General features: G+C 69.4%; 116 protein-coding genes and 1 pseudogene (1 of these 117 cut by a window edge). 51 read left to right on the plus strand and 66 right to left on the minus strand.

Translation table 11 applies throughout. The features are described from left to right. Positions 1–215: NAD-dependent epimerase/dehydratase family protein (locus H521_RS22710; protein WP_040424422.1), on the minus strand; the 215-nt coding region annotated here is incomplete at its 3' end. Positions 216–336: 121 nt separating this feature from the next. Continuing rightward, positions 337–597, minus strand: a complete 261-nt coding sequence (locus H521_RS25030) for a hypothetical protein (RefSeq protein WP_051159260.1) — start codon at positions 595–597, stop codon at positions 337–339. Positions 598–996: 399 nt separating this feature from the next. Between H521_RS25030 and H521_RS0110060 the strand changes: the two genes are divergently transcribed. Beyond that, complete coding sequence (locus H521_RS0110060) at positions 997–1,884, plus strand: hypothetical protein (RefSeq protein ID WP_156891365.1); 888 nt, start codon at positions 997–999, stop codon at positions 1,882–1,884. Positions 1,885–2,177: 293 nt separating this feature from the next. Here the strand turns inward: H521_RS0110060 and H521_RS0110065 are convergent, their stop codons facing one another. Both H521_RS0110065 and H521_RS0110070 read right to left on the minus strand, forming a co-directional pair. Beyond that, positions 2,178–3,419, minus strand: a complete 1,242-nt coding sequence (locus H521_RS0110065; RefSeq protein WP_156891367.1) for a hypothetical protein — start codon at positions 3,417–3,419, stop codon at positions 2,178–2,180. A gap of 62 nt (positions 3,420–3,481) precedes the next feature. Beyond that, entirely contained in the window at positions 3,482–4,975 is a 1,494-nt protein-coding gene (locus tag H521_RS0110070; protein ID WP_156891368.1) for a hypothetical protein, read from the minus strand. Positions 4,976–5,285: 310 nt separating this feature from the next. Here H521_RS0110070 and H521_RS0110075 point away from each other — a divergent pair, with 310 nt between their 5' ends. Further along, the gene (locus H521_RS0110075) at positions 5,286–7,922 is read left to right on the plus strand and encodes an ATP-dependent Clp protease ATP-binding subunit (RefSeq protein ID WP_022892896.1); all 2,637 of its coding nucleotides are present in this window, start codon (positions 5,286–5,288) and stop codon (positions 7,920–7,922) included. A 217-nt stretch (positions 7,923–8,139) separates the two neighbouring features. On the opposite strand, the gene H521_RS0110080 is transcribed toward H521_RS0110075, so the two are convergent. Further along, positions 8,140–8,634 (minus strand): DUF427 domain-containing protein, encoded by a 495-nt coding sequence (locus tag H521_RS0110080; protein ID WP_022892897.1) that lies wholly within the window; start codon positions 8,632–8,634, stop codon positions 8,140–8,142. Positions 8,635–8,929: 295 nt separating this feature from the next. Between H521_RS0110080 and H521_RS25040 the strand changes: the two genes are divergently transcribed. Then, positions 8,930–11,503 (plus strand): lamin tail domain-containing protein, encoded by a 2,574-nt coding sequence (locus tag H521_RS25040; RefSeq protein ID WP_245560970.1) that lies wholly within the window; start codon positions 8,930–8,932, stop codon positions 11,501–11,503. Positions 11,504–11,579: 76 nt separating this feature from the next. Here the strand turns inward: H521_RS25040 and H521_RS0110090 are convergent, their stop codons facing one another. The 7 genes from H521_RS0110090 to H521_RS0110120 all read right to left on the minus strand — a co-directional run bounded on the left by H521_RS0110090 (position 11,580) and on the right by H521_RS0110120 (position 17,439). Next, complete coding sequence (locus tag H521_RS0110090; protein WP_022892899.1) at positions 11,580–12,968, minus strand: NAD(P)-binding protein; 1,389 nt, start codon at positions 12,966–12,968, stop codon at positions 11,580–11,582. 195 nt (positions 12,969–13,163) lie between these two features. After that, entirely contained in the window at positions 13,164–13,382 is a 219-nt protein-coding gene (locus tag H521_RS0110095; RefSeq protein ID WP_022892900.1) for a DUF2188 domain-containing protein, read from the minus strand. A gap of 149 nt (positions 13,383–13,531) precedes the next feature. After that, positions 13,532–14,098 carry a TetR/AcrR family transcriptional regulator gene (locus tag H521_RS0110100; protein WP_022892901.1) on the minus strand — a complete coding sequence of 189 codons (567 nt, stop codon included), beginning with the start codon at positions 14,096–14,098 and terminating at the stop codon, positions 13,532–13,534. Between the two features lie 155 nt (positions 14,099–14,253). Next, a complete protein-coding gene (locus H521_RS0110105) occupies positions 14,254–15,210 on the minus strand; it encodes an SDR family oxidoreductase (RefSeq protein WP_022892902.1) in 957 nt (318 codons plus the stop codon). Between the two features lie 40 nt (positions 15,211–15,250). Continuing rightward, entirely contained in the window at positions 15,251–15,868 is a 618-nt protein-coding gene (locus H521_RS0110110) for an NADPH-dependent F420 reductase (RefSeq protein ID WP_022892903.1), read from the minus strand. Positions 15,869–16,075: 207 nt separating this feature from the next. Further along, positions 16,076–16,810: an SDR family NAD(P)-dependent oxidoreductase gene (locus tag H521_RS0110115; protein ID WP_022892904.1), complete on the minus strand. Its 735-nt coding sequence runs from the start codon at positions 16,808–16,810 to the stop codon at positions 16,076–16,078. A gap of 2 nt (positions 16,811–16,812) precedes the next feature. Beyond that, positions 16,813–17,439 (minus strand): NADPH-dependent F420 reductase, encoded by a 627-nt coding sequence (locus H521_RS0110120; protein WP_026482145.1) that lies wholly within the window; start codon positions 17,437–17,439, stop codon positions 16,813–16,815. A 194-nt stretch (positions 17,440–17,633) separates the two neighbouring features. Between H521_RS0110120 and H521_RS0110125 the strand changes: the two genes are divergently transcribed. After that, the gene (locus H521_RS0110125; protein WP_022892906.1) at positions 17,634–18,296 is read left to right on the plus strand and encodes a TetR/AcrR family transcriptional regulator; all 663 of its coding nucleotides are present in this window, start codon (positions 17,634–17,636) and stop codon (positions 18,294–18,296) included. A 21-nt stretch (positions 18,297–18,317) separates the two neighbouring features. Here H521_RS0110125 and H521_RS0110130 read toward each other — a convergent pair whose 3' ends face one another. Further along, entirely contained in the window at positions 18,318–18,713 is a 396-nt protein-coding gene (locus H521_RS0110130) for a nuclear transport factor 2 family protein (protein ID WP_022892907.1), read from the minus strand. Positions 18,714–18,788: 75 nt separating this feature from the next. Here H521_RS0110130 and fosX point away from each other — a divergent pair, with 75 nt between their 5' ends. Further along, positions 18,789–19,232 carry a FosX/FosE/FosI family fosfomycin resistance hydrolase gene (fosX, locus tag H521_RS0110135; RefSeq protein ID WP_022892908.1) on the plus strand — a complete coding sequence of 148 codons (444 nt, stop codon included), beginning with the start codon at positions 18,789–18,791 and terminating at the stop codon, positions 19,230–19,232. Positions 19,233–19,353: 121 nt separating this feature from the next. On the opposite strand, the gene H521_RS22725 is transcribed toward fosX, so the two are convergent. From H521_RS22725 to H521_RS0110185, 10 genes are all read right to left on the minus strand, one after another. Then, positions 19,354–20,097 (minus strand): YcnI family copper-binding membrane protein, encoded by a 744-nt coding sequence (locus H521_RS22725; RefSeq protein WP_022892909.1) that lies wholly within the window; start codon positions 20,095–20,097, stop codon positions 19,354–19,356. Between the two features lie 74 nt (positions 20,098–20,171). After that, entirely contained in the window at positions 20,172–20,813 is a 642-nt protein-coding gene (locus H521_RS25045; RefSeq protein ID WP_022892910.1) for a hypothetical protein, read from the minus strand. Positions 20,814–20,863: 50 nt separating this feature from the next. Beyond that, complete coding sequence (locus H521_RS0110150; RefSeq protein ID WP_026482146.1) at positions 20,864–21,532, minus strand: response regulator; 669 nt, start codon at positions 21,530–21,532, stop codon at positions 20,864–20,866. Beyond that, a complete protein-coding gene (locus tag H521_RS0110155) occupies positions 21,529–22,659 on the minus strand; it encodes a sensor histidine kinase (RefSeq protein WP_022892912.1) in 1,131 nt (376 codons plus the stop codon). Before H521_RS0110155 ends, H521_RS0110150 begins: the two co-directional genes overlap by 4 nt. A gap of 4 nt (positions 22,660–22,663) precedes the next feature. After that, complete coding sequence (locus tag H521_RS0110160; RefSeq protein ID WP_022892913.1) at positions 22,664–23,356, minus strand: DUF2306 domain-containing protein; 693 nt, start codon at positions 23,354–23,356, stop codon at positions 22,664–22,666. Between the two features lie 108 nt (positions 23,357–23,464). After that, positions 23,465–24,337 carry a CPBP family intramembrane glutamic endopeptidase gene (locus H521_RS0110165; RefSeq protein WP_022892914.1) on the minus strand — a complete coding sequence of 291 codons (873 nt, stop codon included), beginning with the start codon at positions 24,335–24,337 and terminating at the stop codon, positions 23,465–23,467. 50 nt (positions 24,338–24,387) lie between these two features. Then, entirely contained in the window at positions 24,388–25,065 is a 678-nt protein-coding gene (locus H521_RS0110170; protein WP_022892915.1) for a class I SAM-dependent methyltransferase, read from the minus strand. An 80-nt stretch (positions 25,066–25,145) separates the two neighbouring features. Further along, positions 25,146–25,634, minus strand: a complete 489-nt coding sequence (locus H521_RS0110175; RefSeq protein ID WP_022892916.1) for a VOC family protein — start codon at positions 25,632–25,634, stop codon at positions 25,146–25,148. A 71-nt stretch (positions 25,635–25,705) separates the two neighbouring features. Continuing rightward, positions 25,706–27,346 (minus strand): ABC-F family ATP-binding cassette domain-containing protein, encoded by a 1,641-nt coding sequence (locus H521_RS0110180; RefSeq protein ID WP_022892917.1) that lies wholly within the window; start codon positions 27,344–27,346, stop codon positions 25,706–25,708. Between the two features lie 279 nt (positions 27,347–27,625). Beyond that, positions 27,626–28,894, minus strand: coding sequence for an MFS transporter (locus H521_RS0110185; RefSeq protein ID WP_022892918.1), 1,269 nt, complete (start codon positions 28,892–28,894; stop codon positions 27,626–27,628). A gap of 99 nt (positions 28,895–28,993) precedes the next feature. Between H521_RS0110185 and H521_RS22735 the strand changes: the two genes are divergently transcribed. Both H521_RS22735 and H521_RS22740 read left to right on the plus strand, forming a co-directional pair. Next, on the plus strand, positions 28,994–29,623 hold the full coding sequence (locus H521_RS22735; protein ID WP_022892919.1) for a CGNR zinc finger domain-containing protein: 630 nt from the start codon (positions 28,994–28,996) through the stop codon (positions 29,621–29,623). A gap of 53 nt (positions 29,624–29,676) precedes the next feature. Then, entirely contained in the window at positions 29,677–30,168 is a 492-nt protein-coding gene (locus H521_RS22740) for a DoxX family protein (protein ID WP_022892920.1), read from the plus strand. On the opposite strand, the gene H521_RS0110200 is transcribed toward H521_RS22740, so the two are convergent. Beyond that, positions 30,088–31,248 (minus strand): Cmx/CmrA family chloramphenicol efflux MFS transporter, encoded by a 1,161-nt coding sequence (locus tag H521_RS0110200; RefSeq protein WP_022892921.1) that lies wholly within the window; start codon positions 31,246–31,248, stop codon positions 30,088–30,090. The two genes, H521_RS22740 and H521_RS0110200, sit on opposite strands and share 81 nt — an antisense overlap. 365 nt (positions 31,249–31,613) lie before the next feature. On the opposite strand from H521_RS0110200, the gene H521_RS0110205 reads away from it, so the two are divergent. Then, positions 31,614–32,225: an NUDIX hydrolase gene (locus H521_RS0110205; RefSeq protein ID WP_022892923.1), complete on the plus strand. Its 612-nt coding sequence runs from the start codon at positions 31,614–31,616 to the stop codon at positions 32,223–32,225. Positions 32,226–32,228: 3 nt separating this feature from the next. Here the strand turns inward: H521_RS0110205 and H521_RS0110210 are convergent, their stop codons facing one another. Continuing rightward, positions 32,229–32,519, minus strand: a complete 291-nt coding sequence (locus tag H521_RS0110210) for a DUF4287 domain-containing protein (RefSeq protein WP_022892924.1) — start codon at positions 32,517–32,519, stop codon at positions 32,229–32,231. A 176-nt stretch (positions 32,520–32,695) separates the two neighbouring features. On the opposite strand from H521_RS0110210, the gene H521_RS0110215 reads away from it, so the two are divergent. Next, on the plus strand, positions 32,696–33,463 hold the full coding sequence (locus H521_RS0110215) for an SDR family NAD(P)-dependent oxidoreductase (RefSeq protein WP_022892925.1): 768 nt from the start codon (positions 32,696–32,698) through the stop codon (positions 33,461–33,463). Between the two features lie 63 nt (positions 33,464–33,526). Here H521_RS0110215 and H521_RS22745 read toward each other — a convergent pair whose 3' ends face one another. After that, a complete protein-coding gene (locus H521_RS22745) occupies positions 33,527–34,411 on the minus strand; it encodes a LysR family transcriptional regulator (protein ID WP_022892926.1) in 885 nt (294 codons plus the stop codon). Between the two features lie 109 nt (positions 34,412–34,520). On the opposite strand from H521_RS22745, the gene H521_RS0110225 reads away from it, so the two are divergent. Continuing rightward, positions 34,521–35,456, plus strand: a complete 936-nt coding sequence (locus H521_RS0110225) for an aldo/keto reductase (protein WP_022892927.1) — start codon at positions 34,521–34,523, stop codon at positions 35,454–35,456. An 87-nt stretch (positions 35,457–35,543) separates the two neighbouring features. On the opposite strand, the gene H521_RS0110230 is transcribed toward H521_RS0110225, so the two are convergent. Next, positions 35,544–35,909 carry a hypothetical protein gene (locus H521_RS0110230; RefSeq protein WP_022892928.1) on the minus strand — a complete coding sequence of 122 codons (366 nt, stop codon included), beginning with the start codon at positions 35,907–35,909 and terminating at the stop codon, positions 35,544–35,546. A gap of 80 nt (positions 35,910–35,989) precedes the next feature. On the opposite strand from H521_RS0110230, the gene H521_RS0110235 reads away from it, so the two are divergent. From H521_RS0110235 to H521_RS0110245, 3 genes are read left to right on the plus strand one after another with little or no spacing between them, the layout of a single operon-like run. Next, positions 35,990–36,865 (plus strand): LLM class flavin-dependent oxidoreductase, encoded by an 876-nt coding sequence (locus H521_RS0110235; RefSeq protein ID WP_022892929.1) that lies wholly within the window; start codon positions 35,990–35,992, stop codon positions 36,863–36,865. A 34-nt stretch (positions 36,866–36,899) separates the two neighbouring features. Further along, a complete protein-coding gene (locus tag H521_RS0110240; protein WP_026482148.1) occupies positions 36,900–37,268 on the plus strand; it encodes a PLDc N-terminal domain-containing protein in 369 nt (122 codons plus the stop codon). 7 nt (positions 37,269–37,275) lie between these two features. Beyond that, a complete protein-coding gene (locus H521_RS0110245; RefSeq protein WP_156891370.1) occupies positions 37,276–37,656 on the plus strand; it encodes a hypothetical protein in 381 nt (126 codons plus the stop codon). Between the two features lie 77 nt (positions 37,657–37,733). Here the strand turns inward: H521_RS0110245 and H521_RS0110250 are convergent, their stop codons facing one another. Genes H521_RS0110250 through H521_RS22755 form a run of 3 tightly spaced genes read right to left on the minus strand, consistent with a single transcriptional unit; the run spans position 37,734 to position 39,499 of the window. Continuing rightward, positions 37,734–38,024, minus strand: a complete 291-nt coding sequence (locus tag H521_RS0110250; protein WP_022892932.1) for a DUF1905 domain-containing protein — start codon at positions 38,022–38,024, stop codon at positions 37,734–37,736. A gap of 31 nt (positions 38,025–38,055) precedes the next feature. Next, positions 38,056–38,607, minus strand: coding sequence for a hypothetical protein (locus H521_RS22750; protein WP_156891372.1), 552 nt, complete (start codon positions 38,605–38,607; stop codon positions 38,056–38,058). Positions 38,608–38,662: 55 nt separating this feature from the next. Further along, positions 38,663–39,499 (minus strand): alpha/beta fold hydrolase, encoded by an 837-nt coding sequence (locus tag H521_RS22755; RefSeq protein ID WP_022892934.1) that lies wholly within the window; start codon positions 39,497–39,499, stop codon positions 38,663–38,665. An 82-nt stretch (positions 39,500–39,581) separates the two neighbouring features. On the opposite strand from H521_RS22755, the gene H521_RS0110265 reads away from it, so the two are divergent. Further along, positions 39,582–40,211, plus strand: a complete 630-nt coding sequence (locus H521_RS0110265) for a TetR/AcrR family transcriptional regulator (RefSeq protein WP_022892935.1) — start codon at positions 39,582–39,584, stop codon at positions 40,209–40,211. Positions 40,212–40,247: 36 nt separating this feature from the next. On the opposite strand, the gene H521_RS0110270 is transcribed toward H521_RS0110265, so the two are convergent. Then, a complete protein-coding gene (locus H521_RS0110270; RefSeq protein WP_022892936.1) occupies positions 40,248–41,219 on the minus strand; it encodes a GNAT family N-acetyltransferase in 972 nt (323 codons plus the stop codon). Positions 41,220–41,310: 91 nt separating this feature from the next. On the opposite strand from H521_RS0110270, the gene H521_RS0110275 reads away from it, so the two are divergent. Continuing rightward, the gene (locus H521_RS0110275; RefSeq protein ID WP_040424449.1) at positions 41,311–42,165 is read left to right on the plus strand and encodes an alpha/beta fold hydrolase; all 855 of its coding nucleotides are present in this window, start codon (positions 41,311–41,313) and stop codon (positions 42,163–42,165) included. Positions 42,166–42,246: 81 nt separating this feature from the next. Then, entirely contained in the window at positions 42,247–43,770 is a 1,524-nt protein-coding gene (locus tag H521_RS0110280; protein ID WP_022892938.1) for an ATP-dependent DNA ligase, read from the plus strand. A 52-nt stretch (positions 43,771–43,822) separates the two neighbouring features. On the opposite strand, the gene H521_RS22760 is transcribed toward H521_RS0110280, so the two are convergent. From H521_RS22760 to H521_RS0110300, 4 genes are all read right to left on the minus strand, one after another. Continuing rightward, on the minus strand, positions 43,823–44,182 hold the full coding sequence (locus tag H521_RS22760; protein WP_022892939.1) for a hypothetical protein: 360 nt from the start codon (positions 44,180–44,182) through the stop codon (positions 43,823–43,825). Beyond that, complete coding sequence (locus H521_RS0110290) at positions 44,179–44,805, minus strand: dihydrofolate reductase family protein (RefSeq protein WP_026482150.1); 627 nt, start codon at positions 44,803–44,805, stop codon at positions 44,179–44,181. The genes H521_RS22760 and H521_RS0110290 overlap by 4 nt, the downstream gene beginning before the upstream one ends. 173 nt (positions 44,806–44,978) lie before the next feature. After that, the gene (locus H521_RS22765) at positions 44,979–46,511 is read right to left on the minus strand and encodes a glycosyltransferase family 39 protein (protein WP_169513982.1); all 1,533 of its coding nucleotides are present in this window, start codon (positions 46,509–46,511) and stop codon (positions 44,979–44,981) included. A gap of 85 nt (positions 46,512–46,596) precedes the next feature. Next, positions 46,597–47,580 carry a LacI family DNA-binding transcriptional regulator gene (locus H521_RS0110300; RefSeq protein ID WP_084512243.1) on the minus strand — a complete coding sequence of 328 codons (984 nt, stop codon included), beginning with the start codon at positions 47,578–47,580 and terminating at the stop codon, positions 46,597–46,599. Positions 47,581–47,748: 168 nt separating this feature from the next. Between H521_RS0110300 and H521_RS0110305 the strand changes: the two genes are divergently transcribed. The 4 genes from H521_RS0110305 to H521_RS0110320 all read left to right on the plus strand — a co-directional run bounded on the left by H521_RS0110305 (position 47,749) and on the right by H521_RS0110320 (position 53,000). Then, positions 47,749–48,699 carry a carbohydrate ABC transporter permease gene (locus tag H521_RS0110305; protein ID WP_051159263.1) on the plus strand — a complete coding sequence of 317 codons (951 nt, stop codon included), beginning with the start codon at positions 47,749–47,751 and terminating at the stop codon, positions 48,697–48,699. Beyond that, entirely contained in the window at positions 48,696–49,646 is a 951-nt protein-coding gene (locus H521_RS0110310; protein WP_022892944.1) for a carbohydrate ABC transporter permease, read from the plus strand. The genes H521_RS0110305 and H521_RS0110310 overlap by 4 nt, the downstream gene beginning before the upstream one ends. 97 nt (positions 49,647–49,743) lie before the next feature. Next, positions 49,744–51,081 carry an ABC transporter substrate-binding protein gene (locus H521_RS0110315; RefSeq protein ID WP_022892945.1) on the plus strand — a complete coding sequence of 446 codons (1,338 nt, stop codon included), beginning with the start codon at positions 49,744–49,746 and terminating at the stop codon, positions 51,079–51,081. Between the two features lie 98 nt (positions 51,082–51,179). After that, on the plus strand, positions 51,180–53,000 hold the full coding sequence (locus tag H521_RS0110320; protein WP_022892946.1) for a glycoside hydrolase family 35 protein: 1,821 nt from the start codon (positions 51,180–51,182) through the stop codon (positions 52,998–53,000). 55 nt (positions 53,001–53,055) lie between these two features. Here the strand turns inward: H521_RS0110320 and H521_RS0110325 are convergent, their stop codons facing one another. Further along, complete coding sequence (locus H521_RS0110325) at positions 53,056–54,018, minus strand: NAD(P)/FAD-dependent oxidoreductase (protein WP_022892947.1); 963 nt, start codon at positions 54,016–54,018, stop codon at positions 53,056–53,058. Between the two features lie 66 nt (positions 54,019–54,084). Between H521_RS0110325 and H521_RS0110330 the strand changes: the two genes are divergently transcribed. Both H521_RS0110330 and H521_RS0110335 read left to right on the plus strand, forming a co-directional pair. After that, a complete protein-coding gene (locus tag H521_RS0110330; RefSeq protein ID WP_022892948.1) occupies positions 54,085–54,678 on the plus strand; it encodes a helix-turn-helix domain-containing protein in 594 nt (197 codons plus the stop codon). A 149-nt stretch (positions 54,679–54,827) separates the two neighbouring features. Then, positions 54,828–55,691, plus strand: coding sequence for an intradiol ring-cleavage dioxygenase (locus H521_RS0110335; protein WP_022892949.1), 864 nt, complete (start codon positions 54,828–54,830; stop codon positions 55,689–55,691). Between the two features lie 29 nt (positions 55,692–55,720). On the opposite strand, the gene H521_RS22770 is transcribed toward H521_RS0110335, so the two are convergent. Beyond that, on the minus strand, positions 55,721–56,602 hold the full coding sequence (locus H521_RS22770; protein WP_022892950.1) for a class I SAM-dependent methyltransferase: 882 nt from the start codon (positions 56,600–56,602) through the stop codon (positions 55,721–55,723). Positions 56,603–56,776: 174 nt separating this feature from the next. On the opposite strand from H521_RS22770, the gene H521_RS0110345 reads away from it, so the two are divergent. Next, on the plus strand, positions 56,777–57,568 hold the full coding sequence (locus H521_RS0110345; protein ID WP_022892951.1) for a siderophore-interacting protein: 792 nt from the start codon (positions 56,777–56,779) through the stop codon (positions 57,566–57,568). 45 nt (positions 57,569–57,613) lie between these two features. On the opposite strand, the gene H521_RS0110350 is transcribed toward H521_RS0110345, so the two are convergent. Further along, positions 57,614–58,021 carry a cupin domain-containing protein gene (locus tag H521_RS0110350; RefSeq protein WP_022892952.1) on the minus strand — a complete coding sequence of 136 codons (408 nt, stop codon included), beginning with the start codon at positions 58,019–58,021 and terminating at the stop codon, positions 57,614–57,616. An 84-nt stretch (positions 58,022–58,105) separates the two neighbouring features. Here H521_RS0110350 and H521_RS0110355 point away from each other — a divergent pair, with 84 nt between their 5' ends. Then, positions 58,106–59,095 carry an ArsR/SmtB family transcription factor gene (locus H521_RS0110355; protein ID WP_022892953.1) on the plus strand — a complete coding sequence of 330 codons (990 nt, stop codon included), beginning with the start codon at positions 58,106–58,108 and terminating at the stop codon, positions 59,093–59,095. 93 nt (positions 59,096–59,188) lie between these two features. Then, on the plus strand, positions 59,189–59,713 hold the full coding sequence (locus H521_RS0110360; RefSeq protein WP_022892954.1) for a hypothetical protein: 525 nt from the start codon (positions 59,189–59,191) through the stop codon (positions 59,711–59,713). Between the two features lie 21 nt (positions 59,714–59,734). Here the strand turns inward: H521_RS0110360 and H521_RS0110365 are convergent, their stop codons facing one another. Beyond that, positions 59,735–60,970: an endonuclease/exonuclease/phosphatase family protein gene (locus H521_RS0110365; RefSeq protein ID WP_022892955.1), complete on the minus strand. Its 1,236-nt coding sequence runs from the start codon at positions 60,968–60,970 to the stop codon at positions 59,735–59,737. A gap of 167 nt (positions 60,971–61,137) precedes the next feature. Between H521_RS0110365 and H521_RS25050 the strand changes: the two genes are divergently transcribed. After that, positions 61,138–62,322 carry a hypothetical protein gene (locus H521_RS25050; RefSeq protein WP_022892956.1) on the plus strand — a complete coding sequence of 395 codons (1,185 nt, stop codon included), beginning with the start codon at positions 61,138–61,140 and terminating at the stop codon, positions 62,320–62,322. Here H521_RS25050 and H521_RS0110375 read toward each other — a convergent pair. Then, on the minus strand, positions 62,294–62,662 hold the full coding sequence (locus tag H521_RS0110375; RefSeq protein WP_342663059.1) for a winged helix-turn-helix transcriptional regulator: 369 nt from the start codon (positions 62,660–62,662) through the stop codon (positions 62,294–62,296). The genes H521_RS25050 and H521_RS0110375 overlap by 29 nt on opposite strands. A gap of 175 nt (positions 62,663–62,837) precedes the next feature. Here H521_RS0110375 and H521_RS22780 point away from each other — a divergent pair, with 175 nt between their 5' ends. After that, a complete protein-coding gene (locus H521_RS22780) occupies positions 62,838–64,244 on the plus strand; it encodes an MFS transporter (RefSeq protein WP_022892958.1) in 1,407 nt (468 codons plus the stop codon). Here the strand turns inward: H521_RS22780 and H521_RS0110385 are convergent. Both H521_RS0110385 and H521_RS26655 read right to left on the minus strand, forming a co-directional pair. Continuing rightward, a complete protein-coding gene (locus tag H521_RS0110385; protein ID WP_425393588.1) occupies positions 64,220–64,930 on the minus strand; it encodes a helix-turn-helix transcriptional regulator in 711 nt (236 codons plus the stop codon). The two genes, H521_RS22780 and H521_RS0110385, sit on opposite strands and share 25 nt — an antisense overlap. A 69-nt stretch (positions 64,931–64,999) precedes the next feature. Then, positions 65,000–65,233 (minus strand): annotated as a pseudogene (locus H521_RS26655) (helix-turn-helix domain-containing protein); the annotation flags it as partial. 34 nt (positions 65,234–65,267) lie between these two features. On the opposite strand from H521_RS26655, the gene H521_RS0110390 reads away from it, so the two are divergent. Both H521_RS0110390 and H521_RS22785 read left to right on the plus strand, forming a co-directional pair. After that, entirely contained in the window at positions 65,268–66,437 is a 1,170-nt protein-coding gene (locus tag H521_RS0110390; protein ID WP_022892960.1) for an epoxide hydrolase family protein, read from the plus strand. 220 nt (positions 66,438–66,657) lie between these two features. Beyond that, positions 66,658–69,225, plus strand: coding sequence for a metallophosphoesterase (locus tag H521_RS22785; RefSeq protein WP_211215496.1), 2,568 nt, complete (start codon positions 66,658–66,660; stop codon positions 69,223–69,225). A 96-nt stretch (positions 69,226–69,321) separates the two neighbouring features. Here H521_RS22785 and H521_RS0110400 read toward each other — a convergent pair whose 3' ends face one another. After that, positions 69,322–70,080: an EI24 domain-containing protein gene (locus tag H521_RS0110400; protein WP_022892962.1), complete on the minus strand. Its 759-nt coding sequence runs from the start codon at positions 70,078–70,080 to the stop codon at positions 69,322–69,324. An 80-nt stretch (positions 70,081–70,160) separates the two neighbouring features. Here H521_RS0110400 and H521_RS22790 point away from each other — a divergent pair, with 80 nt between their 5' ends. Beyond that, on the plus strand, positions 70,161–70,766 hold the full coding sequence (locus H521_RS22790) for a class I SAM-dependent methyltransferase (protein ID WP_022892963.1): 606 nt from the start codon (positions 70,161–70,163) through the stop codon (positions 70,764–70,766). A gap of 66 nt (positions 70,767–70,832) precedes the next feature. Next, the gene (locus H521_RS0110410) at positions 70,833–71,027 is read left to right on the plus strand and encodes a hypothetical protein (protein WP_022892964.1); all 195 of its coding nucleotides are present in this window, start codon (positions 70,833–70,835) and stop codon (positions 71,025–71,027) included. A 117-nt stretch (positions 71,028–71,144) separates the two neighbouring features. On the opposite strand, the gene H521_RS0110415 is transcribed toward H521_RS0110410, so the two are convergent. Beyond that, positions 71,145–71,978, minus strand: a complete 834-nt coding sequence (locus H521_RS0110415) for an alpha/beta hydrolase (RefSeq protein ID WP_022892965.1) — start codon at positions 71,976–71,978, stop codon at positions 71,145–71,147. Between the two features lie 124 nt (positions 71,979–72,102). On the opposite strand from H521_RS0110415, the gene H521_RS0110420 reads away from it, so the two are divergent. After that, complete coding sequence (locus H521_RS0110420) at positions 72,103–72,675, plus strand: TetR/AcrR family transcriptional regulator (protein ID WP_022892966.1); 573 nt, start codon at positions 72,103–72,105, stop codon at positions 72,673–72,675. 108 nt (positions 72,676–72,783) lie between these two features. On the opposite strand, the gene H521_RS22795 is transcribed toward H521_RS0110420, so the two are convergent. Together H521_RS22795 and H521_RS0110430 are read right to left on the minus strand one after the other, a co-directional pair. Next, positions 72,784–73,728, minus strand: coding sequence for an NADP-dependent oxidoreductase (locus H521_RS22795; RefSeq protein ID WP_022892967.1), 945 nt, complete (start codon positions 73,726–73,728; stop codon positions 72,784–72,786). A gap of 41 nt (positions 73,729–73,769) precedes the next feature. Then, positions 73,770–74,855, minus strand: coding sequence for an alkene reductase (locus tag H521_RS0110430; RefSeq protein WP_022892968.1), 1,086 nt, complete (start codon positions 74,853–74,855; stop codon positions 73,770–73,772). Positions 74,856–74,957: 102 nt separating this feature from the next. Here H521_RS0110430 and H521_RS0110435 point away from each other — a divergent pair, with 102 nt between their 5' ends. Beyond that, on the plus strand, positions 74,958–75,479 hold the full coding sequence (locus tag H521_RS0110435) for a MarR family winged helix-turn-helix transcriptional regulator (RefSeq protein WP_022892969.1): 522 nt from the start codon (positions 74,958–74,960) through the stop codon (positions 75,477–75,479). 36 nt (positions 75,480–75,515) lie between these two features. Here the strand turns inward: H521_RS0110435 and H521_RS0110440 are convergent, their stop codons facing one another. Beyond that, the gene (locus H521_RS0110440; protein ID WP_022892970.1) at positions 75,516–76,022 is read right to left on the minus strand and encodes a MarR family winged helix-turn-helix transcriptional regulator; all 507 of its coding nucleotides are present in this window, start codon (positions 76,020–76,022) and stop codon (positions 75,516–75,518) included. Positions 76,023–76,127: 105 nt separating this feature from the next. Here H521_RS0110440 and H521_RS0110445 point away from each other — a divergent pair, with 105 nt between their 5' ends. Then, entirely contained in the window at positions 76,128–76,919 is a 792-nt protein-coding gene (locus tag H521_RS0110445) for an SDR family NAD(P)-dependent oxidoreductase (RefSeq protein ID WP_022892971.1), read from the plus strand. Positions 76,920–76,960: 41 nt separating this feature from the next. Here the strand turns inward: H521_RS0110445 and H521_RS0110450 are convergent, their stop codons facing one another. After that, a complete protein-coding gene (locus tag H521_RS0110450) occupies positions 76,961–77,890 on the minus strand; it encodes a hypothetical protein (RefSeq protein ID WP_022892972.1) in 930 nt (309 codons plus the stop codon). A gap of 125 nt (positions 77,891–78,015) precedes the next feature. Here H521_RS0110450 and H521_RS0110455 point away from each other — a divergent pair, with 125 nt between their 5' ends. Next, entirely contained in the window at positions 78,016–78,711 is a 696-nt protein-coding gene (locus H521_RS0110455; protein ID WP_022892973.1) for an NAD-dependent deacylase, read from the plus strand. Between the two features lie 57 nt (positions 78,712–78,768). Here the strand turns inward: H521_RS0110455 and H521_RS0110460 are convergent, their stop codons facing one another. Continuing rightward, a complete protein-coding gene (locus tag H521_RS0110460; protein WP_022892974.1) occupies positions 78,769–79,254 on the minus strand; it encodes an NUDIX hydrolase in 486 nt (161 codons plus the stop codon). 65 nt (positions 79,255–79,319) lie between these two features. Here H521_RS0110460 and H521_RS0110465 point away from each other — a divergent pair, with 65 nt between their 5' ends. Then, a complete protein-coding gene (locus tag H521_RS0110465; protein WP_022892975.1) occupies positions 79,320–79,958 on the plus strand; it encodes an SDR family oxidoreductase in 639 nt (212 codons plus the stop codon). A 293-nt stretch (positions 79,959–80,251) separates the two neighbouring features. On the opposite strand, the gene H521_RS0110475 is transcribed toward H521_RS0110465, so the two are convergent. Then, positions 80,252–80,674 carry a hypothetical protein gene (locus tag H521_RS0110475; RefSeq protein WP_022892977.1) on the minus strand — a complete coding sequence of 141 codons (423 nt, stop codon included), beginning with the start codon at positions 80,672–80,674 and terminating at the stop codon, positions 80,252–80,254. Positions 80,675–80,686: 12 nt separating this feature from the next. Then, positions 80,687–81,172, minus strand: coding sequence for a hypothetical protein (locus H521_RS0110480; protein WP_022892978.1), 486 nt, complete (start codon positions 81,170–81,172; stop codon positions 80,687–80,689). Between the two features lie 170 nt (positions 81,173–81,342). Between H521_RS0110480 and H521_RS22800 the strand changes: the two genes are divergently transcribed. Both H521_RS22800 and H521_RS25465 read left to right on the plus strand, forming a co-directional pair. Further along, on the plus strand, positions 81,343–81,582 hold the full coding sequence (locus tag H521_RS22800; protein WP_022892979.1) for a hypothetical protein: 240 nt from the start codon (positions 81,343–81,345) through the stop codon (positions 81,580–81,582). A 72-nt stretch (positions 81,583–81,654) separates the two neighbouring features. Further along, on the plus strand, positions 81,655–82,161 hold the full coding sequence (locus H521_RS25465; protein WP_084512250.1) for a helix-turn-helix domain-containing protein: 507 nt from the start codon (positions 81,655–81,657) through the stop codon (positions 82,159–82,161). Between the two features lie 58 nt (positions 82,162–82,219). Here H521_RS25465 and H521_RS0110495 read toward each other — a convergent pair whose 3' ends face one another. Both H521_RS0110495 and H521_RS0110500 read right to left on the minus strand, forming a co-directional pair. Beyond that, positions 82,220–82,837 (minus strand): ClpP family protease, encoded by a 618-nt coding sequence (locus tag H521_RS0110495; RefSeq protein ID WP_022892980.1) that lies wholly within the window; start codon positions 82,835–82,837, stop codon positions 82,220–82,222. Further along, on the minus strand, positions 82,834–83,475 hold the full coding sequence (locus H521_RS0110500) for a ClpP family protease (RefSeq protein ID WP_022892981.1): 642 nt from the start codon (positions 83,473–83,475) through the stop codon (positions 82,834–82,836). Before H521_RS0110500 ends, H521_RS0110495 begins: the two co-directional genes overlap by 4 nt. A 175-nt stretch (positions 83,476–83,650) precedes the next feature. On the opposite strand from H521_RS0110500, the gene H521_RS0110505 reads away from it, so the two are divergent. Further along, complete coding sequence (locus tag H521_RS0110505) at positions 83,651–84,595, plus strand: cytochrome b/b6 domain-containing protein (protein ID WP_026482159.1); 945 nt, start codon at positions 83,651–83,653, stop codon at positions 84,593–84,595. Positions 84,596–84,770: 175 nt separating this feature from the next. Beyond that, positions 84,771–85,073, plus strand: a complete 303-nt coding sequence (locus H521_RS0110515) for a DUF1540 domain-containing protein (protein WP_026482160.1) — start codon at positions 84,771–84,773, stop codon at positions 85,071–85,073. A 32-nt stretch (positions 85,074–85,105) separates the two neighbouring features. On the opposite strand, the gene H521_RS0110520 is transcribed toward H521_RS0110515, so the two are convergent. Beyond that, positions 85,106–85,843 (minus strand): SDR family NAD(P)-dependent oxidoreductase, encoded by a 738-nt coding sequence (locus tag H521_RS0110520; RefSeq protein ID WP_022892984.1) that lies wholly within the window; start codon positions 85,841–85,843, stop codon positions 85,106–85,108. 179 nt (positions 85,844–86,022) lie between these two features. On the opposite strand from H521_RS0110520, the gene H521_RS0110525 reads away from it, so the two are divergent. Then, complete coding sequence (locus tag H521_RS0110525) at positions 86,023–86,592, plus strand: dihydrofolate reductase family protein (protein WP_022892985.1); 570 nt, start codon at positions 86,023–86,025, stop codon at positions 86,590–86,592. A 33-nt stretch (positions 86,593–86,625) separates the two neighbouring features. Here the strand turns inward: H521_RS0110525 and H521_RS22810 are convergent, their stop codons facing one another. Next, on the minus strand, positions 86,626–87,165 hold the full coding sequence (locus H521_RS22810) for a MarR family winged helix-turn-helix transcriptional regulator (protein ID WP_022892986.1): 540 nt from the start codon (positions 87,163–87,165) through the stop codon (positions 86,626–86,628). Between the two features lie 99 nt (positions 87,166–87,264). Between H521_RS22810 and H521_RS0110535 the strand changes: the two genes are divergently transcribed. Continuing rightward, complete coding sequence (locus H521_RS0110535; RefSeq protein WP_022892987.1) at positions 87,265–87,837, plus strand: NADPH-dependent F420 reductase; 573 nt, start codon at positions 87,265–87,267, stop codon at positions 87,835–87,837. A 59-nt stretch (positions 87,838–87,896) separates the two neighbouring features. Here the strand turns inward: H521_RS0110535 and H521_RS0110540 are convergent, their stop codons facing one another. Further along, complete coding sequence (locus H521_RS0110540; RefSeq protein WP_022892988.1) at positions 87,897–88,745, minus strand: MBL fold metallo-hydrolase; 849 nt, start codon at positions 88,743–88,745, stop codon at positions 87,897–87,899. A 59-nt stretch (positions 88,746–88,804) separates the two neighbouring features. Between H521_RS0110540 and H521_RS22815 the strand changes: the two genes are divergently transcribed. From H521_RS22815 to H521_RS22825, 5 genes are all read left to right on the plus strand, one after another. Next, entirely contained in the window at positions 88,805–89,533 is a 729-nt protein-coding gene (locus H521_RS22815) for an NUDIX domain-containing protein (RefSeq protein WP_084512253.1), read from the plus strand. Positions 89,534–89,537: 4 nt separating this feature from the next. After that, positions 89,538–90,977, plus strand: a complete 1,440-nt coding sequence (locus H521_RS0110550) for a phytoene desaturase family protein (protein WP_022892990.1) — start codon at positions 89,538–89,540, stop codon at positions 90,975–90,977. A gap of 21 nt (positions 90,978–90,998) precedes the next feature. Beyond that, complete coding sequence (locus H521_RS0110555) at positions 90,999–92,435, plus strand: lipase maturation factor family protein (protein ID WP_022892991.1); 1,437 nt, start codon at positions 90,999–91,001, stop codon at positions 92,433–92,435. A gap of 297 nt (positions 92,436–92,732) precedes the next feature. After that, complete coding sequence (locus H521_RS25055) at positions 92,733–96,257, plus strand: metallophosphoesterase (protein WP_169513983.1); 3,525 nt, start codon at positions 92,733–92,735, stop codon at positions 96,255–96,257. Continuing rightward, positions 96,254–97,429, plus strand: a complete 1,176-nt coding sequence (locus H521_RS22825) for a HupE/UreJ family protein (protein ID WP_022892993.1) — start codon at positions 96,254–96,256, stop codon at positions 97,427–97,429. Before H521_RS25055 ends, H521_RS22825 begins: the two co-directional genes overlap by 4 nt. A 15-nt stretch (positions 97,430–97,444) precedes the next feature. Here H521_RS22825 and H521_RS0110570 read toward each other — a convergent pair whose 3' ends face one another. After that, positions 97,445–98,827: an MDR family MFS transporter gene (locus H521_RS0110570; RefSeq protein ID WP_084512269.1), complete on the minus strand. Its 1,383-nt coding sequence runs from the start codon at positions 98,825–98,827 to the stop codon at positions 97,445–97,447. 234 nt (positions 98,828–99,061) lie between these two features. Here H521_RS0110570 and H521_RS0110575 point away from each other — a divergent pair, with 234 nt between their 5' ends. Continuing rightward, positions 99,062–100,192 (plus strand): AI-2E family transporter, encoded by a 1,131-nt coding sequence (locus H521_RS0110575; RefSeq protein ID WP_084512272.1) that lies wholly within the window; start codon positions 99,062–99,064, stop codon positions 100,190–100,192. Positions 100,193–100,272: 80 nt separating this feature from the next. Here H521_RS0110575 and H521_RS0110580 read toward each other — a convergent pair whose 3' ends face one another. Next, on the minus strand, positions 100,273–101,604 hold the full coding sequence (locus H521_RS0110580; RefSeq protein ID WP_022892996.1) for a GNAT family N-acetyltransferase: 1,332 nt from the start codon (positions 101,602–101,604) through the stop codon (positions 100,273–100,275). Positions 101,605–101,755: 151 nt separating this feature from the next. Here H521_RS0110580 and H521_RS0110585 point away from each other — a divergent pair, with 151 nt between their 5' ends. Further along, complete coding sequence (locus tag H521_RS0110585; RefSeq protein ID WP_022892997.1) at positions 101,756–102,397, plus strand: hypothetical protein; 642 nt, start codon at positions 101,756–101,758, stop codon at positions 102,395–102,397. A gap of 52 nt (positions 102,398–102,449) precedes the next feature. On the opposite strand, the gene H521_RS0110590 is transcribed toward H521_RS0110585, so the two are convergent. The 5 genes from H521_RS0110590 to H521_RS0110610 all read right to left on the minus strand — a co-directional run bounded on the left by H521_RS0110590 (position 102,450) and on the right by H521_RS0110610 (position 107,045). Beyond that, positions 102,450–103,499 (minus strand): LacI family DNA-binding transcriptional regulator, encoded by a 1,050-nt coding sequence (locus H521_RS0110590; RefSeq protein ID WP_022892998.1) that lies wholly within the window; start codon positions 103,497–103,499, stop codon positions 102,450–102,452. Positions 103,500–103,566: 67 nt separating this feature from the next. Next, positions 103,567–104,169 carry a TetR/AcrR family transcriptional regulator gene (locus tag H521_RS0110595; protein ID WP_022892999.1) on the minus strand — a complete coding sequence of 201 codons (603 nt, stop codon included), beginning with the start codon at positions 104,167–104,169 and terminating at the stop codon, positions 103,567–103,569. 127 nt (positions 104,170–104,296) lie between these two features. Continuing rightward, positions 104,297–105,091 carry a hypothetical protein gene (locus H521_RS0110600; protein WP_022893000.1) on the minus strand — a complete coding sequence of 265 codons (795 nt, stop codon included), beginning with the start codon at positions 105,089–105,091 and terminating at the stop codon, positions 104,297–104,299. Positions 105,092–105,125: 34 nt separating this feature from the next. Continuing rightward, entirely contained in the window at positions 105,126–105,992 is an 867-nt protein-coding gene (locus tag H521_RS0110605; protein WP_022893001.1) for an alpha/beta fold hydrolase, read from the minus strand. A gap of 54 nt (positions 105,993–106,046) precedes the next feature. Further along, a complete protein-coding gene (locus tag H521_RS0110610) occupies positions 106,047–107,045 on the minus strand; it encodes an NADP-dependent oxidoreductase (RefSeq protein WP_022893002.1) in 999 nt (332 codons plus the stop codon). A gap of 109 nt (positions 107,046–107,154) precedes the next feature. On the opposite strand from H521_RS0110610, the gene H521_RS22830 reads away from it, so the two are divergent. Together H521_RS22830 and H521_RS25820 are read left to right on the plus strand one after the other, a co-directional pair. After that, a complete protein-coding gene (locus H521_RS22830; protein ID WP_022893003.1) occupies positions 107,155–107,865 on the plus strand; it encodes a ThuA domain-containing protein in 711 nt (236 codons plus the stop codon). Then, positions 107,862–107,999: a hypothetical protein gene (locus tag H521_RS25820; protein ID WP_156891376.1), complete on the plus strand. Its 138-nt coding sequence runs from the start codon at positions 107,862–107,864 to the stop codon at positions 107,997–107,999. The genes H521_RS22830 and H521_RS25820 overlap by 4 nt, the downstream gene beginning before the upstream one ends. Positions 108,000–108,047: 48 nt before the next feature. Here H521_RS25820 and H521_RS22835 read toward each other — a convergent pair whose 3' ends face one another. The 3 genes from H521_RS22835 to xylA form a co-directional block, all read right to left on the minus strand. Further along, positions 108,048–108,359: a hypothetical protein gene (locus H521_RS22835; protein ID WP_156891377.1), complete on the minus strand. Its 312-nt coding sequence runs from the start codon at positions 108,357–108,359 to the stop codon at positions 108,048–108,050. Between the two features lie 218 nt (positions 108,360–108,577). After that, a complete protein-coding gene (xylB, locus tag H521_RS0110625; protein WP_022893005.1) occupies positions 108,578–109,981 on the minus strand; it encodes a xylulokinase in 1,404 nt (467 codons plus the stop codon). A gap of 109 nt (positions 109,982–110,090) precedes the next feature. Then, a protein-coding gene (gene xylA / locus H521_RS0110630) for a xylose isomerase (RefSeq protein ID WP_022893006.1) crosses the window boundary here: on the minus strand, positions 110,091–110,818 show its 3' portion. The gene runs 466 nt beyond the window's last position; 728 of the gene's 1,194 nt are visible here — the last part of the coding sequence; its start codon lies off the right edge, out of view; its stop codon occupies positions 110,091–110,093.

Below are 110,818 nucleotides of genomic sequence, written 5' to 3' on the forward strand. Positions count from 1 at the left end.
TGGTAGCTCTGGTCGCCGATCTCGCGGTTGATGCCCGCGCAGTGCGCGACGACCTCGCATCCCTCGAACGCTCGCGTCAGCGCGTCGACGTCACTGGTGTCGACGCCGGTGCGGCGAGAGATGACGACGGATGCCTCGGGCCCGATCCGTTCGGCCAGGTGGCGTCCGACGAATCCGGTGCCGCCGGTGATCGCGGTTCGGGGGTGTTGAGTCATGACTGAGACCGTAGTACGCCGAGGAGACCCCAGTTGCGGACGCCGGGTTCTGGTTCGTGAGGTTCCCCCTTGTGTCCTTGAGGGCGGCCTCCGCATTCCGCTTTCGGTGGTCGGCCAGCCGCTACATCATCGACTGGAGCAGCCTCGTGGCCTGCTGGTTGTCGCTCGTCGCGAGCACGACCCGGTTTCGCGAGGCCACGTAGACGAGCGAGATGTTGATGCCCGCCCTGGCGAGGGCTCGAGCCATCCCACCGAACACACCCGGCGTGTCCAGCTCAGGCTCGGGCAACGCCGGATTGACGATGACGTCGGTCTCGGCATCGACCGTGATGTCGGCGCCCTCGAGCGCAGCCCTCGCTTCCGCGACGTCGTCGACGAGCACGTGGATGGCACCCCCTGCTCTCCATCATCGCGCAGAGGCCCTCGATGTTGACGCCCGCGTTACCGAGCGCCTCGCCGAGTCGGGCCCCCTCGCCGAGCTGATCTTCGAGGGGGACCAAGAGATCGTTCGCCATGACGGCACCTCCTTCTCGGGATGCCTCAGGTCTATGCCGGTCGGCGGGGTGCGTCAACGGCTCAGGATCGGGTGTGCGTGAGTCTCTCGACCGGCGCAGACTGACTCGCGCGAGGGCGTAGGTGCGGGCGGTGGAGCGATAGTTGCCCCTCTAACAGCCGGCAGATTTCGAGCATGGGTGGGTCGCAGGGGGCATTGTTCCAACACCACGGGTGCGGGCGGCTCTCACTCGCGAGCACAGTACCGCCTCGCCAACGCTGGCGAAACATGTTCGCTATTCTCGGCGAAGTGACCTCTCGATACCGAACTCGCCCGCAAGTGAAGTTTGCCCGCTTTCGTGAGCTTGAACAACGTCGAGCCGACGCCAGCAACACGATCTGGGCAATCATCGTTGGTTCGAAGATGGCCGCTTCGACGCTGCGGCTCACGGAAGGTTCCACGCGCACGCTCTCCGAGATCTTCCCCTCCATCGACCACGTCGCGAGGTTCGACATGCGCTCGGATAAAGCGCGGGAGCTCATTGGTGACGCCGACACGGAAATGAGCACGATGGGAATGGCTCATGCGATTGCGCTTCACGAAGACTTCGTCAAGACCTGCCTGGCGATGCTAATTCCGATTGGAAAGTTCTCGCGCTCGAAGCTCAGGAACACGAGGGCCGCGAACGCACATGAGTACTTCGCTGAGGCGACGGGTCATGAGTTCGACGTAGACGCGCTAGCGCTCTTTCACCTGACACGGCTGATTCGGAACTGCCACATTCACGCGGGCGGTCAGGTGGATCGGGCACTCGTGGGTGCTTACGAGACCCTGACCGCCGAACAGCGGACGCTCTGGGAGTCGCTCACCGGTGAGGAACTCGTCGTCCCGAGGGCGGGCGCACTCGCTCGGGTAGGGATCGGAGGGCTGGTTGCGACCCTCGCGGTGGGAAAGAGATTGTCTTACGACATCAACCTGGGTCTGCAGGCGGCTATAACGAGGCAAGGTTGGGCCGATATCGCAGCAGAGGAGTACTTCGCCCTGGGGTCCAAGTCGCCCGGAGACCAAACTGCACTGCGCTCGCTGAAGGGCTATCTAAGGGGTGGCTTCATGGCGCTTGAGCTAAATGACGACGAACTTCAGGCGGCGATCGACCGGCTCAGAGATGCCGTGTAGCGGAGAAGTAGACGCATCAGATCTCGGAAGTGAAAGTAAAAGTGGGATGCTCTGCCATTGAGCTACGGCGCCTCGAAGTGCGTCGCTAGGAATCGAACCTAGGTCTCCCGACTCTGTGAAATGCTCCGGTTGCGAGCCGGAAGGCCTAATGCCTGCATCTCCGACATTGACACTATCAGTTGCGATCCGGCTGCCACCAACATGTGCATGAATCCGCCAGCAGTTGTGTCCGCAGAGAGTGATCGCGACTTCAGGCGATCGCTCGGAGAGAGAAGCTCGTCCTCCTGCTGTACTTAAATCTTGTACTTGTTACGCCGCTTCTGGAATGCTTCCTCGCCCCCGTCGAGAATCTCGCAAGCATGCTCACGAACGCCGAACCTGCCGAGTGCAGTCGCGCTCGAGTCGTTTAGGGGTTGGGAGTGCTCCAGCGAACCTGTGAAGTACTCAAACGTGCGCCCACGCTTGTTCTTACGATCCGCTCCGTGGCGGTTCGCGACGATCACAAGTTCGGAGTCAGCTCCGATCACGAGGTTCGCATTGTGGCTCACCATGATGATTTGGCGCTCCCTTTTACGCTGCATCAGGTACGGAACGATCGTGTCGTAGATCGACCGACTATCTAGGTCGTCCTCGGGCTGGTCAATTAGGAGCGGCCAGGGTTCTTGCGATTCATTGAGGATCAGGGTGAGAGCAAATAGCGCTTGCTTTCCTGGCGTCATTGACGAGCGCCCGAAGCCTCCAATTCGATCCGTATCGAGCTCCGCTGAGAATCGCACCTCTGCAGTCACAGTCAAGACGTCAGCGGCCGTTGTGCTCGGTGTGTACCCCTTGTTCAGAGTCACTTGGCCGCTTCGCAGAGCCTCAACGAATTTCGCAGGATCACCCTGAGCCTCCTCGTATGAGACTGCCTCGCCCTTGGACTTGATGTAATCGTTCGTACTCCGCTGGCTGAATCCGACGGAGACGTGGTCCACGATGTCTGTTGGGACGGCGGTCTCAACGCCGAACTTGAGATCCGTGAGGACTCGTTCCTCTGAGTTGAAGTTCGCCTCGAATTCGGCGAGAGAATCTGAGCGATCCTTGATCGCGCCTATGGCCCTGTCAATCGCGCTCTGTTGTTGCTCCACCAAGCTGTCGTGCGACCCTCGCAGCCTAGCGATCTGATCAAGCCTCACGACCTGCTTCTTGTGGTCCGCAACGACGCTCGAAAGCTCCTGATTCGCTTCATGCTTGGCGATGAGTGCCGAATTGTCTTTCTCGATCGTCTCAATGACGGCTATGAGCTCTGCCTGTTCGCCAACGAGCGAGACCGTGGCTGCGACGAGCGTTTCCTCGACGCGAGACACAAGATCCGCCAATAGGTCCGCCCTGACGCTCTCGATCTGTGCAGCGACACTCTCGGGCAACTCGGCCGATGACGGTCGGACCGTTATCGTCGCCTGCACGGCCCCTGGACGAATCGAATGCCCATCGATACTCAGCGAGGGATCGACATATGACGCAAGCTGATCGAGTTCGATCTGGATCTGGCGCAAGCGAGACCGCTGTTCGTCGAGCTGTACTGCGACGGCTTGGTACGTCGCGACTTCGTTATCAGTCAGCTTCGCCTCAACCTTGATGCGATCGACCTCGTTCTGGAGGCGATCGCGCTCAGAGACGATGGCTGCCTCGTCCCCAACATTTGGATGTCCTGCCGCCGCTCATCAATCCGGTCGCCGAGCGCAAACCAAGCATCAATCGCCAGCCGTATCTCCGAGTTGGCGGCAGCTATCTTGCTCGTTGCGCCGTCAAAAGCCGTCTTCACCGCCGGATACGTGCGGAACAGCGCGGGCGCGATCTTCTTAGTGATCTCATCTGGTTGCTCGCTGAGTGTGTAAAGCGAGTTCTGAGGGATGTAGATCACCTTGCCGGCCGTGGCTTCGCCGGACTGCCACTCGACCTCGCACTTGACGTGTGAGACGTCCTTCCATGAGTACCCCGCCGCCGGCCCAGCGAGTCTTGGGTCGCCGAGGCCATGTGCCTCGACCTGAAGTCGAACAGTTTCGGCCGGGTCAACGGAATGCGCGATGTGAGCGAGAAGCGCGGACTTGCCAGATGACCTGCTTCCGATGATCGAATTCAGGTTTCGGTTGAGCAGGACCTCGCTCGGGAAATCCGTTGTCCCAGAAAACTTGACCTTTGAGATGACCTTGTAGGGCTCCTTCTGGTCGGGCTCTGCGGGTTGAATCGAGACGCGCTCACCCGGCTCCACAAGGGTTTGCTGTAGGCCTGCAAATGTGGGGTCCGCCTTGATCCAGGTGACGACCTGGCGAGTGCTCTGATCTGACGTGGCCCTGCCCAGCCAGTCTTCGAGGTCATCGAAGCTGTGGGCATCGCATCCGCCAAAAACGGGCTTTGGTATAGACGGCTGCCCAGCATCCTCATATCGGTCGGTTGTCAGGAAGTAGCGGGTGTTGGATGGATCCTTGCCGAAGATCGCGTGCACGTCCTTATCGATCTCGTCAGCAAGATTTGCCTTCCGCAGCTGGCCGGACTCCGCTCGAAGTCCGTTGTTGTTTGCGGGGGCGACATAGATCAAGTAGTCGGTCGGCTCGGCCTTGTCTCCGAAAGTGTCCGTAAACGCAGCTTTGATATCTGATCGCGTCACGGTTGCCGTGTTGAAGTCACTACCTTCGAGTTCGGTGCACGCCTTTTTTCGTCCGTACCCGTCGGAAATCTGCGTCTTTAGCCTCGACAGGAATTCCGTGATTTTCGCGGTCGTGACGCTGTCGCGGAAGATGACATGAAAGTCGACCATCTGAGTGTCGCGGTTGACAGTTTCATTCAGCCGCAGCTCGACGTTGACGAGGAACAGTTTTTCTGAGGTGGGGTGGCGTTCTTTGAAGCGCTCAATGAATGCGACCGACTGGGACGATGTGAAGTAGTCGGTAATTCCGAAGGCGGCGACGTCGGATGCTTCCAAGATGTCGGCGAACCGATCCAGGTCGTCGCCACCTGCGGCCTTCGCATACGAGTCATTGAGCTTCGTGCCTGGCACGTGCACGTGAAGATCCCACTTGCGCCACTCGGACCCTCGCGGATACTTGTTCACTACTCACCTTTCAGAACGCCCGGGGCCGGTAGCCGCTCGAATGGCGCGCGAGTTTCTTCGCGCACCATACGGCGCACGGTCTTGATTGGCCTCAGGCTCCCTCGCCTACTGGCAGGGAAAATACCAGCGGCCCGTCCCAGTGCCGTCCGGTCAGCGTATGGGCAGCGCATCGTGGCAGGTGCCCAGCAGGGCCGCATTTTCAGAACTTGCCCACAAAGGGGGGTAGGCACACGCTTGGAAGGAGTGGGAATACTGCTGGATCGTCCACGTTGAACTTGAGCGTACCCCGCTCAACTCTCCAGGAGGATTGGTGTCCGAAGACTTCAGCCCCGAAGCCGGCGCGAGCTCGTTCGACGAGTTCCTCAGCCGGTACCTTGCAGGCGAACAGGCGCGCCAGGCGCGTTCGATCGACCTCAGCCGTTTCCTGACGGCGCGCACCCAGGGCATCCTGCAGCGCGCCGGCAAGTTCGCGATCGAGCGCGGCCAGACCGAGCTCGACGCGCTGCACATCCTGCGCGTGATCGTGGAAGATGCCGCCGTCAAGCAGGCGATCGCCCGCGTCGGCGTCGCCCCCGAGCGGCTCATCACCGCGACCGAGGCGCGGCTGCCCGCGGCATCCGATGTCGCTGACATCAACTCGGCCACGATCACGCCGAGCGCGAGCCGCGCGCTGTTCCACAGCTACCAGGTCGCGCGCTCGAGCGGCTCGACGTACATCGACCCCGAGCACCTCTTCTTCGCGCTCGTGCTCGGGCAGGATGCCCCGGCCGGCCAGGTGCTCGCGCGCGCCGGCGTCACTGCCGAGGCGCTCACGCAGGGCATGCGTGAGACGGTCACGGCCGATGGCGACGACCTCGAGGGCATGACGGATGTCGCGGGCGGCAACGCCGAGGCATCCGACACCCCGATGCTCGACAAGTTCGGCACGGACCTCACGGCGCTCGCCGAGAACGGCGAGCTCGACCCCGTGATCGGGCGCGTCGACGAGATCGAGCAGACCATCGAGATTCTCAGCCGCCGCACCAAGAACAACCCGGTGCTCGTGGGTGAGGCCGGCGTCGGCAAGACCGCGATCGTCGAGGGCCTCGCCCGCGCGATCGTCGAAGAGCAGGTGCCCGAGGCGCTGCTCGGCAAGCGCGTCATCTCGCTCGACCTGCCCGGCATGCTCGCCGGCACCCGCTACCGCGGCGACTTCGAAGAGCGCCTCACCAAGACGATGGACGAGATCGCCGCCAACAAGGGCGAACTCATCATCTTCGTCGACGAGGTGCACACCGTCGTCGGCGCGGGTGGCAACGGCGGCGGCGACGGCATGGATGCGGGCAACATCCTGAAGCCGCGCCTCGCACGCGGCGACCTGCACCTCGTGGGCGCGACGACGCTCAAGGAGTACCGCACCATCGAGAAGGACCCCGCGCTCGAGCGCCGGTTCCAGCCGGTGAAGGTGGGGGAGCCCTCGATCGAGGATGCCGTGCTCATCATGCACGGCCTGCGCAGTGCGTACGAACAGCACCACGGCATCGAGTACACGGATGCCGCGCTGCGGGCCTCCGTCGAGTTGAGCGCGCGCTACCTCACCGACCGGGTGCTACCCGACAAGGCGATCGACCTCATCGACCAGGCCGGGGCGCGGTTGCGGCTCAAGCTCGGCGTGAAGACGGATGTCTCCGCGCTCATCGCGCGACTCGCCGACCTTGAGGCCGACAAGAACGCCGCGGTCAGTGCCGAGCACTACGAAGAGGCGTCGCGCATTCGCGACGAGGTCGCGAAGGTGCAGGCGAAGCTCGATGAGGCGACGGCCGCCGGTCGAGTAGCGACGCAGGAGCGTATCGAGACCCCGTCACCTGGTCTCGATACGGCCGCGGGCGGCCTACTCGACCGGCGCACCGTCATCGACGAGGCCGAGATCGCCGCGGTGATCTCGCGGGCCACCGGCATCCCGGTGAACCGCCTCACCGAGGGGGAGCGCGACCGGCTCGCGGCCCTCGAAGAGGAGCTGCACTCGCGCGTCATCGGCCAAGACGACGCAGTGACCGCCGTCGCCAAGGCCGTGCGCCGCAATCGCACGGGCATGGGCGACGCGCACCGGCCGGTGGGTTCGTTCCTGTTCCTCGGCCCGACGGGTGTCGGCAAGACCGAGCTCGCCAAGGCGCTCGCGTCGAGCCTGTTCGCCGACGAGGCATCCGTGATTCGCTTCGACATGAGCGAGTTCGGCGAGCGGCACACGGTGTCGCGTCTCGTCGGTGCCCCTCCCGGATACGTCGGCTACGACGAGGCCGGCCAGCTCACCGAGCGCGTGCGGCGCAACCCGTATTCGATCGTGTTGTTCGACGAGATCGAGAAGGCGCACCCCGACGTGTTCAACCTGCTGCTGCAGGTGCTCGACGACGGTCGCCTGACCGACGGCCAGGGTCGCACGGTCGACTTCCGCAACGCGGTGATCGTGATGACCTCGAACATCGGCTCGGAGTTCCTCGCATCGCGGTCGGGTGCGCTCGGCTTCGTCGCCGGGGCGGATTCCTCGGGCTTCAGCTCTGAGAAAGACCTGCGCGACCGCGTCATGGGCAAGCTGCGCGAGGCCATGCGGCCCGAGTTCCTGAACCGCATCGACGAGATCGTGCTGTTCGAGAAGCTCGACCAGCCGCAGCTCGAACAGATCGTGCGCCTCATGCTCGGTGCCTCGGCGGCGCGACTCGCGTCGCGCGAGGTCGCCTTCGAGGTGACGGATGCCGCGGTGTCGCTGCTGGCCGAACGGGGCTACGAGCCCGAGTTCGGTGCCCGCCCGCTGCGCCGCGTCATCCAGCGCGAGATCGACGACCGCATCGCCGACCTCTTCGTCACCGGAGCCCTCGGCGACGGCGAGGGCGTGCGAGTGGATGCGGTCGACGGCGAGTTCGCCGTGGCACCCGTGCCGAACGCAACGGTCACGTTGCCGCAGGCGGCGTGACGCCGGTCGAGTAGCGAAGCGTATCGAGACCCCGCAACCAGGTCTCGATACGGCGCTGGAGCGCCTACTCGACCGACGAACGCCCGGCCCTCATTTCGAGGGCCGGGCGTTCGTGCTCAGCGTACGCTGGCAGGCGCAAGAGATGCTTCGCCGCGCCTGGCCGGATGAGGTCCGCGGCTGATCGCTCACCCACGGCCTTCGCCGCATAGTGTGCGAGCTACCAGCCCATCGAGCCGGGGCCGCCCTTGAAGGGGCCCACCACGCCGTGCGTGATCCATCCGCCGTAGAAGCCTCCCGGCTGTGGAACGACGGTCTCTCCGTCGACGATGCATCGATCGACGCGACCCGCGTACACCGCGATCCGCCCGGCCAACACCTCGAACCCGGGCGATGGCGACGGGTAATCCCACGCTGCGCGCTCGGCCCGGTGCCCGCCGGCGAGCACGTCGAAGTAGCGCGCGGACCCCTTGAACTCGCAGAACGATGAGCCGTGGCCTCGCACCACGGAGTCGGACGCGAAGGCCGTGAGCGGCAGGTAGTAGACGGGCGGGTGGCTGGTCTCGAGCACGCGCACGACGTCGGACGTGTCCACCAGCACGGCGCCGCCGAGTTCGATCGTGACGCGCACGTCGACCGCTTCGACGGCCGGCGGGCGGGGATAGTCCCACACGGACTCCTGTTCGGGGCCGGCCGGCAGGGGAGTGGGTCGCATGCTTGGATGTTACGCCGGGAACCCCAGGTGCACGCCAGCGTTTCAGCCTCCGAGTTACGGCGACGGTGCTCCAGTCGGTCTGGCATTCCGTGCACTCCTGCAGCACGGGGAAGGCTGCGGCATCCGCTCGGCCTCTCTTGACGACCGTTGCTGCCGGCGGCGGCATTCGAAGGCGGTGACGAGCGCCCATCCGGCCGCGTGAACGACACCGTGCGTTCACCATGCAGACGCATTCCCGTCACCGGCGAACGGTCGAGTACGAGCGACCCCCGTTCAGCCCGTCAGGAGCGCCCGAATGCCCGTGCCCCGTTCAGTCCGCAGAAGCGCCGCGATGCTCGCCGCGCTCGCGGTCTCCGCTTCAGGAATCGCGATCGCCGCGACGCCGTCGATCGCCCTCGGCGCCGATCCCGATGTCGTGATCAACGAGATCTGGTACGACGGATCGCCCGCCGACGCCATCGAGCTGTACAACTCCTCCGCAGCAGCCGTCGACGTGTCGGACTGGAAGGTGCAAGACGAAGACCGCGACCCGCTGAAGACCGGCACCATTCCGGCCGGCACGAGGATCGAGCCCGGCGGCTACCTCGTGCTCGCGAAGGACGCCACACCGCTCGGCTTCCCGTTCGGGCTCGGCAAAGGCGACGAAGTCGTGCTTCTCGATGCCGCGGGCGCGGTCGTCGACAACCAGCCGTACGAGGCGACTGCACCGCTCAGCGACTGGTCGCGTTGCGCCGACGGCGGCGAGTGGGCTCACGCCACCGAGGTCACCCTCGGAGCGGCGAACGTCTGCGCCGAGCCTGACCCCGAGCCCGGCAGCGTGCTGCTCAACGAGATCGACTCGGGCCCGGCCGACTGGATCGAGCTGATCAACCCCGGGGCGGGCGACCTCGACCTGTCGGGCTACGAGATCCGCGACAACTCCGACGACCACCGCTGGTTCTTCGCGCCCGGCACGACCATCGCGGCCGGCGCACGACTCGTCGTCGAGGCATCCACCGCGGGTGTCGACGTGAACGGCGCCCCGCAGGTGTTCCAGGCGGCCATCGGTATCGGCGGTTCGGACTCCATCCGGTTGTACGACGCCGCGGGCACGCAGCTCGACATCTACGCATGGGCGGCGCACCCCGCGATCGACGGCGACGAAGCAGCCGCGAGCTGGGCGCGCTGCCCCGACGCGACCGGCGGCTTCGCGCTCGCCAAGGTGACGAAGGGCGAGCCCAACATCTGCGTGCTGCCGTCGGTGGCCGTGAACGAGGTCGAGTCCAACGGTGACGCGACCGACTGGGTCGAGGTCGTCAACACCGGCTCGCAGCCCATCGACCTCACGGGCTGGACCCTCATGGACAGCGACCCGATCGGGCACGCCACCGACGTCACGCCCGTCGCAGCCGGCACGACGCTCGCCCCCGGCGCGTTCTTCGTCTTCGACGGTGGCACGCACTTCGGCTTCGGGCTCGGGGGAGCGGATGTCGCAAGCATCCGCAACGCCGCCGGACTTACGGTCGTCGAATACGCGTGGGCCGACCACGCTGCGGTGACGTGGGCGCGCTGCCCCGACGGCACCGGCGATTTCGCTGCTGCAACCCTCGCCACCAAGGGCCAGCCGAACTCCTGCGGCACGGGCGAGCCCGACCCGACCGCAGCCGCGTGGCCCGGCTCGGCCGACGTCACCGTGATCGATGAGGTCACGATGTTCGAGGGCGATTCCTCCGGCCTCGACGCGCAACAGACGGCCGACGGCGTCGTGCTCTGGGCGGTCGACAACGGAACGGGTCTGTTCTGGAAGCTCGACGCGAGCGCCGACGGTTCTGCCGCCTTCGCCGACGGGTGGAGCGCGGGCAAGCGAGTGCGCTTCCAGCGCGACGCCGAGAACGCCGCCGCGGCGGGCCCCGACGCCGAGGGCATCACCGTCGACGACGCCGGGCGGCTCTACATCGCCTCCGAGCGCGACAACTCCAACAAGGGCGTCAACCAGAACGTCATTCTCGCGGTCGGCCCCGACGCCGAGGGCCCCGACGTCGTCGCCGATCAGGAGTGGGACCTCACCGCGTCACTGCCGCAGGTCGCCGCGAACACGGGCCTCGAAGCGGTCGAATGGGTGCCGGATGCCGCGCTCGAAGGTCTGCTCGTCGACGCCAACACCGACGCACCCTACGACCCGGCGGTGTACGCAGGCCACGGTGACGGCCTGTTCTTCGTCGCCGTCGAAGATAACGGCGTCGTCTACGCCTACGCCCTGAACCCCGACGGAACGAGCGAGCAGGTCGCGGCGATCGATCCGGGCCTCGGCGGCGTCATGGCGCTCGACTACGACACCGTGCTCGACCGGCTGTGGGCGCTCTGCGACAACGGCTGCGATGGCCGCGGCGCCGGCATCACCTTCACGGGCGCGGCACCGACGATCGAGCTCTTCGCTCGCCCCGCCGGCATGCCGAACCTCAACAACGAGGGCTTCGCCACGGCGCCCGCATCGCTCTCGGCGGCAGTGGATGCTGAAGCGGCCGTCGCGTCGGGCGAGGCAGCCGCGGCGCCGCTCGCTCGCGTGAGTGCAGCAGCGGATGCCGCGGCGACCGTGCGCCCCGCCTGGTGGTTCGCCGATGGCGAGCAGCCCGCTGCGCTGCGCGCAGGCACGGTGCCGGGCGCGGTGCCGGGCGGCGAGCCCGGTGGGCAGCCCGGAACGCCCGGCGGCGGCAACGGAACCGGCGGTGGCAACGCTGGCTCTGGTTCAGGCTCGGCTTCAGGATCGGCTGGCGCGCTCGCGTCGACCGGCGTCGATTCCGCGCTGCTCACGTTCGGGATGTTCGCAGCGCTCGCCGTCGCCCTCGGCGCGGCCATGCTGCTGCTCGCGCGACGGCGTCAGCGCGCCTGACCGCGTAGCCCGCAGCTCAGCCGTGGCGCCGGATGGCCCGGTGCCGCGGCTGGTCGAACGCGTGCTGCATCGTCGGTCACGACGACGCCGGCGGCATGCTCAGCTCAGCCAGTCGGGCGATGCCCGGCTTCGCGTGGGTCTGCAGGCGGCCGAGAGCGTCGTCGAGCTGGGCGGAGCGCTCGACGTCGGGCGGGATGCGGGCGGGATTCGTCGCGACCTGGGACGCCCAGCTGGCGATGTCGGGCTCTGCTCCGAACGACGTGGCATTGCGGGCACCCACGACGGTCATGCGGGCCCACGCGACCATGGAATCGGGATACGGCGACGGCGGGCAGAGTCGGTTCTTCTCGTCGTCGTCGCGGCGGGTGGCCTCGACGTATCCGGTGAGCGCCGCCCCGAAGCAGGGGAAGCCCGAGCGCACCGGTTGAAGCGTGATCGTGCCGGGCGCCCAGATGGGCACGAGAGGACGGCGGATCAAGCCGTCGCCGGCGCAGTGCACGATGAGCGTATCGTCGGGGATCGCGAGAGATCCGCGCTCGAAGTCGACCAGGCCTCGTTGCGCACGCCGGATGTGGCCGAGGCGTACGACGTGCTCGATCATTCGCAGCAGCTCGAGTTCCCACATCGCCAGGGTGGGCGTCTTGGCCATCGCGGGCATCACCGAGCGGTCGATGCGAAGCATGATGCCGGCGTCCTCCAGTCGCAGGAACAGGTCTTCGAGCGATGCCGCCGACTCAGCGGCCTGCATCGTGTCGGCGACCATGCCGAGGAACACCTCGGGAACAGGCTGGATCACCGCCCGGTTGAGCATCCACGGGTCACGCGGTCGCACCCAGATGATCGCGTCGGGGTCGACGCCGCGCGCCAGCAGCCAGATGCAGGCATCGGTCGCCGTCTTGCCCGAGCCCGCGATCAGGTACCGGCTCGGAGGTTCCTCGATATGTGCGAGCTCGTTGACCGGCACCACTCGGGCATCGTCGAATGCGAATGGTGGCGCTACCTCGGCCGGCACGAGCGGGGCGAGATAGTGGGCGTCGACGACGCGGCATCGCCCTGGCACGGTGAACCGATCACCCGACACCCGCGAGACGAACGTGCGACCGCCGACGTACTCGGTGCCGGCGAAGAACTCGACCCGGCCGGAATCGATCATGCGGTCGGCCAAGACGTGCTCGAAGTACGCGCACACCTCCGACTTGGTCGCTCGCTCCTGCAATCCGGCCTCCGGCCCGCGGTGCTGCACGCGACCGCCGCCGAGGAGGGTCGAGGCGACCCCGTACAACACGGATGCCTGGTGCAGGCGCACGAACGGATATGCCTCGAGCCAGTGGCCGCCGACGCCGTGGCGGCGATCGATGAGGGCGACGCGCACGTCGCCCTCATGGTCGATCAGGGCGTCGGTGAACGCCATGCCCATGGCCCCGGCCCCCACCACGAGATAGTCGACATCGACCGTGCTGTTCATGAGACCACTCCGCTCTGGGCAGGCTGCGCACACCGGCATCCAGTTCGCTGCGCACGCGAGAAATTCTCACGAACACTGTGGTCTCAGGATCCTCCGGTCGGCGACCGTGCACAATCACCGACCTGGCCGAGTTCTCGGGCTCTCGGCATGCGTGCCGAGCGCGCGCTCGGTCACCGCGAACGCGACGCAGCGAGCTCAGAAACCCTCGCCCGACGCCGGGTCTTCATCGGTGATGACGCCGGTTGGCTCGCTCTCGCGCACCGTGTGCTGCGAGCCGAACGTCGCGGCGAGCTCACGGCCGGCGTCGATCGCCTCGTCACGACTCGCAAAGCTCTGCGACAGCTCGGGCGAACCCTCGACGACGTTCTCCCATTGCCCGCGGTTCGAGCGGGTCTCGACATCTCCGTCAGCCATGTGCATTCCCCTCCCGGGCGCGACAGGCGCGCCCACTCGCGACGATACGCCGCCGCTCGGCCGTGTGGCTAGGCAGTACCGCCCCTAGATCACCGTGGTGCCGCCGTCGGCGACGAGCTCCATGGTGGAGAGCCGCACCCAAGAACCTTCTAGTTGACGCCGCTGCCCACTTGGCCGGGGAGGACCGCGCTCGACACCACGTCGAAGAGATGGTCAGCGCGTAGCGCGAGCGAGGGCTGATCGTAGATCCATGCAAGCGAGGCGACCAGCGCGAACAGGTCGGTACCGTCGATGTCGGTCCGCGCTACGTTCGCGGCCTGGGCGCGGTCGAGAAGTCGCGTGCCTGCATCATGTAGCCCAACGCACGCTGCATGCAGTGCGGAGTCGGCGTCCTCGAGCGCCGCCGTCAGTAGCGTCGTGGCACCCCGGTATTCGTGGGTAAGCGCGACGACCCCGCGGAGCCACGCAAGTAGTGCCTCCTCGGGGGCACTCGACTTCTCGAGGTCCGCCGCCTGAGTGGTCAACTGGTCGACATCCGTGCGGAGCAATGCCTCGAGCAGTGCCTCTCGCGTCGGGAAGTGGCGGTACAGCGTGCCGAGCCCGACGTCCGCTTTGCGGGCGACGTCGCGCAACGACGCATCGGCGCCCTGCTCGGCGACGACGTCACGTGCGACCGAGAGCAGTCGGTCGTAGTTCTTCTGCGCGTCGGCTCTCATGTGTCTCCGGATCGATGCGTGGGGCAGGCGCTCCGTGAATCGGTGCACCGATCCACTGAGGGTAGTCGTGGTCGCGGATGCCGGGAACCTGCCGCGCCTATCGCTTGAGGGCGGCAAGCATCGCGCGGATATCCTTCACCCGCAGGGTCCCGCGGTCATATCTTCAGCGTTCCTTCCGACGAGGCCGGGAAGTAGTGGCCGTTGTCCAGGTCCGCCAGCAGGCCGGGGTGAGCGGGTTCCCAACCGAGGGTCTGGCGGGTGATGAGGTTCGTCGTCGGGTAGCTCTGCGTGACGATGTTCGCGATGAACCCGAAGTACGCCGGGATCATCAGTTCGTCCAGCGGAATGCTGACGGCGGGAAGGTTCAGGCGGCTGCCGATGGCTTCGGCGATCTGGCGGAGCGGGATGCCTTCGTCTCCCACCGCATGCCAGTACTTGCCTGCCGGGCCCTTCTCCAGCGCCAAGCGGAACAAGGGAGCGACGTCTCCGATGTGCACGGCGTTCCACATGTTCGCGCCGTCCCCGGGGTAGCCGGCGTAGCCGTTCTGCTTCGCGAGCGCGATCAGCATGGGGAGGAAGCCGGCGCGGTCGGTCGTGCCGTGCGCGATATTGGAGATTCGCACGACCGACGATCGCACGCCTTGCTCGGCGAGGCCGATGACGACGGTTTCGACGGCGTTGCGCACCCGGAGGGTGCCCTTGTGCTCGTCGCCGACGGGAAGGGCCGGATCTTCTTCGGTGGATGGCCGGCCGAGCTGACCGGGCGACCCTATGCTTCCCGCTACGACCAGTGGCTTTCCAGTGCCCGCGAGCGCCTCGCCATACGCCAACATCACGGGGAGCTCCGCCTCGGTCACCGCGTCCATTCCTCCGGACGGAAGCAGATCTTGTCGGTGGGCGACGTGGATGACCCCGTCGGAGTCGGCGGCTGCCTTCTTGAGCCCGTCGAGGTCTCGAAGATCGCCGCGGCGCACCTGCGCCCCCAGCGCCGACAGCGCTGCCGCCGAAGCGTCCGACCGGGCTAAGCCGGTGACCTCATGCCCGGCGGCGATGAGCTCGGGGATGATGTACGAACCGGAATGGCCGGTCCCGCCAGTGACTAGGACGTGCATGGTGCTCCTCGGTACGACGGATGGTTGGTGATGAGTGCGCTCAGCTGAAGATGCTGACGCTGAGGGCGTGGTCGAACCCCACGCCGTTCTGGGCGAGGCCGATCGTCAGCGGCCCGACCGCCTCCAGGTAGCGGGCCATCTCGAGACCGCCGACATCGAGCGGTCGCAGTCCGAGGCTCGTGATGAATGACGACACGCTGGCCTTGGCCTGCGTGTCGTCTCCGGCGACGAACACGTCCAACGGTCGTCCCTGGGTCAGGACGTGGCCGAAAACAGTGTTGAACGCCTTCACGACGTGCGCGCTGTCGGGAGAAGCCTTGGCGATCTCCTTTGCACCGAATGTGCCTTCAGGAGTGACGAGTTCAAGGTCGGCGTTGAAGGTGTTCGTGATGTCGACGATGACCTTGCCAGCCAGAGCAGCCCCGTACTCAGTGACGACCTCGACAGCGCTGGCGTACGGCACGGCAAGGACGACGATATCTCCCGTAGGAACGGAGCCGAATCGGCCAACCCGGGCGCCACCGCCGAGCGCGGCAGCCAGGCCCTGGGTCTTCGTCGCGTCTCGGCCGATGAGTTCGACGGCGTGGTCGGCGGCAATCGCGCGAGCTGCAATGGCGCTGGCCATGCTTCCCAGGCCGATGAAACTGATGCTGCTCATACTGAGTGCCTTCTTTCTCTTGGTTGAATCGAACTCTGCTAACCGGAGCGGTAGTCCGATTATGCGGGGCAGTGCTCCGTTAAGCAAGGGTGACCCCAGATGGGCGACCGATTGCTTTGTTCTCCCGAGTCGTGGGGTTGTGGGGTCGCGCGCGGGCCGGGTGCCATCGCGGAAGGGAATCCAGACGAGGGCGCCCAGCCGACGCGCTCAGATCACCGTGGTGCCGCCGTCGGCGACGAGCTCCATGCCGTTGACGTAGCTCGAGTCGTCAGAGGCGAGGAACAGTGCGATCGACGCGATCTCCTCTGCGGTGCCCATCTCTCGCCGCGGGATCACGGACTCGAACATCGCCTTCATCTCGGCGCTCAGCACGTCGCCCATCATCGGCGTCGCGACCGAGCCGGGCGTCAGCACGTTCACCCGGATCCTCCTGTCGCGCAGCTCGGCCACCCAGACCCGCGCGTAGGCGGGCAGCACGGCCTTGCTCGCGGCGTACACGCTCCAATCGGGGTAGCCCCGGAGCGAGGCGTTCGACCCGGTCATGAAGATCGAGCCGCCATCGTTGAACAGTGGCAGTGCCTTCTGCACCGTGAACAGCGTGCCGCGCGCGTTCAACGAGAAGGCGGCATCGAACTGCTGCTCGGTGATCTCGCCGAGCCTGCCCTGCTCACCGCCGCCGGCGCTCGTCCACAAGACATCGATCGAGCCCTTCTCCTGCTTGACCGTCTCGAACAGGCGGTCAAGGTCATCGAGATCGGCCGAGTCGGCCTGCACGCCAGTCACGTTCCGGCCAATCAGCTTCACGGCTTCGTCCACCGCGTCCTTTCGCCGACCGGTGATGAAGACGTGAGCGCCTTCGTCGACGAACAACTTGGCGCCGGCTAACGCCATGCCACTTGTCGCGCCGGTGATCACTGCGACCTTGCCATCGAGCTTTCCCATGATTACTCCGTTCTTCCGAGATTGACGCCGAGGGAGATGTTGAACCCCAGACCGTTCCGGGCCAGGCCCATCTCCAGCAAGCTCGCGCTCTCCAACCAGTGCGCCATGCTCAGGTCGCCGGCGTCTCGAGGGCGAAGTCCGAGGCTGGCGATGAACGCCGAGACGCTCGCCTTGGCCCGTCTGTCATCGCCGGCCATGAACACATCCACGGGGTCGCCCGAGGCGAGGACGTGGCTGAAGAGGGTGTTGAACGCCTTCACGACGTGGGTGCTGGCGGGCGCGGCGTCGGCGACCATCTGCGCGACGGAGGTGTCGTGAGGCACGGCCAGCCCGGTGGCGTCGGCGTTGAAGGGGTTCGTGATGTCGACGACGATCTTGTCGGCCAGCCCCTCCCCGTACTCGCTGACGACCGGCACGGCGCCCGCGAACAGCACGGCGAGAATGACGATGTCCCCGCTCGGCGCGGCGCCCCACGCTCCGGTTGTAGCGCCGTTGCCGAGCGCCCGGGCCAGGGCGCCAGCTTTGTCCGCGTCCCGACCGATGACCTCGACGGTGTTGCCTCCCTTGAGGGCGAGGGCGCCGATGGCTCTGGCTATGCTGCCCGAGCCGATGATGCTGATGTTGCTCACTTTGTGCTCCTTCATGTGTCTGTTCGGTTGGCCTTCGGGTTCTCGCTGGGCTCCATTCGTGCCTCAAGTTGAGGTACCCCTCCGGATATTTGGATTGAACCGGAGGGGTGCCTCATCTATTCCGAGTGACGGCGCGAAGTTCGCGGGGGAACCAGACCGGAGGCAGCCCTCGGCTTCCGGGGTACATTGGCAGCGTGAGCACCAGCGACATCGAGCCGGCGCCGAGGCCCCGGCGCCGGGATGCCCAAGAGCGCCATGACCGGCTCATCGTCGCGGCACAGCGCGAGTTCGCCGCTCGAGGCGTGGATGCCTCGTTGGAGAAGATCGCTCGCGACGCGGATGTCGCCATCGGCACGCTGTATCGCCACTTCCCGACTCGCCTCGACCTGCTCTTGGCTGCCCTCGAGCCTCGACTTCGGGAGTTCAGCGAAGGATCCAAGAAGGCACTGGAGATCGACGATCCGTGGCAGGGGTTCGTCTCCTACCTCGAGAACCTGTTTCGCGTGCAGGCGGGCGACCGAGGTTTCAACGACTTCCTCTCCCGCCGCTTCCCCGGCAGCGCTGACACCGAACGCATCCATGACCAGATGTGTCGACAGATCGACGACGTGCTCACCCGAGCCCAAGAAGCCGGCGAGGCGCGCGCCGACATCACGCTGGCCGACATCGTCAACCTCATCTGGTCGAACGGCCGCATGATCGACGCCACCAGCACCACCGCCCCCAACGCGTGGCGGCGTCAACTCCACCTCATGCTCGACGCCTACCGCGCTCAGCGTGCGCATCCGATTCCCGAGCCACCGATGACGGAACAGCAGCTCTACGACGCCATGGTGCGCCTCAGCACGGCGGGCTGAGCAGTCACCTCTGCAGCATCGCTAGGCGACCTTGTCGGCGTGCCGGTGCACGACGCGCCAGCCGACCGGCTCGAGCCGGTATACCTGAGTGGCGCGCAGGGTGAAGGTGCGCGGCGCTCCGTCGATCGACGCCGAGACGCGCTCGTAGCCCACGGTGTAGGCCATCTCGCCGCGCACGTCGAAGGCGATCAACTCGAACGCGTAGTCGGCGCAGTTCGAGAAGCTCGCCGAAAGCTCTGCGAACGCGTCGACCAGCTCTGCGCGATCGGCGGCGTTGCGCCAGGCACCGAGCACAGTGACCGGCTCGCCCTCCGACCAGATCGCGCGGCGCGGGCCGTCGTCGCCGTCGAACATCGCACGCTCGGCCCGCACGAACTCGCTGTGCAGCCACACCAGGAACTCTTCGCGGTCGCTCATGCCTCTCAGAATGCTCCGGTCTGCCGCCGCGCACAATCACCAAGGCACCGGCTCCACCGCGGGTATCGTGATCGGGTGAACAGCACCGGTCTCAGCCATGTCACCTTCATCGTTCGCGATCTCGACCGCATGGAGCAGGTGTTGACCGCCGTGCTCGGCGCAGTGCGTGTCTACGACAGCGGCTCCGAGACGTTCTCGCTCTCGGAGGAACGGTTCTTCCTCATCGGCGATGGCGATGCTGCGACGTGGGTCGCCATCATGCGCGGTGACTCGGAGCTGCCGCGCACCTACAACCACGTCGCGTTCCAGGTGCAGCGGGAGGATCTGCAGTCGCTGCGGGCGACGATCGCCGGACTCGGGCTCGACCTCCGTCCGCCGCGCTCGCGGGTCGCGGGCGAAGGTGACTCCATCTACTTCTACGACGACGACGGTCACCTCTTCGAGCTGCATGCCGGCTCGCTGCGCGAACGACTCGCGGAGTACTCGCCGAGCACGTCAGGTGGCCACGGCGCGCCCTGACCCAGCAACCGCCCTGCTGTAAGCGGCGGTACCGAAGTACCGAAGTACCGGACGATGCAGACACGAACGCCCGGCCCCCACGAGGAGGGCGGCCGGGCGCTCGCCGCATTCGAGCCGAAGGCTACGCCTGCTTCTTGCCCCGTCGCGCGGTGATCGCGAGCACGACGCCGATCGCACCGACGAGCAGGCCGCCGATGCCGAGCACCCGTGCGAGCACGTCGTCACTCGAACCGGTGGCGTTCTCGGATGCCGCCGCACCCGTGGTGTCGGCCTCGTGCTCGGCCGGGGCATCCGCTGCGACCGCCGCGCCGTGGCCGTCGCCCGTCGCCTCGGTGACCGTGACCACGGGGGCGGGATGCTCAGGCTCCGCCTCGCCCGCCTCGGCGATGGCGCTCCAGTCGGTCTGGCCCTCGGTGCACTCCTGCAGTACCGGGAAGGCCAGGGTCTCGCCCGCGGCATCCGCCGGCAGCTGCAGCGACAGCTCTATGACGTCGCGCAGTTCGCTCGGCAGCGGGGTGACCGCCGTGTAGACGACCGAGCTCACGCGCTCGGTGATGTTCGCGCCGTGCGAGTCCTTGCGCGGCGCGTCGAGCTGCTCGACGACCTTCTCGATCGTCCAGCCCGGGTTGACGGTGGGAGTGACCCGGTCGATGCCCTCGGGCATCGTGAACGTGAGCCGCGTGGTGGGGCTCTCGCCGCAGCCGTGCGGTGTGCCGAAGCTCAGCACGGTGTAGGCGCCGGCGGCGGTGTCGCTGGGGTCGACGTTGACGTGGGCGCTCGCCGCGAGCGGGGCGGCGAGCGCGAGGGCGGTGCCTGCGCCGAGGGCGAGGGCGGCGGCGAGGGTCGTGCGAATCCTGGGGTTCATGTCTCTGCTTTCAGGGGTGTGCGAACGGGCACACGATCGACGTGTGGTTCGTAGCGTTCGCGAATGCGGATGTGTCAGCGTGTCGCCGCGAGCGCGGCGAGGTGCTGACGTGGCGGGCCGCGGTACCGCAGAGCAGTGCAGAGCAGAGAGGTGGCATCGGGGCCGACGTCGCGCGGCGCGGCCGGCGCGAGATGCGCCCGCAGTGGCGGCACGAGCGGTGCGGCGAGCACGATGCGGGCGATTCGGATGCCGCGGGCCGCGAAGCGCACGGCGTCGTGCATGCGATCGGCGAGCGCCACCGCGAGGATCGTGAGCAGGGCGGCGACGGCGTGTGCCACGAGCATGGCGGGGCCGAAGTGCTCATCGTGCACGGGAGCGGCGCTCGAGAAGAACGACCCCGCGCCCGATGAGTGGTGCTGGCCGGAAGCCGGCGACGGGGCAGGCGCAGAGCCGATCGCTCCCGCCCTCGGGGTCAGCGAGTAGAGCGCGTGCAGCGCGAGCTGGGCACCGACGGCGGCGAGCGCCGCGCGCGGCGTGCTCTGTCGGCCGCCGACGATCACGATCGCGAACGGCGCCGAGAACGCCAGGGCCAACGCGATGGTCACGGCCCCGGGCGGCGAGCCCCCGCCGACCGTGTGCGCGAGCGAGGCGAACACGATCGCGGTGCCGGCGACGGTGAGCGCCCGCATCACCTGAGCGCCACGACGGATCTGCACCCTGCGAGTCTACGGTTGCGGCATCGATTGCCGAAGCGCAATGCGGCGGATCACGGCTGATGCGGCGGCGAGCTGCGGCGCTTGCGCTCGTGCGCCCAGATCGCGAGCTCGACGCGATTGCGCGCATCGACCTTCGTCATGATGCTCGCGAGGTGGGTCTTCACGGTGCTGAGCGAGATGTGCAGCTCGCTGCCGATCTCGGCGTTGCCGAGCCCCCGAGCGACGGCGGCGAGCACGTCTTCCTCGCGCTCGGTGAGCGGCGACGACAGGTCGGTTGCCGGCTCGGCGGCGGAACCGGCGAACGCCTCGATGAGGCGCACGGTGACGTTCGGGTCGATGAGCGCATCGCCTCGAGCAGCGGCGTGCACCGCCTCGCTGAGCAGCACGGCACCGGCGTTCTTCAGCAGAAAGCCGCGGGCGCCGGCGCGCAGCGCGGCGTAGACGTACTCGTCGAGGTCGAACGTCGTGATCACGACCACGGGCAACGGGTCGGCGACGCCGGGCCCCGCGAGCTGCCGGGTCGCTTCGAGACCGTCGGTCACCGGCATCCGAATGTCGATCAGGCAGACATCGGGTCGGATGCGTCGCGCGAGCGCCACGGCCGCTGCCCCATCGGATGCCTCGCCGACGACCTCGATGCCCGGCTGCGCGTCGAGGATCATGCGCAGCCCAGCGCGAATCAGCTCCTGGTCGTCGGCGATCAGCACCCGCACGCTCATGCCGACCATCCCGCCCGCGGCAGCACGGCCGTCACGGCCCATCCGCCACCAGGAATCGCGCCCGCCTGGCATGTGCCGCCCAGCAGCGCAGCACGCTCGGCCATGCCGGTGAGCCCGTAGCCGGGCAGAGCGGATGCCGCGGGCGCGCCGTCGTCGCGAACGTCGAGCCGAACCCCGGCCCCGTCGACGTGCACGCGCACCACGACGCGCGTCGCCCCGCGGGCGTGCCGCCGGGCGTTCGTCACCGCCTCCTGCGCGAGCCGGTACACCGCGGCGCCGACCGCCGGCGGCAGCGCATCGAACTCGCCCTCGACGTGCACCTCGACCGCGGGGCCGCCAGCCTCCGATCGGGCGAGCGCTGCGAGGTCGGAGGCGCCGGGCACGGGCGCGAGCCCCGCGGCATCCGCTCGCCTGAGCACCCGCACCATCGAGCGCATCTCGTCGAGCGTGCGCGACGCCTCGACCTCGATGACGCGCAGCACCTCGGCCGCGGCATCCGGATCATGCGGTGCCACCGCTGTGCCCGCCTGCGCCTGGATCGCGATCGCCGACACGTGGTGCGCGACCGTGTCGTGCAGGTCTCGCGCGAGCTGCTCGCGCTCGAGCGACCGCACGCGGTCGAGCTCGCGCGACTTCGCCGACGCGCGCCAGCGGAACGCGACGCCCAGGGTGACCGTCAGCACCACCACCGCGAGGCCGCCGATGAGGTCGACGGGCGTCATGACGCGGTACAGCAGGGAGAGGAACGAATTGGCCACGACGATCGCGCCGCCCGCGAGCATCGCTCGACCGGTGCCCCAGCGCATCACCGCGTAGACGAGCACGAGGAAGTACGCGGTCGTGATGAATTGCGGCTCACCGCCAACGACCACGCTGACCACGGCGCCGACGGCGAAGGCGATCGCGACCATGGCGAGCGGCCGGGTGCGGCGCCACAGCAGCGTTGGCACGAGGGCGATGAGCACGATCGCCCAGATCCAGCGCCACGGCACGTCGGGCCGGGCTGCCGCCTCGATCAGCACGAGGGGCGGAATGACGCCGACGAGCAGCCAGTCGCGCCAGACTCGGCGAGGCGGCCGGGGTGATGCCGCCGGTGCGTCCCACAACGCGCGGAGTGGGCTCGTCATGCCCTCATGATAGGCGGGCACGTGCCGCCGCCGACCGTTGTGCCCTGCGGCGGATGATGACCTCGGCGATCACGAGGTTGATCACCCATCCGGCGCCCATCAACATTGCGTGAGCGAGTTCGGCGGGCGGGCCGAACACGGCCGTCCACGGGAGCAGCGTGAAGACCTGCGTGCCGGCGCCGAGGCCGATCGCATACGCACGCGTCATCCAGGCGCTGTGGGTGCGCACGTCGCCGCGGCGAATCGCGAGGAAGGCGACGACGATGCCGGCGGCCATCGCAGCGCCGAAGACGAGGCGCATCGTGAAGAGCACTCCGCTGCCGGTCGCCGGAATGTCGTAGAAGAGTGTCATCCAGAGCGCGGAGAGCGCCGAGATGAGCCCGGCGAGCGCCACGATGCGTCCGGCGATGCGGTGCCAGCGACGGCGACGCAGCGACGGCGCGAACTGCAGTGCGCCGAGCACGAGGAACACGACCGAGCTGACGATGTGCACGATCACGGGGGCGGGCGAGTCGAAGAACCGCGCGTTGGCGGCGGTCACCGCCGCGCCGCCCGTGAGCTCGGTGAGACGCGCGGCGCCACCCGCGATCGGCACGAGGCTGAGCGCGATGAGCCCCGCGGGGGCCAGCCACTCGGGGCGCCCTCGGGGTGGTCGGCTCGGGGCACGTGGCGTTCGCGTCTTCGATGCAGTGGTCATGCCTCGATGCTGGCGCCACAGTGCCGACGCCCGCTTCGGCCACGTGGTCCGAACCGCCTCGGCCGTTCGGCCGATGCGCGTCAGGCTACGACGCGGGCTCGCCGTCGCTCAGGCAAGCGCCCTCTCGGGTTCGCGGAGGCCGTAGACGTCGGTGCGGTCGATGCGCCCGCGCACGAAGATGATCGCGATGACCGCCATCACGACGACCGCACCGTTCTCGAGATTCGCGATGCCCACGAGCGGTCCGGGGTGCAAGGAGGAATCGGCAGCCGTGTCGATGCCGCCGGAGAGCAGGATCAGGCTGGGGTCGGTCGAGGCGTGCAGCAGGATCGGCCAGATCAGGTTGCCGGTCACCCGCAACGTCACGTACATGATCACACCGAACGCGAAGGCGTACCCCACGGTCAAGGCGACGACGAGCGGCGGCTGGCCCGACAGGATGTTTCCCGAGTGCAGCAGTCCGAAGATCAGCGACGACAACAGCATGACGGATCGCTCGCCGTAGCCGCCGCGGCGGAGCAGGTCGACGGCGAAGCCGCGGGTGGCCAGCTCTTCGGTGAACCCGATGCAGAGGCCGGCGACGAGCACCGCGACCACGGCACCGGCATCCCATGCGGCGTAGTCCACGCTCACGAAGCGAAGGATGTTGAAGATCACGAGCACGATCACGATCGCCCACATCCACCACGAACCGCGGATGGGCTGGCGGCCGAAGAGCTCTTTCAACCATCCGAGTGACCACGCGAAGAGCAGGAGCAGCAGGCCGGCGACGACGATGGGGGCGGCAAGGGTGATCAGCACGCTCTGCGCGTTCGCGTACACGTTCTCGTCGACGAGGTGGCCGAAGAGCGCACCGATCGCGAGCCCCGCCAGTTCGTACAGCCCCCAGTAGACGGCCGCGAGCACGAGCGCCTTCCACCATCCGCCGCGGTCCCAGAAACGCCCCCAGGCCGATCGCGACTCGAGCTGCTGGTGCGTCATGAGTTGTCCCCTCGGATCCAGCCCCTGCAACCGAAGCTCCTGCCGAAAGACTATTGCTCGAAAGTGCCTTGGCTCGGTCGGCGGCGCGCGAGCAGCGTGGCGTCGTGCACGTCGAGGGTGACGCCGTCGCGCACCATCGTTCGCGGGCGCTGCTCGACCACGATGGGCTCGAAGTCGGCGGGCAACGCCGGTACCAGTTCTTCGGCGAGGAACATCGCGTCGCGATGGCTCTTCGTCAGCTGCGTGAACACCCCCGACGGCGCGTGGCCGACGACGAGCAAGTGCCCGCCGGGACCAACGGCGTGCGCCAGCCGGCGCGCGACATCCGTCATTCCACCGTCTGGCGGATGCAGGAAGTGAGTCGTGACCAGATCGTAGGATCGGCCGTCGGCTGCGAACTCGCGGGCGTCGACCTGCCACCACTCGGTGCGGTCGGCGACGCCGGCCTCCTCGGCATGTCGCGCGGCACGGGCGAGCCCATTGGCCGAGAAGTCGGCGCCCGTGACGTGCCACCCCTGCCGGGCCAGCCAGATCACGTCGCCGCCCTCGCCGCAGCCGACGTCGAGTGCGGTGCCCGGGCTGAGCTTCGACGCCTCGGCCACGAGTTGCGCGTTGGGCTTGCCGCTCCACACGTTCTGGCCGCCCGAGTATCGCTCTTCCCAGCTCTCGGGCTCGAACATCTCGGTCGGTTCGGCGCCAGCCTCGTGCCGGTGGTCGTGCTCAGTCATGTGCTTCCTTCCGCTGCTCGACGAGCGTACGGAGCCGCAGCACGAATGGCACGCCGCGTTGCCGCTTCGGCAATTCGCGTTCAGCCCCGGGGGAAGATCTGGGTTTCTGGTCGCTGCATGTATTCCATCGCTGCAACGAACTCCGGGTCGCCGAAACGGCGCTCCATCTCCTCGACCGTCACGTCTTCGACGCGGGTCTGGATCCACCACACGTTGCCGAACGGATCGCGCACTCGCCCGACGAGATCGCCGAAGGCCAGGTGGGTGACCTCTGAGATCGAGACACCGCCCGCCTCGACGGCCTGGCGGTGCACGGCGCGGGCGTCGTCGACGTACAGCCGAAGGAACGCGGGGGTCGCCGGCCAGCTCGGGTCGCCATCGAAGAGCATCACGATCGCGTCGCCGATGCGTACCTCCGCGTGCCCGATCACCCCGCGGGCGTCGCTCACACGGCCGAGTTCCTCCGCTCCGAACGCCGCTCGGAGGTAGTCGATGACGGCGGCCGTGTCGCGGGAGATGATCCATGGCGTGACGGTCGTGTAGCCCTCGGGAATCGCGTTGACAGTCATTTCGATTGGCTCCTCTGCTGGTCGATGTTGTCCACTGATACTGAACGCCGCAGCGGTCAGTTTCTGTCCTACTACCCGGCCAACTCGAGCCGCTCGCCGTGGAAGCGCTCGCGCATCAGCCGATCGTGCGAGACGAGCATCACCGCGCCGCCGAACTGCTCGAGCGCTCGTTCGAGGTCTTCGACGAGGTCGGGGGAGAGATGGTTGGTCGGCTCGTCGAGCAGGAGCAGCTCGTGCGGTTCGCTCACGAGCAGCGCGAGCTCGAGCCGCCGGCGCTGACCGTACGAGAGCCCGGCCACCGGCACGGCGAGGTCGCGCGGGTGGAAGAGCCCGAGCGCCATGAGCCGGCGCTCGGCGGTGTCGACATCGTCGCGGATGCCGCGTGCATACGTCTCGAGCAGCGTGCGTTGCGTCGGGGTGATGCCGCTGTGCTGGCGCAGATGGCCGATGCGCCGGGTCGCCGTGACCGAACCGGCATCCGCTCGCTGCTCGCCCGCGATGACCCGCAGCAGGCTCGTCTTGCCGACGCCGTTGCGACCGGTGATGAGCACTCGCCCGCCGGGAGCGACCTGCAGTTCGTCGACGGATGCTGCGGCGACGCGCACCCCGCAGAGTTCGAGCAGCAGCGGGGCGGCGGCCGCGGCACTCACGGCAACCGCAGGCTCGACCGGGCCCGGCCGATCGAGCGCCGGCGTGAAGGCGAGCGGCTGCGCCGGCGGCGCCACCGGATCGTCGAGCAGCCGCGAGACGCGCTCCTTCGCGTTGCGGATGCGGCCCATCGCGCCGTGGTCGCGGCCGCGCGCCCGGAACGCACCCGTGCCCATGCCTGGCTTGTCGAGCTTTCGCGGAATCGCGGCGAGGCGCCCCGCATTCGCCGTAACCAGGTCGCGGTTGCGGGCCAGCTCGGCGTTCCATGCCTCATAGGCGAGGCGATGGCGTTCGCGCTCGCTCGCCTTGGCCACGAGGTAGCCGGCGTAGCCGTTGCCGTAGCGGGCGACGGATGCGTCGTCGACCTCCCAGATCACCTCGGTGAGGACCTGCAGGAATGCGCGATCGTGCGTCACGGCGACCACCGTGCCCTCGTGGTGTCGCAGGCGATCCACGAGCCACTGCCACGCGGCGTCGTCGAGGTCGTTGCTCGGCTCGTCGAGCAGCAGCAGCTCGGGGTTCGCCGCGAGGGTCGCCGCGAGCGCGACGCGGGAACGCTCGCCGCCCGACAGCGTCGCCCATGAGCGCGAGCGATCGAGACCACCGACGCCGAGCGCGCTCATCGCCGCATCGAGGCGAGCCGGCGCACCATACCCATCGCGCGCCTCGAAGCGCTCCGTCATCTCGGCGTAGCTCGCGAGCGCTGCATCGAGGGCCGCGCCGTCGAGGTGGGCAAGCCCGTGTTCGGCGGCGCGCACGGCGCGCTCGAGGTCGCGCAGTTCGGCCGAGCACGCATCGATCGCGTCGTTCACGGTCGCGACAGCGTGCAACTCGAGCACCTGGCTGAGCACGCCGATGCCGCCCGGCACGGCTCGGGTCACCTCGCCGGCGTCGGACTGGAGTTCGCCGCTCATGAGGCGCAGCAGCGTGGACTTGCCCGATCCGTTGTCGCCGATGATGCCGACGCGTTCGCCGGGTCGCAGCGCGAGGTCGATGCGGTCGAGCACGACGCGGGCGCCGAAGCGCTTGGTCACGGCGTGCAGTGAGAGTTGACTCGGGTACATGGGGAACTCCGTTCCCGGCTCGATCGCTCGCGTGCGAGCGGTCGCCGACCGACGGGAGCGCGGATGCCGCCCGGGGGCGGGTGCGACGCGGCGTCGACGGCTACGAACCGAAGTGATCAGTGGTGGCTGGAGGCGGCACGCTCGAAGCGCGTGCGCGATTCAGACAGAGGCCGTGGAGCTTTGCTCGACACGGCTCGCCACTAGGAGTAAATCAGGGTACCCATCGCGTCGAGGGTAGCAGCCGCTGCGACGGCATGCCAGACCCGGAGCCGTGCCGACTCACCCGACCGGTGCGGAGACTCGTCGTTCGTCGATGGCGAGCTCGGCCGGGTCGCCGACCCGCGGCAGGGGTGAGAGGGCGACCCAGACCACGGTGGCAAGCCCGAGCACGGCTCCGATCGCGAGCCCGGCGCGAGTGCCGAGGAGTTCGCCGACGAGACCGCCCGCGCCGGCGCCGATCGCGATGGTTCCATACGTGATCCAGCGCATGCTCGCATTGACCCGGCCGAGGAGCCGGTCGGGCGTGCGGAGCTGACGGATCGTGACGAGGATCACGCTCGACATCGCGATGCCGGCGCCGTTGAGCGCGAAGATCGCGCCGAGCGCGACGATGACGAGTGGATGCCCCCACGAGACGTCGACGAGCGGAATCGCGAGCAGCACGGCGCACTCGATCGCGGCGCACCACATGAGGGGCCGCCCTGCGCCGAAACGGCGCACCGCGGCATCCGTGCGCACCGACGCGATGAGCGCACCGACAGCGCCGATCGCCAGCACGATTCCGATCTCGACCGGGCTGAGCCCCAGAGTCTGCACGGCGTGCAGAGTGAAGAGCACGAGTACCCACTCGGCGAACGGGTTGTACAGCGCCGAGAAGCCGAGGTTCGCGACGAGGTACCGATCGCGGCGAACGAAGCGCAAGCCCTCGCGCAGGTCTCGGCGGAAGTCGGTTGTGCCGATCGGTCGCGCCTCGGGCGTGCGGATGCGGCCGATCGCGAGGGCGGAGACGACGAAGGCAAGGCCGTGCGCGAGCACCGCGAAGGGGGCGGTCGCGAGCTGCACGATGACGCCGCCGAGTCCGGGGCCGCCGATCTCGGACGCCGCGGCCGTTGCCTGCAAGCGGCCGTTCGCGAGCGGCAGCGCGTGCACCGGCACGACGCCGGGCACGACCGACTGGTACGACACCTCGAACAGCACCGTGAAGCATCCGATCGCCGCGACCATGAGCGCGAGCATGGGCAGCGACAAGGCGCCGGTCAGCGCGGCGGCGGCGATGCCGAGGCTGAGTGCGGCCCGCGCCCAGTCTGCGGTCTGGATGAGCGGCCGGCGGCGGCTGCGATCGACGAGCACGCCGAGCGGCAGGGCCAGCAGCAGGAACGGCAGCCAGCGCGCGACGCCGAGCAGGCCGAGCTCGGCGGCAGAGGCGTGCAGCATCAGAACGGCCAGCAGGGGAATGGCGACCTGCCCGATCTGCTCGCCGACGACGGATGCGCCTTGCGACGTCCACAGCCAGCCGAAGTCGCGACGCCATGAAGTCGGTGTTGACACGCCTCTGAGCGATCTAATGGGTGTTTCAAGCTGCATGCGTTACAGCGTCCCATGAAAGTTCACATGTGTAAACCATGATCCATCCATTAGGATGGAAAGGTGCTCTCCGTCGTCGCCACCACTCCGTTGCAGGAGTACTCCCAGATCTCGGGCGACCCCGCACTCGATCTCGTCAACACCGTCTCGTGGCGACTGAACCCCGAGCGGCGCATCGAACATCTCGCCGACTACGCGAGCGTGCTGCGCTGGGCGACGCAACACGGCCTCGTCGACGAACCGCTTCGTCGCGAGCTCGAATGCATCGCTGCCGACGACGTCGCGGGCGCCCGCCTGGAGCTCGAACGGGTCATCGAGCTGCGCGAGGCCATTTACGAAGCGGCCTACCGGGGTGCGCAGACCACGCCGATCGTGTCGCAGCACGCCGACGCCGTGGCGGCCGGCCGACTCGAGCGCGCAACCGATGCGGGCTGGCAGTGGGCATTCCCCACTGCCCTCTCGCTGCCGCGGCGCCGCATCGCGCTCGCCGCCGTCGACCTACTGCTGCGCGGCGACCTCGACCGCCTCGGCCAGTGCGCCGACGCCGAGTGCGGCTGGGTGTACCTCGACACGTCGCCGCGCCACAACCGGCGTTGGTGCGTGGCCTCCGATTGCGGCAACCGCAACCGGGTGCGCGAGTACTACGCGCGCTCGCGCGAGGCCGAGGCCGAGGACGGGGCCGCGGGGGTCTGACGGGCGCTCGACCCGACGACGTAGTGTGGGCGTACCCACCCACGGAGGTCGAGATGGCACGCAGCGACATTCCTACGAGCACCGCACCGCGCACGATCGCTCGGCTGGCGCTCGCCGCCGCGCTCCTCTTCGCGGGGTTCAGTCATCTCTTCTGGGCGCGCAAGGAGTTCAGGTCGCAAGTGCCGTCGTGGGTGCCGATGGACGCCGATGCCGTGGTCGTGGCGTCGGGTGCGGTCGAGATCGGGCTCGGCGGCGCACTCATCGCACTGCCCCGCGAGCGCCGGCGCGTCGGATGGGTCGTGGCGGCGTTCTTCACCGCGATCTTCCCGGGCAACATCGCGCAGTTCACCGAGAAGCGAGAAGCGTTCGGCCTCGATTCCGACCGTGCACGCGGCATCCGCCTGCTGTTCCAGCCGCTGCTCGTGGCAGTGGCACTCTGGTCGACGGCACCGGTGTCACCGAGGTCACCGCGGCGTTGCCGAGAATCGCGCTCCGAGCACGGCGAGCACAATGGCGATGAGCACGAGCGCCGCGCTCACGACTAGCGGCCCCGTCGGCCCGAGCACCGTCGCATAGGCCAGCCCGCCGACGATCGGGCCGATCGCGGCCCCGACGTTCAGCGATGCGGTGGCGTACGAGCCCGACATCGTCGGCGCTCCGTCGGCGGCGCGAAGCGCGATGGCGATGAGCGTGCTGCCGACGGCGAACGACAGCGCCCCCTGTGCGAACGCGAGCACGAACAGCGCCACAGGCTGCGTCGAGACAACGGCGAGGGTCACCCAGCCGGTCAGGAGCAAGGCACTGCCGAGGCTGACGATGCGCGAGCCGAACCGGTCGCCGAAGCGGCCGGCCGTCCAGACGCCGACGAAGGCGCCGAGCCCGAAGACGGCGAGCACGAACGGCATCACCCCGGCGTCGAGCCGGGTGGCCTCGATGACGATGGCCGCGAGGTAGGTGAAGGCGCAGAAGGTCGCGGCGTTCACGAGTGCTCCGAGCGCCAGCGGAAGCTGCAGCGAACGCCGGCGCAGCACACGGAGCTCGCTGCGCAGGCTCGCCGCGCTTGCAGCCGGCCCCGACGCCGAGCGGTTCGGCGCCCACAGGGCGACCGCGACGAGCGCCGGCACCGAGATGAGCGCGACTCCCCAGAGTGCCGCCCGCCAGTCGAGCAACGCGCCGGCGGCGGCACCGGCAGGAACCCCGGCGATCAACGCGAGGGTGGTTCCGCCGAGGATGACGGACAGCGCCCGCGACATCCGATCCGCCGGAACGAGCGTCGAGACGGTCGACAGGGTCACGGCGAGGAAGCCCGCGTTCGTGAGGGCGGCGATGATGCGGGTCGAGAACAGCACGGTGAAGCTGTCGGTGAGGGCGCCGATGACATGCATCGCGATGAACACGAGCAGGAATCCGGTGAGCGCGACCCGAGGCGACCAGCGACGGCTGAGCGCGGCCATGAGCGGCGCGCCCACGACCATGCCGGCGGCGAAGGCGGAGGTGAGCAACCCCGCCTGCGGGATGGAGACCGAGAGGTCGGTGGCGATGCCGGGCAGCAGGCCGGCGAGCATGAATTCAGAGGTGCCCTGTGCGAAGACGGCGATGGCGAGCAGGATGACGATGGGTGGCATGAGTGAGCTCCGGAGTGAGGTGACGGTCGACGACGACCGGCACGTCAGTGCTCGCAGAACCGCATCGGGTTCACCGAAGATCGCGCCGCAGACGGGCGCAACTGGGGTAGGAGCTACCGGCGTGCCGGCAGCTCGACCCTGGATGCTTCGGGAGAACTCACCCCGCCACTGTATGCGAGGGCGGGGCCTCATCGCACGCCGGGCGTCGGCTGCCGGCCCGACGCGCCGCCGTCGCTGTCAGCGGGCGATGGGAGGATGGCTCTCGTGCCACTTCGCCCGGCTCGGGAGGAACCCTGAACGCCATCGCCGACGCTCGCGCCGAGCTCATCGCCCTCTGCCAACGCGGGCTCGAATGGTACCCGGGGGTGCCACGAGAGCGGGCGGATGTCGCAGCTGCACGACCTGCGGCGGTGCTCGTGCTGTTCGGCGTGCTCGACTCGGTGCCGGCTCGCACCGGAGCGGCCGTGCCGCGCGACCTCGACGTGCTGCTGCTGCGCCGTGCGGCGACCCTGACGAGCCACGCCGGGCAGATCGCATTTCCCGGTGGGCGGCTCGAGGAATCCGATGACGGCCCCATCGCCGGCGCGATCCGCGAGGCGCAGGAGGAGACCGGCGTCGAACCCGACGGCATCGAGGCGCTCGGCACGCTGCCGCCCATGCCGGTGCAGGCGAGCAACCATCTCGTCACACCGGTGCCGGCGTGGTGGACGCGCCCGTCCGAGGTCGCGGCCGTCGATCACGACGAGTCGGTCGACGTGTTCAGGGTGCCCGTCGCCGATTTGCTCGACCCGGCCAATCGCGCGAACACGCAGCACACGTGGGAGAACCGCACCTACCGGTCGCCGGCGTTCACGGTCGGAAGCCGCGTCGTGTGGGGCTTCACCGCCCTGGTGCTCTCGCGCATGTTCGACGAGCTCGGCTGGGCCGAGGCGTGGAACGCCGAGCGCATCGTCGAGCCCGATTCGCTCAGTCGCTGAGGTCTACGGGTTCGGATTCGTCGCGGCACCGTCGAGCCAGAGCGTGTCGACACTGTCTCGATGCACGCCGTCGGTGCCGACGTGCTTCGTGCTGATCTGCGGGCCCTTCGTGACCACGTGCACGATCGCCATCGCGTGGCCCTGGCCGAGGCCGTAGTCCTCCTTCAGCCACGCCACGATCGGTGTCGCCTTCGTGCCTTCGCCGAAGCCCTTCTCGTGCGCCTGATCGACGAGCTGGCGCGGGGTGAGTCCGGTCTTCTTCTCGATGTTGTCGAGGTAGGCCTGAAATGACATTGCTTGCTCCTTCGGGCGGTGGGATGCCGCGTGGCGGGTGTCGATGACCAGACTCCCGCCACGCGGCATCCCACCGCCAATGTTTCGACCTCGGTCGAAAGTTCGCCCGAGACGAGGGGGTGCCGCCGCCGCGTCCGCTGCGTAGACTCACTCGTTCCGAGACGAGCGGGGGTGGCATGGCATCCGAGGGAACGGTGGCGCTGGTGACGGGCGCTGCGCGCGGCATCGGCCGAGGCATCGCGCTTCGGCTCGCACGCGACGGAGCTGCGGTGATCGTCGCGGATCTCGCCGATCACCCCGATGCCGAGCAGACCATGGCCGAGCTGCGCTCAGCGGGCGCCGACGCCGTCTACGTGCCGACCGATGTCAGCAGGGTGGCCGAGGCCAGAGGGCTCGTGAACGCCGGCGTCGAGGCGTTCGGGCGCATCGACGTGCTCGTCAACAACGCGGGCGTGCAGCGTCACGCCGCGTTCCTCGACGCAGAGGAGGACGACTACGACCTCGTGCTCGGCGTCAACCTCAAGGGGCCGTTCTTTCTCGCGCAGGCCTTCGCGCGCCACGTTCGCGAGCGCGGCGGCGGCGGGCGCATCGTGAACATCAGCTCGGTGCACGAAGAGCTGCCGTTTCCGAACTTCGCGAGCTATTGCGCGAGCAAGGGCGGTCTCAAGATGCTCACGCGCGACCTCGCCGTCGAGCTCGCGCCGCTCGACATCACCGTGAACAACATCGCGCCCGGCGCCATCCGCACGTCGATCAATGACAGCCTGCTCGACGACCCGGCGAAGCTGCAGGCGCTGCGTGACGACATCCCGGCGGGGCGCATGGGCACGCCAGAGGAGGTCGCCGAGGCGGTCAGCTTCGCGATCTCACCGGGTGCCGCCTACCTGACCGGCAGCACGATCACGGTCGACGGCGGACTGATGTGGAACTATCGCGAGCAGTGAGCAGCGGGAGTGCGTGGGTCTTCGCGGCCCGGCTCGGATGAAGCAGTCGAGGGCTCGACGAGATCAGGCGTTCAGCGCGAGCTCCGTGTCGAGCAATTCGAGCAGCAGCGAGGCGGATGCCGCGGACGGCTCGCCCGTGATCGCCGACACGACCCACTGCGGCGCCGTCGACGGCAACGGCACGGCCACGAGTCCGGCGGCCTGTGGCTTGGCCGCGATGTGCTGGGGCACGAGGGCCACGCCGAGGCCCCGCTGCACGAGGTCGAGCAGCGTGTGCACGTCGTTCACCGTGCACCGCACCCGTCGGGCGACGCCGTGCGCCAGGCACGCCTCGTCGTTCAGCGAACGCACCGCCCACGATTCCTGGAAGTCGACGAAGTCGTCGTCGCGCAGGTCGGCCCAGTCGAGGGCGGTGCGAGCGGCGAGCGGATGCTGCGGAGGGCACAGCAGCACGAGGGGGCGACGCCCGAGCTCGATGCGGCGCACGCGCGCGAGCCGGTCGCCTGCGGCGACGAACGCGAGGTCGAGGCTGCCGTCGCGCACCCGCGCGATGAGCTCGTGCGACCCGGCCTGCGTGAAGTCGAGGTCGACCAGGGGGTAGCGTCGCCGGGCGCGCTCGAGCAGCGCCGCGACATCCACGAAGCCGAGGCACTGCTCGGCGCCCACCCGGATGCTGCCCGACAGCTCGTGCGTGGCGCGTACGACCGCGTCTCGTGCCGCCGCCGCCTGGGCGAGCATCGTGCGTGCATGGGGGAGCAGCGCCAGGCCCGCGTCGGTCGGTTCGACGCGACGCGTCGTGCGGTTGAACAACGTGGTGCCGAGCTCGTCTTCCAGTCCGCGGATCGCCGCCGACAGGCCCGACTGCGACACCCCGCACACCGCTGCGGCGCGGGTGAACTGCTGTTCGTCGGAGAGGGCGACGAGGTACTCCATCTGACGCAGGTCCATCTATCGGCATTCCTTCTGAATCGCATGACCACTAGTTGTTGGACTTCTAGCTTGCGGCTCCATAGGGTGAATCCGCAACATCCGGAACCGACAGCCTCAGGAGCAGACCGTGAAGACCATTCCCCTCGGTGGCGGCGACCTCACCGCGCCCAACGTCGTGCTCGGACTCATGCGAATCCAGCAGATGAGCGACGACGCCGTGCGTGAACTCGTCGGCTCGGCCCGCGACGCCGGCATCGACTTCTTCGATCACGCCGACATCTACGGCGACGAGCTGCACGGCTGCGAACGGCGCTTCGCCGAGGCCATGCAGCTGACCCCGGCGCAGCGCGACGAGATCACCCTGCAGACCAAGGCCGGCATCGTGAAAGACGGCCCCTACTTCGACTTCTCGTACGAGCACATCATCGAGTCCGTCGAGGGCTCGCTGCGCGCACTCGAGACCGACCGCATCGACGTGCTGCTGCTGCACCGCCCCGACGCGCTCGTCGAGCCCGACGAGGTCGCCCGCGCATTCGACGAGCTCGAGGCTTCCGGCAAGGTGCTCGCCTTCGGCGTCTCGAACCACACCCCGCGGCAGATCGACCTGCTGAAGAAGTCGGTGAAGCAGACGCTCGTGGCGAACCAGCTGCAGCTGTCGATCACGCACTCGCCGATCATCGCCGAGGGCGTCGCTGCGAACATGCAGGGGCTCGAGCAGTCGATCACCCTCGATGGCGGCGGCATCATCGACTACTGCCGGCTGCACGACATCACCATCCAGGCGTGGTCGCCGTTCCAGGCCGGATTCTTCACGGGCGTCTTCCTCGGCTCGGCCGAGTACCCCGAGCTGAACGCCGCGATCGACCGCCTCGCCGCGAAGTACGACGTACCTGCCATCGCGATCGCCACCGCATGGATCACCCGCCACCCGGCGAACATGCAGGTCGTGCTCGGCACGACGACCCCCGAGCGCGTGGCCGGCGCGGCTCAGGGGTCCGATGTGCCGCTCACGCGTGCCGAGTGGTACGAGCTGTTCCGCACCGCCGGGTACCGAGTGCCCTGACGCGGCGCCGTGCCGGCTCAGCCGATCAACGGATGACGTCGCGGACATCGATCTCGTACAGGCGGTTCCCCCGAGTGCCCTGCCCGATCAGCCGCCCAGGTAGTACGTGGCGGTCTGAACGAGTCCGATGAATGCGCCGAACACCTCTGCACCGCCGAGTGCGGCGCCGGCGGCGGCGAACCCCTTCGGGGCGTCGCGCCGCAGCAGCACGATCAGGCCGAGCACGAGTGCTCCGATGCCGAGCACGAGCGAGAGCACATTGGCGACCAGACCGAGCGTGCTGATGAGTTCGTACGCCATCGGCAGTGCGGTGCTGATCAGGAACGGTGCGACGAGTCCGAGCAGCCGGGTGATCACGACACTCGCAATCCCCACGACGAAGGCGATCAACCCGAGCAGCCGGAAGTTGGTGCTCGGGCGGGGCTCGACGGGGGGCGCGGAAAGGTCCGTCATGGCCCCAATCATGCCCGACCGCGGCATCCGCTCGGTGGACGACGATCTCAGTTGCCGGTGGGTGCTGCCAGAGTGGGAGGATGCGTCGAATCGGAGCGATCTTCCAGCCCGCGTTCCCACCTGAGCAGTTCCGGCCCGCGGTCGAGGCCGCCGAGGCCGGGGGAGTGCCCGAGCTCTGGCTCTGGGAGGACTGCTTCCAGCAGTCCGCCTTCGCCTCGGCGGCCGCGGCACTCGCGTGGACTGAACGCCTGCGGGTGGGCATCGGCGTCGCTCCGATGCCGCTGCGCAACGTGGCGATCACCGCCATGGAGATCGCGACGATCGAGCGCATGTTCCCGGGGCGCCTGGTGCCCGGCGTGGGGCACGGTGTGCAGCGCTGGATGGCGCAGACCGGCAGCCGGGTCGCCTCACCGCTCACGCTCATGCGCGAATACGTGCCGGCGCTGCGGCAGCTGCTCGCTGGCGAAGAGGTCACCGCGAGCGGCCGCTACGTCACGCTCGACCGCGTGCGACTCGACTGGCCGCCGGCCACGGCTCCACTCGTGTACGCGGCGGGCGAAGGTCCGAAGACCCTGCACCTGACCGGTGAGGTGGCCGATGGCACCGTGCTCACGGGCGGCACGTCGGTCGAGCGTGCGGCGCAGGCGGTTGCCGCCATCGCCGCCGGCCGTGCAGAAGCCGGCCGCGACGGCGGCAGCGAGACGGTCGTCTATCTCATGGCGGGCTTCGGCGGCGCCGAAGCCGAGGCGCGGGTGGCGAGCGAACTCACGACGTGGAACATGCCCGAAGATCAGCGTCTGGCCGCCGTCGGCGACGCATCCGCCGTGGCCGAGGTCGCCGAGCGGTTCTTCGCTGCCGGGGTCGACGCCGTGGTGCTGCAGCCGACCTCCGACGAGCCCGACCTCGAGGCCTTCATGGGGCACGTCGGCGACGTCGCCCGACAGTTCGCGTCGTAGCGCCGGGCGTGCACCGCCCAATATGCTGACGGCCATGGCTGCCGTGTTTCCCGTGATTCTGATCGCCGCAATGGTGATCGCGCTGATCGACATCATCATGCGCGACGACTCGCAGGTGCGGCACCTGCCGAAGTTCGGCTGGATCCTGCTCGTCGTTCTCCTGCCGCTCATCGGCACGCTGCTGTGGTTCATCATCGGCCGTGAGTACGGCGCCGCCTCGGCCAACGAGGGCATCGGCACGCTCATCGCCACGCGCTCGCAGCCGGCTCAGCGCCCGCCCGTGCAACAGGTCAGCTCGACCGAGCAGCAGCTCGCCGACCTCGACCGCGAGATCGAGTACTACCAGCGCCGGGCCGAACTCGAGCGCCTCAAGCGCGAGGCCGAGGGCGGCTCGGCGAGCTGACGACGCCATGAGCCTCGATGTCTACCTTCAAGACTTTTCCGATGCTCCTGCTGATCGCAGCGATTCGGTGGGTAGACACGTACTTGCGCCACTGCTCGACGCGCGCGGCGAGAACCTTATGACCGCTGACGGATCAGCCGCCGTGTACGGTGCCGGCGAGGCGCCGTTGAGCGGGTTGATGTTCAACCACATCGAAGGCGACCTTGCTTGGGACGCGATCTTCAACATTGCTGTCGCCGGCAGCTGGGTGATCATGCCGGTCGGCGGCCCGCTCTGCATCGTTGCGGATGATCACGCTGAGTCGATTCCCGAGAACTTCGCAAACGACGGCGTCATTATCGTTCGTTCCGGGAGTGAGCTGAGGAACGCTGTCACGGCTGAAGCTTGAGCGCAACGATCACGGCTGCTTCAGGACGCGCCTCAGCTCGTGAATCCGCGCCCGGGTGTTATTTCGGACGTGACGCGTTACGGTGCGGCTACCGCCAATCGAACGGTGGCAGCGTCTCCGACGTCGAGGCCCTCGGCTTCTCGCACCCAGGCCTTGATGGGCACGATGTAGCCGCCGTCTTTCGGCCAGAGTGCGCTCGCCCACTCGCTGCCGCCGATGCGCACCGTGACGGGGACCATGCCCCAGCCGTAGGTCACGAGCGGCGCGATCGTCTCGAGCGCGGTGCATTCGTCGGGCGGCACCGTGACGAAATGCCAGGGTGCCGGGCCGCGCCAGAACCAGATCTCGCCGGTGAACGTCAGTTCCACCGCTTCAGAATACGGACCCGACGTTGCCTAACTACACATGCGACGCCGTTGCGCTCGCCGTCGCCTGGTGCAGGTGCAGATGCAGCGAGCGCACGCGCCAGCCGTAGAACGCGACGGCGAGGGTGCTGGCGAGGTAGAGCACGATCGCCTGCAGCGCGAACGCCGGGTAGTGGATCAGCCATCGCTGCTGACTCGGGTCGGCGGCGAAGTCGGGGTTGTCGCTGACGTACGGCACCACCGAGCCGAGCCAGTAGCCCGCCGCTTGGCCGCCGGCATAGATGGCGATGCCGGCGAGCAGGGCGATCACGGCACCGCCCGTGCTCTGGCGCCACACCGAGGCCGCGACCCGCAGTGCCGTTTGCGGCACCCACGACTCGCGAACCGGCGCGAGCCACGCAGACATCACCGGTGCCAGCACGAACGCGGCGGTGACGAGCAGGAGGAGCAGGCCGACGCCGAGGGCGAGCAGTCGCTCGTCGCTCGCCCGGCTGCGCACGAGTTGCGGAATGAGGAGGAGCACGAGGAGCGGGATGCACCCGATCAGGCACGCGAGCCACGTGCGCAGGAAGGTTCTGGAGTTCACGCCCTCCACGCTATGGAGCGCGTGGTCGGTCGAGCCATCCGGAAAACCCCCGAGCTCAGTTCGTGGCGGTGGCGGTGATGGTGGCTGTGGTGGCGCTTGCGGCCGGATCGGCGGCGTGTGTCGCATGCACGAAGGCGGCGAGCTCAGCGGCCATGGCTTCGGGCTCCCAGCTGTGCTCGCTGCCGGGCATGGGCTTCCAGCTCGCGCCGGGGATGGCGGCAGTGATCGATTCGGCGGCGGGCGTCATGATGTCGTAGGTCGCCTCGCCGACCATCGTGAGCACCGGAACCCGGATGCCGCCGAAGAGCTGCGCGTGCGGTGCCGACTCTGCCCACGCGAGCGATTCACCGTCGGGGCGGAGGCTCGGCGCCTGCTCGACCATGGCGGGAATGCTGCGCACGACGTCGAGGATCTCGGGCGGCATGTCTTTCATGTACTCGTCGAGAGCGGCGGCGTTCTCGCCGGCGTCGATCCACCGGTTCACCTCGTCGGCCCACTCGCGGGCGCCGCTGTTCGGCGGTGCGAGCGGCGCCTCCCAGAGGGCGAGCGCGGCGACGGGTAGCCCGTCGACCGCGGCACGCAGCGAGATCGAGCAGCCCGAGGAGTGACCGCAGAGTGCTGCCCGACCGCCGACGACCCCGATCAGTGCCTCGATTGCCGCGAGTTCGCGCTCGAGCGTGATGACGCCGCCGGTCGCGCTCTCACCGCGACCGACGCGGTCGTACACGATCGTGGTGACGCCGCGCTCGGCCAGGAGCTCGGCCGTGCGCGTGGTGTCGGGGTCGATCTCGCGCCACGGGCCGGCGCCGGCGACGAAGATCAGTGCCGGGCCGTCGCCTCGGCGGTCGTAGGCGACGCGGTCGCCGTTGGAGGTGGTCACGAACTCGGACATCTGGTTCTCCTTCTCGAAATAGACTGACCAGTTTGATTTCTTCAAACTAGACTGTCTAGTACGAAACGTCAAGGGAGCATGCATGGCCGTCGCGAAGGCACCCACACAATCGGAGCGCAAGCACCTCGCCATGCTCGCCGCGGCCGAGCAGCTGTTCCTGCGCCACGGCTACCTCGGCACGAGCATGGACGAGCTCGCCGAGCTCTCGCAGGTGTCGAAGCAGACGGTGTACGCCCACTTCGGCAGCAAAAAGGCGCTCTTCGTCGAACTCGTGTCATCGATGACCGGCGGCGCGGGCGACGGCCTGCATGATCTCGACGAGATGCCGGCGCCAGACGGCGACGTCGCCGGGTTCCTCGAGCGCTATGCCGTCGACGAACTCTCGGTCGTGATGACACCGCGGCTGCTGCAACTGCGACGACTCGTGATCGGCGAGGTCGGCCGGTTTCCCGAGCTCGCCACGGCGCTCTACGAGAACGGCCCCGACCGCGCCATCCGCTCGCTCGCCGAGGTCATGACGTCGCTGGCCGAGCGCGGCCTCCTCGCCGTGGATCAGCCGCTCGAAGCGGCGACGACCTTCAACTGGCTCGTGATGGGCGCGCCGATGAACGAGGCGATGCTGCTCGGCGACGGGGCGATTCCCGAGCCGGCGGTGTTGCGCCGGCACGCTGCGCACGTCACCCGGGTGTTCCTCGCCGCCTACGGCGTCTGAGGCCGTCTCGCGACGTTCGACGCCGGGCGCGGCTCGTCAGTCCCAGCCCATGTTGATCGTGCGTTCGAAGTTGCGATAGCCGCCGCGCTCGAACGCGCGTGCCATGGGCACGTTGGGCACGTCGGTCGATGCCCGCACGCGCGGCGCGCCAGCCTCGGCGAGCACCCGCGTGCCCTCGGTCAGGATGCCGTCGATGTAGCCGTTGCCACGGTGCTCGGGCAGCACCGCGAGGTACGCCACGATGTGGTGATACGAGTTGCGCGCCGGCAGCACGAAGCCGACGACCTCGCCCTCGGCGTTCTCGGCGACGCGCCACCACTCGCGCGGACTCGAGAACCGGGCGAACTCGTTCTGCCACTGTCCGAGCGCCGTCTCGCGAGGCGTCATGCGGGCCAGGTCTTCCCGGCAGTGCACGTCGAGCGTGCCATCGAGGGCGCGCGTCAAGAGGTCGAGCCATTCCTCATCGGATGCTGCGGGGCGGAAGCTCAGTCGCGGGTCGGGCTCGGCGATCGGGGTGCCCGGCTGCCACTCGAGGCGCAGGCGCTCGACGAGGAGTCGCGCCCCGAGGCGTTCGAGCAGCGCCATGCGCAGCTCAGTGCCGCGGCGGGTCGCGGGCTGCTCGCGCCAGTCGGCCGGCAGGTAGCGCCCGTACTCGGGCTGCTGCGTGAGGCCGCGCAGCACGTGGGCGCGAGCCGCGTCGAGGAGCGCGCCGCCGATCGAGAGGGCCTCGTCGTCGGCGAGCGACTCGTCGAAGTCGAGGATGTCGAAGAGCTCGGGCTCCGCGGCATCCGGTGCCTTCCACCACGCGGCGCGCGCGACCGGCTGCCCGTCTCGCAACGCGAGCCACATCCACTCGGGGCGACGTCGCCCCTGCTCGAGGTCATCGGCGAGCTCGTCGTTGAGCGTGTAGGGCAGACGATTGAAGAGTTCGATCTCGTCGGGGCCGCTCAGGTGGCGGAGTTCGACGGCGGGCTCGGCTGGTCGACGGGAGTCGGAGAGTTCGGGCATGTGAGCGAGGCTATCGATTGCGAGACGACCGGTCGGCGGGCCTGTGGAGAACGGGCGACGTCGATCGGCGCCAGCTGGCATGATCGACGCGATGCCGACCTTCGCTGCGTTTGACGGAACCGAACTCGCGTACCACCTGCACGGAGAGCGGGGCCCTCTGCTCGTCTGCGTGCCGGGCGGGCCGATGCAAGACTCCGTGTATCTCGGCGACCTGGGCGGGCTGGCGGCCGAGCGCCGGCTCGTGATGCTCGACCCGAGGGGCACCGGCGCCTCTGGCATCCCCTCCGACCTCTCGACCTACCGGTGCGACCGGCTTGTCGATGACATCGAGGCGCTCCGCGAGCACCTCGAACTCGAGCAGTTCGACCTGCTGGCCCATTCCGCCGGCACCAACGTCGCCGTCGCGCACGCCGCCAGGCACCCCGACCGCATCGGCCGACTCGTGCTGATCGCACCGAGTGCCTCGGCCGTGGGCCTGATCGTCACGACCGACGTGCGGCTCGACACGGCGCGGCTGCGAGCCGACGAGCCGTGGTTCGACGCGTCATTCGCCGCGCTGCAGTCGATCGTCGCGGGCGAGGCCACCGACGACAGCTGGTCGGCCATCGACCCGTTCTACTACGGGCGGTGGGATGCCGCGGCGCAAGCGCATCGCGACGCCGACGACCGTCACCGCAACGACGAGGCCGCGGCCGTGTTCGGCGCCGATGGCGCCTTCGACCCCGAGGGCACGCGTGCGGGCCTCGCCGGGTTCTCGGCGCCCGTGCTCTTCGTCGCGGGCGCGGTCGATCTCAACTCGCCGCCGCCCATGGTCGTCGAGTACGCGGCACTGCTTCCGGGCGCCGAGCTCACCGTGCAGCCCGGCGCCGGGCACTTCCCATGGCTCGACGACGCCGAGCAGTTCGCCTCGACGGTCGCCTCGTTCCTCGCCGAACCCGTTCGCTGAGCCCGAGCTTCGGCACGCGCACCTCGCCCGCGGGCGGTGCTGCCTCGGGCCGGTGTCGCAGGGCAGTGGAAGACTGAGGCTGTGCTGCTCGATGAACTCGCGCTGACCGCCGATACCGTCGCTTCGACCCGCTCGCGCCTCGCCAAGGTCGATGCGCTCGCCGAGCTGCTGCGCCGGCTCGAACCCGATGAGATCGCCCCGGCCGTCGGGCTGCTCGTCGGCAAGCCCCGGCAGGGGCGTGTCGGCGTCGGATGGCGCGGGGTCGCGGCCGCGGACGGCGCACCCGCAGACGGGCCCACCATCACGGTGGGCGAACTCGATGCCGCGCTCGATCGGTTGGCCGGGGCATCCGGTGCCGGGTCGTCGAGCGAGCGCGCCCGCGAGTTGCGCGAGCTGATCGGGCGGGCAACCGAACGCGAGCAGGGGTTCATCGCTCGCGCGCTGCTCGGCGAGATGCGCACCGGCGCCCTCGAAGGGGTGCTGACCGACGCGATCGCGCGGGCTGCCGAACGCCCGGGCGAGGTGGTGCGCCGCGCGGCGATGCTCTCGGGCGACCTCGGCGAGACCGCTCGACTCGCGCTCACCGGCAGCGAAGCCGAGCTCGCCGCCGTCGGGCTCGTGGTCGGCCGACCTGTGCTGCCCATGCTGGCGGCCACCGCGTCGAGCGCTGCCGCCGCGATCGAGACCACCGGCGAGGCATCCGTCGAATTCAAGCTCGACGGCGCCCGCATCCAGGTGCACCGTTCCGGCGACGACGTGCGCGTCTTCACCCGCAACCTCGCCGACGTCACCCACCGGCTGCCCGAGGTGGTCGAGGTCGTGCGGCAGCTGCCCGTGCACGACGTCATCCTCGACGGCGAGACGCTCTCGCTCGACGAAGCCGGAGTGCCGCGGCCGTTCCAAGAGACCATGTCGAGGTTCGGTGCCGATGCCGCACGCGAGACCCTGCTGCATCCGTGGTTCTTCGACGTGCTGCACGTCGACGGCCGCGACCTGCTCGACGAACCGCTCGCGACCCGGCTCGCCGAGCTCGAGCGCATCGCGCCCGAGTACCGCATTCCCGGCGAGGTGACCGACGACCCCGACCTCGCCGAGCGGGTGTCACGCGAGGCGCTCGCCGCCGGGCAGGAGGGCGTGGTCGTCAAGGCGATCGGTTCGCCGTATGCGGCGGGCCGACGCGGATCGAGTTGGATCAAGGTGAAGCCCGTGCACACCTACGACCTCGTGGTGCTCGCGTGCGAGTGGGGTTCGGGCCGGCGCACCGGCTGGTTGTCGAACCTGCACCTCGGTGCGCTCGACCCCACGGGCGAGTTCGGCGAACCCGGCGGCTACGTCATGGTCGGCAAGACCTTCAAGGGGCTCACCGACGAGCTGCTGCGGTGGCAGACCGAGCGGTTCCCGCAGATCGAGACGCGGCGCACGGCCAACACCGTGTGGGTCGAGCCCATCATCGTCGTCGAGATCGCGATCGACGGGGTGCAGCGCTCGAGCCGGTATCCCGGCGGCATCGCGCTGCGGTTCGCGCGGGTCAAGCGCTATCGCGACGACAAGCTCGCCGGCGACGCCGACACGATCCAGACGCTGCGGGCGCTGCTGCGCGAGTGAGTGGGCGGGCGGGCGCAAGCCTGCAGTGCACCGGCCGCGCGCCGGCGGCAGCTCACGGCGTGATCGAGTCGACGAACGCGTAGGCCTCGTCGGCGATGTCGCGCCAACGGTCGACGCCGTCGCCGAACGGCACGACCGCCCATTCCCGCATCGGCCGGCCGCGCATCACCATGTTGTCGAGGTCGAGCTCGTCGATGCGGTCGGCCGGCAGCTTGACCACGAGTCCGCCGCTGTTCGCGACGAACGCGAAGAGCTTGCCGCGCACTGAGACGCCGTCGGACCCGAACATCCTGCCGATGGCGACGTCGGGCCGTGCGAGCAGGTCGGGTGCGAACTCATCGAGTCGCCGGCGACCTGCTTCGCGCCTGCCTTCGTGCTCGCCCGTGCCCTCGCCCTCGGGCTCGCTGTTCACGTCTGCAGTCCCTCGGCGGCCATGTCGTACCCGGTGATGGGCGGGCCCGCCGGCGTGTAGACGAGCTGGATCGCGCCCTTCGGGAATGCCTTCGGCGGTTCGGCGAGGGTGAACGCGGTCGGGGCGAGCCCGTCGGCCCAGAGCCGCTTTCCAGCACCGAGGGTGATCGGGTAGACCCACAGATTGAGCCGGTCGACGAGCCCCTCGGCGATCAGCGTTCTCGCGAGATCGCCGCTGCCGATCACGTGGATCTCGTCGAAGCGGTCGCGAATCGCAGCCACCTCGGTGGCGACATCCGTGATCACCGTGGTTCCGGCCCAGCTCGGGTCGGTCAGGGTGCGCGAGGCGACGAACTTCGGCACTGCGTTGAACTTCGCCGCGATCGGCTCCTCGTCGCTCACCTTCGGCCAGTAGTCGGCGAAGATGTCGTAGGTCTTGCGGCCGAGCAGCAGCGCCTGCAGGCGGTCGATGCCCGCGCCGATCGTTTCGCCGGTCTCGTCGTCGAGGTACGCGCCCTGCCAACCGCCCAGTTCGAAGTCGTTCGACGTGTCCTCCTCTGGGCCACCGGGTGCCTGGTACACCCCGTCGAGGGTGATGAAGAGGTCGACGACGATGATTCCCATGATGTGCTCCTTCGCAGTGACCGGCGACGGATGCCGCTCGGTGCCCGAACATCGAATGGGATGCCGCTGCTTCGGCATCGTGGTTCCAATCTCCCGTATCGGCCGGGCCGATGGAACCCCCGATGCGGCCGCAGGCGCAGGTCACGACGTGCGCAGATCACGACGCGCGCAGGTCACGACCTGCGTTCGTGCACCGTGATCACGGTCGAGACGAGATCCACGCGTTCGACCGGCGCGAATCCGGCGCGTCGAAGCGTCGCGACATCGTGCTCGACGCCGCCGTCGCCGCGCGACACGACGACGACGCGATCGACCCCGTCGAGGCGTTCCTCGAGCTCGGAGAGGGGGGCCGTGACATCCCACAGGTGATCGGTCGCGTCATACGGGCGCACGAGTGCGAGGTCGACGAGCCCCTCGAAGCCGTGCGTGTAGGCGTGCATGGCGAGGCGCGGTCGGCGCGACGGGCGAACGCCCTCATCGAAGACGATGCCGTCGCCGGGCTCGGCGACCTCGTCGACGACCTCGGCGACCGCCTGCCAGTCGGTGCCGCCGTTCTTCCAGTACGGCGATCGCTGGTCGAGGTAGGCGGGCAGCGCGAGCACCGCGATGACGGCGACGGCGACGACCCGCATCCAGCGGCGGGGGAGCGCGGCGACGGCGATCGCGATCAGAATCGCCACCGCTGGTGCGCAGAACGCGAGATAGCGGGGCGTGTAGCCGAGCGAGGCGACGGCCGCGACGACGAGGAGCACCGCGGTCGGCACGACCGCCCAGACGATGCCGAGCACGAGCAGGTGCCGATGGCCGTGCGCCGGGGGCCGCCGATGCGGCGCCGCGCGCACGGTGACGGCGGCGACGGCGACGGCAATGAGTGCCCAGGCGACGAGCGCGGCCGGCTCGAACATGAACCACTGCTGAATGAGCACGGCCTCGGGCGAGACCTCGCGCGAAGCTCTCGAGAACGCGATCTGGTCGCGCTGCATGACGGCGATGACGGCGATCGGCGCCGCGAGCACGGCCGCGGTCGCCCAGGCGACCAGAAAGGGCCGCAGGCGGATGCCGCGGGCGGGCCCCGTCCGGCGCAGTTCGACGGCCACGACGATGGCGTGCACCGGAATGAGCAGCGCCGAGTAGAGGAACAGGTAGCTCGAGAGGGCGAGCCCGATCGCGTAGACCCACCACCAGACCCGCCGCATCGGCGCGTCGAGCAGCCGCAGCGCGAGCAGGGTCAGCCAGACCACCGCCGCGGTCGAGAACGCGAGCGATCGGGCCTCGGTCGCAAGAAACGTCACGCGCGGCAGCACGGCGAAGACGACCGCGGCGATCATCGCCGTCTCGCGTGGCGCGCGGCGGCGCACCAGCAGGTAGAGGCCGGCGGATGCCGCACCCACTGCCATGCCCGAGGGCAGCCGGATCGCGAGCGGCGAGTCGCCCACGAGGTCGATCCACACGTGCAGCAGCGCGTAGTAGAACCCGTGCACGGCGTCGACCGTGCCGAGCATGGTCCAGAGGGAGGCCCAGTCGCGGCGCGCCGACATGAGGCTCGCCGCCTCATCGCCCCAGATCGAGGGAATCCACGACCCGGCGACCGCGACGAGCGTCGTCGCGGCGCCGATCACGACGGCGACGCGCCCGTCGCGCCAGTTGGCGGTCGACCCGCTCGTGATCGCGGAGTCGACGCGTGCGGCGTGCTCGGACCTGACCATCAGGGCCATGATGCGCAACGAGCCGCGGAACCGCGAGGGGGTGGCGCGACGGCGCGAGACCGTGCTCAGGGAACGGGTGCGCGGCTCAGCTCGGCGGGCGCCCGGTGCTCGCGCGCTCGACGAGCTCGGTCGTCACGAGCCGGTTCTCGCGACGCTCGCTGCTCTCGACCTCGTGCAGCAGCGCCTCGACCGAGAGCCGGCCGACCTCGCCGAAGAACTGGCGCACGGTCGTGAGCGGGGGCCAGAAGCTCGCCGCCTCCTCCATGTCGTCGAAGCCGACGACGCTCACCTCGTCGGGCACGGCGCGTCCGGCCTCATGCATGGCACGCAGCACACCGAGCGCCATCTGGTCGTTGGCCGCGAAGATGGCGGTGACCTCGGGATCCGCGGCGAGCGCGCGCCCGATCTCGTGGCCGGACTCGGCCGACCAGTCGCCGACGAGCACGGGCGGTGCCTCTGCGCCGTGCGCGGCGAGGGTCTGCTGCCACGATTCGCGACGCCGGCTCGCCGAGTAGGAGCGTTCAGGCCCGGCGATGTGCCAGACCGTGCGGTGGCCGAGCGCGAGCAGGTGCTCGGTCGCGAGCCGGGCGCCGAGGGCCTGGTCGGTGTCGACGACGGTGTAACGATCGCTGCCGGTGGAGTCGACGACGACCACGGGCAGGTCGGGCGGCAGTTCGATGTCGCTCTCGTCGAGCAGGTGCGCCTCGATGATGATGATGACGCCGTCGACGGCCTCTTCGCTCAGGCGGTCGAAGGCTCCCGAGATCTCGCCCTGGGTCGGATGCGGCACGGGAATGAGCGTGATCGAGTATCCCGCATCGGCCGAGGCGATCGCGATGGCGTCGAGCGTGCGCATGTTGCCGAAGCTCGAGAGGGTGAACATGATCACGCCGATGCTGTGGAAGCGGCCGGTGCGCAACGCGCGAGCGGCGCTGTTCGGCCGGTAGCCGAGCTTGCGCATGGCCGCGAGCACGCGCTCCCTCGTGTCGGCGTCGACGTTGTGCCGGCCGTTCGAGACGCGAGAGACCGTCTGGCCCGAGACGTGGGCCTCGCGGGCGACGTCGGCCATCGAGGGCCCGCGGCGTCGGCCGGACGCGGCGGTGTCTGGTGCCGTGCCTATGGCGGTCAAATCGCTGCTCCTTCGTCGAAGACCACGCCAACCATGGCGCATGTTCACGTCAACATGCTACAGTGACGCTCAGCATGTTGACGTGAACATGCCCGATTGGAAATTGTGATGACAGCGACGTCCCTCCCGACACAGTCCCGAGACGCCGTGGTGCCCGCCCCGGCACCGCGGCCCCGCGGCATCCGAGTGCGCAGCCGAAGCGAGTGGAAGGGCCTCGCGTTCGTCGTGCCCTTCCTCGTCGTGTTCCTGCTCGTGTTCATCGCCCCGGTCGCGTACTCCGTGTATCTCAGCCTCTTCCGCGAACAGCTCATCGGCGGCAACGCCTTCGTGGGCTTCGACAACTACGTCGAGCTGTTCGGCGACGCGCAGTTCTGGGAGGGCTTCGTGCGCGTCACGCTGTTCCTCGTCGTGCAGGTGCCGGTGATGCTCGCCCTCGCACTGATCGCCGCGCTCGCGATCGACAGTGCGCGGCTGCACGCCTCGGGCTTCTTCCGCATCGTCATCTTCTTGCCGTACGCCGTGCCCGCGGTCGTCGCCGTGCTCATGTGGGGCTTCATCTACGGCGACGACTTCGGCCTCGCGTCGAACATCAACGACCTGCTCGGCGCCGAGGTCGTCACCCCCTTCGTTCCCGACTGGATCCTCGCCTCCATCGGCAACATCGTCACGTGGGAGTTCGTCGGCTACAACATGCTGATCTTCTACTCGGCACTGCGCACCATCCCGACCGACCTCTACGAGGCGGCCGAACTCGACGGCGCCGGCCCGATGCGCGTCGTCAGGGCCATCAAGCTGCCGGCCCTGCGCGGGGCCATCGTGATCGCCACGATCTTCTCGATCATCGGCAGCTTCCAGCTCTTCAACGAGCCCAACATCCTGCGCACGCTCGCGCCGAACGTCATCACCACCTACTTCACGCCGAACATGTACGCCTACAACCTCTCGTTCGCGGGCCAGCAGTACAACGCCTCGGCCACCGTCGCGATCGTGATGGGCGTCATCACCGCGGTGATCGCCTACGTCGTGCAACTCCGCGGCGCACGAAAGGAGGAGCGATGACCAGCACGGCCACTCGCGCCCTGACCACGCCCACCCCGCGGCGCCGCGGCATCCACCCCGATGCCGTGCGCACCAGCACCTCGCGCCGTCGCCGCTCCTCGCGCGAACCCCGCAAGTCGATCGCGTTCACGCTGCTGATGTCGATCCTCGTGAGCTACAGCCTCGTGCCGATCCTCTGGCTCGTGATCAACGCCACCAAGACGCAGAGCGGGCTCTTCACGAGCTTCGGGCTCTGGTTCGACGACGAGTTCGTGCTCCTCCAGAACATCTGGGAGACGCTCACCTACCGCGACGGCATCTTCGTGCGCTGGCTCGGCAACACACTGCTCTACGTCGTGCTCGGCGCCGGCGGTGCGACCCTGCTCGCCACCCTCGCCGGCTACGGGCTCGCGAAGTTCCGCTTCGCGGGTCGCCGCGCGGTCTTCGCCGTCGTGCTCGGCGCGATCGCGGTGCCCGGTACCGCGCTCGCCGTGCCGACCTTCCTGATGTTCAGCCAGCTCGGCCTCACGAACACGCCGTGGGCGATCATCATCCCCTCGCTGATCAGCCCGTTCGGGCTCTACCTGATCTGGGTCTACGCGGTCGACTCCGTGCCGACCGAGGTGCTCGAGGCCGCGCGCATGGACGGCGCGGGGGAGTTCCGCACCTTCTTCACGATCTCGATCCGCCTGCTGGCGCCGGGCATCGTGACGGTGCTGCTCTTCACCGTGGTGGCGACGTGGAACAACTACTTCCTGCCGCTCATCATGCTGAGCGACCCCACGTGGTACCCGCTGACCGTCGGGCTCAACCAGTGGAACGCCCAGGCCACGGGCGCGGCAGCGCAGCCGATCTACAACCTCGTGATCACGGGTTCGCTCCTCACGATCATCCCCATCGTCGTCGCGTTCCTCGGCCTGCAGCGGTTCTGGCAGTCGGGACTCAGCGCCGGAAGCGTCAAGCAGTGACCGAGCGGCACCGCGAGACGTCCGCACCCACCCCGCTCGACCCGGAGCGTCCTGCCCCGGAACAGAAGGCACACAACGAAGTGAAGGGAAGCATCACATGACCATCGCCCGCACCGCCCTCCGGCGGACCCTGGCAGTCGCAGCGACCGCCGCACTCGCGGTCGGCGCCCTCGCCGCCTGCGCGACCGACAGCGGCAGCAGCGCCGGCACCGGCACCGACCTCGACGCAGCGCTCGAGGCCGGCGGCAAGCTCACCTACTGGAGCTGGACGCCGAGCGCCGAGGCACAGGTCGCCGCGTTCGAGAAGGCCTACCCGAAGGTCGACGTCGAGCTCGTCAACGCCGGCACCAACACCGAGGAGTACACGAAACTGCAGAACGCCATCAAGGCGGGTTCGGGCGCACCCGACGTCGTGCAGATCGAGTACTACGCGATGCCGCAGTTCGCCCTCTCCGACGCGCTCGTCGATCTCGGCGAATACGGCCTCGACTCGCTCGAAGACGACTACGCCGCCTCCACCTGGGGCAGCGTCAACATCGACGGCAAGCTCGTCGGCCTGCCGCAGGACTCGGGCCCCATGGCGATGTTCTACAACAAGGCCGTGTTCGACCAGTTCGGCATCGCCGTGCCGACCACGTGGGACGAGTACATCGCCGCGGCGAAGCAGCTCCACGCCGCCGACCCGACGAAGTACATCACCTCCGACACCGGTGACGCCGGCTTCGCCACGAGCATGATCTGGCAGGCCGGCGGCCGCCCGTTCGGCATCGACGGCACCGACATCTCGGTGAACCTGGCCGACGAGGGCACCCAGAAGTGGACGGGCGTCTGGAACCAGCTCGTCGAGGGCGACCTGCTCGCCACCACCCCCGGGTGGAGCGACGAGTGGTTCAAGGGCCTCGCCGACGGATCGATCGCGACGCTGCCGATCGGCGCGTGGATGCCGGGCGTGCTCGAGTCGAGCGTTGCGGATGCCTCGGGCGACTGGCGCGTGGCACCGATGCCGACCTACGACGGCACCCCGGTGACGTCGGAGAACGGCGGCGGCGGGCAGTCCGTCACGAAGCAGAGCAAGAACCCGGCGCTCGCCGCGGCCTTCCTGCGCTGGCTGAACAACGACCCCGCATCGATCGAGGTGTTCCTGGAGTCCGGCGGGTTCCCGTCGACCACTGCCGACCTCGAGGACCCCGACTTCAAGGCCTTCGAGTCCGAGTACTTCGGCGGTCAGAAGATCAACGAGGTGCTCACGCAGGCCTCGAAGGACGTGGCGCCCGGCTGGTCGTACCTGCCCTACCAGGTCTTCGCGAACAGCATCTTCGGCGACACCGTCGGGCAGTCGTACATCAACAAGGCCGACCTGAACGAGGGTCTCGCCGACTGGCAGAGCCAGCTCGTCGAATACGGCAACAAGCAGGGCTTCTCGGTCTCCGAGTAGCACTGCCATGCGGGGCCGGCCGAGTCCGCTCGGCCGGCCCCGCTCATCTCCACCCGCGCGCGGCCACCCCGCGCCATTCACCTCAGAACGGATGCCCCGTGACCGCCCCTTCCCGCTTCGCCATCGGCGCCACCGACTTCGAACTCGATGGCCGGCCGCACCGCATCCTCGCGGGCGCGCTGCACTACTTCCGAGTGCATCCCGATCTCTGGGCCGACCGCATCCACAAGGCCCGGCTGATGGGTCTCAACACGATCGAGACCTACGTCGCGTGGAACGCGCACGAACAGCACCGTGGCGAGTGGCGGGCAGACGACGGCCTCGACCTCGGCCGGTTCCTCGATCTCGTCGCGGCCGAGGGCATGCACGCGGTCGTGCGCCCGGGGCCTTACATCTGTGCGGAGTGGGACAACGGCGGGCTGCCCGCGTGGCTGTTCCGCGACCCCGACGTGGGCGTGCGCCGTTCGGAGCCGCACTACCTGGCAGCGGTGAGCGACTACCTTCGTCACGTCTACGAGATCGTCGCCCCGCGGCAGATCGATGCGGGCGGCCCTGTGGTGCTCGTGCAGATCGAGAACGAGTACGGCGCCTACGGTACCGACAAGGTGTATCTGGCCGAGCTCGTTCGCGTCACGCGCGAGGCGGGCATCACCGTGCCCCTCACGACGATCGACCAGCCGACCCCGCAGATGCTCGCCGACGGCAGCCTGCCCGGCCTGCACCTCACGGGCTCGTTCGGCTCGCGCGTCACCGAACGACTCGAGACCCTGCGCGAGTTCCAGCCCACCGGCCCGCTCTTGTGCATGGAGTTCTGGTGCGGCTGGTTCGACGACTGGGGCATGCACCACCACACCACGGATGCCGCGGCATCCGCTCACGAACTCGACACGCTGCTCGCGGCGGGCGGCTCGGTGAATATCTACATGTTCCACGGCGGCACGAACTTCGGGCTCACGACCGGGGCGAACGACAAGGGTCGGTATGCCCCGATCACGACGAGCTACGACTACGACGCCCCGCTCGACGAGGCGGGCCACCCGACGGCGAAGTTCTGGGCGTTCCGCGAGGTGATCTCGCGATACGCCGAGGTGCCCGACGAGGTTCCGGCCGACCGCGCCCCGGCGCCCGAACTCATGGCCCCGCTGCATGCCGGCCCCACCCTCGTCGAGCTCGCGCCCTCGCTCGGTGCGGCGCGACTTTTCGACACCATGCCGAGCTTCGACGAGCTTGAGCACGACCGCGGCATCGTGGTGTTCACGACCACGCTCGAGCGTGGCGGCCCCGGCACCATGACGGTCGGCGAGGAGGTACGCGACCGCGCCTGGGTGCTGATCGACGGTGCTCCGATCGGCGTGCTCGCGCGCGACGCGCACGAACGTGCGATCGCACTGCCCGACGCCCGCGGCGAGCTCGCGCTCGTCGTCGAAGACCAGGGCCGTGTCGACTACGGCCCACGCATCGGTGAGCACAAGGGCCTGATCAGCGGGGTCGCCCTCGACGGCGTCGAACTCACCGGCTGGCAGGCCCGGCCCATCGACCTCGACGCCGTGCCCGCGCTCGCGTCGGGTCTGCTCGGTGCTAATGCCGGGCAGGGCGGGGTGCTCGCGGCACTCCTCCCTGCGGCGGCGGCCGAGGCGGCGCGGTTCCCGGCGGGGCCGTTCCTCGCCGCGGGCGAGTTCACGCTCGACGCGCCCGCCGACCTCTTCCTCGACACGCTGCACTGGGGCAAGGGCCTCGTCTGGGTCAACGGGTTCCTGCTCGGCCGCTACTGGCGTCGCGGCCCGCAGCGCACCCTCATCGTGCCGGCACCGGTCACGCGCGCCGGCCGTAACGAGGTCGCCGTGCTCGAGTTCGAGTCGATCGCCGAACCCGTCATCCGTACCCTCGCGGCAGCAGAGCTCGGCCACACCGAGATCTGAGTGGAGCGGGCGCGACCAGCACGTCGCGCCCGCGCACGGCGTCGTGCCGCGCTCGTCACGCGGCGAGCGCGAGGCGGATCTCCTCCTCGATCAGGTCGGCGTTGATCGCCGCGCCCGCGAGGTTGCCGGCTCCGGCAGCGCCCGGCACGGATGCTCCGGGGTTCACGACGTTGCCGGCCGCCCAGACGCCGGCGACGCTCGTGCGACCCGTCGGGTCGACGCTCACCCATTCGCCGCCGCCTGGTCCGAAGCCCTCGCCAGTGGTCGCCCCGAGTCCGATGAGCAGGCCGTCGTTCGGCACGAAGGCCGGACCCAGGAAGATCGAGTCGAGGGGAGCCTCGGCGCCGTCGGCGAGCCGAATGCCGCGCAACTCGCCGTTCTCGTCGGCGAGCACGCGGTCGACGGTGCGGGGCTCGACGGCGATGCCGCGGGCGGTGATGCCGGCGAGGTCGTCGGCCGCGACATCCGTGCCGTTGAGAAAGAACGTGACCGTGGGCGACCACTGCCGCAGCAACTGCACCTGGTGCACGCTTCGCGGGCCGGTCGCGAGTACGCCGATGCGGCGATCGCGCACCTCCCAGCCGTCGCAGTAGGGGCAGACGACCGCGCCCGTGCCCCACTGCTCGGCGAGGCCGGGGATCGCCGGGAGCTCGTCTCGGAGGCCGGTGGCCACGAGCAGTCGCCGCGCGGTGTGACGCTTGCCCGACGCGAGGGTCACCGTGAAGCCGCGAGCGCCGCCGAGCGCACCGATCGTGTCGGCAGGTTCGGCGGCGGCGACCTCGTCGGTGCGCACGACACCGCCGTAGCGCTCGACCTCTTCGCGGCCCGTCGCGAGCAGCTCGAGCGGCGACCAGCCGTCGCGGCCGAGCACGCCGTGCATGTGCGCGGCGAAACGGTTGCGCGGTGCGCCGCCGTCGAGCACGAGCACTCGCCGTCGGGCCCGCACGAGCATGAGGGCGGCGCTGAGGCCGGCGCTGCCGCCGCCGATGATGATGACATCCCAGGATTCACGTTGCATGGCTCAAGCCTCGCGATACGCTGGAGCAGCCGCAACGAGTGTTGCCAAATCAGCAAGAGGAGCCGAATGACCGACGACATCGAGGCCATGCTCGACGGTGTCGCTCCGCGGCTGCGTGAACTTCGGCACCGCCGCGGCTACACGCTCGCCGAGCTCGCGGCCGAGACCGGCATCTCCACGAGCACGCTCTCGCGGCTCGAGTCGGGCCTGCGTCGCCCCACCCTCGAACTGCTCATCCGCATCGCCGCCGCCTACCGAGCGAACCTCGACGATCTCGTCGGCGCACCCCAGATCGCCGACCCGCGCATCCACCCGAAGCCGTTCTACCGGGGCGGGAGGGCCATCATTCCGCTCACCAGGCAGAACCCCGAACTGCGAGCCTTCAAGATGGTGCTTCCCGGGCACCCGGCCGACGAGCCCGTGAAGCAGGGCGCCCACGAGGGCTACGACTGGATCTACGTGCTCAGCGGCCGCGTGCGCCTCGCGCTCGGCGACGAGGAGATCATCCTCGAGGCGGGCGAGGCCGCCGAGTTCGACACTCGTGTTCCGCACGGCCATGTGAGTGCCTCGAACGAGCCGGCCGAGATCCTCAACCTGCTGAGCGTGCAGGGAGAGCGCATGCACCTCCGCACCGACGCTGAGCGTGCGCCCGCCGGCTGAGGCATTCGTGGCCGTGGCCGTGGCGGTGCAGTGCTGCCGCCTTCGGGGCGAGCTCGGGCCTCGTTCATGGCGATCCCAGAGCCGGCGCACAGGCGGCAGCGGCGCCAGGCCGTCAGGGTGGACGCACGCCCATCGAGAGGAGCACCCTCATGACGACCGACCCCCGCTGGCTCGACGAGCACGGTGACGAGATCGACGAAGACCACCGCGGGCTCGTCTACGACATCCGCACCCTCGTCGACCGACGGCGCATGCTCGGCATCTTCGGCGGCATCGGGCTGACGAGCCTGCTCGCGGCGTGCGCCGGGGCGGACCCCACGCCGAGCGCGACGGCCGGCACGCCGAGTGCGAGCTCGACGCCGACGGCATCGGCCGCGGCATCCGGCCCGCTCGACGAAGTGCCCGATGAGACCGGCGGGCCGTATCCGGCCGACGGCTCGAACGGCGTGAACGTGCTCGACGACTCGGGCATCGTGCGCAGCGACATCCGCTCGAGTTTCGGTTCGTCGACGACGGTCGCGCAGGGCGTGCCGCTCACGATCGAGCTGACCGTTCGGAATGCCGCAAGCGGCGCCGCCCTCGTCGGCGCGGGCGTCTACCTGTGGCACTGCGACCGCGAGGGCAACTACTCGCTCTACTCCGACGGCCTCGAGAACGTGAACTACCTGCGCGGTGTGCAGGAGACCGACACCATGGGCACCGTGCGGTTCAGCTCGGTGTACCCGGCGTGCTACTCGGGTCGATGGCCGCACATCCACTTCGAGGTGTATTCCGATGTCGCGAATGCGGTCGCCTCGGGGCCGATCGTGAAGACCTCGCAGATCGCGCTGCCCGACGAGGTCAACCGGCTCGTCTACGCCACCGCCGGATACGAGCAGAGCGTGCGCAACGTCTCGCAGGTCAGCCTCGCGCGCGACAACGTCTTCGGCGACGACGGCGGCATTCACCAGATCGCGAGCATGTCGGGCTCGGTCGACGGCGGGTACACGGCCGCGCTCACGATCGGGGTGTGAACGCCCCTTCGTTCGCGCGACCGCGTCCGTCAGCTGCGGCGCGCGGTGACGAGCAGGTACTCCCACCGCATCGCGTCGCCGGGCGAGCCGAGGCCGTGCGATCGAGCGAGCTCGACGAGCGCGTCGTCGAGTGCGCGAACCTGCTCGCCGTCGTCGGCGATGCGGCCGTAGACGGCGATGGTCGGGCCGTAGTTCTGCTTGAAGTAGTCCCGGAACGCCTCGGGGGAGTCGAATCGGTCGATCACGATGCTCTCGCGACGAGCCGTCAAGTCGTCGACCCCGTCACCGAGCAGTTCGCGAACGTGCTGCTCGTCACCCCAGAGCGGTGCGGGCTCGGCGCCCGACGGCAGAGGAGCCGCATACGGCTTCATGGCGCGGAACATCTGGCCGATGAAGCCGTCGGGCGTCCAACTGAGCAGGCCGATGCGACCGCCGGGGCGGGTGACTCGCAGCAGCTCGCCAGCGGCCTCGCGGTGGTGCGGCGCGAACATCACCCCCACGCACGAGACGACCACGTCGAACTCGGCGTCGTCGAACGGCAGCGACTCGGCGTCGGCCTCTCGCCACTCGAGGTCGGCGCCGGCGTCGGCCGCGCGCCGGCGACCGACCTCGAACAGTTCGGGTGTGAGGTCGCTCGCAACGACCGCGCCGCCGCGAAGCGCTGCGGGGATCGCCGCGTTTCCGGAACCGGCCGCCACGTCGAGCACACGGTCGCCCGGCTCGACGCCGACCGCGTCGACGAGGGTGTCGCCGAGGCTCCAGATGAGGTCGGTAGCGAGGGTCGGGTAGTCGCCCGATGCCCACATGGCGCGGTGCTTCGCCTTGAGCGCCTGGTCGGCGGCGGCCCGGTCGGTCGCGGGCGCGCCGGGCGTGCTGCTGGATGCGGTCCGTGCTGCGGGTGAATCGGTCATGGTCGTCTCCTTCGACGTACTCGAACGGGATGGGATGCGGCAAGCATGCGCGCGTTCGGCGACGGCCGCACCCGTGCGGAGCACTGAAGATCTCTCAGTGACAGTGCTGAGATTCACCCGGATCAACCGGCGCTCGCCTCGAGTAAGGTAAGCGTTACCTAACTTGGAGGGCCTGTGGCAGTCAGCAACATCGCGGTCACGCACGCGAAGAACGGCGTCATCGAGGCCGAGGTCGTGAGCGCCAGGCTGATCTCGCCGCACTTCGTGCGGCTCACGGTCGCCGGCGACGAGCTCGTCGACTGGCGCCACCTCGGCTTCGACCAGTGGTTCCGCCTCGCGGTTCCGGTCGCTGAGGGCACTCGATTCGACAACCTCTCGGGCACGTACGACATGGCCGGCTACCTCCGCTACCTCACGCTGCCGCGGGCGACGCGGCCGGTGATCCGCAACTACACCGTGCGCGAGTTCCGGCCCGAAACGCTCGAACTCGACATCGACTTCGTCGTGCACGGCGACGACGGCGTTGCCGGGCCATGGGCGGGAAGCCTGCCGATCGGGGCATCCGTCGGCCTCATCGACCAGGGCTGCGGCTACCAGCCGGTCGTAGCCGACAGCACGGTGCTCGTGGGTGACGAGAGTGCGCTCCCCGCAGTACTCGGCATCTTGCGCGACCTGCCTCGAGACACGCGCGGCCACGCGCTCGTCGAGCTCGGCGACCTCGCAGACCGGCAGGAGGTCGACGCGCCCGACGGCATCGACCTGCACTGGATCGTGCGGCGGCCCGAAGACGCACCCGGTGCAGCGGCGCTCGAGCACTTGCGACAGTTGCCAGCGTTCGACGGATCCGTCTACGCGTTCGCGGCCGGCGAGTCGAAGCTCGCCACCGGCGCCCGACGCCACTTCGTGAACGAGCGCGGAGCGCCGAAGGGCAACGTCACGTTCTGTGGGTACTGGCGAGCGGCCTGAACCGCGACCCGCTCGCGGCCGATCGAGCCCGGTCGGCGGGCAGTCTCACTCGGCGAACTCCTGCTCGATGACGTCCGAGGCGTGGATGCAGACCATGCGCAGCCGCCCTTCGCCGATGGCGACGAAGCGATGCCAGGCGCCAGCCGGTGCGGTGGCCGTGTCGCCGGCCCGTGCCTCGAAATCGTGGCCGTCGATCGTGATGCGCACCTCGCCCTCGATCACGGTCCACGTCTCGGGGTAGGGGTGGCGGTGCAGATCGGGGCCCTGTCCGGGTTCGTTGTCGACGAAGAAGAACGACACGCCTGCGCCGTGCTCGCGCCCCACGAAACGCAGAGTGCGTCCACTGCCGAGACGAATCTCGTCGGCCGGCACGACGGGCGGAATCGGTGCCGTCGAGACCGTCGACATCTGCGGCGCGAGCGGTGCGGCGGGGGCCGCGGTGAGCTGGTTCATGATGCGTCCTGTTCGTCGGGGATGTTCACGTCATCCGGTGAGTACAGGCTCCGCCCGCGGCATCCGACTCGATAGCATTTCGATGTGGATCGAAAGTACGTGGACTTCCAGCTGGCGCCCGACGACATCTCGTCGATCCGCTTCGGCGTCTCGCCCGGGCACGAACTGACACATGCGATCCGGGTGCTGCAGCGGCCCGGCGACCAGCCGCTGCAGTGGGGCTGGCTGCGCAGCGTGCGCGATCGGGTGCCGCAGGAGCCTTTCGAGCTGATGGCCGTGATCATCGGCGTCGAGGGCTACTTTCCCGACTTCCTGACGGCGACGCCCGGCTGGGACATGACGCCGGCCGACGAGGCCGAGCGCCTCGCCGCGGTGCGCCCCGAACTGCTGCGCGCCGACCTCACCAAGATGCTCGCCCGATCGACCGGTGCGCGCAACGCGGCGATCGCTCGCATGATCGAGCACCCTCTGCGGGCCCGCGCCATGATCTCCGAAGCATGGGGCGAGCTCTGGCGGGCCCTGATCGCACCCGTCTGGCCCCAGCTCGACCGGCTGCTGCGCGCCGACATCGCCGTGCGCGCCCGACGCATCGCCACCGAGGGCATCGCGGTCATGGCGGCGGGGCTGCACGAGTCGGTCACGTGGCAGGGCGAGGCCGTGCGCGTGCGCATGCGCAAGCACAGCGAGCTCGTCGACTGCCGGGGCAGCGGCCTCGTGCTCGTGCCGTCGGTCATGGGCGGCACCGGCTGCGCCGTGCTCACCGAACCGCCCGCGCAGCCGACGCTGTTCTACCCCGCCCAGGGCGTCACCGAGACGTGGGCCCGCGATTCGGCGGAGGCCTCACGGTCGCTCGGCGCGCTCATCAGCCCGGCTCGCGCCAGAATTCTGCTCACCTCGCACGACCCCCGCACGACCTCGCAGGTCGCGACCGATTGCGGCATCGCCGTTTCGACGGCCTCCCACCACCTGACCGTGCTGCGCGAGAGCGGACTCGTCGCGAGCGTGCGCGACGGAGCCCGCGTGCTGCACTCGCGCACCCCGCTCGGCGAGGCGATGGTGGGCGCGGCCGTCTGAGCGAGCCTCCGAGCGAGCGGATGCCGCGGCATCCGTTCGCTCATGCCCGCTTGTCGCTCGATCACCAGCCGTCGGCGGTCGTAGACTGCGGAAATGGAGGCTCCGGCCAGCACCACCCTGGTCGTCGTCGGTGAAGAGACGACGAGTGCGATCCATGCGCTCGAGGGCTTCGCGAACGTTCGGGCGGCATCGCTGCACGACGCATCCGATGCCGAGGTCGCCCGCTGGTCGGCGCGCGTCCCTGCACCGTACGTCGTGCACGACCATGACCCGCTCGAGCACGTGGCCGCCGCGTGGGTCGAGTTCTTCGACGACCAGACGAGCTTCGGGGTGCTCGAACTCGAGATCGAGCGTGCCGTCGAGGCGGCGGTGCGACACGACTTCAGCGTGCCCGACTACTACGTGGTGCTCCACCCTGAGGTGCTCCCGACCACGTGGAAGCACTGGTGGCTCGGCGTGCTCGCCACGGCGTCGCCGAGCCGGGTGATTCCGTGGCCGGCCGAGGAGTCGCTCGCGAAACTGCTGCGGCGGTTGCCCACCGCCAGGGCGTGGCCCGAGGTCGAATCGTGGCTGCCCGGCGTCGCCGGAGCCGTGCCCGATCGCGTCGGCCTGCCCTGACGGCGGGTCGTCGGTGCCCGGTCAGAGCTCGAGGTCGACCCAGACGAGCCGGTGGTCGCTCGACGGGAACGGGAAGGTGCCCGTGAGCTGAGAGAGCGGGTCGGACTGCACCGGCCAGAACACGCCCGCGCCCGCGACGTCGAGCTTGCGCGAGGGCAGAACGTAGTCGGCGCGGAGGTTGCCGGGTGCACCGTCGGCGAAGTCGGCGGTGTCGAGGCGCGGGTCGCCGCGGTGAGTCGTGTTGGCTCCGCCCTGGAGTACGGATGCTTCGGCGGCGCCCTCCGACGACGGCAGCGGGTCGAAGATGCGCTTGTGGCCGAGCAGCTGGTCGATCGCGGCGTCGACCGAGTCGCCGTCGAGCGGGTCGGCGTTCTGGTCGCCGACGATGACGAAGCGCTCGCTCGGATTGAGGCCGCCCGTGCCGCCCGCGTCGTCGGTGATGTAGCGCGAGGCCTTGCCGGGCGTGACGTAGTCGGCCCAGAACCGGATCTCGTCGTGGTTGCGCAGCCCGTTGCGGTCTTCGGCACCGTCGAACGTCGGTGGCGTCGGGTGCGAGGCGAGCACGTGCACCGTGGTGCCGTCGACGTCGACCGGCACGTCCCAGTGCGACTTGCTCGACAGGCGCATCACTTCGAGTTCCTCGGCCGAGTACCAGTCGGCGGGCTCGGCCGTGGCCGGGTCGTCGGGAAGGAGCGCGCCGGGCATGTCCTTCCACAGGAAGTGCTGGAAGGTGCGCACCGCCTCGGTGTCGATCGGGTACTTCGAGAGGATCGCCATGCCGTACTGGCCCTCGAAGACTCCGAAGCCGAACGCGTCGTCGCCGCCGCCGACCACGCCGTTGTTATTGAGGTCGAAACCGCTCGGCACTCCCGTGTTCGAGGGGGCGACGAACGCGTAGGGATATTCGACCGGGTCGGCGCCGCCCTGCGAGACCTCGAGGTAGTTGTCGCGGAAGAGGTCTGCGGCTCGGCCGTCGGGCACGTAGTCGAACTCGTTCAGCAGCACGATGTCGGGGTTCGCGCGCTGGATGATCTCGGCCACCGTCTGCGCTTGCTGGTCCTCGCCGGTGGCGAGGTCGGCCTCGAGCTCGCCGGCGATCGCTCGATTGAGCGACAGGTTGAAGGTGGCGACGCGCAGCGTCGAAGCATCCGGCGCTGCGGTGGCCGCGGTGGCAGCGCCGGTGCTGAGGGTCGCGGCGGCCAGGGCGCCGAGGGCGGCAGCCGACATCGCGAGGGTGAGCGGTCGTTTCGTGGACATTCGTTCTCCTTCGAAGCGCGTCGGTCACGGATTCGGCCGACGCGTCCACGCTAGGCGCGTCGGGTGACGAGCGGAAGAACCGGATGCGGCGACTCGTCGACGAACGGCCGGGCGCCCGCAGGGCTCGTGAATTGCCCCGGGTACCTGTGAACGGCGATACTGCACGGGTGACCCTCGAATCCGACCCGATCGCGACGCCGGCCGTCGCGGGGCCGCCCGCTGCCCGAGCACGCCTCTCAGGAGGCACCATCACCTGGATCGTCATCGGGGTCGCGGTCTTCCTGCTGCTGTCGGCTGCGATCCTCGCGGCGCACGCGATCGCGAACCTCCGGTTCGATGCCGCCGTCTCGTCGCACCAGGTCGCCGTCATGGATGCGAAGGCCGTCGACTCCTACACCGAAGCCGCATCAGAGGATGCCGCGGCCACGAGCGAGATCGCGGCGGCACTGCTCGCCGCGCCCGACGCCCTCGTCGATGTCAACGCGAAGGCTGCGCTGTCGACCTCCGCGACCGAACTCGGCGCGACGATCGAAGCAGCACCGGCCTTCGAGGTCGACGCCCCCGACGCGACCGGGCCCCGGCCCAGGCCGATCTGGTTCGGCGACCTCGTGGGCGCGACCGACGCGCTCACCGCCGAGACCACGCGGTTGAATGATGGTGCCGACGCGCTCGATGCCCACGTGGAGCGCCTCGCCGTGGCCGACCAGGTCACGGCTGACGCGGGAATCGCGTTCGTCGACGCGATCGCACCGGTCGCGGCGTCGATCGAGGCGGCGAACGGGTCGGCTCGCAACGTCGAGCGCATCGAGTATCGCAACGCCGTCGAGCAGCTCTCGGGCACCACTTGGGGCTTCGACGCCCCCGCGCGGGTCGACGAATACGTCGCGACCGCGACGGCGCTGCAATCGACGCACGCTGCTGAAGAGGCGGAGAAGGCCGGGCCGCTCTACGAGCGCCGGGTGGCCGTCGAGGCGTTCGCCCGCTCGATCGCCGGCGGCGTGCTGCTCGAGTTCGACTGGGCGCCGATCGTGATCGGCTACGGCGACAACGGCTCGGCCGGCGGCACCGCCACGTGGGACACCTGGGAGGGCGGGCTCTCGACGATCACCCTCTCGAACAGCGTTGCCGAGGAGTGGGGCGACCCCATCATGGCGGCGCTCGTCACGCACGAGGTGGGTCACGCCATCACCTCGAAGTGCTACGACATCGTGGGCGAATACGCCGACGACAACGAGCCATGGGCGACGGCGTGGGCGATCGGGCAGGGGCACACCGACCCGAACGGCAATGGCGAGTGGCTCTACGGCCGCCCGTCGGACGAGCTCATCGAGCGATCGAAGACGTGCCGCTGAGCTGCGCCGTCTCTTCGGGCCTCGACCGGTCGTACTCGTCGCGTGCGGCGCTGATCGTCTCCTGATTCCGCTCGGTCCACTCGACGAACGCCTGCACGGTGCTGCCGAGTGACTCGCCGAGCGGAGTGAGCGCGTAGTCGACGCGAGGCGGCACCACCGGAAAGACCGTGCGGGTGATGAGGCCGTCGCGCTCGAGGTGACGGAGCGTCACGGCGAGCATGCGCTGGCTCACCCCGTCGATGCGGCGACGCAGCTCGGTGAATCGCAGGGGGCCGTCGGCCAGCAGCGCGAGGGTCAGCAGCGACCACTTGTCGGCGATGCGGTCGAGGATCTGCCGCACCTCGCAGTCCTCGCGGAAATCCCATTGGTGGGCGTCGGTCCAAGCCGAGGCCGGGGTCGGTGCGGGGGAGTCGGTGCCCCCGAGGGAACCGAGTGACGTTGAAGTGCCTACTTCCATACTTCCCAATGGTCACTCAGAATGAGGTCAGTTACAAGAGGGAACCGAAGGAGACGATGTGACCATCGACACGGCGACGCGACCGACCGACGCGATCAGGGGCCGCTCGCTCGCCGTGCTGCTCGTGATGTGCGGAGCGATCTTCCTCGAGGGCATCGACGTGGGCATGTTCAACGTCGCGCTGCCGTCGATCCGCGCGGAGCTGCCGATGGGCACCGGTGAGCTGCAGTGGATCATCAGCGCGTACATCCTCGGCTACGGCGGGTTCATGCTCGTCGGCGGGCGAGCCGCCGACCTCTTCGGCCGTCGCCGGGTGTTCCTCATCGCCCTCACGGCGTTCCTCCTGTTCTCGGGCCTCGGCGCGCTCGCCACCGACGGCTGGCTGCTGATCCTCGCCCGAGGGGTCACCGGGGTGGCCGCGGCCTTCATGGCTCCGGCCGGTCTCTCGATCATCACCACGAGCTTCGAGGGCCGTGCCCGCGATCGGGCGGTGCTCATCTACTCGGGCGTCGGCGCGGGCGGCTTCACGATCGGACTCGTCGCCGGCGGCCTGCTCACGCTGCTCGGGTGGCGCTGGGTCTTCATCGCTCCGCTGCTCGTCGCGGCCGTGCTGCTCGCGCTCTCGATCCGGTACATCCCGCGATCGGCCGACGAGCGCGTGGGCCGCGGCACCCTCGACCTCTTCGGCGGCCTCACGGTGACCGCCGCGCTCGTGCTGCTCGTCGCGGGCATCGAGGGCGCGGCGCACCAACCCCTGGGCGTCACGGTCGCGACGATCGGTGCCGGCCTCGTGCTGCTCGGCGTCTTCGTGGTGATCGAACGCCGGTCGCGGCATCCGCTCGTTCGCCTCGGCATCTTCCGCAACCCCGGCCTCGTGCGCGCCAACCTCTCGGCGGCGATGCTCGCCGGCGGGTTCCTCGGCTTCCAGTTCCTCGTCGTGCTGTTCCTGCAGGAGGAGCTCGGCTGGTCGGTGCTCGAGACCTCGCTCGCGATGCTCGTGATGGGTCTCGACGTGATCGTGGCCCCGCTCGTGACGCCGAAGCTGGTGGCCCGGTTCGGGCATCGACGGGTCGCGTTCGGCGGACTGGTCTTCGCTCTCATCGCCTACGCGCTGTTCCTGCCGGTCGCCCCCGACTGGACGTACGCGATGATGCTGCCGAGCTTCCTCGCGATCGGGCTCGCGTTCTCGTTCGCCTACGGTCCGCTCACGATCGGCGCCACCGAGGGCATCGACGAAGCCGAGCAGGGCCTGGCCGGCGGGCTGCTCTACTCCTCGTTCGAGTTCGGCGGAGCGATCGGCCTGGCGGCGGTGTCGGCAGTGCTCGTCGCCCTTGCGGAAGGCGGGATGTCGGGTGTCGAGGTGTACCGCGGGGCGGTCATCGTGCCGCTCGTGGTCGCCGCGATCGCGGTGCTCGTGGCGGCGATCGGGGTGCGCCGAGACTACCCGCGTGCAGCGCGAGCGTAGCGCTCGCTGTACGTGAGCAGCACGGCGCGCAGCTCGGGCGGCGAGTCGACCGTGAAGTCCATGCCGAGCATGCCGATGTAGGCCGCGATCGTGTCGAGAGAGTCGGCGCCCGTGACGAGCACCGACTCGGTGTCCGAGACCGCCTCGACGACACCGACCGCGTGGTTGATGCGCGCGAGCACCGACTCGGCCGGTGCCGCGATGCGCAGGCGCGCGTGCACCTTCCAGCCGCTCGCGGCGATCGATCTCATCGCGAAGGCCGTGAAGTCGCCGCCCGGCAGGTCGACCGGGGCGAACCGTCGCCGAGTGGGCATGCGCGGCTCCATCCAGTCGACGCGGAAGGTCTGCCATTCGTCGGCCGACGGGTCGCGGCCGACGAGGTACCACCGGCGCTGCCAGCTGAGCAGCCGGTAGGGCTCGATGAGTCGGGCATCGCCCTGGTAGTCGAAGCGGATCCACTCGACCTCGCGGATGGCGGCGGCGACGGCCGCGAGCAGGGCGGCATCGACCTCGGGGTCGGGCGCGTCGGTGCCGGTGTTCTCCGGCGCCCGCTCGACGACGGCCGCGAGCGCGGCGACGGTGGGCCGCAGGCGAGACGGCAGCACTTGCTCGAGCTTCGAGAGGGCGCGCGAGCTCGACTCCTCGACGCCCGAGATGCCTGTCGCCGCGCGAAGGCCGATCGCCACGGCCACCGCCTCTTCATCGTCGAGCAGCAGCGGCGGCAGCTTCGCGCCGGCGCCGAGCCGATAGCCGCCGGATGCGCCGCGGGTGGCATCGACCGGATAGTCGAGTTCGCGCAGGCGGTCGATGTCGTTGCGGATGGTGCGCGGGGTGACGCCCAGCCGGGCACCGAGTTCGGTGCTCGTCCAGTCGGGTTTCGTCTGCAGCAGGGCGAGGAGTGCGAGCAGTCGTGCGGCGGTGTCGGCGATGACAGGGGCCTCTCGGAGTGCACCCGCGAATGTTCTTCGACAGGCGGAATTATTAGGAATTAGGTGTGCCTATATGCACCGTACCGTCGAAGACATGACGAACACCACCGCAACCGACATCCGCCCCTTCACGATCGACGTCGCCCAGGCCGAGATCGACGACCTGATGGACCGGCTCGCCCGCACCCGTCTGCCGCAGCCCGCGCCGACCGACGACTGGGACGCCGGCACGCCGAACTCCTACCTGCGCGAGGCGCTCGACGCGTGGAAGGCCTTCGACTGGCGTGCCGCCGAGGCCCGCATCAACGCCGTTCCGCACTTCATGACCGAGGTCGACGGGCAGGCGCTGCACTTCATCCACGTGCGGTCGGCGCACCCCGGGGCCACACCGCTGCTGCTCGCGCACACCTACCCCGGGTCATCCGTCGACTACCTCGGCCTCATCGACGAGCTCGTCGACCCTGTGGCGCACGGCGGCCGTGCCGAAGACGCCTTCGACGTCGTGATTCCGGATGCCCCGGGCTACGGCTTCTCGAACCCGGTCACCGAGTCGGGCTGGGACGTCGCACGAGTCGCTCGCGCCTACGACGAGCTCATGCACCGACTCGGATACGCCGAGTACGGCATCCACGGCTCCGATAACGGCGCCATGGTCGCCCGCGAGCTCGGGCTGCTGCGCCCCGACGGCTTCCTCGGCCTGCACGTGCTGCAGCTCTTCTCGTTCCCCTCGGGCGACCCGAGCGAGTTCGAGCGCCTCGAACCGCAGGACTACGCCGGGCTCGAGCACATGCAGTGGTTCCAGTCGGTCGGCGGCTACAACACGATGAACGCGAGCCGGCCGCAGACCGTGGCCGTCGGGCTCAGCGACTCGCCGATCGGGCTGCTCGCCTACAGCGAGCTCTTCAACTCGTTCGGCAACGGCACCTCGCTCGTCTCCCTCGAGCAGATCATCACCGAGGTGAGCGTGAACTGGTTCGCGAACGCCGCTGCCGGCATGAGTCGCAGTTACCTCGACAACGCGCGCCCCGCGGCGTCGGAGCCCGAGGGCGCGGCGCCGAAGATCAACGACGCCCCCACCGGCGTCGCGGTCTTCAAAGACGACTTCCAGACGATCAAGGTGTTCGCCGAGCGCGACAACTCGAACATCGTGCACTGGAGCCGGTTCGACGAGGGCGGCCACTTCGCGGCGCTCGAGCTGCCGGCGGTCGTCGCCGGCGACATCCGGGTGTTCTTCGCGGGGTTGCGGGGCAGCGCAGGCGACTGAGCCACTTCACCGAATGAACGGATGCCCCGTGGTCGACGCCGGCCACGGGGCATCCGCTCGGCTCGGCGCCGAGTCCACCGATCGCCGGTGGCGCGCGTTTCGCCCCGAGTTCAGTCTGCGGTCACATGCCGTCGGGAGTCCGTTCATCCGTCGTCGCCAACGTGAGGGCGCCGCCGATGGAATCTCGGCGGCATCGTTCGTTTCACGATTGGACCAGAGAGTGAACCTCGCCCCATCCGAGCATCCGCCTGCCGTCTCTCGCCGCCCCCGCCGTCGACGCGCGCGCCTCGCCGCAGCACTCGTCGCGACGACGACCGTGGCCACCCTCTTCACGGCGCCCGCGGTCGCCGCGTCGGCTGAAGACGCCGATCTCGCATCGCGCTTCACGCTCGCCGTGCTGCCCGACACCCAGTTCTACTCCCGGTACTCCGCCGACCAGTTCATGCCGCGATACGGCTCGGATCCCTTCGCGACGCAGACCGAGTGGCTCGCCGAGCACCGCGATGAGCTCAACATCCCCTTCGTCACCCATCTCGGCGACGTGGTCGACCGGGTCGGCACGGAAGCCGAGTGGGTCGCCGCCGACAACGCCATCACGACGCTCGATGACGACGGACTCCCGTACTCGATCCTCGCCGGCAATCACGATGTGCTGAACTCGGCCGACAACTGGTTCGACACCGACTACGACCTCTCGAAGGAGCCGTTCCTGCGCTGGTTCGGTCCGACGCGGGCAGCGGATGTCTCCACCTACGGCGGCAGCGACCCGACCGGGTTCAATCAGTTCCACGTGTTCGAGGCTGCCGGCCAGGAATTCCTCGTGCTGGCGCTCAGCTGGCGCGCCTCCGACGCGACACTCGCGTGGGCGCAGCAGGTGCTCGATGTGCATCCGACGCTGCCGGTGATCCTGACGACGCACTCGCTGCTGAACGTCGAGCCCGACACCGTCACCCCGAAGGAGGACGCGTACGGCGCGCGGCTCTGGGAGGAGCTGATCCGCGGGAACGACCAGATCTTCCTCACGTTCAACGGCCACTTCCACGGGTCGGCGCAGCTCACCCGCGTGAACGACGCCGGTCACTCCGTCACCAATGTGCTGATGGACTACCAGATGGCGTACGAGGGCGGCAACGGCTACCTCGGGCTCCTGGAGTTCGATCTCAGCAACAACCGCATCTCGGTGCAGACGGCATCGCCGTGGGTTGTCGACAAGCCGAGCGAGGCGCTCACCAGCTACGACCAGCCGTTCCTCGAGGGACCGAACCAGCAGTTCGTGCTCGACGTCGACTTCGCCGAGCGCTTCGCAGGATTCGCACCCGAGTTCGGCCCCGGTGCGGCCGATCAGCCATCGCTCACGCAGCGGGCACGAGACATCCTGCTCGACGGATTCGAGGGCCCGGACCCGATCGATCTCGAACAGCCCGGCTCGCGCGAGGACTTCGTGCCCGTCGACGGCACGCTCGCCCACTGGCGGTTCGGCGACACTCCCGGTGTCGTGCAGGAGGGCCAGGTCTTCGAGGACATCGCGGGTGACGCCGACCTGCACCGGGTCGCGATCGCGGAGTCCGGCTCGCCGACCGCGACCGTCGGGGACGTCACGGTCTCGACCGACGCCAATCCGTTCTCCGCCGACGGCGGGGCGGTGTGCTTCGCCGACTCCGACAAGACGACGGGCCGGTTCAGCTACCTGCAGACGGCAGCGGATGCCGCGGTCAACGACGCGCGGCTCGAGAACGGCTACACCGTCGAGACGTTCCTGAAGATCGACGGATCGTGGACAGCCGACCAGAACGGCTGGATGAAGGCCATCACGCGATCGGGCAACCGCTCGACCATCCCCGGCATGCCCTGGTCGCGCTGGGACTACACGGCGTCTCCGGCCGCACTCGGACTCTCGAACCTGAAGGAGTTCCAGTGGACCGAGGTTCCGGTCGAGACGACCAAGGGCGACCGTACCTCGTGGTCGGGTGAGATCATCCTCGACCGCTGGGTGCACGTCGCCCTCGTGAACGACCCCGAGACATCTCGCACGACGATGTACGTCGACGGTGCGCCGGTGCTGCGCAACGCGACCGACACCCTGGGTCAGAGCCTCAACGGCGACATGCCGTGGGTCTTCGGCGCCGACTGGGTCGACGACCGCGCGCTGAACGGGTGGGCGGGATGCATCGGCGAGACGCGGGTGGTCGACCACCCGACGACGCCCGAGCAGTGGCTCACCGCGCGGCCCGACCTGGGTTCCTTCTCGACGACCGCGCCGAGCGGTGAATTGCCGGCCGGCACGGTCGTCGACGAGCTGAGCGGCACGGGGACGCCGAACGCGACGGTCGCGCTCGGCGGAGACCTCGCGGGGTCGGCGGTCGTCGGTGCCGACGGCACCTGGTCGATCCCGCTCGGTGACGCGGTGGGTACTACCGCGGCTTCCGGCGCTGGCGCTGCTCGGCGTGCCGCGGCAGTGATCGGTCCGTTGCGCTCGGCCCTCGAGCCCGGCAACTACTCGTTCGAGCTTCGGCAGGGCTTCGGCACTCGTGTCTCCGACCCGGTGACCGGTTCTTTCTCGATCGCGGCAGCGCCGGTGGAGCCCGGCACGGGCGGCGGCAACGGGAACCCGGGTGGCAACGCCGACAGCGGGCAGGCGGGCACCGGCACTGGTGAGGGACTCGCGAGCACGGGCTTCGACGGCGCGCTGCTCGCCGGTCTCGCGGCCGCCCTCATGGCGATCGGCGCGATCGTCGTGGTCGCGCGCCGCAAGCGGGGGAGGGCGCGGGCAGGCGACGTGAGCAGCTGACCTGATCGTTGACGGCAGGTGATGCCGTCGGCGCGATGCCGTTGGCGTCGTGAGCGAGCGGATGTCCCGGAGCCGAACCGGCTCCGGGACATCCGTTCATCGTGTCTGCTCGCTCGGGCCGGGCAGCCTCGCGTCGAGCGCGGCGCGCGCGAGCATGGTCGATCCCGCGACGGCCGCGGGCATCGTGGCGATGGCGCCGAGCGGCACCATGAAGCAGAGCTGCGTCGCGACGCCGAAGCCGAGCAGTTGTGCGCCGCGCCCGTGCAGCACGGTCGCTCGCTCGGCCGAGGAGATACCCCGCGCCTCGAACGCCCGAGCGGTGAGTTCGCGGGCGAGCAACCGGCCCGAGAGCGCGAGGCCGAGCACCGGCGCGGCGATCGAGCCGATCAACGGGATGAAGCCGATCAGGCCGACGACGAGCGCCGACACGAGGCCGAGCGCGATCAGGGCGACCGCATCCGCGGCTGCGCTCCAGAAGCCGGCACCGCGGTCGGGCACCTCGCCGCCGAGTTCGAGCTCGACGGCTCGCCAGATGCGCTCGTAGAAGGGGTCGCCGACCGCGAGTGTGACTGCCGTGAACGTGACGGCGGCCAGCAGCACCGCGCCCGCGAAGGTCACTGCGGCGACGGCGATGCGCAGCGGCACGGCCCAGAACTCGTCCCACGAGTCGGCGAACGGCGTCGCCCAGTCGACGAGGCCCGGCAGGTGGATGCCGAGGGCGACCAGCGCCGCCGCGACGACGACGAAGACGATGGCCGCGGGAATCAGCCCGAGCAGCATGACGCCGGGTCGCCGACCCCAGAAGCCGAAGCCGCGCATGAGCAGGGCGGCACCCGACAGGAATCGGCGCAGCATGCGACCAGCTTAGGAGGTGCCGCGCGCCATGGCCGAGGCTGCCGGTTGACGGGCGCCCGCCGACGTGCTCGCATGGCTGCATGGAACAACCGCGCCCGCCTGCGCCCGCGACGCTCATCGGCGATGACGAGCTCGACGACCTCGAACGCGAATTCGTGGGTCGGGTGCGCGGGCGCGTGCTCGAGATCGGTGCGGGCGAGGGCGAGAACTTCGGGGCGCTGCATCCCGAGGTCGACTGGATCGGCCTCGAACCCGATGCCGCCCGCCGTGCCGAGCTCGCCACACGGGCACGCGAATGGGGGCACCAGGCCGTGCCGCTCGACGCCCGCGCCGAGCACATCCCGCTGCCCGATCACTCCGTCGACGCCGTGGTCGCCACCTACGTGCTGTGCTCGGTCGACGACCCGGCGATCGCCCTCGCCGAAGTGCGGCGAGTGCTCGCCCCCGGCGGTCGGGTCGTGTTCATCGATCACGTCGTCGCGCCGAGCGGCACAGCGAAGCGTGTGGTGCAGCGCATCGCGACGCCGTTCTCGGCGAGGCTCTGCCACGGATGCCACTGGGACCGCGACACCGCACGGGCGCTTGCCGACGCCGGATTCTTCGGCGACGACGTGCGGCCGTTCCGGGTGCGGTCGAGGCCCTTCGGCCCAGTGCCCACGCTGCTGTTCGACGGCCATGCGCCCTGACGATCGCGGCCCGGGTCTCGCCGGCCGCGAGGCATCCGTCGCCGTCGCGCGACTACGCTCGAACTCATGAGCCGCACCTTCTGGACCGTCATCGGCGTGATCGTCGCCGTCGTCATCGCCTGGTTCCTGGTCGACGTGCTGTTCAGCCTGCTCTGGTTCATCGGCAAGCTCGTGATCGTCGCCGTCATCGCGGTTATCGTGTTCTTCGTGCTGCGCCGCGTCTTCACACGGTCGGGCGATCAGGGTCCGATCGAGCGCTGACGCGCCCCGCGCTGACGCCGCCCCCGCCGACCACGTCGGGACCACTCGTGTCGCATCGGACCCGGGATGTCACCGGTCCGGTGCGATACGAGTGGTCCCGTCCAAGGGCCGACGGGCTCAGGCCGCGGGAGCGCCTGCCTCGACGTGCTCGGTCGCCCAGGTCAGCGCGAACTCGGCGACCTCCTGCCAGCCGTCCTGGCTCACGGTGCGGTGCGTGCGGCCCGGGAACTCGCGGTAGTCGACGATCGCGCGGCTGCCGGTGCTGCGGTACTTCTTCACGATGGCCCGACCGATGGCCGGCGGCACGACGTGGTCGATCCCGCCCGTGAGGATCAGCAGCGGTGCCCGGTCGGCACGCGCGTAGTCGACGTGGCTCACGCCGCCCTTCTCGTTGAAGGCGCCCGCGACGCCCTCGAAGAACACCCGGTTGTACGAGTTCACCGCGAAGTCCTGCCAGAGGCGATCGGATGCCTCGCGGCTGAGGTCGTTGCCGAACGTGAAGTGGAAGTGGGCCTTCGAGATCGGCTTCGCGCCGTTCTTGTCGAACGGGTTCGCGAGGATCGGGAACCCGGTGCGCAGGGTCGACGGCGGCAGCGTCGTGATGCCGGCGGGCTGGCCCGGCGTCACGCCGACGTAGGCGACCCCGAGACCGCGGTCGGCGAGCATCTGGGTGAGCAGGCCGCCGAAGGAGTGTCCCATGATGATCGGCTTCTCGGGCAGGGCGCGGATGATGCGCTCGTAGTGATCGGCGATCTGGTTCAGGCCGATGCCCTGCAGCGCCGCGGGGTTCGAACGGATGTCGGCGACCTCGCGGTCGTCGATGCCGGGCCAGCCGGGCACGATCACCTCGTGGCCGCGGGCCCGGAAGTACTCGGCCCAGGTGTTCCAGCTCTTCGGGGTCATCCAGAGGCCGTGGATGAGGACGATGGGTGTCTTGGCGGTGGCGGCCATTGGTCTGCTCCTCGGTTCATTGTCGATGTGAGAGAACGATCGTTCTGTCTCTCTGTCTGCGAAGTTACCCCGAGCTCGTGCTCGTGTCAAGCAAAAAGAGAAAGATCGTTCTATCATTTTGAACATGGCACCCAGAACGCCGTCGACCGGCACCTCCGAAGCACGTGAGCGCCTGCTGCGCACGGCATCGGAACTCTTCTACCGCGAGGGCATCCACTCGGTCGGCGTCGATCGCATCATCGGCGAGGCCGGCGTGACCCGGGCGACGTTCTACCGGCACTTCCCGGGCAAGGAGGATCTGGTCGAGGCCTACCTCGGCGTCGAAGACGCCAATATCCGCGGCGCGTTCGAGGCAGCCGAGGCATCCGGTGCCGAGCCGAAGCAGCTCGTCGGGCTCGTCATCGAGGGCCTCGCCGACGACGTCGCCCGCCACCACACCCGCGGCTGCCCCTTCATCAACGCCGCCGCCGAGTACCCCGACGCCGATAGCGGCGTGCGCCAGACGGTCGCCCGCCACCGCGCCTGGTTCCGCTCGGCACTCGAGTCGCTGCTCACGGCGGCCGAGGTGCCGGATGCCGAGGCAGCCGCAGCCCAGTTGGTGCTGCTGCGCGACGCCGCCATGGTCGGCGGCTACCTCGACGGATGGGAGCGAGTGCGCCCGGCGTTCATCGACGCCGCCACGCGTGCCGCCGCCTGACCGGGCTCGCTCAGGGGCGCCTCGTCCTTCGTCGAGTCGCCCGCTTCTGCGGGTCGCTGGCGCGCGATACTCGCAGAAGCGGGCAACTCGATGTGCGGCGAAGGGGAGTCAGGCGAGGCTGATCTCTGCCGGGCTGCGGTCGTAGCCAGCGACGATGACCTTGCCGCGCAGATGGCCGCGCTCGCTGAATGACAGTGCCTCGGCGAGCGCATCGAACGGATACGTCGTCTCGACCTCGACACGGATGCCGCCGGCTGCGGCGAGATCGATCACCTCTCGAACCCCGTCGTTGATGCTCAGCTGCGTCGGGTCGCCGCCCGCGACGATCGCCCCCTGGGCTCCTGCTTCGAAGTCGGCGATCGTGACGACGCGATGCGGGTCGACGAGCTCGGCGACACGGTCGATGAATCCGTGCCCGGTCGTGTCGTAGCCGGCATCGATTCCGGAGTCCGCCTGGCGTCGGAGGTCGTCGACCAGGTCGGGCCCGTAGCTGATCGGGGTCGCGCCGAGTGAGCGGACGTAGTCGTGGTTGGCCGCGCTGGCGGTGCCGATCACGCGGTGGCCGTCGCGCGCGAGAAGCTGGGTGACCATGCTGCCGACGGCGCCGGCAGCACCGTTGACGACGACGGTCGACGCCTCCTCGGGCCGAAGCAGCGTGAGCATCCGCGTCGCGGCTTCCGCGGCCGTCGGCAGTGCTGCCGCCTGAGCCATGGAGAGACCGGCCGGGAGCCGAACCAGGCGGGCTGCTCGGGTGACGGCGATCTCGGCGAATGCGCCGCTGTCGATGAACCCCGCCACGCGGTCGCCGACCGCGAAATCCACGACATCGGGTCCGACCTCGAGGATCGTGCCCGACCCTTCCGAGCCGATCACGCCGGGGAGTGCGAGCGGAATCATCTGTGCGAGCCACCCGTTGCGGATCTTCCAGTCGAGCGGGTTGACCGCGATCGCCTCGAGGCGGATGGTGACCTCGCCGGAAGCGGGGGGCTGCTCGGGAGCGGTGCCGTGCTGAAGGCCGCCGGAGCCGTAGTGGGTGAGCAGGTAGGCATGCATGGTGGTGTCGCCTTTCGTTGAATGAAACGGGTCGGATGCTGTCAGGCCGCGAGGCGCGGGTAGTCGGTGTAGCCGCGCTCGCCGCCGCCGTAGAGCGTGCCGCGATCGGGGTCGTTCATCGGTGCGCCCGCGGTGATGCGGTCGATGAGATCGGGGTTCGCGAGGGCGAGCTGCCCGACGCTCACGACGTCAGCGAGGCCGTCGCGCACATCCTGCGCGCGGCGTTCGATGTCGGCTCCGGCGCGATTCAGCACGAGGCCGGTGGGCCAGCCGTCGCGGATGCTGCGAACCAGCCGTTCATCGCCGAGGTGCACCACGTGCAGGTAGGCGAGGTTCAGCGGCGCGAGGGCTTCGATGAGCGCGGGGTAGAGGTCTGCTGCGTCAGTCTCCTGGATGTCTCCGAGGGGGCTTCCAGGGCTGATGCGGAACCCGACCCGGTCGGCGCCGATCTCGTCGGCGACCGCAGTGGCCACCTCGACGGGGAAGCGGATGCGCCCGGCAATGTCGCCGCCGTACTCGTCGGTGCGGAGGTTCGCATTGGTGCTCAGGAACTGCTGGAGCAGGTAGCCGTTCGCGCCGTGGATCTCGACGCCATCGGCGCCCGCATCGACGGCGAGCCTCGCCGCCCGGCGGAAGTCGGCGGTGGTCTGGGTGAGGTCCGCTGTCGTCATCTCCCGCGGCATGGCCATCGGCTGCGGGCCGGATGCCGTGAACATGTCGCCGGTCGCGGGGAGAGCCGAGGGCGCGAGCGGCTGACGGCCATGCGGGGTGTTCGACGGGTGCGAGATGCGGCCGACGTGCATGAGTTGCACGACGAGCGTCGACCCGGCCTCGTGCACCGCCTCGGCGACCGCGCGCCAGGACTTCGCTTGCTCCTCGGTGTGGATTCCGGGCGTCATGAGGTAGCCCTGCCCGTCCGCCGAGGGCTGGGTGCCCTCGGTGATGAGCATCGAGAGCGAGGCGCGCTGCGCATAGTAGGTCTGCGTGAGGTCGGTCACGCGGCCGTCGCTCGTTGCGCGACTGCGAGTCATCGGGGCCATGGTCACTCGGTGCGCCAAGCGGAGACGACCCAGTGCGATCGGTGACCAGAGTGCGTCGGCGATGGTGGGGGTGATTGCGGCGGTCATTTCAACAAACTCCTTCGAATTCGAACTACCTTCGCCCTCGACAACGCAACCATTCCCGGTTCTATTTCCAATTCGAAGGAAATAGTGAAATAGGATTCAGACATGTCCGAGCCCACCGTTCCGCCGGCCCTGCCACCGGAATTCGGCGTGTATTTCGCGCTCCTCGAGGTGAGCGCATTGGTGCAGCGCGGTGTGCAGGGTCAGCTCCGTGAGCACGGGAACCTCAGCTTCGTGCAGTTCCAGATCCTCGCCATCTGCGGCGAGGACCGATCATCGCCGCGAAGCATGACCGAACTCGCAGATCGGCTCGTGCACAGCAGAAGCGGACTGACCTACCAGGTCGATCAGCTCGAGAAGGCGGGGCTTGTCACTCGCGTACCGTCGGTGCACGACGAGCGCGGGGTGAATGTCACGCTCGCGCCCGCGGGTGCCGCCGTTCTCGAACGCGTCTTGCCCGGTCACGTCGAGGTGGTGCGCGAGGTGCTCGTCGACTCGCTCGACGATGCCGACCGGGTCGAACTCACGCGCCTGCTCGGGCAGGTAGCAGATCATGTGCGGTCACGGTCACGGTCACGGTCGCCGCGGCCGAGCCGAGGTGCAACCCCGGGCGATGGTCAGGCGTAGCGACTCGTCAATCCGAGCGGAGGCCGCTGGAGCGGGTCACCGTGCGCGTTCGGTCTCTGCGGGCGGTTGCCAGGCCGCGTCCTGGCGGATGGCACGCTGGATGCGGCGACTGATCTCGCGCAATTGCCGCCGTTGCGACTGGGTCAGCGGGTCGAGCACCAACTGGTGCACCGTCTGCACGTGGCCGGGAGTGGCTTCGTCGAACTTCTTCTTCCCCTGTTCGGTCAGCGTCGCGAGCGTGTAGCGGCCATCGTCGGGGTCGGGGCTGCGGTGCATCCACCCACGGTCTTGCAAGCGGGTTGCCGCGCGAGACAGCCTCGAGAGGGAGCTGTTCGCATAGTCGGCGAGAACGCTCATGCGCAGTGTGCGGTCGGGAGCGTTGGCGAGGGCGAACAGGATGCCGTACTCGAAGTGCGTCACCTCCGAGTCTTCGAGCAGCTGGGCGTCGAGCGCCGCGGGCAGCCACTCGAGCACGGTCGCGAGCGACGCCCAGGTCGCGAGGTCGTCGCCGCTCAGATTCGAGGGCGGGTTCTGATCCGACATAGCAGCAGACTACGCGAGAAGGCGGCTCGTTCGTGGTGGGTTTGACTTGCTCAGTCAAGTCAATAAGCTGACTCATGACTTTACTGGGCAAGTGATCGGAGCATCATGGATCTGCAACTGACGAGGAAGAAGGCGTTCGTGAGCGGGTCGACGCACGGCATCGGCTACGCGGTCGCACGGGGACTTCTCCTGGAAGGCGCATCCGTTGTCATCAATGGCCGCACGGAAGAGGGCGTGCAGCGCGCGGTGCGGGAACTGGAGGCACTGGTACCCGGCGCCGACGTCTCGGGAATCGCCGCCGACTTCGACGACGCGGAACAGGTGCGCCGGCTCGCGGATGCGCTCGACGGCCTGGACATCCTGGTGAACAACGTCGGACTGTTCGAGCTCGCGGCCTTCGAAGACATCAGTGACGACACCTGGCAGCGCTATTTCGACGTCAACGTCATGAGCGGTGTGCGCCTCTCGAGGCACGCGATGACATCGATGCTGGCCCAGGGCGCTGGGCGCATCATCTTCATCGGCAGCGAGTCGGGCGTCAACATCCCCGCCGACATGGTGCACTACGGCGTCACGAAAGCAGCCATGCTCGCCCTGAGCAACGGCCTTGCGAAGCTCACTCGTGGAACGGGGGTCACCGTGAACACGATCCTCGGCGGACCGACCTACTCCTCCGGCGTCGCAGAGACGGTGCACCAGATCGCGCAGGCTCAGGGTCTGTCGACCGACGAACTCAAGACGGCGATCATGTCGGGCAACGCGACCTCGCTGCTCGAGAGGTTCATCGATCCGGGTGAACTCGCCAACCTGGTGCTCTACTTGGCGAGTCCGCTCTCGTCGGCGACGAACGGCGCCGCTCTGCGGGCAGATGGCGGCGTCTTGACGGCGATGCTCTGATCGCCGATCGCCGATCGCCGATCGCCGATCGCCGATCGCCGTCAGTCGAGCGCGGCGTGCGACTCGTCGGCCGCGGCTCGCGCCTCGCGCGCCGACCTGGTCGCGCGGTCGTGCTCGCGGCCGAGCGGCCGCAACTCGTGCTCCGCATCGGCGAGTTCGCCCTCGACCCGGCGCAGCCGCTCCTCGAGTTCGTCGCGCTCCTGCGTGCGTTCGCCGACGAGCCGGCGAAGGGTCGCGATGCGGGAGTCGAGCTCGTCGAGTACCCGTTCGGCCTCGACGGCTCGCTCTTCCGCCTCACGTGCTTCGCGTTCAGCGCGCTCTCTCGCCTCGGCAGCGCGAGCTTGCTCGGCCTGCTTCGCGGCCTCGTCGTGCTTCGTCGAATCGTCGTGCTTCGCTGAACCGGCGCGCTCCTGCTCGGCGCCGCCCCGCGACCGCGACGAACCTCGCGGGCGGGCCGGAGCCGCCGGCCCACCGGCGACGGCACCGTCGAGATCCACCTCGCGGCCGACCGCCTCGAGGGCCCGCACGAGGCGTGCGCTGCGCACGGCGTCGGCGGCTGCGGCATCCGACATCGCAGCCTGCATGGTCTGCGCGACCTCGTCGAGCACGGGGGAGCGCACCGAGTTGCCGAGTTCTTCGGCGAGCTCGCCGGCATCGCGGGCGAGCGCGGCCACGAGCTGTCGGCGTTGCCGCGCGAACTGCGCGAGTGTCTCGGCATCGAGGTCGTCTTGCGCGTCGCGGAGGCGCTCGCCGAGTTCGATGATCGAGTCGACCTGCTCGCCGCGCCGGCGCACGAGCTGGTTGACGAGCCACGCGGCCGGCGACGGTCGCCGCAATACCTGCACGGCGTCGGCCAGTTCGCGGTCGTCTGGCCTGATGGACTTCGCCCGGTTGTTGCGCGCCGCGGTGAACTCGTCGGGGAGCAGCGTGTACAGCTCTGCAGCGACGTCGATCGGCGTTTGACCGGGCACGCACTCATCCTCGCGGATCGGGCGGCGGGGAGGAAGGGCGGCCCGCCGGGAACACCGGTGCGACGTACGCGGCATCCCGCGACCTCGGACATCCGCGATCTCGGCATCCACGATCTAATGGAGCCATGCGAATCGTCGTGCTGACCGGCGCCGGCATCTCGGCCGAGAGCGGCGTGCCGACGTTCCGCGACGCCGGCGGGCTGTGGGAGGGGCATCGCGTCGACGACGTCGCGACGCCCGAGGGCTTCGAGCGCGACCCCGACCTGGTGCAACGCTTCTACGATGCGCGCCGGCACGCCGCTGCAGCCGCGCTGCCCAACCCGGCGCACGAGGCGCTCGCCCGGCTCGAGCAGCGACTGGGCGACGAGCTGCTGCTCGTGACGCAGAACGTCGACGACCTGCACGAGCGTGCCGGATCCACCCGGGTCGTGCACATGCACGGAGAACTCGCCGCCGCCCTCTGCGCGTCGTGCGGCGCGCGGTCTGCCGTGCCCGCCGATCTCGCCGAATGGCCTCCGTGCCCGGTCTGCGGCGAGCGGATGCTGCGCCCCGACGTCGTGTGGTTCGGCGAGATGCCGTACGAGCTCGACCGCATCGAGGCGGCGCTCGCGGCGTGCGAGCTCTTCGTCGCCATCGGCACCTCGGGGGCGGTGTACCCGGCGGCGGGGTTCGTCTGGACGGCGACCGAGCACGGCGCGCGCACGCTCGAACTGAACCTCGAGACGAGCGAGGTCTCGTCGCTGTTCGACGAGGTGCGACTCGGTGCGGCGAGCGTCGTCGTGTCGGCGTGGGTCGACGAGATGCTCGCCGCCACGGCGTGAGCGACCTGACGCACGGCGCCGGCCACGCGGCATCCGCTCTGCAGAGGCCGAGCCGGCTCAGTCGGCGTGCCCGAGGCGCCGGTCGAGCGCGTCGAGTGCCGGACGCTGTCCCTTGGTGAGCAGCTCGCGCGCCTCGCCGAGCGGCACCCACCGCGCCTCGTCGACCTCGGGGAACGACCGGGTCCGCCCCGAGCGGGGCGGCCATTCCATCTCGAATGTGTTGCTCGTCACCTCGTCGATCTCGAACTCCGGCGCCTCACCGGCGAACACATGCACGATCTTGCCCGACGAGTAGCGGAACCCGCCGAGGTCGACGTACTCGAGCGCAGGCGGCGCCACCCCGATCTCCTCGGTGAACTCGCGGGCCGCAGCGACCAGCAGTTCTTCGAGTGCCTCGTCGGCGTCGAGACCGATCTCGCCCTTCGGAATGGTCCAGGCCCCTTCGTGCTTGCGTGCCCAGAACGGCCCGCCCATGTGGGCGATGAAGACCTCGGTCTCGGGCGAGCGCCGATAGAGCAGCACGCCGGCGCTCGTCACCGGCATGGTGCCCCCGACCGGCGCGGCACCTTCGGGAGTAGCGTTGACCTGAACTCACGAGGGGGAAGCACATGGCACGCATCATCGTCATCGGCGGTCACGGCAGGGTCGCGCTGCAGCTCGAACGGGTGCTCGCCGAGCGCGGCGACGAGGTCGACGCGGTCATCCGCAACGCCGAGCACACCGCTGACATCGAGGCGACGGGTGCGACCGCGGTCGTGGCCGACATCGAGCGTCTCGATCTCGATGGCCTCACCGAGCTGCTGCGCGGGCACGACGCCGTCGTCTGGTCGGCCGGCGCCGGGGGCGGCGACCCGAAGCGCACCTTTGCGGTCGATCGTGACGCGGCGATCCGTTCGATGCGGGCCGCCGAACGTGCCGGCGTGAGCCGCTACGTGATGGTCTCCTACTTCGAATCGCCCGACCACACGGTGCCCGAGTCGAACTCGTTCCATACCTACGCCGAGGCCAAGGCCGTCGCCGATGAGCACCTCGAGCAGACGCAGCTCGACTGGACCATCCTCGGGCCGAGCAGGCTCACCGACGGTGAGGCGACCGGACGCATCGATGTCACGGCGACCGAGAGCAGCTCCGTCAACCGAGCGGATGTCGCCGCGGTCGCGGCCGCCGTGCTCGAACGGCCGCAGACGATTCACCGCACCATCCGCTTCAACGGCGGCAGCACGCCGATCGCCGACGCGCTCGGCTGACCAGGCGCGCTCGACGGACAGTGCGCGCTCGGTTGACCGTGCGCGCTCGGTTGACCGTGCGCGTGCCGGCGGGCTGCTGCGAGTGTTCAGTGCTCGCGGGGCCGTCGCACGAGCGACCAGAGCGCGGCGACCAGCAGCACCCCGCCGACCGCTCCGATCAGACCGAGAATCGACCACAGCACGAATTCCGTCGACATCGCCACCTCCGCGTTTCGCATCATTCTGCCCGCGGCCGGGCTCGACCGCCAGCATTTGCGCGCCCGAACGTCGGCGCGCGTCGGCCGAGCGTCGGCTCAGCCGAGCATCACCGAGGTTCGGTCGGTCGGGCTGACCCGCACCGGCAGCACCGAGCCGGGCTGCCAGTTGTGCAACGCGCCCTCGGCGATGACGGTCTGGTAGACCGTGCGATAGGGCGCCTCACCCGGCAGCGTCACGTCGAGTTGCACGGCGTAGACGACCGCGTCGCCGAGTCGCTTGCCGGTGTCAGCCAGCGAGACGACCGTGCCCGAGCCCTGCAGCATCTGCCCGTACGCGGCCATGTTCGTGAATGGATTGGCGACGGCCGCGCCGTGCGTGCCGGTCGCGTCATTCGGCCCGACACCCGCGAACTGCTCGGCAAGATCGGCCGACTGGCGCAGGTTCTCTCGGTAATCGGTGTCGACCGACTGGGTGTAGCCCGCCTTGGTGAGGCGGAAGAGGTCGCGGAAGACGCCCATCTGCCGACTCGATCAGCTCGTGAAGGCGGTCTTGTTCGGGTCGGCCGGATCGACCGCGATGTCGTGCGCGCTGCCCTCGGCGTAGTTCGCGAGGAACTGCGGCGCGAGCATCTCGCGCTTCTGCACGAGGTAGGGCTCACGGCCGGGCAGCGTCACTTCGATCTCGAGCTGATACCACGGGTTGCCCGAGATGCGCTCGCCGGTGTCGACCGCGCTGCGGATCACCGAGGTGCCGGGCTGGCCGATCGCGATGATGCGGTTGAGTTCTTGGCCGTAGGCGTTCAGCACATCGTGGTCGGCCGACATCGCGGCGCTCACCTCGCTCGCGTTCGCCATCGTGACGGGAGCGCCGTCGGTGTAGCCGGCGTCGCGCATCGCCTGGTTCGCGAGCTCTTGCGCGGCTTGCGCCTGCGCGGCCCAGTCCTGCCCGGCGGCCTGGCCCGGCGCTTGAGCTCCGGCCTGGGTGAACGCGTTCTTCGCCTTGTCGAACAAGCCCATCTGCGGTGTCCCCTCGTCTCGGCGCCCGATGCGGGCTCGGTCTGCCCACCCTCTCACGGCGCGGTGTCGCGTGGACAGCGGATCGGTGAACGTCTGCGGCCGGGCGTCAAGCGGTTGACGGATGTCGCTATGCCCGCGCACGCTGGAGGCAACTCGACCTCGGAGGAACCATGACCGACCCACGAGACCCCACCGATGCGCGCGGCGTGATGCAGCGTCGCGACCCGCTGAATGTTGCCGAGCCGAGCGACGCCGCGGATCGCACCGCCGCCGACGACATGGAGACCGCAGAAGAGGACGCCGCGCAGGATGCGGCGACCGAGGGCGACGACCCCAACGACCTCGACGCCGACAACGCGGTCGAGGCCGACTCCATCGAGACCCTCGACCCCGACAACCCGCCGGCGTAGTCGCCGCGGCCGACCGTTCTGCTCTGAGCGGATCGACCTGACGCGAGCGGATGCCGCGGCTAGCCTCGGGGCATGGGCAACGTGATCGAGTTCACACGGGCAGCTGGCGGGCGGGAGTCGGAGCCGCGCGCGCCGAAGAGCAATGTGCCGAAGAGCACTGCGGCAAAGCCCAGCGCGGCGAAGCCGCTCTGGCGGCACGCACTCGGCGAGGTGCTGCGGGGTGAGCGTCTCGGGCAGGAGCGCATCCTGACCGAGGTGGCGGCGACGGCCGGCGTCTCACCGCAATACCTCTCCGAGGTCGAGCGCGGCCGCAAGGAGCCCTCATCAGAGGTGCTCGGTTCGGTCGCAGAGGCCCTCGGGCTCGAGCTCGTCGACGTGGTGCAGCGGGTCGGCGCGCTGCTCGGCGAACGACAGAGAACCGACCGGCGCGAGGCCGAGCGGCGTGAACTGCTGCGGGTCGAGGCATCGTTCGCCTTCCGGGCCGACACGCACGATCCCTTCGACCTCGACTCGGAGCATCCGCTCTCCGCTGCGACCGGCGCGCCCACCGTGCTGAACGGGTACCTGCTCGCCGCCTGACGCCTGCGGTGCGCCGTGCGTCGGCCCTGATGACTGGCGCACGGCGTCGGCCGGGAGACTACCCGCGCCCGGCCCCGGCGCCGACGAGCACCTGCCTCGTCAAGACGTGATCGGCGAGGCCGTACTCGACGGCGGCGGCGGCCGGCAGGATCAGGTCGCGATCGGTGTCGTGGCGCAGGGCCGATGCGTCGCGGCCGGTGTCGGCCGCGAGCGCCGCCTCGAGCTCGGCGCGCACGCGCACGACCTCGTCGGCGTGCAGGATGAGGTCGGGAATCGTGCCCCGCCCCTGCGTCGACGGCTGGTGCAGCACCACCCGCCCGTGCGGCAGGATCGCCCGCTGGCCCTTCGCGCCCCCGGCCAGCAGCACCGCGGCCGGCCCGCCCGCCTGGCCCACGCACGTCGTCGCGACATCCGGCTTGATGTGCTGCATCGTGTCGTACACCGCGAGCGCCGCGCCCGGCGAGCCGCCGGGGGAGTTGAGGTAGAGGCTGATCGGCGTCTCGCTCGACTCCGAGGCGAGGTGCAGGAACTGCGCGATCAGCACGTTGGCGACGCCGTCGTCGATCTCGGTGCCGAGATAGACGATGCGGTCCGAGAGCAGCCGGCTGTAGACGTCGAGCGAGCGCTCGCTGTTGCCGCGCTTCTCGACGACGTAGGGGATCGTGTAACTGGTCATGCCGGCACTCCCATTCCGGTGTTCGCCTGCAGCCCGAACTGGGGGCGCTGGCCCTGCGGATACATCTCGCCGAAACCGTCGGCGATGCGGTCGATGAAGCCGTAGTCCACCGCTTCGGCCGCCGTGTACCACCGGTCGCGCAGCGAGTCCTCGGCGATGCGCTCGACGGGCTGGCCGGTGAACGCCGAGACGAGGCCGAGCACCGTGTCGCGGGTGTAGCGCAGGTCGTCGGCCTGCAGCTCGACGTCGACCGCCGTGCCGCCGATGCCGGCCGAACCCTGGTGCATCAGGATGCGAGCGTGCGGCAGCGCGAAGCGCTTGCCCGGCGTGCCGGCGGAGAGGAGAAACTGGCCCGCGCTCGCCGCGACGCCGACGGCGATCGTCGACACGTCGTTCGGAATCGAGCGCATGAGGTCGGCAATGGCGAGCATCGCCGACACCGAGCCGCCGGGCGAGTTGATCCAGAAGCGGATGTCACGGCGCGGGTCGTCGGCCGCGAGGGTCACGAGCTGCGCGATGAGTCGGTTGCCGCCGGCCTGGTCGAGCTCGTCGCCGAGCACGATGATGCGCTCGTGGAAGAGGCGCTTCGTGAGTTCGGCGTCGATGGGCAGGATCGGTGGGGATTCGTGGTCGCTCATGCCTCCAGACTGCGTCGGCCCGACGAGTCATGGGGCGGATGCCGCTGAGGGCAGAGCTGCCCTGAGCGGAACTGCCGAGGGCAGTGCTGCCGAGAGCAGCGGGGCCGCGCGGCATCCGTGACTCTTCGGGTCATCTCATCGGCACGCGCACGGAGCGCCGTGCCAAAATATCCCGGTGACCCGCCTCACCGACCCGACCGCGCATCACGCGACCCGTCGGCGTACCCGGTGGCTGCCGCTCGTCTGGGTGGTGCCGGTGGCGGTGGCGCTGCTCGCCGCCGTCGTGCTGCTCGCGATCTGGCTGCGCGGCCAGGCGCCCGTGCAAGAGTTCATCGCCCGGTACCCCGGCACGACGCCGCTGCCCGAGGGCGCGCCCGTCGGCATTCCCGCGTGGCTCGGCTGGCAGCACTTCCTCAACGGGTTCTTCCTCGTGCTGCTCGTGCGCTCCGGGTTGCTGCTGCGAAAGAGAGGGCGGCCGCCTGCGCGGTGGGTGCGGGGCAACGACGGCCTCGTGCGCACGAAGAACCCGCCGTGGAAGATCGGCATCTACCTGTGGCTGCACTACGTCGTCGACGCGCTCTGGGTGCTGAACGGCATCGTCTTCGTCGTGCTGTTGCTCGTCACCGGGCAGTGGATGCGCATCGTGCCGACGAGCGGCGACATCTGGCCGAACGCCGTGTCGGCCGCCCTGCAGTACGCCTCGCTGAACTGGCCGGTCGAGCATGCCTGGGTGAACTACAACAGCTTGCAGGTGCTCACCTACTTCGGCATCGTCTTCGTCGTCGCACCGCTCGCCGTGATCACGGGGCTCCGGTTGTCGTCGGTGTGGCCGCAGCGGGCCGAACGGCTCAATACCCTCTACCCGGCCTCGCTCGCCCGGGCGGTGCACTACCCGGTGATGCTCGCCTTCGTGGCGTTCGTCATCGTGCACGTCGCGCTCGTCTTCGCGACCGGCGCGCTGCGCAACCTCGACGCGATGTACGCGAGCCGCGATGACGCGTCGTGGCTGGGCTTCGCCATCTTCGCGGTGTCGCTCGTGGTTCTGGTGGCGGGCTGGTTCGCCGTACGACCCGAGGTGCTGACGCCCATCGCGAGGCGCACGGGCACTGTCTCGCGCTGAGCCGGGACACCAGCGCGGCGGCCAGCGCCGGTGGCGCCAGCGGCCGGATAGGTAAGGCTGGCCTCAGAAAAAAGTCGCCGTGATCTGCGGAAAGTCGCACATCGGATGCTGCGGGAAGCGGGTCGGCGGGCGTACGATCGCGGTCAACGAGTCGTACACCCACCGGGAGGCCACCATGAGCATGACGCTCGACGAACTGCCCGCCGTCGCCGAATGTTCGGTGGCCGGCTGTTCCTACAATGACCATTCCCACTGCCACGCGGCCGCGGTCACCATCGGTGGGTCGGTCGGCGACGCCGAGTGCGCCACCTTCATCCCGCTCGGCAGCAAGGGCGGGCTCGACAAGGTCGTGACCCACGTCGGCGCCTGCCAGCGCGCCGAATGCGTGCACAACACCTCGCTCGAGTGCACCGCACCCTCGGTGCGTGTCGGGCCGGGTGCCGTCGACGCAGACTGCCTCACCTACGACCCTCGCTGACCTTCACTGAGCAAACCGACCCGCACTGACGGTCACCATCCGACCGGGCCTGCGCTGTCGATGAAGGTGCCCGATGCGGCGTGCTCGGGCAGGGTCGCCGCGGTCACGACGATGCGAGCCGCCTCGTCGGCGGTCGTCGGCGCCTGATCCCGATTCCCGGGAGCGAGGTCGGTCTGCACCCAGCCGGGGCACACGGCCGTCACCTTGAGCTTGGTGCCGGCGAGCTGCTTGCTCAGCCCGATCGTCATGCTGTTCACCGCGGCCTTCGACGCCTGGTACGCGGGCACGACGCTCGAGTAGTACGGCGAACTCGCATCCGATTGATCGCTCAACGAACCCATCGTCGACGAGACGTTGACGATGCGGCCGGCGTCGCTGCGGCGAAGCAGCGGCAGGAACTTCTCGGTGACCGTCGCCACCCCGAGAACGTTCGTCTCGAACGTGCGCGCGAACGCACCGAGATCGACGAACTCGTGGTCGCCCTCGCTCGTGGCCTCGGGCAGGATGCCGGCGTTGTTCACGAGGATGTCGAGGCGTCCGTGGCGCGACTCGATCGCGGCGGCACCGGCGGCGACGCTCGTCGGCGAGGCGACGTCGAGCACCAGGGGTTCTGCGCTGAGGCCCTGCTCGACGAGTGCGTCGGCTGCGGCGCTCACCGCCGCGAGGTCGCGTCCGGCGATGATGACGAGGGCGCCGGTGCGGGCGAGCGCGGTGGCCGTTGCGAGACCGAGTCCGCGATTCGCTCCGGTGACCAATGCGATGGTGCTCATGGAATGTGTACATCCTTCCTGTCCGGCGAGGATCGCCGGTTCGAGTGGTACCTCCGATCCTGCGCGCGACGCTGACGGCGATCTGGCGTGATTCGGACCTCGCATATTCGAGGTCTCTTTTCCGCCACGTTTATGCTTCCTGCATGGGCGCCCGGCGCGCATCAGGGGAGGGCAACGAGATGAGACCACTTCGATACTCGATCAACGTCACGCTCGACGGCTGCTGCCATCACGAGGCAGGGCTCCCGCCCGACGAGGAGTCGATGCGCTACTGGACCGCTGAGATGGAGCGAGCCGATGCCCTGCTCTTCGGACGGGTGACCTACGAGATGATGGAGTCGGCGTGGCGGAAGCCGGCCACGGGCACGTGGCCCGACTGGATGGATGAGTGGGAGACCCCGTTCGCCGAGACCATCGACCGGGCGAAGAAGTACGTCGTGTCGAGCACGCTCAGCGAGGTCGATTGGAATGCTGAACTGGTGCGAGGCGATTTGGGGCCAGCGGTTCAGCGGCTCAAGCAGGAGTCGGGCGAAAGCCTGTGGGTGGGTGGCGTGACGCTCCCTCTCGCGCTGGCGGATCTGGGACTGATCGACGAGTACGAGTTCGTCGTGCATCCGGTTCTCGCCGGACACGGGCCGACGTTGCTCGCCGGTCTGCGCGAGCGCATCGAGCTCGAGCTCGTAGATCGCCATGAGTTCCGGTCGGGCGCGGTCGCCGCGCGATACCGGCCCACGCGAGTCACGGCCTGACGCTGATCGGCGTCGCTGGGGCGGCGGGCATGACTACCGAGCGGAGGACCGGAGGCGCTCGCCGCCGACGACGGGGCCCTCGCTGAACTGGCACGAGGTCGCGGTCAGTCGCTCGTCGGGGTCGAGCCGGGTGAGCACGGCGCCGGCGATCTCGTAGAGCTGCTCGAGCTGCGTCGGGGTCAGGGCGTCGAGCACGTTCGCGCGCACGGTCTCGACGTGGCCGGGCGCGGCCCGGGAGATGAGGTCGAGACCCGCCTCGGTGATGCGCGCATTGGTTGCGCGCCGGTCTTCGGGGCACGGGAAGCGCGTGATGAGCCCGCGTTCCTCGAGCCGCCGGGCGACGTGCGAGAGGCGGGGGAGCGTCGCGTTGGTTCGCGAGGCGAGCTCGGTCATGCGGATGGTGCGGGCCGGCGCCTCGGCGATCGCCATGAGGGCGGCGTACTCGAAGTGGGTGAGCCCGGCGTCGCGCAGCAGCTGCGCATCGAGGGCGCCGGGGAGCAGCTCGGCCATCGCCACGAGACGCACCCAGGCCGCTGACTCCTCGGGAGCGAGCCACCGCGTGTCATCCGTCATGATGGCAGTCTATCGCATTGGTTGACGCAACAACTGAATCGGCGTAGGGTGTTGGTTGTCGATACAAGTAATCGCGTCGAACGGCGCGGAGAGGAAGTCATGACGACCGTCAGCATCATCGGATCGGGCAACATGGGTACGGCCATCGGAGGCATCGTCGCAGCGGGCGGCAACACCGCGCAGTTCATCGGGCGCGACACCGCAGAGCAGATCACCGGTGAAATCGTGGTGCTCGCGGTGCCGCACCCCGCTCTCGCCGAGATCGTGGCGACGCGCGGTGCCGAACTCGCCGGCAAGGTCGTGGTCGACATCACGAACCCCCTGAACTTCGAGACCTTCGACGGCCTCGTCGTGCCGGCCGACGGTTCTTCGGCGAGCGAGCTCGCGGCTGCGTTGCCCGACTCCACCGTGCTCAAGGCGTTCAACACGAACTTCGCCGCCACGCTCGCCTCGAAGTCGGTCGGCCCGAACCCCACGACCGTGCTCATCGCGGGCGATGACGATGCAGCCAAGCAGGCGCTCGCCGGCGTCGTGCGGGCCGGCGGTGTCGATGCCGTCGACGCGGGCCGCCTGTCGCGAGCTCGCGAACTCGAGGCCGTCGGGTTCCTGCAGCTCACGCTCGCCGTGCAGGAGAAGGTCGCCTGGAACGCCGGTCTCGCCCTCGTCGCCTGAGCCGGCCTGAGCGAGCCTGAGCCGGCCGAACCGACGCGGCGCCGACCTGACGTCCAGCGTCAGCCGGTGCCGCGCAGGTAGGCGAGTTGCGCTCGAACGGATGCCTCGGCTGCACTGCGCACCGAGGCATCCGTGTCGACGTAGACGAGGTCGGTGACGGCGTCGACGGATGCATCGGAGCCGAGCTGCCGCAGCGCCGCGCGCACCTGTTCGAGCCGCTCGGCGCGGTGCGCGAGGTAGGCGTCGCAGATCGCGGCGAGGTCGGGGAGCGCCGGCCCGTGCCCGGGCAGCACGCCGACCGGCCCCGGAGTGCCGAGCGCCCGCAATCGCTCGAGCGACTCGAGGTACGGCCCGAGCGCGCCGTCGGGATCGGCGATGATCGTGGTGCCGCGGCCGAGGATCGTGTCGCCCGTGAGCACGGTGCCTCGGATGCCGGGTGGCGCCTCGACCCCGACGTCGGTGCCGGCGCTGCCTCTCGCGTCGATGCGGTCGGCCGGTAGCCCGAAGCACACCGAGTCCGCCGTGTGCCCGGGCGTCGCGATCACGTCGATCTCGAGCCCGGCCGCGCGGATGCGCTCGCCGTCGATGAGCGGTGCCCCACCGAAGCAGAGTGCCGGGTCGATCGCGCGCACCGGGGCATCCGTCATCTCGTGGAACGCACGGAGCGACTCGGTGTGGTCGGCGTGATGATGCGTGACGAGCACGAGTTCGACCTGGCCGGCGCCCGCAAGTGCGGCGAGATGCCCGGAATCGGCCGGCCCCGGGTCGATCACGACGACCCCCGCTGCTCCTGGCGCTCGCAGCAGGTACGAATTCGTGCCGTCGAGCGTCATCGGCCCGGCGTTGGGGGCGAGCACGAGGCGGGCGAGCTCCGACACGCGTGCGCCGGGGGTGTCGGCCTGATCCATGCCGGAAGTGTATCGGCCGGCCCCGTGCGCCTCGGCGCGGAGCGGCTTAGTCTGAGGGCATGGACAGCGATCTCGAATCAATGACCGACCCGGCGGCCACCGGTTCCGCTGCGACCGTCGTGCTGCTGCGCGACGGTGAGCGCGGGCTCGAGGTGCTGCTCGCCGAACGGCCGCGCGATCGGGGCTCGTTCGCGGGCGCCTGGGTGTTCCCGGGCGGCGCGGTCGACGACGCGGATGCCGCGGGCGACCCCATCGACGGCATCGAAGCTGCCCGGCGGGCCGCCGCACGCGAGACCCTCGAAGAGGTCGGCCTCGTGATCGACCCCGCCGAGCTCGTGCCGTTCTCGCACTGGACGCCGCCGAAGAACTCCCCGAAGCAGCTCACCACGACCTTCTTCGCCGTGCGCATGCCCGACGGCGAACTGCGGTTGGCTCCGAATGAGGTCGCCGCGGCCGAGTGGCTGCGACCGATCGACGCGCTCGACCGGCACACGGCCGGCTCGATGACGCTCTGGCCGCCGACCTGGGTGACGCTGCAGGGCCTGGCGCATGCGGCGTCGGTCGACGAGGCACTCGACGAACTGCGTTCCGGCGAGGTGCGACCGTACGTGGCGCGGGTCGCGCACGGCGGCTCGACGATCCTCTGGCAGGAGGACGACGAGTACGCCGATGCCGAGCACTTGCGCGAGCGCGAACCCGCCGTGCCCGATGACGCGCCCGACGCCGAGGGCAACCGGCACCGCCTCATGATGGACCGGCTGCCGTGGGTGTACCTCAACTCGTTCTGATCACATGACCGATGTCACCGTCGTCGGCAGCGGGCCCAACGGGCTCGTCGCCGCAGTGATCGCCGCTCGTGCGGGGCTCTCGGTGCGCGTGCTCGAGGCTGCACCGACGATCGGCGGCGGGTTGCGCACCGCCGAGCTCACGCTGCCGGGGTTCCGGCACGACGTGTGCGCGACGGTGCACCCGGCGGGCCTCGCATCGCCCGTGTTCAGGAAGCTCGGCCTGCTCGACCGCGTCGATTGGGTGGTGCCCGAGATGTCGTACGCCCACCCGCTCGACGGTGGGCGCGCCGGCCTCGCGTGGCGTGATCTCGATCGCACCGTCGACGGGCTCGGCCGCGATGGCGCTGCATGGCGACGGCTGCTCGCCCCCCTCATCGCCCGCAGCCGCGGTGTCGTCGACTTCACCGGCTCGCAGCTGCTGCGGGTGCCGCGCGACCCGATCGCGGCCGTGCTCTTCGGCCTGCGCGCGCTCGAACAGGGCAGCCCGGCGTGGAACTCGCGATTCGACGGCGATGTCGCCCCGGCACTGCTCACGGGGGTGGTCGCGCACGCGGCGGGTCCGATGCCCTCGCTTTCGGGCGCCGGCGCGGGGATGCTGCTCGCGATGCACGGCCACGGGGTCGGCTGGGGGCTGCCGGTCGGCGGTTCGCAGGTGATCGCCGATGCGCTCGCCGACGAGCTCCGCGCACGCGGCGGTGAGATCGTGACGGATGCCGCGGTGACCTCGCTCTCCGACGTCGCCGACTCCCGCGCGGTGCTGCTCGACACGTCTCCCGAGCTGCTCTTCTCTGCGGAGCTGCCCGCGAGCTATGCACGGGCGCTGCGCCGCTATCGCTACGGATCGGGCGTCGCGAAGGTCGACTTCGCGCTCAGCGGGCCGGTGCCGTGGGCGAACCCCGACGTCGGGCTCTCGCCAACGGTGCATCTCGGCGGGTCTCGCGCCGAGATCGCCGCTGCCGAGAACGCCGTGCACCGGGGCTTCCAGCCCGGGGCGGCGGGGGCAGACGGCGGTGCGCGGCATCCGTACGTGCTCGCGACGCAACCGACCGTCGCCGACCCGAGCCGGGCACCCGCGGGAAAGCACGTGCTGTGGGCGTACACGCACGTGCCGGCGGGGTCGACCCTCGACGCGACCGAGCTCATCACCGCCGAGGTCGAACGGTTCGCGCCGGGGTTCCGTGACGTCGTGCTCGCATCGGCCGCGAGCTCGGCGGTCGAGATGGGGCGGTACAACGCGAACTACATCGGGGGCGACATCTACTCGGGCGAGCTGACGCTGCGACAACTGGTCAAACGGCCCGTGGTGTCGACGGCGCCGTGGCGCACCCCGATCGACGGGGTCTACCTCTGCTCGAGCGCGACGCCGCCCGGGCCCGCGGTGCACGGCTTCAACGGATGGTTCGCCGCCAAACTCGCCCTGAAGGAGCGCTTCGGCCTGCGCTGACGGGAGGCGTAGCCTGAGCGCATGGAGTGGGCCTCCTGGTTCGACGCGCACGACTTCGAGATCGCGCGGCAGGTGCTGCAGCGTGGGGTGGCGGCGCTCGCCTTCCTGGCGTTCCTCTCGACGCTGAACCAGTTCCGCCCGCTGCTCGGCGAGCACGGCCTGCTCCCGGTGCCCGAACTGCTGCGGCTCGCGCCACGCCTGCGCGGGCCGAGCCTCTTCCGCTGGGGCTACACCGATCGCCGCCTCATCGTCGTCGCCGTGGCGGGGCTCGTGCTCGCGGCATCCGTCGTCGTCGGCCTGCCGCAACTCGGCCCGCCGTGGCTGCCGTTGCTCGTCTTCCTCGCGCTCTGGCTCCTCTACCTGTCGATCGTCAACGTCGGCCAGACCTTCTACGGCTTCGGCTGGGAGATGCTCCTCTGCGAAGCGCTCTTCACGGTCGCGTTCCTCGGCTCGAACGAGACCCCGCCGCCGCTCACGATCATCGTGCTGATCTGGTGGCTCGTGTTCCGCCTCGAGTTCGGCGCGGGCATGATCAAGATCCGCGGCGGGCGCGAGTGGCGCGATCTCACCGCCCTCACCTACCACCACGAGACCCAACCGATGCCGAACCCGTTGAGCCGCCAGGCGCACCTGCTGCCGCGGTGGTTCCACAAGGGCGAGGTGCTCGGCAACCACGTGGCGCAGCTCGTTATGCCGTTCCTGCTGTTCGTGCCCGGCCCGGTCGGCTCGGGCGCGGCGGCGATCGTGATCCTCACACAGCTCTGGCTCATCGTGACCGGCAACTTCGCGTGGCTCAACTGGATCACCGTCGTGCTCGCGGCATCCGCCATCACCGATTCGGCATGGCACTGGCTGATTCCGGCGATTCCGACCGACCTGGGCACGGATGCCGCGGCGACGCCGATCTGGTGGGCGATCGTGGTGCTCGCGGCATCCGCCCTGCTCGTCGTGCTGAGCTTCTGGCCGGTGCGCAACCTGCTGTCGCGCCGGCAGCTCATGAACGCGAGCTTCAATCGCTGGATGCTCGTGAACGCCTACGGCGCCTTCGGCACGGTGACCAAACGCCGCATCGAGTTCGTCGTCGAGGGCGCGCTGGCCGAGTCGCCGGGCGACGACGAATGGCGCGAATACGGCTTCAAGGGCAAGCCCGGCGACGTGCGACGGGTGCCGCGACAGTGGGCGCCGTACCACCTGCGCCTCGACTGGCTGATGTGGTTCCTGCCGCTCGGGCGCATGTGGGAGCCGTGGTTCGAGGTGTTCCTCGCCCGGTTGCTCGAAGCGGATGCCCCGACGCTCGCGCTGCTGCGCACCGACCCGTTCGACGGGGCTGCGCCGCGTTGGGTGCGGGTGCGGGCATACCACTACCGCTTCTCGACGCACGCCGAGTTCCGCGAGACGGGGCAGCGGTGGGTGCGCACGCTCGAGGGCGACGTCGTGGCGCCATCGGGATTGCGCTGACCCGGTCCGCCCCCGCGGGTCGAGCTCGTCGGAATTGCGCTTTCGAGGGTTTGACGGGCCCAACCCGCAGTCGGGGCGAGCGTTCCCCGATCCGTCGCCGACGCGTCGATCACCCCACCCCGACTGTTCACCCTGTGCCGCCACCGTTTCACAGGGAACTCCTCGCGTTCGCCGCGAGGGCCGGTACGGCGACGCCAGAGAGGGTGCGGCATGCGGTGGAGGAACGAGCGGGACAGGGCACGCGGTTCGTCGAGGGGAGCGGTCGCTACGGCGATCGCGGCGGTGATCGGAGCGGCGATGCTCGTTCCGGCGCAAGCGGCGTTCGCCGTGCCGCTCGCCGACGCGCCCGCGACGGCGGTCGCAGCATCGAAGCCGAAGCCGAAGCCCCAGCCCTCCCAGCCGGTGGCCCCGCCGCCGCTGCTCGTGCCCGCCACCGGCGCCTTTCTCGAGGGCACCGAGACGATCGCCGCGACCCCCGTCGCCGTCGATGATGACGTCACGAGCCTCACGCTCGACGGCGCCGAGCTCGATGCCACCGAGACGGTCGGCGTCTCGTACCTTCGCTTCGACGTCGGCACGAATTCGATCGAGGCGCGCTACGGCAACCACGTGCTCGTCAACGGCGAGCACCGCCTCGAGCTCGACGACTCGGTGAACGAGCGGATCGACCTCGAGGTGCCGAACGGCTACCTCGTGCAGGGCGAGAACACGATCGAGTTCGTCACAGGGGCCATCGAGTCCTCGTGTGGGCTCAACCACGACGACTTCGTGCTCTCGAACATCGGCCTCGAGTTGCTCGGCGAAGTCGCCGACGGCGAAGAGAACGAGTACAGCTACTCGTTCGGTGACGGCAGCTGCGGCTCGAACACGTCGCTTCGGCTCAGCGCCGAGCTCTCGTTCTTCGTGCTCGGCGACCCGCAGGGCACGACCGGGCTCACTGCGGAACTCGACACGACGACCGTCGCGAACGGCGAGCACACGATCGTCGCGAGCACGGCATCGGGCGTCAGCGCCGCGAGCACGGTCAACGTGAACAACGCACCGACGGGCGCGCCCTACGTGACCCCCGCCGACGGCACGATCGCGCACGGCGTGCAGCAGATCTTCGCCACGCAGCGCACGACCGCCGAGGGCGGCGTCGCTTCGCTCACGGTCGACGATGCCTCGATCGGGGCCGTGCCCACACTCGGCGCGGGCGACGCCGCATTCAGCTTCAACGTCGGCTCGAACTCCATCGAGGCGAGGTACCGCAGTCACCTGCTCGTGAACGGCATGCGCCAGGACCTCGGCGGCGACTACCTGAACCGCCGCGTCGACATCGCCTTCCCGAACGAGTGGCTGAAGCCCGGCGCGAACACGATCCAGCTCGTCACGGGCGGCGTTGACGCCACGTGCGGCGTCAACCGCGACGACTTCGCCGTGTCGGCGATCGCGCTCGCTTCTGCCAGCGGCGCCGCTGCCGGTGTCGCACTCAAGCCCACGTACAGCATGGGCGACGGCAATTGCGGCAGCAGCGCCACCGCTCTCCGAGAGGTCACGCTGCAGTTCACCGTCGAGGGCGCCGCGCAGGGCCTGCGCGCCGACTTCGACACCACGACCATCGACGACGGCGCTCACACGATCGCCGCGGCATCCACCACCGGCGAAGTGGCGACCCGCTCCATCGTGACCGACAATTCCGGCCCGGCCGTGCTGTCGAGCGTGCCCGCCACCGGCCAGACCATCACCAGCGCGGTCGCCCTCGACGTGCGGCTCGACGATCCGTCGGGCGTGCTCTCGGGGCCCGACGTCACGCTCGACGGTGCCGCCATCGCGCTCGCCGCCCCCATCGGCCCGGGACTCGCGGCCGGCGAGCACACCCTCGTGGTGAACGCCGTCGACGGCCTCGGCAACGCGGTCGCGCACGAGATCGTCTTCGTCTCCGCCGGCATTCCGGATGCCCCGGCGGAGCTCGCTCCCGCCTCGGGCAGCACCGACGTCGGCGACGCCGTCAGCCTCTCGGCACGGGTCGCCGAACCCGATGGCGGGGAGGTCACCGCGACCTTCTCCCAGGCCGAGATCCTCACCCCGAACCACGTGTGGCAGGGCACCTCGCCGATCGTGCCCACGACGCTGCAGGTCGAGGGCGAGCAGAAGGTCACGGGCCCCTCAGCGCTGACTCCCGGTGACGGCCGGACGCTCGACACCGAGGCATCCCGCGATGTCACCTTCCAGCGCTTCGACGTGATGGTGAAGGGGCACGTGCAAGCGCCGGTGCTGCGCTGGGCCGGCGTCATCGACCCCGACCGCCTCGCGTCACTGCGTGCGTGGAACCTCGAGGCCGGCGCCTGGGACGTGCTCGCAAGTGCGCGCGGTGCCGCCGCCGGCGACACGGTGCTCACGGCGAACGTCGACGATCGCTATCTCGACGGCCAGCGGGTGCACGTGATGGTCACGGGCGAAGACCCCTTCGCCGACGACCTCGAAGCCGGCGACCCCGATGGCTTCGCCGACCCGGCGAGCTACGACTTCTCGATCGCGCACTTCACCGACACGCAGTACATCTCGGAGGGCGCCGTCGAGCAGGAGACGTCGGCAGAGCGCGCGGTCTGGGAATCGGCCTACGCCGGCATCGTCGACTGGATCGCCGCGAACGCCGAGTCGCGCAAGATCTCCTACGTCGCCCACACCGGCGACGTGATCGAGAACAACATCCGGAAGCCCGCGACCCCCGAGCTCGAGCAGCAGGTGGTCGGCGAGTTCGAGGTCTCATCGCGGCAGCAGGGCGTGCTCGATGCGGCGGGCGTGCCGAACGGCGTGATCGCGGGCAACCACGACAACCAATCGGGCACCGAGAACGGCGCCGAGGCGATCTTCAACCGCTACTACGGACCCGACCGTTACGCGGCGGCATCCGAGGGGTGGGCGCACGCCGAGTACGGCGGCCCGTGGCGCGAGGGCGACAACCAGAACCACTACGACCTGTTCTCGGCCGGTGGGCTCGACTTCGTCGTGGTGGGCCTGTCGTACGGCGTGACCCGGGAGGAAGCGGAGTGGGCCGGCAGCGTGTTCGCCCAGTTCCCGGGCCGCAACGGGATTCTGCTCTCGCACGACTACCTCGCGCCGAGCACCCAGCCCGACGGCCGGAACGCCGCGTTCTCGGCGCCCGACGGCTCGATGCTCTACAACACGGTCGTCGCCGAGAACCCCAACGTGTTCTTGATCCTCGCGGGCCACGAGCACGGCGTCGGCACGAACGTGAAGCCCGATGTCGGCGAGATCGGAAACGGTGTCGTCGAGCTGCTGGCGGACTACCAGTTCTACACGGTCTCCGCCGACAGGCTCGGGCTCACCGAAATCGGCGGCTACCAGCCGACTGATCAGCTGCGCTTCGGGGCGAGCTTCTTCCGCTTGCTGCAGATCGACGTCGAACGCGGCATCATGAACGTCGACACCTACTCGCCGCTGCTCGACGAGTTCGGCGCCACCGAGTACGACGACCGGCACCGCTACGACGGCACCGAAGACAACATGGTGCTGCCGATCGACCTCACGAGCCGCACGACGACCCTGCAGACCGACTCGGTCGCGATCTACTCGCCGACGGCCGTGATCGGCGAGTCGACCGTCGCCTCCGGTGAGGTCGCCACCGTCGACTGGTCGAAGCTGAAAGCCGGCAACGCCTACGCCTGGATCGTCACGGCACGGTCGGCGGGCGGCGGTGAGACCACCTCCGAACCGGCGGTGTTCGTCACGAAGGACACGACGGGCAAGCCCGGAGTGTGGGACCAGCAGTCGCCGCTCTTCCCGTTCTTCCAGCCGAGTGAGCCCGTCGCGGGATGACCGACCATCCACCTCGCCGCCGCGGTCCGTTCGCACGGACCGCGGCGGCGATCGGCGCCGCGTTCATCGGCGCCGCAGTCGTCGCACTCGCGCTTCCCGCGGCACCCGCTTCGGCGCACGATGCCACCACCTCGGCAGCCGCCGACATCGAACGATCGAGCGGAGCGGTCGTCGTCGAGCTCGAACTCGAGTACGACCTGCTGATGAAGTCGGCGTGGCTCTACGCCGAGGCCTACGAGGCGACCGACCGCGACGTGCAGCTCGAGCAACTGGCCGAGAACGCCGACGCCGTCGACGAGTACGTCACGGAACGGTTCGCACTCGACGCGCACGGAGATCGCTGCCGCCTCGAGCGGGTCGACACCGGTGACATCCGTGACCGCGATGCGCGCGCCTTCGCCGTGCTCACGTACGCGGCCGATTGCTCCGGTGCCGCCGACGCGACGCTCTCGGCGTCGAGTGCGCTGTTCCCCGATATCGAGGGGTTCGTGCACGACACCGAGACGCTCGTCTCATGGAACATCGACGGCGTCGCGGGCAGTGCGCTGCTCACCGCGGCGACGCCGACCACCGAGCTGGGGTCGATGGCCGGGCACCTCGGCGAGTTCTTCCTGCTCGGCGCCGAGCACCTGCTGCTCGGACTCGACCACATCCTCTTCCTCGTCGCTCTCCTCCTCGGAGCCAGGAGCCTGCGCGGCATCATCGTGACCGCGACGACCTTCACCGTCGCGCACAGCGTGACCTTCCTCCTCGCGGGCATGGGGATCGTGAGCGTGCCGGCCGAGATCGTGGAACCGGTCATCGCCCTGTCGATCGTGGCGGCCGCAGGCGCCGTCTTCTTCCGTCGAGACGTGCCGGCGCGGTACCTGATGCCCGTCGTCTTCGCGTTCGGGCTCCTGCACGGGCTCGGCTTCGCGAGTGCGCTCGGCATCGTCGCCGCCTGGTCGTGGGAGCTGCTCGGCTCGCTGCTCGTCTTCAACCTCGGCATCGAGGTCGTGCAACTCGCGATCATCGCCATCGCGTTCCCGCTGCTCCTGCTGCTCCGGCGCACGCCTGCCGCTGATCTCACGACGAAGGCGATCGGCGCGCTCGTTGCCGCGGTGGGGCTGTTCTGGGTCGTCGAACGCGTCGTCGCCGCGGTCGGAACCGTCACGGCCGTCGCGGCCGGGTGACCGGGCCGAATGCGCTCAGGCGCCGGCCGTCTCCTCAACCGGACGGTGCTCGACCTCGTCGACCGAGGCGCTCGGCATGGCGAGTCCGCCGGCGATCGTGACGACGGCCGCCGCGAGCACCGCCACGAACACCGCGGTCGATGCGCCGTGGATCGCCACCGGCGAGTGCTCGCCGAGCCCTGATCTCGCGATCACGCCGTTCGCCACCGCACCGAAGATCGCGACGCCCACCGCGCTGCCGATCGAGCGCAGGAACATGTTCGCACCGGTGACCACGCCGCGTTCCGTCCACGGCACCGACGACTGCGCGGCGATCAAGGTGGGCGAGGCGACGAGCCCGAGGCCGAGGCCCACGATGAAGCATGCGATCGCGGTGGTCCACACATTCGGCACGAATGATGCCGCGACGAGCGCCGCTGAGCCGGCAACGGTGATCGCGAGGCCGATGAGCGCGGTGCTGCGGAAGCCGATGCGCAGGAACAACCGGCCCGCCTGACTCGCCGAGATGGGCCAGCCGAGCGTCAGCGCGGCGACCGCGAGGCCCGAGATGAGCGGCGTGGCGCCGGCAGTGGCCTCGAGGAAGGTGGGTACGTACGACGTCAGCCCGATGAGCACCGCGCCCACGCCGAGCGAGATGAGCGAGGTCGTCACGATGAGCCGGCGTGAGAAGACCCAGAGCGGCAGCACCGGTTCGGCGGCCCGCCGCTCGATGAAGACGAAGGCGACGAGCAGCAGTGCGCCGACCGTGAATGCACCGAGCGACTGCCACGACAGCCATGCCCACGCCTGGCCGCCCTCGAGCACCGCGAGGATCAGCAGGGTCAGCGCGATCGTGAGCGTGCTGGCCCCGGCCACGTCGATGCGGTGCTTCTCGCGGGTGACCGACTCGTGATAGGCGCGCACGAGCATCCACGCCGCGATGAGGCAGAGCGGGATGTTGACGAAGAAGATCCACCGCCACGAGGCGAACTCGGCGAACAGGCCGCCGAGCGTTGGCCCGACGACCGACGAGACCGCCCAGACGCTCGCGATGTAGCCCTGCACGCGGGCGCGCTCGCGTACCGAGTAGATGTCGCCAGTGATGGTGATCGAGACGGGCAGCACGGCGCCGGCGCCGAGGCCCTGCACCGCGCGGAACACGATGAGCGAGGTCATGTCCCATGCGAAGCCGCAGAGCACCGAGCCGACGAGGAAGAGGCCGATGCCGATGAGCATGATCGGCTTGCGGCCGACGGTGTCGGCGAGCTTGGAGTACAGGGGTACGGAGACGGCCTGCGCGAGCAGGTAGATCGAGAACAACCACGGGAACTGGGTGAACCCGCCGACGTCGGCGACGATCGACGGCACCGCCGTGGCGAGGATGGTCGAGTCGATCGCGATCAGCCCGGTCGCGAGCATCACGGCGATGAGCACCGGCCCGCGCTCGGAGCGGAATCCCACTGCGGTCGTCTCGGCCACGTTCCTCCTCGGTTCCGGGCGCGCAGAAGTGCTCCCATGAATGGCAACGCCGGCGAGCCCGATTCATTCCGGATGTCGCCGACATCGTGCAGCCGTTCTGCCCCGCGGATACCGGAACGAACTCGCCGGGTCAAGCACGTGCTCCGGACGGCGCCGCCCGCTACCGTCGGATTCATGCGGATCCGAACGAAACGAGTGGCGCCCGCGCCACCCCCTGCCAGCGCGGAGATCACGAGCGACGGCCACGGGCGGACACCCGAGGTCAAGATCCGCGCCTTCCGCATCGGATTCGTCGGCGCGCTCGGGGTGCTGCTGGCGGTGATGCTTGGCGGCATTCTCGGCGAGCTCGGTACGGTCATCCTCTACGTGGCCCTCGCACTCTTCCTCGCGCTCGGCCTCGACCCCATCGTCAGTTGGCTGCAGCGACGCGGCATGCCGAGGTGGGTCGCGATCCTCATCGTCTTCGCCGGGGTGATCGGCATCTTCGCCGGCCTCATCGCGACCATCGTGCCGATCGTGGTCGAACAGACAACGATCGTCGTCGAGAACTGGGACGACATCGTCACGAACTTCACGAACAGCGATTTCGTGGCGTGGCTCAACAACCTCACCGGCAGCGGACACGCGATCGAAGACGCCATCACCTCGGCGGGCGACTGGCTCGCCGACCCCGAGAACCTCGGTTCGCTCGGCGGCGGCATCCTCGCGGTCGGCGTCGGCATCGCGGGCGGCTTCACGGGCGCCACCATCGTGCTCATCCTCACCCTCTACTTCCTCGCCTCGCTCGACTCGATGAAGCGCTACGCATCGCGCTTCGTGCCGGCGAGTTCGCGCGGCGCGTACCGCGACGTCTCCGAAGAGATCACGGGCTCGGTCGGTCGCTACGTCATCGGCCAGTTCGGTCTCGGCGCGATCAACGGCGTGCTGAGCCTCATCTACCTCTCGATCATCGGCGCGCCCGCTCCGATCCTGCTCGCCTTCATCGCGTTCCTCTTCTCGCTCGTTCCGCTCGTCGGTACCCTCACCGGCGCGGTCATCATCTCGTTGGTCTCGTTCGCCGCGTCACCCGAGACCGCGCTCGCCGCGGCGATCTACTATCTGATCTACATGCAGGTCGAGGCCTACGTGTTGAGCCCGCGCATCATGAGTCGTGCGGTCGCGGTGCCCGGGGCGCTCGTCGTGATCGCCGCGGTGGCGGGCGGCACGCTCGGCGGGGTGCTCGGCGCGCTCGTTGCGATTCCCGTCGCTGCGTCGCTCATCATCATCGTCGAGAAGGTCGTCTTCCCGCGTCAGGACACCGTCTGACCTGACCGCGGGAGTACCCGTTGTGCGCGAGAGTTCCGATCGCAAGTCATCTTGCGGGTACTCGGCCGCGCATCAGGTACTCAGAACCAGATGCTGAGGTGGGGGGTGCGCTGCGAGGCGAACATGCGATCGGCGAGTTCGATCGAGCGCGGTGACGTCTCGCTGATGCGTCCAGCCCGGGCGAGCACCGAAGGGTGCACCCCGCCGAGGTAGATCGCGCCGAGCTCGCCGACCCCGAGCCGGATGCCGCGTGCGCCCTTCACGGATGCCGCGGCTTCCGCTGAATCGATGGCCGTGACCTCGGCTCGGCCCGCGTCGTCGACGACGAGTTCGAACCGACCGGCGGCGATGCCGACCGGGTCGGTCACGTCGATCACGAGGCGACCGGCCGTGCTGTACCGGCGTGCGGCGAGGGCCGCGACCGGGTCGATCACGCGCAACCAGAGGTGATCGACGACGTCGGTGAGCGTGATCGCCCGCGGGTCTTCGAGCAGCCACGGCAACGGCTCGTCGACCGATCGCAGCAGCCCGCGCGTGCCCGACACGTAGTCCTGCTCGACGAGGAATCGCCAGAGCGCCCGCTCGGCATCGTCGGTCGCCGCGGCGAAGAAGTCGAACTCGGCGACGCCAGGCTCGTTGGGCTCGCGGGTCACGTGGAAGACCGCGAACCCCTGCGGGTGGCCGCGCTCGTCGTCGTAACGCACGACCCTGCGCGACCGCGACCGCTCACCCTCGGGGTCGTGCAGGCCGAGCACGCGATCGAGCAGGCCCGGCCAGCGGTCGATCTCGCCCGGGGTGCGCGCGACGGCGCGGCGAGCCAGTGCCGGCGCGATCTCGCGAACCGACGCGGCGTCGACGAACTGCACGCGGCCCGGGGCATCCGGACCGACCCAGTGCGCGCGCCGCCGGTCGACGTACACGGTCGCCGAGCGCGCGGCGGGGGCGTAGCCGTACCGTCCGTAGATCGTGGCCTCGGTCGCGGTGAGCATGGCGAGCGCAGCGCCGGCCGCACGTGCGTTCTGCAGTTCGGCGAGCATCAGCGCGCGGGCGATGCCGCGGCGCCGGTGCGTCGGCGAGACGGTGACGGAACTCACGGCCCATGCGTCGACGCTGCGGCCGCCGGGAACGCTGAGGCCAGTGGGCCAGCTCGAGACGGTCGCCACCGGCACGGCCGGGTCGGCGATCGTGGGGTCGTACACGCCGTGCACACGGCGGTCGGCGAGCATGCCGCGGTCGAACTCGAGGTCGATCGGGCGAGGCCGCGCGTGGTGGAAGCCGCGGAAATCGGCCTGCACCCAGGCATCCGTTGCCGCGGCGTCGCGCGTGTCGACCAGGCGATACGCGAGCCCTCTCGCGGAGAGCGTGGCCAGTGCCTCGGAGTCGGCGGGGAATCCCTGCAGGTCGAACGACATCAAGCCATCGTAGTCGGCGGGTCGTCGACGCGGGGCTGCGAGCCGCCGGCACCGACTGCGAGGTCGAAGCCGACACCGCGGCCGTTCCAGACGAAGAACGCACACGAATCGTTGTCTCGTGTCGCGGCGAATTCACGCGCACACTGGTGGCATGCGTCGACTCCCGTTGATCGCCGCCGGCCTCGGCATGGTCGTCGTCGTGCTGCTCGTCTCGGGCTGCGCCCGGAATCTCATCGGCGAACCGATCGAGGTGACGGCGAGCTCCTCGCCCACCGGCGAGGTCACGGGTGACGGCACCGTTCGCGAGGCCGACGGGTCGGCTCCCGAACTCTGCCTCGGGGGAGTGGCCGAGTCGTATCCGCCGCAATGCTCGGGCCCAGAGATCGTCGGCTGGGAGTGGTCGCGCGCCGAGGGCGAGGAGACGGCCTCCGGGGTCACCTGGGGCGGATATTCCGTGCGTGGCACGTGGGACGGCGAGCGGTTCACCCTCACCGAACCGCCGGTGCCGCACGAGCCGGGTGAAGTGCACGCGATGCTCGATCCGCGGTTCGACCCGGCGAATGCGGGCGACTCGACGGAGACGGAGCTCGACGCGGTGCAGGCCGAGCTCCGTGCCGAGGTGCCGTCTCCGCTGCCGGCCGATGGACGCGTGCCGTACCTCGCGTCATGGACCGAGAACGGCTACGTGGTCGTCCTGGTGATCTTCGACGACGGGGCCGCGCAACGCCGGATGGACGACCGATTCGGCGACGGCCGCGTGATCGTGCTCTCGGCGCTCGCGCCGGTTGCGTGAACGCTACGCGGTCACGGATGCCGCGAGGTCCGGGCTCACCGCGGTCGCCCGGTCAGCCCGCCCGTGGCGGCGTGGACTCGCGCAGCACGACCTCGGTGGGCACCGGCTGCTCGTCGATCTCGCGCGTGTCGTCGAGCGCGAGGCGCAGGGCGCGGCGACCGACCTCGTCGAGCGGAATGCGCACGGTGCTGAGCGGCGGGGTCACGTCGCGCACCGTCGGAATGTCGTCGAAGCCCGCGACCGCGACATCGCGCCCCGGCACGAGGCCGGCATCGCGGATCGCCGACATCGCACCCACCGCCATGACGTCGTTGACGGCGAACACGAGTTCGGTGCCGCCGAGGCCTCGCTCGATGAGAGCGCCCATGCCGTCGTAGCCGCCGTCGCGCGTGAAGTCGGGGCGCACGATGCGGGCCGCGTCGATCGAGATGCCGGTTGCCGCGAGGCCCGCGGTGAATCCGCGGAAGCGATCGTCGGCCGTGCGCAGGCCTTCGGGGCCGGCGATCGCGGCGAAGTCGCGGTAGCCGGCTTCGACGAGGGCTCGCGCGAGCGCTTCACCGCCGGCAGCGTTGTCGAGGCTCACCGTGCGGAATGGCAACTCGTTGCTGCTGATGAACGTCACCCGCCCGCCGTTCGCCTCGAAGGCGCGCAACTCGTCGGCGAGTGCCGCCGAGGTCGGCTCGTCGTCGCGACGGGAGGCGGCGAGGATCATCACTCGCGGGCGCTGGCCCCGCAGACTGCGCACGAGCGCGAGCTCGCGCTCGGGATCGCGCTCGGTCGCCGCCACCGTGACGATGAGGCCCTCGTGATCAGCCTCGCGAACGACACCCGCGGCGATCTGCGAGAAGTACGGGTCGGTGATGTCGGCAACGAGCAGTGCGACGGTCATCGAGGTGCCGCGAGCGACCGCCTGGGCCGAGAGGTTCGGCGAGTAGTCGAGCTTCGCCGCGGCGGCGAGCACGCGCTGGCGGAACTCATCGTTGACCTTGCGGTTGCTGCCGTTGAGCGAGCGCGAGGCGGTCGCGAGCGAGACGCCTGCCTCGCGTGCGACATCGTGCAGCGTCGCCGGTGTGCGCCTGCTCGTCATGCCGCCGTCGACCATGGTTCCTCCTGCATCAAGTCGCCCTCGGGCGGCTCGACTCTACCGCGGGTGCCGCGCTACGAGACCGTCAGCTGGGGAGGAGAACGCGCACTTGGCTGCGGATGTCGTCGAGGATCTCGTCGACGGAGCGGGCGATGTTGATGGTGGCGGCCATGCTGACGAACATGACCGCGGAGACGATGCGCGCAAGTACCGCCGCGTCGCCGGCGCTGACGTTCGGGTCGCGTTGCACGACCGTCGCAATGGCCTCTTCAGTCTGCGCGGTGAGGGCGAGCGCGTCGCGGTGGTACGGCTCTTCGGGATCGCCGAAGACGATCTCGCGCAGGTAGGTGCGCCCGTTGTCGATCTGGGTGCGGTTGCACTCCACGACGGGGCTCACGATCGCCATGACCGCGTCGAGCACGCCGGAGATCTCTGCAGCAGCAGCTCGCCCTGCTGCAAGGGCGTCGACATAGCTCGAATTCTGCACGAGCAGGAGCAGCTCGCCCTTGGTCTTGGCGTAGAGGAACAGCGTGCCGGTGCCGATGTCGGCCTTGTCGGCGATCTGCTGGGTCGTGACCTCGTCGACGCCGTGCTTCGCGAAGAGCTCGCCGGCCGCCGCGGTGATGCGCTCCAGCTTGTCGAGCTTGTTCCGCTCGCGCCGCCCGACCGGTTGCGGGGCGATGGCCATGGCGTCTCCATTTCGGAATACATGTCGACGACAATCTCTGATTGCAGTCAGAACTGTGCGGACTCGGATGTGCTTCGGTTCATTCTTCCACGCGTAACGCACCGCCGGTCGGCCGCGTGGACTCTGACTACTCCCGGTAGTGCCGAAGGATCACGCCGTCCGCGACGTACGTGAACGCGGCCGAAACGTCGTACGCGTGCACCGCTGAGGCGACGGACGCGAGCGAGTCCGACGATCGCGCTGTCGCACTGCTCTCGAAGAACGCCGCACAGGCTGCCGCGTCTTCGAAGCCGAGCATCAGCGAGGCGTGGAACCGCTGGTCGACCGGGTTGTCGTGGGCGACGTTCGGGGTGTCCCAGAGCTTCGGGTTCCATGGCATGAAGACCTGGGTCCGGATCTCGGTCAGCCGGGCGATGTTCGCGAGGTCGGGCACGAGCTGTTCGGTGAGGTGCTTGCGGAACGCTCGCGCGCCGACGCCGTCTCGTCTTCTGAGGTAGACCAGGGCGCGAGCCCCGGTCTTCGCACCGCGTGGCGCGACCTGGTACCAACGGGTCGAGTTCGGCGGCCCGGCGTAGAGCAGGGTGCGCCGGAACACGTTGATCTCGTCCTTGTACGCCAGCTTGGTCTGCTTGCGGCCGAGGAGCGGCGCGAGCAAGGAGGTGAAGGTGACCTCGGCGATGCCGTCGATCTTCCGGTCTGCGGGGATGGCCGTCTCCACACCTGGGGTGGCGGGCCACAGCCCGGGGTTGGTTTCGGCGAGATGGATCTGCCGGTACTCGTCGAACCCCGGGGTCGCCGTGATGATCTTGGAGTGCGGGCCCTTCCAGTAGTCCATGCCGGTCTGGCGGGGCTGGTCGGTGCGGACCCACAGCAGGATCGATGATGCGAACGGCTTCTTCGTGAACGGAATCGTGGGGGTCATGTGCTCATTCCTTGCGGGTGGCTTCGGATGCCGGTCAGCGGGTCAGGAACTCGACGGCGACCGGGGCGAACCGGTCGTGGAACTGGAAGATACCGCCGTGGCCGGAGTCGGGGTAGATGACCAGCTCGGAGCCGGTGATGCGGCGATGCAGGTCTTCGGAGAGCGCTGAGGGCACCATGCGGTCGTTGTCGCCGTTGGCGATCAGGGTGGGCTGGGTGAGTTTGGAGAGGTCGGCGGGCGCGGAGCGGCCGAACTTCTTGATCGCCTTCAGCTGGGTCTGGAACGCCTTCGTCGTGATCGGGGCGTCGCGGTCGACGGTACGCTCCTGGAGACGCTGCACGAAGGCCTTCGCGGCGGGCTTGCCGGTCGCGTTGCGGTTGAAGAAGAGGAACTCCTTCGGATCGGATCGGGTCAGCGTCGCGCGGAGGATGTCGAGGTACGTCGTGCCCGCGACCTTGTCGATGTCCTTGCCGCCGCGCGGTCCGGTGCCGGTCAGGACGAGCCTGCGAACGAGGTCGGGGTGCTTGACCACGAGATCGTTGGCGATGAACCCGCCGAGCGAGAACGAGAAGACATCGATCGTGTCGAGCCCGAGGGCGCGGATGAAGGCGTACGCGTCGTCGGCCATCGCCTCGATCGAGCCGGGCACCTCGCCGGTGGTAGCGCCGACGCCGCGGTTGTCGAAGGTGATGACGTGGCGGTGCTCGGCGATCGGATCGATGATGCGGGGGTCCCAGTTGTCGAGGGTCGCGGCGAGGTGGACGAAGAAGACGACGGGGATGCCGCCCTTCGGGCCGAGTTCGCGGTAGGCGTAGGTGACGCCGCCGGCCGTGATGGTGCGGGTCGGTGCTTTCGCGTAGGACGTGATGACGGGTTCGTGAGTGGTGTCGGTGTTGCTCATGATGGGTTCTTCCTTCTGAATCGGGGTGTGAGGTGAGGTGGAAGGGCGAAGACGTCAGCCGGAGACGGTGACGACGCCTTTTCCGCGAATGCCGCCCTCGGTGATGGACTGCATGGCCTGCGGGGTCTGGGCGAAGTCGAAGACCCTGCCCACGACCGGGCGCAACACGCCCTGGTCGACGAGTGCGGTGATCTGACGAAGCTGGTCACCACTGGCGCGCATGAACAGGAACTCGTAGTTCACGCCGAGCTTCTTCGCCTGCGTGCGGATCTTGCGGCTGATTCCGGTGATCGCCAGGCGCAGCAGGGGGTTGAGGCCGATCTCCCGGGCGAAGTCCGGATCGGGCGGGCCGGCGATCCCGATCGCCCTGCCGCCGGGCTTGAGCACGCGGAGCGACTTCTCGAGGTTCGCGCCGCCGATGCTGTCGAGCACCAGGTCGTAGCCGTCGAGGAGCTGTTCGAAGTCCTGGGTGCGATAGTCGATGACGGTGTCGGCTCCGAGTTCGCGCACGAAGTCCGCGTTGGCAGCACTGGCAGTGGTGGCGACGGTCGCACCGAGGTGCTTGGCGAGCTGGATCGCGATCGACCCGACCCCGCCGGCACCGGCATGGATGAGCACCTTCTGTCCGGGCTGCAGGTTGCCGCGCTCCACGAGCGCCTGCCACGCGGTCAGCGCCACCAGGGGGAGCGAGCCCGCCTCCTCCATGCTGATCGAAACCGGCTTGAGCGCGAGGTCGGCCTCGGCGACGGCGATGCGCTCGGCGAACGTGCCGATGCGGTCCTTGTCGGGCCGGGCGTAGACCTCGTCGCCGGGCTTGAACCCTCGCACCTTCGCGCCGACGCGGATGACGGTGCCGGCGAGATCGTTGCCGAGGATCAGCGGCAGCCGGTACCGCAGGATCTGCTTGAACCCGCCGGCGCGGATGCCCTCGTCGAGCGGGTTCAGCCCTGCAGCGTCGACCCGCACCAGCACGTCGTGCTCGCCGACGACCGGCTCGGGGACGTCGGCCTCGTGCACCGGCCCCTTGTACTTGGTGACGACGAACGCTCTCATGCGATGGTGCTCCTTCTCAATGACATTCAACTATTCGAGTCGACTCAATTATGAGTCAACTCAGTAATAATGTCAACACGGTAAGATACCTGAGACACGAGGAGGCGCCATGCACGCCGTCATGCTGACCGGTTCCGGCCGCTACTCCGACCCGTGGCATCCGTATACCGAGACGAGCCCGCGGCTGACCGAACTCGCCGAAGCCGCGGGATTCGCCGTCACCGCCGCCACTGATATCGACACCGCGCTGGCCGACCTGCCCGATGACGTGCAGCTCCTCATCGTGAACGCGGGCGATCCCGCCGGCCCGGCCGCCGAGGAGGCGGGCCCCGGCGAGGAAACTGCCGATGTCGCACTCATCGCACGTGCGAACGCGGCACTCGAGGCGGCGATCGAGCGCGGCATCGGCATCCTCGCCGTGCACGCCGCCGCCGCCAGTCTGCGCGACTACCCCGCCTACGAGCGGGCGCTCGGCGCGCGCTGGGAGCGCGAACGCTCATGGCATCCGCCGATCGGCGACGCGCACGTGCACGTCGTCGGCAATCACGCGATCGCCGAGGGGCTCGGCGACTTCACGGTGTTCGACGAGCGCTACACCGACTTCCGGCTCGACGCGGTGATCGAGCCGATCGCCGAGCACGAGCACGACGGCACGCGTCATCCGCTCGTGTGGGCACGAGAGTTCGGCCGCTCGCGTCTCGTCTACGACGCACTCGGCCACGACGCGCGATCGTACGATTCGGCGGGTCACTGCGAATTGCTCGAGCGCTCACTCGCGTGGCTCGGCCGCGTGCCGGCCCCCACGGCGAACCAGCGGTGAGCCGCGTCGCCTTCGCCCCTGATTGCTTCGAGGGCACGGTGAGTGCAGCGGATGCCGCGGCCACCCTTCGGCGAGCCGGTGCGCGGCTCGCCGAAGAGTGGTCGCGCCTCGGGGCCACCGTCAGCTCCAGCTGACGGCGTTCACCCCGGCCGGCTCTCCCGTTCTCGGGCCGAGTGATCGCCTCAGATGTGGTGCAGCCCCGGGTGCGGATGCGGGTGCGGCTTCGGGGGTTCGTCGCTCACATAGTCGCCCTCGGGTGCGGCTGCATCGTGCGTCTCGGGATGCTCGTCGGTCGAGGTGTACTCGCCCACGATCGACTCGTCGTCGGCAACGCCGTCGGTGCGGGTGTAGTCGCCGGCCACGGTGCGTTCGCGTGGCGCCTCGCCGTCGACCTCGGTGTAGCTGCCCTCGACCTCGTCGGTGGCATCGACCGCGTCGGCGGGCAGGTTCGGCTCGTCGGGCTGCGGCTCGGCGGGTCGGTTCGATTCGGACATCATCGCTCCCTCACTCGTGGTCGGGGCGCCGTCATCAGGGCGACGTCTCATTCACCATGCTATGCGCCTGCGCCGTCTGGTGAGCGGCCCGTCGTGCACTCCACGCTCAGATTCGGGACCACTCGTGTCGCACGGGACCGCCGATAACGTGGGTCCGGCGCGATACGAGTGGTCCCAACCCGACTCCAACGCCGACCCTGAGCCCGAGCACGCCCGCGTCAGGCACCGACGCGGGCGGCGCGCGCGTATTGCTCGCGGATGAGCGGGCGCGTGTCGACCGGCAGCTGTTCGTCGATCGCGAGCGGCCACGTCGGGCGAGTGCCCATGAGCGCCCAGCTCGCCTGCCGGGCTGCGCCGTCGGCGACGTACTCGCCGGGCACCGGCACGACGACCGGAAGGTCGAACACCTGCCCGGCGATGCGACGCACGGCGGGGTTCTGCGCTGCGCCGCCGATGAGCAGCACTCGTGACGCGGCCACGCCCTGCGCACGCACGGCGTCGAGGCCGTCGGCGAGCCCGCACAGGAGGCCCTCGATCGCAGCGCGGGCGATCGAGGTGCGCTTCGTGTTGGCGAGCGTGAGCCCCGAGAACGAGGCGGTCGCATCGGGCAGGTTCGGCGTGCGCTCGCCCTCGAAGTAGGGCACGAGCACGACACCGGATGCCCCGGGCTCGGCCTCGAGGGCGAGGCGCCCGAGCTCGGCGTGGTCGACGCCGAGCAGGCCCGCGGTGGCGTCGAGCACCCGCGCGGCATTGAGCGTGGCGATGAGTGGCAGCCCCCGGCCCGTCGCATCCGCGAAGCCCGCGACCGTGCCCGAGGGGTCGGCGATGGCGGCATCCGTGACCGCGAAGACCGTGCCGCTGGTGCCGATCGAGACGACGACGTCGCCGGGTGCGGCGTCGAGCCCCAGCGCCGCGGCGGCGTTGTCGCCCGCGCCGGCGCCCACGAGGATGCCGTCGGGCGTGCGGCCCGCGGCCTCATGAGGCTCGAGCACGCGGGGGAGCAGCGCGTCGTGTCCGAGGGCACGCGCGAGCAGCTCGCGGTCGTACCCGCCGGCGCCCCAGTAGGCGGTGCCGCTCGCGTCGGAGCGATCGGTCGTGAGCTCATCGAGCACCGGGCCGAGGGGTGACTCGCCGCTCGGCCCGTAGCCGCGCAACCGCCACGTGAGCCAGTCGTGGGGGAGGGCCACCGCGGCGACGCGCGCCGCGGCATCCGGCTCGGCATCGCGGAGCCAGCGCAGCTTCGTCGCCGTGAACGACGCGACCGGCACGACGCCCGTGCGCCGCGCGTAGTCGGCGGCGCCCACCTCGTCGACGAGATCGCGAGCGGCCTGCGCCGACCGCGTGTCGTTCCAGAGCAGGGCATCGCGGATGACGCGGCCCTCGTCGTCGAGCACGACCATGCCGTGCTGCTGGCCCGCGATCGAGATGGCCGCGACGTCGTCGAGCCCGCCGGCATCGGCGAACGCCGAGAGCAGCGCGCCCCACCAGGCAGCGGGGTCGACCTCGGTGCCGTCGGGGTGGGGGGCACGGCCCGAACGCACGAGCGCGCCCGTCGAGGCATCCCGAATCACGACCTTGCAGGCCTGCGTCGACGAATCGACGCCCGCAACGAGCTCAGACATGTGAGCGTTACTCCTTCGTGGTCCTGCGTGTCACGTTCTCAAAGCTGCCGCGGCACGCCCTTCGGCGCTGCGCGCCTCTCGGGGCTACGGCTGCCGCCTTTGCGCGAGGCTAGCGCCTCGCGCCGAGCAGGTGCTCGGTCACGAGCTGCTGCAGGCGCACGAATCCGAAGCCGTGGCCGCCGACGTAGGCATCGGCGTCGAACTCCTCGAACGCCGAACGGTCGGCGATGAGGTCGTCGTAGCTCTCGCCCTCGCCGAGCGTCGGCCGGCCGAGCTCGGGCACGAGCGATGCCTCGAGCGCCTGCTGCACCTCGGGATCGGCGCGGAACGCCGCCGCGCGCTGCTTGAGCAGGAGGTAGTTGGCCATGTTCGCCTCGGCAGATGCCCAGACGCCCATCTCGTCTTCGGTGCGCGACGGCTTGTAGTCGAAGTGGCGCGGGCCGTCGTAGCTGGGGCCGCCCGCGGGGCCGCCGTTCTCGAGCAGGTCGACGAGGGCGAAGGCGTTGTAGAGGTCGCCGTGGCCGAACACCAGGTCTTGGTCGTACTTGATGCCGCGCTGGCCGTTGAGGTCGATGTGGAAGAGCTTGCCCTGGTCGAGCGCTTGCGCGATGCCGGCCGCGAAGTTGAGGCCCGCCATCTGCTCGTGCCCGACCTCGGGGTTGATGCCCACGAGCTCGGGACGCTCGAGGGTCTCGATGAAGGCGAGTGCGTGGCCGAGCGTCGGCAGCAGGATGTCGCCGCGGGGCTCGTTCGGCTTCGGCTCGATCGCGAAGCGCAGGTCGTAGCCCTTGTCGGTGACGTAGTCGCCGAGCAGGTTCACGGCCTCGCGGTAGCGCT

Origin of the sequence: Agromyces subbeticus DSM 16689 (genome assembly GCF_000421565.1) — a bacterium.
GTDB lineage: Bacteria > Actinomycetota > Actinomycetes > Actinomycetales > Microbacteriaceae > Agromyces > Agromyces subbeticus.

Excerpts from the sequence above, each read along its gene's own strand:
- H521_RS0110060 (WP_156891365.1), top strand. The coding sequence starts at position 997 with ATGTTCGCTATTCTCGGCGAAGTGACCTCTCGATACCGAACTCGCCCG.
- H521_RS0110610 (WP_022893002.1), bottom strand. The coding sequence starts at position 107,045 with ATGAGAGCGTTCGTCGTCACCAAGTACAAGGGGCCGGTGCACGAGGCC.
- H521_RS0110155 (WP_022892912.1), bottom strand. The coding sequence starts at position 22,659 with ATGACGAGCCCACTCCGCGCGTTGTGGGACGCACCGGCGGCATCACCC.
- H521_RS0110605 (WP_022893001.1), bottom strand. The coding sequence starts at position 105,992 with ATGAGCAACACCGACACCACTCACGAACCCGTCATCACGTCCTACGCG.
- H521_RS0110515 (WP_026482160.1), top strand. The coding sequence starts at position 84,771 with ATGAGCATGACGCTCGACGAACTGCCCGCCGTCGCCGAATGTTCGGTG.
- H521_RS0110290 (WP_026482150.1), bottom strand. The coding sequence starts at position 44,805 with ATGGGAATCATCGTCGTCGACCTCTTCATCACCCTCGACGGGGTGTAC.
- H521_RS0110130 (WP_022892907.1), bottom strand. The coding sequence starts at position 18,713 with ATGAGCGACCGCGAAGAGTTCCTGGTGTGGCTGCACAGCGAGTTCGTG.
- H521_RS0110230 (WP_022892928.1), bottom strand. The coding sequence starts at position 35,909 with ATGACGGACCTTTCCGCGCCCCCCGTCGAGCCCCGCCCGAGCACCAAC.
- H521_RS0110390 (WP_022892960.1), top strand. The coding sequence starts at position 65,268 with ATGACGAACACCACCGCAACCGACATCCGCCCCTTCACGATCGACGTC.
- H521_RS0110420 (WP_022892966.1), top strand. The coding sequence starts at position 72,103 with ATGGCACCCAGAACGCCGTCGACCGGCACCTCCGAAGCACGTGAGCGC.
- H521_RS0110270 (WP_022892936.1), bottom strand. The coding sequence starts at position 41,219 with ATGCCCGAACTCTCCGACTCCCGTCGACCAGCCGAGCCCGCCGTCGAA.
- H521_RS0110365 (WP_022892955.1), bottom strand. The coding sequence starts at position 60,970 with ATGTCCACGAAACGACCGCTCACCCTCGCGATGTCGGCTGCCGCCCTC.
- H521_RS22795 (WP_022892967.1), bottom strand. The coding sequence starts at position 73,728 with ATGCATGCCTACCTGCTCACCCACTACGGCTCCGGCGGCCTTCAGCAC.
- H521_RS0110325 (WP_022892947.1), bottom strand. The coding sequence starts at position 54,018 with ATGCAACGTGAATCCTGGGATGTCATCATCATCGGCGGCGGCAGCGCC.
- H521_RS0110170 (WP_022892915.1), bottom strand. The coding sequence starts at position 25,065 with ATGACTGAGCACGACCACCGGCACGAGGCTGGCGCCGAACCGACCGAG.
- H521_RS0110200 (WP_022892921.1), bottom strand. The coding sequence starts at position 31,248 with ATGCCACCCATCGTCATCCTGCTCGCCATCGCCGTCTTCGCACAGGGC.
- H521_RS0110435 (WP_022892969.1), top strand. The coding sequence starts at position 74,958 with ATGTCCGAGCCCACCGTTCCGCCGGCCCTGCCACCGGAATTCGGCGTG.
- H521_RS0110415 (WP_022892965.1), bottom strand. The coding sequence starts at position 71,978 with ATGGCCGCCACCGCCAAGACACCCATCGTCCTCATCCACGGCCTCTGG.
- H521_RS0110455 (WP_022892973.1), top strand. The coding sequence starts at position 78,016 with ATGCGAATCGTCGTGCTGACCGGCGCCGGCATCTCGGCCGAGAGCGGC.
- H521_RS0110460 (WP_022892974.1), bottom strand. The coding sequence starts at position 79,254 with ATGCCGGTGACGAGCGCCGGCGTGCTGCTCTATCGGCGCTCGCCCGAG.
- H521_RS0110445 (WP_022892971.1), top strand. The coding sequence starts at position 76,128 with ATGGATCTGCAACTGACGAGGAAGAAGGCGTTCGTGAGCGGGTCGACG.
- H521_RS0110315 (WP_022892945.1), top strand. The coding sequence starts at position 49,744 with ATGACCATCGCCCGCACCGCCCTCCGGCGGACCCTGGCAGTCGCAGCG.
- H521_RS0110305 (WP_051159263.1), top strand. The coding sequence starts at position 47,749 with ATGACAGCGACGTCCCTCCCGACACAGTCCCGAGACGCCGTGGTGCCC.
- H521_RS22800 (WP_022892979.1), top strand. The coding sequence starts at position 81,343 with ATGACCGACCCACGAGACCCCACCGATGCGCGCGGCGTGATGCAGCGT.
- H521_RS0110180 (WP_022892917.1), bottom strand. The coding sequence starts at position 27,346 with ATGTACCCGAGTCAACTCTCACTGCACGCCGTGACCAAGCGCTTCGGC.
- H521_RS0110540 (WP_022892988.1), bottom strand. The coding sequence starts at position 88,745 with ATGGATCAGGCCGACACCCCCGGCGCACGCGTGTCGGAGCTCGCCCGC.
- H521_RS22740 (WP_022892920.1), top strand. The coding sequence starts at position 29,677 with ATGGCACGCAGCGACATTCCTACGAGCACCGCACCGCGCACGATCGCT.
- H521_RS22815 (WP_084512253.1), top strand. The coding sequence starts at position 88,805 with ATGGACAGCGATCTCGAATCAATGACCGACCCGGCGGCCACCGGTTCC.
- H521_RS0110535 (WP_022892987.1), top strand. The coding sequence starts at position 87,265 with ATGACGACCGTCAGCATCATCGGATCGGGCAACATGGGTACGGCCATC.
- H521_RS0110100 (WP_022892901.1), bottom strand. The coding sequence starts at position 14,098 with ATGAGAGCCGACGCGCAGAAGAACTACGACCGACTGCTCTCGGTCGCA.
- H521_RS0110595 (WP_022892999.1), bottom strand. The coding sequence starts at position 104,169 with ATGGCCATCGCCCCGCAACCGGTCGGGCGGCGCGAGCGGAACAAGCTC.
- H521_RS0110095 (WP_022892900.1), bottom strand. The coding sequence starts at position 13,382 with ATGGCTGACGGAGATGTCGAGACCCGCTCGAACCGCGGGCAATGGGAG.
- H521_RS22810 (WP_022892986.1), bottom strand. The coding sequence starts at position 87,165 with ATGACGGATGACACGCGGTGGCTCGCTCCCGAGGAGTCAGCGGCCTGG.
- H521_RS22835 (WP_156891377.1), bottom strand. The coding sequence starts at position 108,359 with ATGTCCGAATCGAACCGACCCGCCGAGCCGCAGCCCGACGAGCCGAAC.
- H521_RS0110550 (WP_022892990.1), top strand. The coding sequence starts at position 89,538 with ATGACCGATGTCACCGTCGTCGGCAGCGGGCCCAACGGGCTCGTCGCC.
- H521_RS22725 (WP_022892909.1), bottom strand. The coding sequence starts at position 20,097 with ATGAACCCCAGGATTCGCACGACCCTCGCCGCCGCCCTCGCCCTCGGC.
- H521_RS0110400 (WP_022892962.1), bottom strand. The coding sequence starts at position 70,080 with ATGCTGCGCCGATTCCTGTCGGGTGCCGCCCTGCTCATGCGCGGCTTC.
- H521_RS0110600 (WP_022893000.1), bottom strand. The coding sequence starts at position 105,091 with ATGACCCCCACGATTCCGTTCACGAAGAAGCCGTTCGCATCATCGATC.
- H521_RS0110350 (WP_022892952.1), bottom strand. The coding sequence starts at position 58,021 with ATGAACCAGCTCACCGCGGCCCCCGCCGCACCGCTCGCGCCGCAGATG.
- H521_RS0110090 (WP_022892899.1), bottom strand. The coding sequence starts at position 12,968 with ATGAACAGCACGGTCGATGTCGACTATCTCGTGGTGGGGGCCGGGGCC.
- H521_RS22755 (WP_022892934.1), bottom strand. The coding sequence starts at position 39,499 with ATGTCCGAGTTCGTGACCACCTCCAACGGCGACCGCGTCGCCTACGAC.
- H521_RS0110410 (WP_022892964.1), top strand. The coding sequence starts at position 70,833 with ATGAGCCGCACCTTCTGGACCGTCATCGGCGTGATCGTCGCCGTCGTC.
- H521_RS0110495 (WP_022892980.1), bottom strand. The coding sequence starts at position 82,837 with ATGACCAGTTACACGATCCCCTACGTCGTCGAGAAGCGCGGCAACAGC.
- H521_RS25040 (WP_245560970.1), top strand. The coding sequence starts at position 8,930 with ATGCCCGTGCCCCGTTCAGTCCGCAGAAGCGCCGCGATGCTCGCCGCG.
- H521_RS0110300 (WP_084512243.1), bottom strand. The coding sequence starts at position 47,580 with ATGGCCGACGTCGCCCGCGAGGCCCACGTCTCGGGCCAGACGGTCTCT.
- H521_RS25465 (WP_084512250.1), top strand. The coding sequence starts at position 81,655 with ATGGGCAACGTGATCGAGTTCACACGGGCAGCTGGCGGGCGGGAGTCG.
- H521_RS0110235 (WP_022892929.1), top strand. The coding sequence starts at position 35,990 with ATGCGTCGAATCGGAGCGATCTTCCAGCCCGCGTTCCCACCTGAGCAG.
- H521_RS0110580 (WP_022892996.1), bottom strand. The coding sequence starts at position 101,604 with ATGTCGTTCGACCTGCAGGGATTCCCCGCCGACTCCGAGGCACTGGCC.
- H521_RS22825 (WP_022892993.1), top strand. The coding sequence starts at position 96,254 with ATGACCGACCATCCACCTCGCCGCCGCGGTCCGTTCGCACGGACCGCG.
- H521_RS0110440 (WP_022892970.1), bottom strand. The coding sequence starts at position 76,022 with ATGTCGGATCAGAACCCGCCCTCGAATCTGAGCGGCGACGACCTCGCG.
- H521_RS0110310 (WP_022892944.1), top strand. The coding sequence starts at position 48,696 with ATGACCAGCACGGCCACTCGCGCCCTGACCACGCCCACCCCGCGGCGC.
- H521_RS0110590 (WP_022892998.1), bottom strand. The coding sequence starts at position 103,499 with ATGGTCGACGGCGGCATGACGAGCAGGCGCACACCGGCGACGCTGCAC.
- H521_RS0110330 (WP_022892948.1), top strand. The coding sequence starts at position 54,085 with ATGACCGACGACATCGAGGCCATGCTCGACGGTGTCGCTCCGCGGCTG.
- H521_RS22770 (WP_022892950.1), bottom strand. The coding sequence starts at position 56,602 with ATGACCGATTCACCCGCAGCACGGACCGCATCCAGCAGCACGCCCGGC.
- H521_RS0110575 (WP_084512272.1), top strand. The coding sequence starts at position 99,062 with ATGCGGATCCGAACGAAACGAGTGGCGCCCGCGCCACCCCCTGCCAGC.
- H521_RS0110585 (WP_022892997.1), top strand. The coding sequence starts at position 101,756 with ATGCGTCGACTCCCGTTGATCGCCGCCGGCCTCGGCATGGTCGTCGTC.
- H521_RS0110105 (WP_022892902.1), bottom strand. The coding sequence starts at position 15,210 with ATGCACGTCCTAGTCACTGGCGGGACCGGCCATTCCGGTTCGTACATC.
- H521_RS0110360 (WP_022892954.1), top strand. The coding sequence starts at position 59,189 with ATGGAGGCTCCGGCCAGCACCACCCTGGTCGTCGTCGGTGAAGAGACG.
- H521_RS0110110 (WP_022892903.1), bottom strand. The coding sequence starts at position 15,868 with ATGAGCAGCATCAGTTTCATCGGCCTGGGAAGCATGGCCAGCGCCATT.
- H521_RS0110475 (WP_022892977.1), bottom strand. The coding sequence starts at position 80,674 with ATGGGCGTCTTCCGCGACCTCTTCCGCCTCACCAAGGCGGGCTACACC.
- H521_RS0110480 (WP_022892978.1), bottom strand. The coding sequence starts at position 81,172 with ATGGGCTTGTTCGACAAGGCGAAGAACGCGTTCACCCAGGCCGGAGCT.
- H521_RS0110245 (WP_156891370.1), top strand. The coding sequence starts at position 37,276 with ATGAGCCTCGATGTCTACCTTCAAGACTTTTCCGATGCTCCTGCTGAT.
- H521_RS0110430 (WP_022892968.1), bottom strand. The coding sequence starts at position 74,855 with ATGACCGCCGCAATCACCCCCACCATCGCCGACGCACTCTGGTCACCG.
- H521_RS22830 (WP_022893003.1), top strand. The coding sequence starts at position 107,155 with ATGCACGCCGTCATGCTGACCGGTTCCGGCCGCTACTCCGACCCGTGG.
- H521_RS0110335 (WP_022892949.1), top strand. The coding sequence starts at position 54,828 with ATGACGACCGACCCCCGCTGGCTCGACGAGCACGGTGACGAGATCGAC.
- H521_RS0110275 (WP_040424449.1), top strand. The coding sequence starts at position 41,311 with ATGCCGACCTTCGCTGCGTTTGACGGAACCGAACTCGCGTACCACCTG.
- H521_RS0110115 (WP_022892904.1), bottom strand. The coding sequence starts at position 16,810 with ATGGGAAAGCTCGATGGCAAGGTCGCAGTGATCACCGGCGCGACAAGT.
- H521_RS22745 (WP_022892926.1), bottom strand. The coding sequence starts at position 34,411 with ATGGACCTGCGTCAGATGGAGTACCTCGTCGCCCTCTCCGACGAACAG.
- H521_RS0110555 (WP_022892991.1), top strand. The coding sequence starts at position 90,999 with ATGGAGTGGGCCTCCTGGTTCGACGCGCACGACTTCGAGATCGCGCGG.
- H521_RS0110210 (WP_022892924.1), bottom strand. The coding sequence starts at position 32,519 with ATGTCATTTCAGGCCTACCTCGACAACATCGAGAAGAAGACCGGACTC.
- H521_RS22790 (WP_022892963.1), top strand. The coding sequence starts at position 70,161 with ATGGAACAACCGCGCCCGCCTGCGCCCGCGACGCTCATCGGCGATGAC.
- H521_RS0110525 (WP_022892985.1), top strand. The coding sequence starts at position 86,023 with ATGAGACCACTTCGATACTCGATCAACGTCACGCTCGACGGCTGCTGC.
- H521_RS25055 (WP_169513983.1), top strand. The coding sequence starts at position 92,733 with ATGCTCGTTCCGGCGCAAGCGGCGTTCGCCGTGCCGCTCGCCGACGCG.
- H521_RS0110465 (WP_022892975.1), top strand. The coding sequence starts at position 79,320 with ATGGCACGCATCATCGTCATCGGCGGTCACGGCAGGGTCGCGCTGCAG.
- H521_RS0110080 (WP_022892897.1), bottom strand. The coding sequence starts at position 8,634 with ATGCGACCCACTCCCCTGCCGGCCGGCCCCGAACAGGAGTCCGTGTGG.
- H521_RS0110175 (WP_022892916.1), bottom strand. The coding sequence starts at position 25,634 with ATGACTGTCAACGCGATTCCCGAGGGCTACACGACCGTCACGCCATGG.
- H521_RS0110215 (WP_022892925.1), top strand. The coding sequence starts at position 32,696 with ATGGCATCCGAGGGAACGGTGGCGCTGGTGACGGGCGCTGCGCGCGGC.
- xylB (WP_022893005.1), bottom strand. The coding sequence starts at position 109,981 with ATGTCTGAGCTCGTTGCGGGCGTCGATTCGTCGACGCAGGCCTGCAAG.
- H521_RS0110500 (WP_022892981.1), bottom strand. The coding sequence starts at position 83,475 with ATGAGCGACCACGAATCCCCACCGATCCTGCCCATCGACGCCGAACTC.
- H521_RS0110240 (WP_026482148.1), top strand. The coding sequence starts at position 36,900 with ATGGCTGCCGTGTTTCCCGTGATTCTGATCGCCGCAATGGTGATCGCG.
- H521_RS0110520 (WP_022892984.1), bottom strand. The coding sequence starts at position 85,843 with ATGAGCACCATCGCATTGGTCACCGGAGCGAATCGCGGACTCGGTCTC.
- H521_RS0110160 (WP_022892913.1), bottom strand. The coding sequence starts at position 23,356 with ATGACCACTGCATCGAAGACGCGAACGCCACGTGCCCCGAGCCGACCA.
- H521_RS0110265 (WP_022892935.1), top strand. The coding sequence starts at position 39,582 with ATGGCCGTCGCGAAGGCACCCACACAATCGGAGCGCAAGCACCTCGCC.
- H521_RS0110165 (WP_022892914.1), bottom strand. The coding sequence starts at position 24,337 with ATGACGCACCAGCAGCTCGAGTCGCGATCGGCCTGGGGGCGTTTCTGG.
- H521_RS22765 (WP_169513982.1), bottom strand. The coding sequence starts at position 46,511 with ATGGTCAGGTCCGAGCACGCCGCACGCGTCGACTCCGCGATCACGAGC.
- H521_RS0110150 (WP_026482146.1), bottom strand. The coding sequence starts at position 21,532 with ATGAGCGTGCGGGTGCTGATCGCCGACGACCAGGAGCTGATTCGCGCT.
- H521_RS0110570 (WP_084512269.1), bottom strand. The coding sequence starts at position 98,827 with ATGCTCGCGACCGGGCTGATCGCGATCGACTCGACCATCCTCGCCACG.